Origin of the sequence: Streptomyces sp. NPDC052043, assembly GCF_044548235.1 — a bacterium.
In the GTDB taxonomy this organism is placed as follows: Bacteria; Actinomycetota; Actinomycetes; order Streptomycetales; family Streptomycetaceae; genus Streptomyces.
In genome coordinates this window covers 1-114,530 of sequence record NZ_JBIUBT010000009.1, presented here as the reverse complement: position 1 = coordinate 114,530, position 114,530 = coordinate 1, and the positions used below count along the sequence as shown (strand labels likewise).

Annotated in this window: 97 protein-coding genes, 1 tRNA gene and 1 riboswitch (1 of these 99 running past the window's edge); of the genes, 63 read left to right on the top strand and 35 right to left on the bottom strand. The window is 72.1% G+C overall.

Translation table 11 applies throughout. From position 1 onward, the window contains the following. A protein-coding gene (locus ACIHCX_RS22875) for a sensor histidine kinase (RefSeq protein WP_400032262.1) crosses the window boundary here: on the top strand, nt 1–260 show its final stretch. It extends 1,117 nt beyond the left edge of the window; 260 of the gene's 1,377 nt are visible here — the last part of the coding sequence; its start codon lies beyond the left edge, outside the window; the stop codon is at nt 258–260. Nucleotides 261–337: 77 nt separating this feature from the next. Here ACIHCX_RS22875 and ACIHCX_RS22870 read toward each other — a convergent pair whose 3' ends face one another. Then, nucleotides 338–856, bottom strand: a complete 519-nt coding sequence (locus ACIHCX_RS22870; protein WP_400032260.1) for an SUKH-3 domain-containing protein — start codon at nt 854–856, stop codon at nt 338–340. A 98-nt stretch (nt 857–954) separates the two neighbouring features. Continuing rightward, complete coding sequence (locus tag ACIHCX_RS22865) at nt 955–1,470, bottom strand: YwqJ-related putative deaminase (RefSeq protein WP_400032258.1); 516 nt, start codon at nt 1,468–1,470, stop codon at nt 955–957. 312 nt (nt 1,471–1,782) lie between these two features. On the opposite strand from ACIHCX_RS22865, the gene ACIHCX_RS22860 reads away from it, so the two are divergent. The 3 genes from ACIHCX_RS22860 to ACIHCX_RS22850 all read left to right on the top strand — a co-directional run bounded on the left by ACIHCX_RS22860 (nt 1,783) and on the right by ACIHCX_RS22850 (nt 6,631). Next, nucleotides 1,783–2,802 carry an SMI1/KNR4 family protein gene (locus ACIHCX_RS22860; protein WP_400032256.1) on the top strand — a complete coding sequence of 340 codons (1,020 nt, stop codon included), beginning with the start codon at nt 1,783–1,785 and terminating at the stop codon, nt 2,800–2,802. An 8-nt stretch (nt 2,803–2,810) separates the two neighbouring features. Then, on the top strand, nt 2,811–5,540 hold the full coding sequence (locus ACIHCX_RS22855; RefSeq protein WP_400032254.1) for an SUKH-4 family immunity protein: 2,730 nt from the start codon (nt 2,811–2,813) through the stop codon (nt 5,538–5,540). A 173-nt stretch (nt 5,541–5,713) separates the two neighbouring features. Continuing rightward, nucleotides 5,714–6,631 (top strand): cellulose-binding protein, encoded by a 918-nt coding sequence (locus ACIHCX_RS22850; RefSeq protein WP_400032252.1) that lies wholly within the window; start codon nt 5,714–5,716, stop codon nt 6,629–6,631. On the opposite strand, the gene ACIHCX_RS22845 is transcribed toward ACIHCX_RS22850, so the two are convergent. Beyond that, nucleotides 6,621–8,114: an MFS transporter gene (locus tag ACIHCX_RS22845; protein WP_400032250.1), complete on the bottom strand. Its 1,494-nt coding sequence runs from the start codon at nt 8,112–8,114 to the stop codon at nt 6,621–6,623. The genes ACIHCX_RS22850 and ACIHCX_RS22845 overlap by 11 nt on opposite strands. Nucleotides 8,115–8,532: 418 nt before the next feature. Between ACIHCX_RS22845 and ACIHCX_RS22840 the strand changes: the two genes are divergently transcribed. From ACIHCX_RS22840 to ACIHCX_RS22825, 4 genes are all read left to right on the top strand, one after another. Beyond that, nucleotides 8,533–9,321: an ABC transporter ATP-binding protein gene (locus ACIHCX_RS22840; protein WP_400032248.1), complete on the top strand. Its 789-nt coding sequence runs from the start codon at nt 8,533–8,535 to the stop codon at nt 9,319–9,321. After that, the gene (locus ACIHCX_RS22835; protein WP_400032246.1) at nt 9,318–11,897 is read left to right on the top strand and encodes an ABC transporter permease; all 2,580 of its coding nucleotides are present in this window, start codon (nt 9,318–9,320) and stop codon (nt 11,895–11,897) included. The genes ACIHCX_RS22840 and ACIHCX_RS22835 overlap by 4 nt, the downstream gene beginning before the upstream one ends. Nucleotides 11,898–12,136: 239 nt before the next feature. Further along, on the top strand, nt 12,137–15,679 hold the full coding sequence (mfd, locus tag ACIHCX_RS22830) for a transcription-repair coupling factor (RefSeq protein ID WP_400032243.1): 3,543 nt from the start codon (nt 12,137–12,139) through the stop codon (nt 15,677–15,679). Between the two features lie 220 nt (nt 15,680–15,899). Beyond that, complete coding sequence (locus ACIHCX_RS22825) at nt 15,900–16,613, top strand: HNH endonuclease family protein (protein ID WP_400032241.1); 714 nt, start codon at nt 15,900–15,902, stop codon at nt 16,611–16,613. 83 nt (nt 16,614–16,696) lie between these two features. Here the strand turns inward: ACIHCX_RS22825 and ACIHCX_RS22820 are convergent, their stop codons facing one another. Both ACIHCX_RS22820 and ACIHCX_RS22815 read right to left on the bottom strand, forming a co-directional pair. Then, nucleotides 16,697–17,428: a hypothetical protein gene (locus ACIHCX_RS22820; protein WP_400032239.1), complete on the bottom strand. Its 732-nt coding sequence runs from the start codon at nt 17,426–17,428 to the stop codon at nt 16,697–16,699. 96 nt (nt 17,429–17,524) lie between these two features. Then, on the bottom strand, nt 17,525–18,214 hold the full coding sequence (locus ACIHCX_RS22815; RefSeq protein ID WP_400032237.1) for a hypothetical protein: 690 nt from the start codon (nt 18,212–18,214) through the stop codon (nt 17,525–17,527). Between the two features lie 245 nt (nt 18,215–18,459). Here ACIHCX_RS22815 and ACIHCX_RS22810 point away from each other — a divergent pair, with 245 nt between their 5' ends. The 15 genes from ACIHCX_RS22810 (at nt 18,460) to ACIHCX_RS22740 (ending at nt 36,484) form a co-directional block, all read left to right on the top strand. Continuing rightward, the gene (locus tag ACIHCX_RS22810) at nt 18,460–20,502 is read left to right on the top strand and encodes an N-6 DNA methylase (RefSeq protein WP_400032235.1); all 2,043 of its coding nucleotides are present in this window, start codon (nt 18,460–18,462) and stop codon (nt 20,500–20,502) included. A gap of 186 nt (nt 20,503–20,688) precedes the next feature. Further along, nucleotides 20,689–21,276 (top strand): hypothetical protein, encoded by a 588-nt coding sequence (locus ACIHCX_RS22805; RefSeq protein ID WP_400032232.1) that lies wholly within the window; start codon nt 20,689–20,691, stop codon nt 21,274–21,276. Next, entirely contained in the window at nt 21,273–22,811 is a 1,539-nt protein-coding gene (locus ACIHCX_RS22800) for a protein kinase (RefSeq protein ID WP_400032230.1), read from the top strand. The genes ACIHCX_RS22805 and ACIHCX_RS22800 overlap by 4 nt, the downstream gene beginning before the upstream one ends. Nucleotides 22,812–23,005: 194 nt before the next feature. Next, nucleotides 23,006–23,839: a glycoside hydrolase domain-containing protein gene (locus ACIHCX_RS22795; RefSeq protein ID WP_400032228.1), complete on the top strand. Its 834-nt coding sequence runs from the start codon at nt 23,006–23,008 to the stop codon at nt 23,837–23,839. Between the two features lie 148 nt (nt 23,840–23,987). Further along, nucleotides 23,988–24,635 carry a SurA N-terminal domain-containing protein gene (locus ACIHCX_RS22790; RefSeq protein WP_400032226.1) on the top strand — a complete coding sequence of 216 codons (648 nt, stop codon included), beginning with the start codon at nt 23,988–23,990 and terminating at the stop codon, nt 24,633–24,635. Between the two features lie 118 nt (nt 24,636–24,753). Then, complete coding sequence (locus tag ACIHCX_RS22785; RefSeq protein WP_400032224.1) at nt 24,754–25,734, top strand: nucleoside triphosphate pyrophosphohydrolase; 981 nt, start codon at nt 24,754–24,756, stop codon at nt 25,732–25,734. A gap of 73 nt (nt 25,735–25,807) precedes the next feature. Further along, entirely contained in the window at nt 25,808–27,094 is a 1,287-nt protein-coding gene (locus tag ACIHCX_RS22780) for a cytochrome P450 (RefSeq protein ID WP_400032222.1), read from the top strand. A gap of 222 nt (nt 27,095–27,316) precedes the next feature. Further along, nucleotides 27,317–28,360, top strand: a complete 1,044-nt coding sequence (locus ACIHCX_RS22775; RefSeq protein WP_400032220.1) for a transglycosylase family protein — start codon at nt 27,317–27,319, stop codon at nt 28,358–28,360. Nucleotides 28,361–28,542: 182 nt separating this feature from the next. Beyond that, a riboswitch (cyclic di-AMP (ydaO/yuaA leader) is annotated at nt 28,543–28,710 on the top strand. Nucleotides 28,711–28,714: 4 nt separating this feature from the next. Beyond that, nucleotides 28,715–29,446, top strand: a complete 732-nt coding sequence (locus ACIHCX_RS22770; RefSeq protein ID WP_400032218.1) for a transglycosylase family protein — start codon at nt 28,715–28,717, stop codon at nt 29,444–29,446. Between the two features lie 247 nt (nt 29,447–29,693). Next, complete coding sequence (gene eno, locus ACIHCX_RS22765; RefSeq protein ID WP_400032216.1) at nt 29,694–30,989, top strand: phosphopyruvate hydratase; 1,296 nt, start codon at nt 29,694–29,696, stop codon at nt 30,987–30,989. 146 nt (nt 30,990–31,135) lie between these two features. Then, on the top strand, nt 31,136–31,612 hold the full coding sequence (locus ACIHCX_RS22760; protein WP_400032214.1) for a septum formation initiator family protein: 477 nt from the start codon (nt 31,136–31,138) through the stop codon (nt 31,610–31,612). 25 nt (nt 31,613–31,637) lie between these two features. Further along, nucleotides 31,638–32,183, top strand: coding sequence for a DUF501 domain-containing protein (locus tag ACIHCX_RS22755; RefSeq protein ID WP_400032212.1), 546 nt, complete (start codon nt 31,638–31,640; stop codon nt 32,181–32,183). Then, nucleotides 32,180–33,121, top strand: coding sequence for an exopolyphosphatase (locus ACIHCX_RS22750; protein WP_400032210.1), 942 nt, complete (start codon nt 32,180–32,182; stop codon nt 33,119–33,121). The genes ACIHCX_RS22755 and ACIHCX_RS22750 overlap by 4 nt, the downstream gene beginning before the upstream one ends. A 439-nt stretch (nt 33,122–33,560) precedes the next feature. Further along, complete coding sequence (locus ACIHCX_RS22745) at nt 33,561–34,943, top strand: NAD(P)/FAD-dependent oxidoreductase (RefSeq protein ID WP_400032208.1); 1,383 nt, start codon at nt 33,561–33,563, stop codon at nt 34,941–34,943. A gap of 209 nt (nt 34,944–35,152) precedes the next feature. Then, entirely contained in the window at nt 35,153–36,484 is a 1,332-nt protein-coding gene (locus ACIHCX_RS22740; protein WP_400032737.1) for a class I SAM-dependent methyltransferase, read from the top strand. A 105-nt stretch (nt 36,485–36,589) separates the two neighbouring features. Here ACIHCX_RS22740 and ACIHCX_RS22735 read toward each other — a convergent pair whose 3' ends face one another. Both ACIHCX_RS22735 and ACIHCX_RS22730 read right to left on the bottom strand, forming a co-directional pair. Next, on the bottom strand, nt 36,590–39,121 hold the full coding sequence (locus ACIHCX_RS22735) for an ABC transporter permease (RefSeq protein WP_400032206.1): 2,532 nt from the start codon (nt 39,119–39,121) through the stop codon (nt 36,590–36,592). Nucleotides 39,122–39,171: 50 nt separating this feature from the next. After that, nucleotides 39,172–39,966, bottom strand: coding sequence for an ABC transporter ATP-binding protein (locus tag ACIHCX_RS22730; RefSeq protein ID WP_400032204.1), 795 nt, complete (start codon nt 39,964–39,966; stop codon nt 39,172–39,174). Nucleotides 39,967–40,415: 449 nt separating this feature from the next. Between ACIHCX_RS22730 and ACIHCX_RS22725 the strand changes: the two genes are divergently transcribed. From ACIHCX_RS22725 to ACIHCX_RS22715, 3 genes are all read left to right on the top strand, one after another. Then, nucleotides 40,416–40,502, top strand: a tRNA-Leu gene (locus ACIHCX_RS22725). A 324-nt stretch (nt 40,503–40,826) separates the two neighbouring features. After that, nucleotides 40,827–42,002 (top strand): 4-hydroxybenzoate 3-monooxygenase, encoded by a 1,176-nt coding sequence (locus ACIHCX_RS22720; RefSeq protein ID WP_400032202.1) that lies wholly within the window; start codon nt 40,827–40,829, stop codon nt 42,000–42,002. 205 nt (nt 42,003–42,207) lie between these two features. Then, nucleotides 42,208–43,137, top strand: a complete 930-nt coding sequence (locus ACIHCX_RS22715; RefSeq protein WP_400032200.1) for a Bax inhibitor-1/YccA family protein — start codon at nt 42,208–42,210, stop codon at nt 43,135–43,137. Nucleotides 43,138–43,266: 129 nt separating this feature from the next. Here ACIHCX_RS22715 and ACIHCX_RS22710 read toward each other — a convergent pair whose 3' ends face one another. After that, entirely contained in the window at nt 43,267–43,494 is a 228-nt protein-coding gene (locus ACIHCX_RS22710) for a DUF4287 domain-containing protein (RefSeq protein ID WP_276111179.1), read from the bottom strand. A gap of 98 nt (nt 43,495–43,592) precedes the next feature. Here ACIHCX_RS22710 and ACIHCX_RS22705 point away from each other — a divergent pair, with 98 nt between their 5' ends. After that, complete coding sequence (locus ACIHCX_RS22705; protein ID WP_400032197.1) at nt 43,593–43,904, top strand: hypothetical protein; 312 nt, start codon at nt 43,593–43,595, stop codon at nt 43,902–43,904. Nucleotides 43,905–43,985: 81 nt separating this feature from the next. Here the strand turns inward: ACIHCX_RS22705 and ACIHCX_RS22700 are convergent, their stop codons facing one another. The 3 genes from ACIHCX_RS22700 to ACIHCX_RS22690 all read right to left on the bottom strand — a co-directional run bounded on the left by ACIHCX_RS22700 (nt 43,986) and on the right by ACIHCX_RS22690 (nt 47,642). Then, nucleotides 43,986–44,798 carry a hypothetical protein gene (locus ACIHCX_RS22700; protein ID WP_400032195.1) on the bottom strand — a complete coding sequence of 271 codons (813 nt, stop codon included), beginning with the start codon at nt 44,796–44,798 and terminating at the stop codon, nt 43,986–43,988. 318 nt (nt 44,799–45,116) lie between these two features. Then, nucleotides 45,117–46,337 (bottom strand): acetyl-CoA C-acetyltransferase, encoded by a 1,221-nt coding sequence (locus ACIHCX_RS22695; protein WP_400032193.1) that lies wholly within the window; start codon nt 46,335–46,337, stop codon nt 45,117–45,119. A gap of 201 nt (nt 46,338–46,538) precedes the next feature. Continuing rightward, a complete protein-coding gene (locus tag ACIHCX_RS22690) occupies nt 46,539–47,642 on the bottom strand; it encodes an SGNH/GDSL hydrolase family protein (RefSeq protein WP_400032191.1) in 1,104 nt (367 codons plus the stop codon). A 156-nt stretch (nt 47,643–47,798) separates the two neighbouring features. On the opposite strand from ACIHCX_RS22690, the gene ACIHCX_RS22685 reads away from it, so the two are divergent. Beyond that, on the top strand, nt 47,799–49,190 hold the full coding sequence (locus ACIHCX_RS22685) for a cystathionine beta-synthase (RefSeq protein ID WP_400032189.1): 1,392 nt from the start codon (nt 47,799–47,801) through the stop codon (nt 49,188–49,190). A 423-nt stretch (nt 49,191–49,613) separates the two neighbouring features. Here ACIHCX_RS22685 and ACIHCX_RS22680 read toward each other — a convergent pair whose 3' ends face one another. Next, the gene (locus tag ACIHCX_RS22680; protein WP_400032187.1) at nt 49,614–50,045 is read right to left on the bottom strand and encodes a hypothetical protein; all 432 of its coding nucleotides are present in this window, start codon (nt 50,043–50,045) and stop codon (nt 49,614–49,616) included. Nucleotides 50,046–50,341: 296 nt separating this feature from the next. Here ACIHCX_RS22680 and ACIHCX_RS22675 point away from each other — a divergent pair, with 296 nt between their 5' ends. Continuing rightward, entirely contained in the window at nt 50,342–51,184 is an 843-nt protein-coding gene (locus tag ACIHCX_RS22675; protein WP_400032185.1) for a MurR/RpiR family transcriptional regulator, read from the top strand. Between the two features lie 106 nt (nt 51,185–51,290). After that, the gene (locus ACIHCX_RS22670; RefSeq protein ID WP_400032183.1) at nt 51,291–51,893 is read left to right on the top strand and encodes a hypothetical protein; all 603 of its coding nucleotides are present in this window, start codon (nt 51,291–51,293) and stop codon (nt 51,891–51,893) included. Nucleotides 51,894–51,949: 56 nt separating this feature from the next. Here ACIHCX_RS22670 and ACIHCX_RS22665 read toward each other — a convergent pair whose 3' ends face one another. From ACIHCX_RS22665 to ACIHCX_RS22645, 5 genes are all read right to left on the bottom strand, one after another. Then, nucleotides 51,950–52,324: a hypothetical protein gene (locus ACIHCX_RS22665; protein ID WP_400032181.1), complete on the bottom strand. Its 375-nt coding sequence runs from the start codon at nt 52,322–52,324 to the stop codon at nt 51,950–51,952. Between the two features lie 20 nt (nt 52,325–52,344). Next, nucleotides 52,345–52,845, bottom strand: a complete 501-nt coding sequence (locus tag ACIHCX_RS22660) for a roadblock/LC7 domain-containing protein (RefSeq protein ID WP_400032179.1) — start codon at nt 52,843–52,845, stop codon at nt 52,345–52,347. 13 nt (nt 52,846–52,858) lie between these two features. Next, nucleotides 52,859–53,707: a transcriptional regulator gene (locus tag ACIHCX_RS22655; RefSeq protein WP_400032177.1), complete on the bottom strand. Its 849-nt coding sequence runs from the start codon at nt 53,705–53,707 to the stop codon at nt 52,859–52,861. Then, nucleotides 53,704–54,096: a hypothetical protein gene (locus ACIHCX_RS22650; protein ID WP_400032175.1), complete on the bottom strand. Its 393-nt coding sequence runs from the start codon at nt 54,094–54,096 to the stop codon at nt 53,704–53,706. Before ACIHCX_RS22650 ends, ACIHCX_RS22655 begins: the two co-directional genes overlap by 4 nt. A 109-nt stretch (nt 54,097–54,205) precedes the next feature. After that, nucleotides 54,206–55,624 carry a diaminopimelate decarboxylase gene (locus ACIHCX_RS22645; protein ID WP_400032173.1) on the bottom strand — a complete coding sequence of 473 codons (1,419 nt, stop codon included), beginning with the start codon at nt 55,622–55,624 and terminating at the stop codon, nt 54,206–54,208. 180 nt (nt 55,625–55,804) lie between these two features. On the opposite strand from ACIHCX_RS22645, the gene hutU reads away from it, so the two are divergent. The 4 genes from hutU to hutI all read left to right on the top strand — a co-directional run bounded on the left by hutU (nt 55,805) and on the right by hutI (nt 61,339). After that, nucleotides 55,805–57,469: a urocanate hydratase gene (gene hutU / locus ACIHCX_RS22640; protein WP_400032171.1), complete on the top strand. Its 1,665-nt coding sequence runs from the start codon at nt 55,805–55,807 to the stop codon at nt 57,467–57,469. Between the two features lie 83 nt (nt 57,470–57,552). Next, a complete protein-coding gene (locus ACIHCX_RS22635) occupies nt 57,553–58,755 on the top strand; it encodes an allantoate amidohydrolase (RefSeq protein ID WP_400032735.1) in 1,203 nt (400 codons plus the stop codon). Next, nucleotides 58,752–60,140 (top strand): formimidoylglutamate deiminase, encoded by a 1,389-nt coding sequence (locus ACIHCX_RS22630; protein ID WP_400032169.1) that lies wholly within the window; start codon nt 58,752–58,754, stop codon nt 60,138–60,140. Before ACIHCX_RS22635 ends, ACIHCX_RS22630 begins: the two co-directional genes overlap by 4 nt. 26 nt (nt 60,141–60,166) lie before the next feature. Continuing rightward, nucleotides 60,167–61,339 carry an imidazolonepropionase gene (gene hutI / locus ACIHCX_RS22625; protein ID WP_400032167.1) on the top strand — a complete coding sequence of 391 codons (1,173 nt, stop codon included), beginning with the start codon at nt 60,167–60,169 and terminating at the stop codon, nt 61,337–61,339. A 139-nt stretch (nt 61,340–61,478) separates the two neighbouring features. Here hutI and ACIHCX_RS22620 read toward each other — a convergent pair whose 3' ends face one another. Beyond that, on the bottom strand, nt 61,479–62,402 hold the full coding sequence (locus ACIHCX_RS22620; RefSeq protein WP_400032733.1) for an RNA polymerase sigma factor SigF: 924 nt from the start codon (nt 62,400–62,402) through the stop codon (nt 61,479–61,481). 249 nt (nt 62,403–62,651) lie between these two features. Between ACIHCX_RS22620 and ACIHCX_RS22615 the strand changes: the two genes are divergently transcribed. Together ACIHCX_RS22615 and ACIHCX_RS22610 are read left to right on the top strand one after the other, a co-directional pair. Further along, entirely contained in the window at nt 62,652–63,032 is a 381-nt protein-coding gene (locus ACIHCX_RS22615) for an STAS domain-containing protein (RefSeq protein WP_400032165.1), read from the top strand. A 278-nt stretch (nt 63,033–63,310) separates the two neighbouring features. Next, nucleotides 63,311–63,859: an ATP-binding protein gene (locus ACIHCX_RS22610; RefSeq protein WP_400032163.1), complete on the top strand. Its 549-nt coding sequence runs from the start codon at nt 63,311–63,313 to the stop codon at nt 63,857–63,859. 127 nt (nt 63,860–63,986) lie between these two features. On the opposite strand, the gene ACIHCX_RS22605 is transcribed toward ACIHCX_RS22610, so the two are convergent. After that, nucleotides 63,987–65,483, bottom strand: coding sequence for an oligopeptide:H+ symporter (locus ACIHCX_RS22605; RefSeq protein ID WP_400032161.1), 1,497 nt, complete (start codon nt 65,481–65,483; stop codon nt 63,987–63,989). A 540-nt stretch (nt 65,484–66,023) separates the two neighbouring features. Here ACIHCX_RS22605 and ACIHCX_RS22600 point away from each other — a divergent pair. Together ACIHCX_RS22600 and ACIHCX_RS22595 are read left to right on the top strand one after the other, a co-directional pair. Then, a complete protein-coding gene (locus ACIHCX_RS22600; RefSeq protein WP_030653180.1) occupies nt 66,024–66,701 on the top strand; it encodes a response regulator transcription factor in 678 nt (225 codons plus the stop codon). 59 nt (nt 66,702–66,760) lie between these two features. Then, nucleotides 66,761–68,032, top strand: coding sequence for an ATP-binding protein (locus ACIHCX_RS22595; protein WP_400032159.1), 1,272 nt, complete (start codon nt 66,761–66,763; stop codon nt 68,030–68,032). Nucleotides 68,033–68,081: 49 nt separating this feature from the next. Here ACIHCX_RS22595 and ACIHCX_RS22590 read toward each other — a convergent pair whose 3' ends face one another. After that, nucleotides 68,082–68,627: a GtrA family protein gene (locus tag ACIHCX_RS22590; RefSeq protein WP_400032731.1), complete on the bottom strand. Its 546-nt coding sequence runs from the start codon at nt 68,625–68,627 to the stop codon at nt 68,082–68,084. Nucleotides 68,628–68,922: 295 nt separating this feature from the next. Between ACIHCX_RS22590 and ACIHCX_RS22585 the strand changes: the two genes are divergently transcribed. The 3 genes from ACIHCX_RS22585 to ACIHCX_RS22575 are packed head-to-tail and all read left to right on the top strand — an operon-like array spanning nt 68,923 to nt 71,770. Continuing rightward, nucleotides 68,923–70,062, top strand: coding sequence for a 5-(carboxyamino)imidazole ribonucleotide synthase (locus ACIHCX_RS22585; RefSeq protein WP_400032157.1), 1,140 nt, complete (start codon nt 68,923–68,925; stop codon nt 70,060–70,062). Then, a complete protein-coding gene (gene purE, locus ACIHCX_RS22580) occupies nt 70,059–70,586 on the top strand; it encodes a 5-(carboxyamino)imidazole ribonucleotide mutase (protein WP_400032155.1) in 528 nt (175 codons plus the stop codon). Before ACIHCX_RS22585 ends, purE begins: the two co-directional genes overlap by 4 nt. A gap of 5 nt (nt 70,587–70,591) precedes the next feature. After that, nucleotides 70,592–71,770 carry a dipeptidase gene (locus tag ACIHCX_RS22575; protein WP_400032153.1) on the top strand — a complete coding sequence of 393 codons (1,179 nt, stop codon included), beginning with the start codon at nt 70,592–70,594 and terminating at the stop codon, nt 71,768–71,770. A gap of 78 nt (nt 71,771–71,848) precedes the next feature. On the opposite strand, the gene ACIHCX_RS22570 is transcribed toward ACIHCX_RS22575, so the two are convergent. Continuing rightward, entirely contained in the window at nt 71,849–72,205 is a 357-nt protein-coding gene (locus ACIHCX_RS22570; protein ID WP_400032151.1) for a VOC family protein, read from the bottom strand. Nucleotides 72,206–72,333: 128 nt separating this feature from the next. On the opposite strand from ACIHCX_RS22570, the gene ACIHCX_RS22565 reads away from it, so the two are divergent. Next, complete coding sequence (locus ACIHCX_RS22565) at nt 72,334–72,840, top strand: CGNR zinc finger domain-containing protein (RefSeq protein ID WP_400032149.1); 507 nt, start codon at nt 72,334–72,336, stop codon at nt 72,838–72,840. Between the two features lie 119 nt (nt 72,841–72,959). Here ACIHCX_RS22565 and ACIHCX_RS22560 read toward each other — a convergent pair whose 3' ends face one another. Beyond that, nucleotides 72,960–74,303 carry a UDP-glucose dehydrogenase family protein gene (locus tag ACIHCX_RS22560; protein ID WP_400032147.1) on the bottom strand — a complete coding sequence of 448 codons (1,344 nt, stop codon included), beginning with the start codon at nt 74,301–74,303 and terminating at the stop codon, nt 72,960–72,962. Nucleotides 74,304–74,475: 172 nt separating this feature from the next. On the opposite strand from ACIHCX_RS22560, the gene ACIHCX_RS22555 reads away from it, so the two are divergent. Further along, the gene (locus ACIHCX_RS22555) at nt 74,476–75,648 is read left to right on the top strand and encodes an acyl-CoA dehydrogenase (RefSeq protein ID WP_400032145.1); all 1,173 of its coding nucleotides are present in this window, start codon (nt 74,476–74,478) and stop codon (nt 75,646–75,648) included. Between the two features lie 323 nt (nt 75,649–75,971). Beyond that, on the top strand, nt 75,972–76,514 hold the full coding sequence (locus tag ACIHCX_RS22550) for a carbonic anhydrase (protein WP_400032143.1): 543 nt from the start codon (nt 75,972–75,974) through the stop codon (nt 76,512–76,514). 81 nt (nt 76,515–76,595) lie between these two features. Here the strand turns inward: ACIHCX_RS22550 and ACIHCX_RS22545 are convergent, their stop codons facing one another. Then, a complete protein-coding gene (locus tag ACIHCX_RS22545) occupies nt 76,596–77,606 on the bottom strand; it encodes an ArsR/SmtB family transcription factor (protein ID WP_400032141.1) in 1,011 nt (336 codons plus the stop codon). A 162-nt stretch (nt 77,607–77,768) separates the two neighbouring features. Here ACIHCX_RS22545 and ACIHCX_RS22540 point away from each other — a divergent pair, with 162 nt between their 5' ends. Together ACIHCX_RS22540 and ACIHCX_RS22535 are read left to right on the top strand one after the other, a co-directional pair. Beyond that, complete coding sequence (locus ACIHCX_RS22540) at nt 77,769–78,212, top strand: hypothetical protein (protein WP_400032139.1); 444 nt, start codon at nt 77,769–77,771, stop codon at nt 78,210–78,212. Nucleotides 78,213–78,732: 520 nt separating this feature from the next. Continuing rightward, the gene (locus ACIHCX_RS22535) at nt 78,733–79,095 is read left to right on the top strand and encodes a four-helix bundle copper-binding protein (RefSeq protein WP_400032137.1); all 363 of its coding nucleotides are present in this window, start codon (nt 78,733–78,735) and stop codon (nt 79,093–79,095) included. 83 nt (nt 79,096–79,178) lie between these two features. Here ACIHCX_RS22535 and ACIHCX_RS22530 read toward each other — a convergent pair whose 3' ends face one another. Then, a complete protein-coding gene (locus ACIHCX_RS22530; RefSeq protein WP_400032135.1) occupies nt 79,179–80,474 on the bottom strand; it encodes an LCP family protein in 1,296 nt (431 codons plus the stop codon). A gap of 119 nt (nt 80,475–80,593) precedes the next feature. On the opposite strand from ACIHCX_RS22530, the gene ACIHCX_RS22525 reads away from it, so the two are divergent. Then, a complete protein-coding gene (locus ACIHCX_RS22525; protein ID WP_400032133.1) occupies nt 80,594–81,151 on the top strand; it encodes an acyl-CoA thioesterase in 558 nt (185 codons plus the stop codon). A gap of 29 nt (nt 81,152–81,180) precedes the next feature. On the opposite strand, the gene ACIHCX_RS22520 is transcribed toward ACIHCX_RS22525, so the two are convergent. Continuing rightward, on the bottom strand, nt 81,181–82,671 hold the full coding sequence (locus ACIHCX_RS22520; RefSeq protein ID WP_400032131.1) for an LCP family protein: 1,491 nt from the start codon (nt 82,669–82,671) through the stop codon (nt 81,181–81,183). Between the two features lie 125 nt (nt 82,672–82,796). On the opposite strand from ACIHCX_RS22520, the gene ACIHCX_RS22515 reads away from it, so the two are divergent. Next, on the top strand, nt 82,797–83,825 hold the full coding sequence (locus tag ACIHCX_RS22515) for a glycosyltransferase family 2 protein (protein WP_400032129.1): 1,029 nt from the start codon (nt 82,797–82,799) through the stop codon (nt 83,823–83,825). A gap of 57 nt (nt 83,826–83,882) precedes the next feature. On the opposite strand, the gene ACIHCX_RS22510 is transcribed toward ACIHCX_RS22515, so the two are convergent. The 3 genes from ACIHCX_RS22510 to ACIHCX_RS22500 form a co-directional block, all read right to left on the bottom strand. Continuing rightward, entirely contained in the window at nt 83,883–85,529 is a 1,647-nt protein-coding gene (locus ACIHCX_RS22510; protein WP_400032127.1) for an LCP family protein, read from the bottom strand. Between the two features lie 93 nt (nt 85,530–85,622). Continuing rightward, nucleotides 85,623–87,377 carry an LCP family protein gene (locus ACIHCX_RS22505; RefSeq protein ID WP_400032125.1) on the bottom strand — a complete coding sequence of 585 codons (1,755 nt, stop codon included), beginning with the start codon at nt 87,375–87,377 and terminating at the stop codon, nt 85,623–85,625. Nucleotides 87,378–87,875: 498 nt separating this feature from the next. Beyond that, nucleotides 87,876–88,631, bottom strand: a complete 756-nt coding sequence (locus ACIHCX_RS22500; RefSeq protein ID WP_400032123.1) for a TIGR03089 family protein — start codon at nt 88,629–88,631, stop codon at nt 87,876–87,878. 149 nt (nt 88,632–88,780) lie between these two features. On the opposite strand from ACIHCX_RS22500, the gene ACIHCX_RS22495 reads away from it, so the two are divergent. Together ACIHCX_RS22495 and ACIHCX_RS22490 are read left to right on the top strand one after the other, a co-directional pair. Continuing rightward, nucleotides 88,781–90,094: a peptidoglycan recognition protein gene (locus ACIHCX_RS22495; RefSeq protein WP_400032121.1), complete on the top strand. Its 1,314-nt coding sequence runs from the start codon at nt 88,781–88,783 to the stop codon at nt 90,092–90,094. Nucleotides 90,095–90,163: 69 nt separating this feature from the next. Then, nucleotides 90,164–91,246: a sugar phosphate nucleotidyltransferase gene (locus tag ACIHCX_RS22490; RefSeq protein WP_400032119.1), complete on the top strand. Its 1,083-nt coding sequence runs from the start codon at nt 90,164–90,166 to the stop codon at nt 91,244–91,246. A gap of 165 nt (nt 91,247–91,411) precedes the next feature. Here the strand turns inward: ACIHCX_RS22490 and ACIHCX_RS22485 are convergent, their stop codons facing one another. The 4 genes from ACIHCX_RS22485 to ACIHCX_RS22470 all read right to left on the bottom strand — a co-directional run bounded on the left by ACIHCX_RS22485 (nt 91,412) and on the right by ACIHCX_RS22470 (nt 95,437). Next, nucleotides 91,412–92,413 (bottom strand): DNA-3-methyladenine glycosylase family protein, encoded by a 1,002-nt coding sequence (locus tag ACIHCX_RS22485; RefSeq protein ID WP_400032117.1) that lies wholly within the window; start codon nt 92,411–92,413, stop codon nt 91,412–91,414. 46 nt (nt 92,414–92,459) lie between these two features. Next, a complete protein-coding gene (locus tag ACIHCX_RS22480) occupies nt 92,460–93,806 on the bottom strand; it encodes a coenzyme F420-0:L-glutamate ligase (protein ID WP_400032115.1) in 1,347 nt (448 codons plus the stop codon). Nucleotides 93,807–93,808: 2 nt separating this feature from the next. After that, on the bottom strand, nt 93,809–94,786 hold the full coding sequence (gene cofD, locus ACIHCX_RS22475) for a 2-phospho-L-lactate transferase (RefSeq protein WP_400032113.1): 978 nt from the start codon (nt 94,784–94,786) through the stop codon (nt 93,809–93,811). 111 nt (nt 94,787–94,897) lie between these two features. Beyond that, the gene (locus tag ACIHCX_RS22470) at nt 94,898–95,437 is read right to left on the bottom strand and encodes a cysteine dioxygenase (RefSeq protein WP_400032110.1); all 540 of its coding nucleotides are present in this window, start codon (nt 95,435–95,437) and stop codon (nt 94,898–94,900) included. A 659-nt stretch (nt 95,438–96,096) separates the two neighbouring features. Between ACIHCX_RS22470 and ACIHCX_RS22465 the strand changes: the two genes are divergently transcribed. The 3 genes from ACIHCX_RS22465 to ACIHCX_RS22455 all read left to right on the top strand — a co-directional run bounded on the left by ACIHCX_RS22465 (nt 96,097) and on the right by ACIHCX_RS22455 (nt 102,054). Next, nucleotides 96,097–96,360 carry a WhiB family transcriptional regulator gene (locus ACIHCX_RS22465; RefSeq protein WP_003975777.1) on the top strand — a complete coding sequence of 88 codons (264 nt, stop codon included), beginning with the start codon at nt 96,097–96,099 and terminating at the stop codon, nt 96,358–96,360. A 316-nt stretch (nt 96,361–96,676) separates the two neighbouring features. Further along, a complete protein-coding gene (locus ACIHCX_RS22460) occupies nt 96,677–100,525 on the top strand; it encodes a glycosyltransferase (protein ID WP_400032108.1) in 3,849 nt (1,282 codons plus the stop codon). Next, the gene (locus tag ACIHCX_RS22455; RefSeq protein ID WP_400032106.1) at nt 100,522–102,054 is read left to right on the top strand and encodes a DUF5719 family protein; all 1,533 of its coding nucleotides are present in this window, start codon (nt 100,522–100,524) and stop codon (nt 102,052–102,054) included. The genes ACIHCX_RS22460 and ACIHCX_RS22455 overlap by 4 nt, the downstream gene beginning before the upstream one ends. A 61-nt stretch (nt 102,055–102,115) precedes the next feature. Here ACIHCX_RS22455 and ACIHCX_RS22450 read toward each other — a convergent pair whose 3' ends face one another. After that, nucleotides 102,116–102,565: a metallopeptidase family protein gene (locus ACIHCX_RS22450; RefSeq protein WP_400032729.1), complete on the bottom strand. Its 450-nt coding sequence runs from the start codon at nt 102,563–102,565 to the stop codon at nt 102,116–102,118. 308 nt (nt 102,566–102,873) lie between these two features. Between ACIHCX_RS22450 and ACIHCX_RS22445 the strand changes: the two genes are divergently transcribed. The 6 genes from ACIHCX_RS22445 to ACIHCX_RS22420 all read left to right on the top strand — a co-directional run bounded on the left by ACIHCX_RS22445 (nt 102,874) and on the right by ACIHCX_RS22420 (nt 108,714). Continuing rightward, nucleotides 102,874–103,296 (top strand): DUF3499 domain-containing protein, encoded by a 423-nt coding sequence (locus ACIHCX_RS22445; RefSeq protein ID WP_358734799.1) that lies wholly within the window; start codon nt 102,874–102,876, stop codon nt 103,294–103,296. A 111-nt stretch (nt 103,297–103,407) separates the two neighbouring features. After that, nucleotides 103,408–104,772 carry a phosphomannomutase/phosphoglucomutase gene (locus ACIHCX_RS22440; protein ID WP_400032103.1) on the top strand — a complete coding sequence of 455 codons (1,365 nt, stop codon included), beginning with the start codon at nt 103,408–103,410 and terminating at the stop codon, nt 104,770–104,772. A 140-nt stretch (nt 104,773–104,912) separates the two neighbouring features. Beyond that, a complete protein-coding gene (locus tag ACIHCX_RS22435; protein WP_100570979.1) occupies nt 104,913–105,083 on the top strand; it encodes a Trm112 family protein in 171 nt (56 codons plus the stop codon). Between the two features lie 102 nt (nt 105,084–105,185). After that, the gene (locus ACIHCX_RS22430) at nt 105,186–106,313 is read left to right on the top strand and encodes an SIS domain-containing protein (protein ID WP_400032101.1); all 1,128 of its coding nucleotides are present in this window, start codon (nt 105,186–105,188) and stop codon (nt 106,311–106,313) included. A 131-nt stretch (nt 106,314–106,444) separates the two neighbouring features. Then, nucleotides 106,445–107,596, top strand: a complete 1,152-nt coding sequence (gene manA / locus ACIHCX_RS22425) for a mannose-6-phosphate isomerase, class I (protein WP_400032099.1) — start codon at nt 106,445–106,447, stop codon at nt 107,594–107,596. A gap of 137 nt (nt 107,597–107,733) precedes the next feature. Continuing rightward, entirely contained in the window at nt 107,734–108,714 is a 981-nt protein-coding gene (locus ACIHCX_RS22420) for a cation diffusion facilitator family transporter (RefSeq protein WP_400032097.1), read from the top strand. 58 nt (nt 108,715–108,772) lie between these two features. On the opposite strand, the gene lepB is transcribed toward ACIHCX_RS22420, so the two are convergent. Further along, complete coding sequence (gene lepB, locus ACIHCX_RS22415; RefSeq protein WP_400032095.1) at nt 108,773–109,447, bottom strand: signal peptidase I; 675 nt, start codon at nt 109,445–109,447, stop codon at nt 108,773–108,775. Nucleotides 109,448–109,730: 283 nt separating this feature from the next. Between lepB and ahcY the strand changes: the two genes are divergently transcribed. Further along, nucleotides 109,731–111,188 carry an adenosylhomocysteinase gene (ahcY, locus tag ACIHCX_RS22410; protein ID WP_400032093.1) on the top strand — a complete coding sequence of 486 codons (1,458 nt, stop codon included), beginning with the start codon at nt 109,731–109,733 and terminating at the stop codon, nt 111,186–111,188. Between the two features lie 176 nt (nt 111,189–111,364). Next, the gene (locus ACIHCX_RS22405) at nt 111,365–111,982 is read left to right on the top strand and encodes a hypothetical protein (protein WP_400032091.1); all 618 of its coding nucleotides are present in this window, start codon (nt 111,365–111,367) and stop codon (nt 111,980–111,982) included. A gap of 16 nt (nt 111,983–111,998) precedes the next feature. On the opposite strand, the gene ACIHCX_RS22400 is transcribed toward ACIHCX_RS22405, so the two are convergent. Beyond that, nucleotides 111,999–113,033, bottom strand: coding sequence for an RDD family protein (locus ACIHCX_RS22400; protein WP_400032089.1), 1,035 nt, complete (start codon nt 113,031–113,033; stop codon nt 111,999–112,001). 131 nt (nt 113,034–113,164) lie between these two features. Here ACIHCX_RS22400 and ACIHCX_RS22395 point away from each other — a divergent pair, with 131 nt between their 5' ends. Further along, entirely contained in the window at nt 113,165–114,172 is a 1,008-nt protein-coding gene (locus ACIHCX_RS22395; RefSeq protein WP_400032087.1) for a stage II sporulation protein M, read from the top strand. Between the two features lie 99 nt (nt 114,173–114,271). Continuing rightward, on the top strand, nt 114,272–114,530 hold a 259-nt coding region (locus ACIHCX_RS22390), incomplete at its 3' end, for a hypothetical protein (protein ID WP_400032085.1).

Below are 114,530 nucleotides of genomic sequence, written 5' to 3'. Positions count from 1 at the left end.
AGGCGCTGACGAACGTCCACAAGCACGCGGCGGGGGCGAAGACGTACGTGCGGCTGGCGCACCGGTCGTCGGAGATCGCGATGCAGGTGGAGAACGAGCCGCCGCCCGAGCTCGCCTCGGCCTCCGCGGCGGGGCTGCCGTCGGGCGGGAACGGACTGCTCGGGATGCGGGAGCGGGTCGTCGCGCTGGGCGGTGTGTTCGTGTCGGGGCCGACGGACGCGGGCGGCTTCCGCGTGTCGGCGGTGATCCCGGCGTCGTGACGCCTCTTCCGCCCGGCGCGCGACGAGGGGTGCGCCGTTGGTACCGGTGTGCGGCCCCCTGGTGAGCCCTGCGGTGCTCAGCCCGTGGTGAGCCGTACGGGTTCCGTGCCGGAGACGAGGGCCGACAGGGCCTGGTCGATGCCGGGGCCGAGGTACCAGTCGCCGGTGTGGTCGAGGGCGTAGACCCGGCCCTCGCTGTCGATGGCGAGCAGGGACCCGCTGTCGGTCTCGGCGCCCAGAGGGCAGACCTCGGTGTCCAGGGCGCGGCCGAGGTCGCCGAGGGTGCGGGCCAGGTGGAGGCCGTGCAGCGGGTCCAGGTCGAGGACGGCGGGGGCGATCCGGCGGCCGGCGCCGGTGGGCGTGACGCGCAGGCCGCCGAACTCCGCCCAGGCCTCAACGGCGGCGGGGAACACGAAGTGGTGGTGACCGGCGGGCGAGAGGTGCTCGCGCAGGGCGTCGGCCCACACCTCGGCCTGCTTTATGTCCCAGCGCCCCGGTCGCCAGCCGGCGGCGCGCAGTGCGGCGTCGACGGGTTCGGGGAAGCGTGCCGGGGTTCCCCCCTGCTCAGGAGGGAAGGAGGCGTGGTCGGTGTGCATCTGCCCTTCGTTCGTGGATCGTGCCGCGGCGGGTGGTGCCGCGGCGGGTGGCGCGGCCGGGTTCGCGGCGGCCGCGGTCGGGGGCGCGATCGGGCGGGTCAGCCCTTCGGGGCGGTCGGGTCGACGACGCGGACGCCGAAGTGGGCGCTGAGCGCGGCGCAGGCCCGGCAGGGGCCGGCGAAGCTGCCGTGCAGGGGGTCGCCGTCCTCGCGGATGCGCCGGGTGGTGAGCTTGGCGTGTTTCAGGCTCTTGCGGGCCTCGCCGTTGCTCATGGGTTTGCGGGCGGCACGTTTGCTGCGGGCGGCGTCGACGGCGGTGATGTGCCGGGAGATCAGGACGGTCTCGGCGCAGCGGCCGGTGAAGCGGTCGCGCTGGGCACTGGTGAGGGCGTCGAGGAAGTCCTGGACGAGAGGGTGCAGGGCGGGCGGCTCCTCACCGCGGGCGGCGGTGCCGGTGAGGGTGGCGCCGCGCACGGAGAGGGCGGCGGCGACGGTCGGCAGGATGCCGTCGCGGCGGTGGCGGAGCGTGGGGGCGTGCGGAGTCTCGGCGCTGCTCCAGCCGACTCTGGGGTCGCCGGAGGCGCTCGTGTGCGGTCCCGCCTGCGTCGCGTTCATGATCGTTTTTCCCTCCCGTGCATCCCCCGGAAACTCACAGAGTGCCAAACCGCGGGGCCGCTGCGGAAGCTGGGGCGGTGTGAGACACCCCGTCCGGGGCAGTGCGTCACTGGAGGGTGACGGCTGGTCACGGCGGGGCCAGGTCGGTGGGTGGCGGCCCGGTGACCGGTGACGTCGTACCGCATAGGCTGTCGGCACGCCGCGATCCGCGCGGTGGACGCGTTGGAGAGAAGTAGGGATACGGGCTTCGGCGGGGCGGACCAGCGAGCCGGTCGCCGTGGGCCGTACAGAGTGCCGCAGGGGGCAACAGCCATGACGACAGGTCGGCTCGGGCTTGGGGTACCACCCGGCCGCCAGGCTGGGGGACAGGCCGCGCCGCCGAACGCGGCCTATGCCGGGCAGGTCGTGCACTTTCCGGATCCGGTCCGGGCCGCACGTCACCCGAGAGGGGTGCGGGTCGACGACCGCGGTTTCCCCGACTTCTCGCCGTACGCGCGGGCCGCGGTGGAGATCGCGGAGCCTCCGCAGGGGTTCGGGGTCGACGAACTGCGGCTGACGGACTACGTGTCCGCGAACGCGGCGATGGCGGTGTCGGGGCACGAGCTGTGGGACACGGTCCCCCACGTGGCGACCCCGCACGGCTGGACGTGGCACCACGTGGCCGGCTCCCGGCGTCTGGAACTGGTCCCGGTGGAGGTGAAGGCGCTGCTGCGCCACCACGGCGGGATCGCGACCGCGAACGTCGACCAGAACAAGCGGGGCACCCGCCCGTTGCAGGAGACGCGGCCGGCGCACTTCCGGCTGCCGAAGTCGGGTGCCGCGGTGTCGGAGCAGCAGGTGCAGGGGGTCGAGGAGGACCTCGGGTACCGGCTGCCGGGCGCCTACCGCTCGTTCCTGAAGGCGGCGGGCGGCTGCGCGCCCGTCGGGACCGCCCTGGACGCGGAGTTGGGACTGCTGGTCGACCAGCCGTTCTTCACGGTCCGCGAGGAGGCCGCGGTCAACGACCTGGTGTACGTCAACAAGTGCCTGCGCGACCATCTGACCAAGGACTACCTGGCCGTCGGTTTCGTCCAGGGCGGACTGCTCGCCGTGAAGGCGAAGGGCGAGCGGACCGGTTCGGTGTGGTTCTGCGCGTACGACGACGCGCGGGACGTGGATCCGTCCTGGCCGCAGGCGGAGCGGGTGCAGCGGCTGCTGCTGCCGTGCGGTGAGGACTTCGACGCGTTCCTGTCCCGGCTGGCGGGTTCGCCGCCGGAGTTGGAGACGGTGGCGAACCTGATGGTGGACGGCGGTTTCGCCCGTGCCGTGGCCGTCCCGTCGGTGGGGGAGTGAGTCGAGCGATGGTGACGTTCGCGCAGGCGCAGGAGCGCGCCGAAGAGTGGATCAACGGTGACGTGCCCGCGTACCAGCACCGCGAGGTGCGGGTACGGGAGTTCGAGCTGGGCTTCGTGGTGTGGGCCGAGGACCGCGAGGGCGGCCCGCGCCTGGACGGTGGCGCGCAGCGGCTCGTGATCGCCCGGGACAGCGGGGAGGCCACGCTGTGGCCCGCGCTGCCGGTGGGCGAGGTGGTCCGCCGGTACGAGGAGGAGTACGGCCGGGTCGAGCCGGTCGCCGACGTGGCGCCGGCGCCCCCGGCGCGGGTGGACCTGAACCAGACGTCGTTCCTGCTGAGCCCGCCGGAGTGGCTTCAGGAGGCGGCGGACCGGATGGGCATTCCGGACCGGCGCGGCGACACGGGCACGGGGGGCGGCGCGGCGTCCGGGAGCGGTCAGCTCCCTCAGACGCAGGCCGGGGTGCCGGTGGGCGCCTCCGCGGACGCGGGCACGGGCGCTCCGGGCGCACCGGGCACGCCGGCCGGGGCGACCCCGTGGGCGGGTACGGACACCAACGCCGACACCGGGGACGACCGTTCCGTGCCGCTGCCGGCGACCGTGTTCGCGCCGCCGCTGAGCGGCTCCGACGACGACACCCCGCCGCCCTTTGCCCCGTCGGATGCCAAGACGGCGCTGATGACGGGCGGCAGCGCGCTCCCGCGCACCACGGTCGCCCCGTCGCTCGGCGACCCCAACGGACCGGTCCCACCGGGCACTTCCCCCACCCCGGGCGCCCCGCAGGGGAGCACGCCGCCGCCGTCGGGGCCGGCAAGTGATGCGGGCTACGGGTATCCGCAGGGGCCGGGCGGACCGGGTACTCCGCCTCCGCCGCCGGGCGCGGGGCCGGGCGCGCCGGGTACCCCGGCCGCTCCGGGTACTCCGCTGCCGGTGCCGGGTGCCCCCGGTGCTCCGGGCACTCCGCCGCAGGGGCCGGGTGTCCCGGGCACCCCGCCGCCGGGTGCGCAGGTGACGGACGGCGGTGCCGGGCAGGCGCGGGCGCTCGCGCCCAATGCCGGTGACATCGCCGACGCCGCGACCAGCAAGGCGGCGCCTCCGCCGCGCCGTGGGGGCGGTGCGACCACGCCTCCGCCGCCGGGCGCTCCGGGCACGCCGGGTGCGCGGCCGGGCGATCCGTCCACGCCGCCCCCGTCGGGCACCGCCGGCGGCTACGTGCCGACCCAGCTCGTGTCGTCGCTCGGCCCCGACGGGCCCGAGGGCCTCACCGGTCCGGGCGCACCCGGCGGCACGCCCCCGGGCGGCGTCCACCACGCCGCCACGATGCTCGCCGACCCCGGCCAGAGCAGTGGGGGCATCCCGCACCCGCCGGCTCCGCCCGGCGCCCCGGGTGCCTCCGGCGCGCCGCAGCCGCCGACGCCCCCTGGGACTCCGGGTACTCCTGGCGTCCCGGGCGCCCCCGGTACGCCGCCGGGTGCCCCGGGCATGCCCGCCGCCCCCGGCGCTCCGGGAGCCGTGCATCGTGCGGAGACGATGCTGGCCGCACCTGTCTCGGGCGGCCCCCACATGCCTCCGCCGCCACCGGGAGCTCCCGGCGTCCCGGGTGCCCCCGGGGTGCCCGGCGTGCCTCCGGGCACCCCGCCGCCCATGCCGCCGGGCGCGGTGCCCATGCCGCCGGGCGCGGTGCCGCCGCCGGGACAACCGCCCGTTCCGGGTCAGGCCGTTCCGGGGCAGCAGCCGCCGGCCTACGGCTACCCCCAGCAGGGGCAGCCGACCGTCGGGCCCGGTTACCAGGCCGTGTTGCGCTACCGCGCGCACGACGGCTCCGAGCAGCAGCTGATCCGGCGCTCCGCGCCCGGCACGCCGCACCCGGAGTGGCAGATCTTCCACGAGCTGCGGGCCATGAACGTGCCGCCGGACCGGGTCCTGGAGCTGCACACGGAGCTGGAGTCCTGCCAACTGCCGGGCGCGTACTGCGCGCGGATGATCCGCGAGCAGTGGCCGCAGGCCCGCATCGCATCCATCGCCCCGTACGGTACCGACCATGCGAGCCGCCAGCAGGGCATGCAGCAACTGCTCGCACATCAGGGTGAGTTGCACCAGGTGGCGGACGGGCCGGCCCGTCCGGGTCCGGTCCGTGCGCCGCTGCCGCCGGTGCAGCCGGTGCCGCCGATCCCCCCGGAGGGGATCGCGCAGGAGCTCGCGGCGGCGTTCGGGCCGGGCGTGTTCCGGTTCGAGCAGGCGGCGGTCTCCCGGCAGGGCGTGCCGCCCGTCGTGGCGCACACGCTGGTGGTGGCGGGGCTGCCCATCGACATGGGCCCGTTCTTCTGGGCGCAGGCCCAGCCGGGGCGCCCGGTGCCGACGCTGGCGGAACTGGCGGCCGAGCGCGGGGTGCAGCCGGCGTCGGACGCGGGTTCCTACCTCGTCATGGGCAGCGACTTCGGCAAGGCGATCTGCGTGCAGTACGGCACGGCGAACATCGTGGCGGTCCCCGTGGAGGCGGGGCCGGGCGGTGCGCCCGTGGCGCCGCAGTTCGTGAACACCGGCCTGCCGGAGTTCGCCCGCTGCCTGGCGCTGCTCGGCCGGATGTGGCGGCTGCGGTTCGGCCTGAACCAGGAGCAGGCGGGCCGCTGGACCGTCGACTTCCAGGCCCAGTTGGCCGAACTCGACCCGGCGGCGCTCGGTTCGCCCGAGAGCTGGTGGTCGGTGCTCCTCGAGCAGATGTGGGACGGCCTGCTGTGAGCGCGTGAGCTAGTGGGTGTTCGGCGCGGAGGGCCGGACCCGGTCGTGTGACCGGGTCCGGCCTTTTGCGTTCGAGGCCGGCCAACGGCTGCGCCCGGAGTGTCGCGTTATGAACATTTCCGCCCAATCCCTCAAGATGTGCGCGAAATCACCGACGCGGAGAGGGGTCCAGGATGGGCAGCGCACCGATGTCGCTTCACGGTTTCGTGGTCGTACGGGGGCGTGGCTACCGCCCCGATCAGGTGAACGCCTTCGCGGACGCCCTCTCCGACGACCGGGACGTCGCCTGGGAGCGAGCCGCGCGACTGACCGTCCTGGCCAGGAACATGGAGGCGGAACTCGCGGTCCTGCGGGAGAGGGTCACCGGGCTCGGCGAGCAGACCTACGAGTCGCTGGGCGAGGGCGCCCGGCGGCTGTACGGGCTGGGGCTCGAGGAGGCGCGGGCGGTCCGGGAACGGGCGCGGCAGGAGGCGGACGAACTGCTGGAGACGGCGCGGACGTACGCGGACGGTGTGCTTCGGGACGCGCGGGCGCGCGCCGACGCCGTGCGCGCCGAGGCGGACGAACGGGCCCGGCAGCGGCTCCTCGTGGCCCGGGCGGAGGCCGACGACATCCGGATCGCGGTGCGGCGCGAGGTGAAGGAGTCCCGCGGCGAGGCGCTGGCGGCGCTGCGGGAGATGCGGCAGCGCACGTCCGGGATGCTCACCGAGCAGTCCCGTGAACACGCCGACGCACTGGTCGAGGCGGAGCGGGAGGCGGCCGAGCGCGAGGCCGTGCTGGAGGCGGAGCACCCCGAACGGATGGCGGCCGCCCGGACGACGCTGTCCGAGGCGGAGCGGGCCCTCGCCGACGCGCGGGAGGCGGCGCGGCGGGAACCCGAGGAGGCGGCGGCGCGGGCGGCGCGGATGCTGGCCGAGGCGCGGCGGCGGGCCGACCGGATCGCCCACGAGACCGAGCTGGTCCTGCGCGAGCACGGCGAGGTGTGGGACGGCGTACGGGCCCAGATGGACACCGTGCAGGACAGCATCACGGTCCTGAAGGAAGGCGCGTGGGCCGAACAGTGCCCCGCGGCCGGCCGGCTCACTCCTTGAGTACCGGGAAGCGGCGCGGCGCCAGGAGCAGCAGCACCGTGAACGCCAGCGCCGCCGCGCACCCCGCTCCCACGTACACCGTGTGGACCGCGTCCGCGATGGCCCGCCGGGTGGCCTCGGGCGCGGTGCCCGAACCCAGCGCCCGGGTCACCGAGTCCAGGTCGCTCGCGCCGCCGAGGCGCGCGGCCAGCACCCCGTTGGCGACCGCGCCGAAGACGGACGCGCCGAGCGTCTGGCCGGTCTGGCGGCAGAAGAGGACGGAGGCGGTGGCCGTGCCCCGCTCCGACCACCCCACCGTCGACTGGACGCCCACGATGAGGGGGAGCTGGAACAGGCCGAGGGCCGCGCCCAGCACCAGCATCAGCGCGGTGGGCTGCCAGGCCGCGCCCGGGTAGGGCAGGAAGGGGAAGGCGAACAGGATCAGGGCCGCCGCGCCGATGCCGAGCATGGCGGTGTTGCGGAACCCGATCCGCCGGTAGACGTGCTGACTGAGCGCGGCCGACACCGGCCAGCTCAGGGTCCAGACCGACAGGACGAAACCGGCGGCCACCGGCGCCAGGCCGAGCACCGACTGGGCGTACGTCGGCAGGAAGACCGTGGGGGCGACCATCAGCAACCCCAGGGCGCCCAGGGCGAGGTTCACCGCGGCGATCGTCCGGCGGCGCCACACCCAGCCCGGGAGGATCGGATCGGCCGCCCGCCGTTCGATCACCACCACCAGGGCGGCCAGCGCGAGACCCGTACCGAACAGGGCGAGCGACGGCGCCGACAGCCACGGCCACGCCACCCCGCCCTGCACCACCGCGGTGAGCAGGACACCCGCGCACGCGAACACCGCCAGCGCGCCCGCCCAGTCGACGCGCGGCCGGGATCGTGGCTCCCGCTCGGGCTCGCGCAGGTGGCGGACGATCAGCCACAGGGCCACGGAGCCGATCGGAAGGTTGACCAGGAAGATCCAGCGCCAGTCGGCGTAGGCGGCCAGGACGCCACCCAGGGCCGGTCCGGCGATCGCCGACACCGCCCACACCGTGGACAGCTTCGCCTGGATCTTCGGGCGCTGCTCCAGCGGGTACAGGTCGGCGGCGAGAGTCTGGACGGTGCCCTGCAACGCGCCGCCGCCCAGGCCCTGGACGACCCGGAAGGCGATCAGCGCGCCCATGTTCCAGGCGCCGGCGCACAGCAGGGAGCCGACGAGGAAGACGACCGCGCCCGCCACGAGCACCGGTTTGCGGCCGAAGGTGTCGGACAGCTTGCCGTAGACGGGCAGAGTCACCGTCACGGCCAGCAGGTAGCCCGAGAACAGCCAGGAGAACACGGAGAAGCCGCCCAGGTCCCCGACGATCTGCGGTACCGCCGTCGACACGATCGTCGAGTCGAGCGCGGCGAGCGCCATGGCCAGCATGAGCGCGGCGACGACCGCGCCCCGCCGGTCGGTCGCGCCGGGTCGAGCGGCCTGCCGTGTCGCGGGTTCGGTGCTGCCCACGCGGATCCTTTCCCCCTGCATCCATCTGCCTCGGACAGCTTCCCACTTGAGCGTCCCGCGGCGGGAGGGCGGAGGCCGAGGGGGCCGGGAGGAGGAGGCGACCCTGAGAAGGGGTCCACCCGTGGGGGGAGGCCCCCTAGGGGAAGCTCCGTACCCGGGGTCGGGGAGGGTTCGTACCGACGGAGGACGAGCGGGGGCGGGGGCGGTCCTTAATCTGGCTTTACGCCGCGGGGAGCCGGTACGCCGGAGTGGCGGGGGTGGGGTTTTCCCCCGGAGAAGACTGCGCTGAGCACCAGCGCGCCGGACACCCCCCGTCGAGCAGACTCATCGGCGTACCGAGGCGCACGACGTACACACCCACTTCGCACGTGACGCACCACCGGACGCTTCACCACCGGACCGACATAGGAGACTTGACGTGACAACGGCTGTGACCATTCCCAGGCACGGGGGTACTGGAGGGACTACGGCCGTCGCCGCGCGGGCGCGGCAGGTCGTGAAGGCGTACGGGGCCGGGGAGACCCGCGTCGTCGCCCTCGACCACGTCGACGTGGACATCGCCCGCGGCCGGTTCACCGCGATCATGGGCCCCTCGGGCTCCGGCAAGTCCACGCTGATGCACTGCCTCGCCGGTCTCGACACCGTGACGAGCGGGCAGATCTTCCTGGACGAGACCGAGATCACCGGGTTGAAGGACAAGAAGCTCACGCAGCTGCGCCGGGACCGGATCGGCTTCATCTTCCAGGCGTTCAACCTGCTGCCCACGCTGAACGCGCTCGAGAACATCACCCTGCCCATGGACATCGCCGGCCGCAAGCCGGACCGGAAGTGGCTGGAGCAGGTGGTGGAGACCGTCGGTCTCGCGGGACGGCTCGGGCACCGGCCCAACCAGCTCTCCGGGGGCCAGCAGCAGCGCGTCGCCGTGGCCCGGGCCCTGGCCGCCCGGCCCGAGATCATCTTCGGTGACGAGCCGACCGGCAACCTGGACTCCCGCGCGGGCGCCGAGGTGCTGGGCTTCCTGCGCCGGTCCGTGGACGAACTGGGCCAGACGATCGTGATGGTCACGCACGACCCGGTGGCCGCCTCCTACGCCGACCGCGTGCTGTACCTCGCCGACGGCCGGATCGTCGACGAGATGAACCAGCCGACGGCCGATCAGGTCCTGGACCGGATGAAGGACTTCGACGCCCGGGGGCGTACGTCATGACCGTCCTGAAGACCTCCCTGCGCAACTTCTTCGCGCACAAGGGACGGATGGCGCTGTCGGCGGTCGCCGTGCTGCTGTCGGTGGCCTTCGTGTGCGGCACGCTCGTGTTCACCGACACCATGAACACGACGTTCGACAAGCTGTTCCAGGCGACGGCGTCGGACGTGACGGTCAGCGCCAAGGGATCGTCCGACACCGGTGAGACCACCTCCCGCACCGGCAGGCCGCCGGTCATGCCGGGCTCCCTGCTCGCCGAGGTGCGCGGAACCCAGGGCGTGCGGGCGGCGGAGGGGGCGGTGTTCTCCACCTCGGTGACCGTCGTCGACGCCGACAAGGACAAGCTGTCGCCCAGCAGCGGCGCGCCGACCATCGTCGGCAACTGGACCGACAACGACGCCCGCACCATGAAGATCACCTCCGGCGCGGCGCCCAAGGGCCCGGACCAGATCATGGTCGACGCCGACACCGCCGACAAGCACCACCTGAAGCTGGGCGACGAGATCGGTGTCATCACCGCGGTCGGCACCCACCGCGCGCACGTGTCCGGCATCGCCACCTACACCGTCACCAACCCCGGCGCGGCGATCTTCTACCTGGACACGAAGACCGCCCAGCGGACCCTGGTCGGCCGGACCGGCGTCTACACGAGCGTCAACGTGACGGCCGCCAAGGGCGTCACCGACGAGCAGCTGAAGAAGAACGTGTCCGCCACGATCGGCGCCGGCTACAAGGTGCAGACCGCCAAGGAGGTCGCCGACGCCAACCAGAAGGACATCGAGAGCTTCCTGAACGTGATGAAGTACGGGATGCTCGGCTTCGCCGGAATCGCCTTCCTGGTCGGCATCTTCCTGATCATCAACACCTTCTCGATGCTGGTCGCCCAGCGCACCCGGGAGATCGGCCTGATGCGCGCCATCGGCTCCTCCCGCCGCCAGGTCAACCGGTCCGTGCTGGTCGAGGCGCTGCTGCTGGGCGTCGTCGGCTCCGTGCTCGGCGTCGGGGCGGGCGTCGGCATCGCGGTCGGCCTGATGAAGCTCATGGGCCAGATGGGCATGCACCTGTCCACGGACGACCTCACGGTCGCCTGGACCACCCCGGTCATCGGCCTGGTCCTCGGCGTGGTCGTCACCGTCCTCGCCGCCTACCTGCCCGCCCGGCGGGCCGGCAAGGTCTCCCCGATGGCCGCCCTGCGCGACGCGGGGACCCCGGCCGACGGCAGGGCCGGAACCGTACGGGCCGTCGTCGGCCTGGTCCTCACCGGCGCCGGCGCCGCGAGCCTGTACGCCGCGGCCACCGCCGGCAAGGCCACCGAGGGCTCGGGGTGGCTGGGGCTCGGCGTGGTGCTCACCCTGATCGGCCTCGTCGTCGTCGGCCCGCTGCTCGTGGGCGGCCTGGTGCGCGTCCTCAGCGCGGTCCTGCTGCGGATCTTCGGCCCGATCGGGCGGATGGCCGAGCGCAACGCGCTGCGCAACCCGCGCCGCACCGGCGCCACCGGCGCCGCGCTGATGATCGGACTGGCCCTGGTGGCCTGCCTGTCGGTGGTCGGCTCCTCGATGGTCGCCTCCGCCACCGACCAGCTCGACAAGACCGTCGGCACGGACTTCATCATCCAGAGCGACAACGGCGAGGTCATCACCCCGCAGGCGGTGAAGGCCGTGAAGGACGCCCCGGGCCTGGAGCGGGTCACCGAGTACAAGCTCGTGGACGTCTCCCTGACCACACCGGACGGCCGCACCGCCAAGAAGGAGATGATCAACGCGGCCGACCCGACCTACGCCCAGGACCTGCGCACCAAGACGGTCGAGGGCACGCTCGCCGACGCCTACCGGGCCGACTCGATGTCCGTCCCCGAGGGCTTCGCCAAGAAGCACGGCGTCAAGCCGGGCTCCACGATCGAGGTCGGGTTCAAGGGCGGCACGACGGCCGAGCTCACGGTCCGCGCGATCACCAGCGACGACGGCCTGATCGACAACGGCGCGATGTACGTCTCGATCGCCACCGCCGCGAAGTACGTGCCCGCCGACCGGATGCCGCTCGACCTGCTGCTCTTCGCCACCGCCAAGGACGGTCAGGAGACCGCCGCGTACCAGGCGCTCAAGTCCGCGCTGCACGACTACCCGCAGTACACCGTGCGCGACCAGACCGACTACAAGGAGGAGCTGCAGAACCAGATCGGCCAGCTGCTCGACATGGTCTACGCCCTGCTCGCCCTGGCGATCATCGTCGCCGTCCTGGGCGTGGTGAACACCCTGGCGCTGTCAGTGGTCGAGCGGACGAGGGAGATCGGCCTGATGCGGGCGATCGGCCTCTCCCGCCGCCAGCTGCGCCGCATGATCCGCCTGGAGTCCGTGGTGATCGCCCTGTTCGGCGCGCTGCTGGGCCTGGGCCTGGGGATGGGCTGGGGCGCGACCGCCCAGAAGCTGCTCGCCCTGGAGGGCCTGAAGGTCCTGGACATTCCCTGGCCGACCATCATCGGCGTCTTCGTCGGCTCGGCCTTCGTGGGCCTGTTCGCCGCCCTGATCCCGGCCTTCCGGGCGGGCCGGATGAACGTACTGAACGCGATCGCGACGGAGTAGCGAGCGCGGCGCGATGCCTCCGTGGACGGGGGTCACGGGGAACCCGGTGCCGGGAAGTCAGGGGGACTTCCCGGCACCTGGCGTGTGCCGGAAGGGCCGGCGGGGCCGCGACCAGGGTTGTCCACAGCACCCGCGAGCCGTCCGCCCGGCGGCGTACGCTGAAGGAATCCCCGGCCCGCCGCACGAGTCGGGTCCTTCGCGTTGCCCACCCTCGGACGGATTCGGACGGAAAGCCCCCCATGAGCCTGCACGGTCTGCTCGACGCCGTCGTCAAGGACCCCGCCCTCGCGGAAGCGATCACCGCGGCGGCGGACGGCAACCGCATGCACGTCGACCTCGTCGGTCCGCCCGCCGCCCGCCCCTTCGCCGTCGCCGCCCTGGCCCGTGAGGCCGCCCGTCCCGTACTCGCGGTGACGGCGACCGGCCGCGAGGCCGAGGACCTGGTCGCGGCCCTGCGCTCGCTGCTGCCCGCCGACGGCGTCGTGGAGTACCCCTCCTGGGAGACGCTGCCGCACGAGCGGCTCAGCCCGCGCAGCGACACCGTGGGCCGCCGCCTGGCCGTGCTGCGCCGCCTGGCCCACCCCAGCCCCGACGACGCGGAGACCGGCCCGGTCTCCGTCGTCGTCGCACCGGTGCGCTCGGTGCTCCAGCCGCAGGTCAAGGGCCTGGGCGACCTGGTGCCGGTGTCCCTGCGGACAGGGCAGACCGCGGACCTGAACGACGTGGTGGACGATCTCGCCGCCGCCGCGTACTCCCGCGTGGAGCTGGTGGAGAAGCGCGGCGAGTTCGCCGTGCGCGGCGGCATCCTCGACGTCTTCCCGCCCACCGAGGAACACCCCCTGCGTGTCGAGTTCTGGGGCGACGACGTCGAGGAGATCCGGTACTTCAAGGTCGCCGACCAGCGCTCCCTGGAGGTCGCCGAGCACGGCCTGTGGGCCCCGCCCTGCCGCGAGCTGCTGCTCACCGAGGACGTCCGCGCGCGGGCGCGGGCCCTCGCCGAGCGGCACCCCGAGCTCGGCGAGCTGCTGGGCAGGATCGCCGAGGGCATCGCGGTGGAGGGCATGGAGTCCCTGGCGCCGGTTCTGGTCGACGACATGGAGCTGCTGCTCGACGTGCTGCCCAAGGGCGCCATGACCGTGGTGTGCGACCCGGAGCGGGTGCGCACGCGCGCGGCGGACCTGGTGGCGACCTCCCAGGAGTTCCTCCAGGCGTCCTGGGCGGCCTCGGCCGGCGGGGGAGAGGCGCCCATCGACCTCGGCGCGGCCTCCCTGTGGTCCATCGCGGACGTCCGGGACCGGGCGCGCGAGCTGGACATGATGTGGTGGTCGGTGTCGCCGTTCGCCGCGGACGAGACGGCGTACGACGGGGACGGGGACACGCTCAAGCTGGGCATGCACGCGCCCGAGACGTACCGCGGGGACATCGCGAAGGCGCTCGCCGACACCAAGGGCTGGCTCGCGGACGGCTGGCGCGCGGTGTACGTCACCGAGGGCCACGGCCCGGCCTCGCGCACCGTCGAGGTGCTGGGCGGGGAAGGCGTCGCGGCCCGCCTCGACGTGGACCTCGGGCAGCTGTCCCCGTCGGTCGTGCACGTGGCCTGCGGCGGCATCGACCACGGCTTCGTCGACGCCGCGCTGAAGCTGGCCGTGGTCACCGAGACCGATCTGACCGGCCAGAAGACGGCCGGCCGGGACGGCGCCCGGATGCCGGTGCGGCGGCGCAAGACCATCGACCCGCTGACCCTGGAGACGGGCGACTACATCGTCCACGAGCAGCACGGCGTGGGCCGCTACATCGAGATGGTCCAGCGCACGGTGCAGGGCGCGACCCGCGAGTACCTGGTGGTGGAGTACGCCCCGGCCAAGCGCGGCCAGCCCGGCGACCGGCTGTACATCCCCACCGACCAGCTGGAGCAGATCACCAAGTACGTCGGCGGTGAGGCGCCCACGCTGCACCGGCTCGGCGGTGCCGACTGGACGAAGACCAAGGCGCGGGCGAAGAAGGCGGTCAAGGAGATCGCCGCCGACCTGATCAAGCTCTACAGCGCCCGCATGGCGGCCCCCGGGCACGCCTTCGGCACGGACACGCCGTGGCAGCGCGAGCTGGAGGACGCCTTCCCGTACGCGGAGACCCCGGACCAGCTGACCACGATCGCCGAGGTCAAGGAGGACATGGAGAAGTCGGTCCCGATGGACCGCCTGATCTGCGGCGACGTCGGCTACGGCAAGACGGAGATCGCGGTCCGCGCCGCCTTCAAGGCCGTCCAGGACGGCAAGCAGGTCGCGGTCCTGGTCCCGACGACGCTGCTGGTGCAGCAGCACTTCGGCACGTTCTCCGAGCGGTACGCGCAGTTCCCGGTGAACGTCAGGGCGCTCTCCCGCTTCCAGACCGACACCGAGGCGAAGGCGGTCCTGGAGGGCCTCGGGGGCGGCGCGGTGGACATCGTCATCGGCACCCACCGCCTGTTCTCCTCGGAGACGAAGTTCAAGGACCTCGGCCTGGTCATCGTCGACGAGGAGCAGCGCTTCGGCGTCGAGCACAAGGAGCAGCTGAAGAAGCTGCGCGCGAACGTCGACGTCCTGACGATGTCGGCGACCCCGATCCCGCGCACGCTGGAGATGGCAGTGACCGGCATCAGGGAGATGTCGACGATCACCACGCCGCCCGAGGAGCGCCACCCGGTGCTGACGTTCGTCGGGCCGTACGAGGAGAAGCAGATCGGCGCGGCGATCCGCCGCGAACTGCTGCGCGAGGGCCAGGTCTTCTACATCCACAACCGGGTGGAGTCCATCGACCGCGCCGCGGCCCGGCTGCGGGAGATCGTCCCCGAGGCGCGGATCGCCACCGCCCACGGCCAGATGTCGGAGGCGGCCCTGGAGCAGGTCGTCGTCGACTTCTGGGAGAAGAAGTTCGACGTGCTGGTCTCCACGACGATCGTCGAGTCCGGCATCGACATCTCCAACGCGAACACCCTGATCGTGGAGCGCGGCGACAACTTCGGCCTGTCCCAGCTGCACCAGTTGCGCGGTCGCGTCGGCCGCGGCCGCGAGCGCGGCTACGCCTACTTCCTGTACCCGCCGGAGAAGCCGCTGACGGAGACGGCCCACGAGCGCCTGGCGACCATCGCGCAGCACACCGAGATGGGCGCGGGCATGTACGTGGCGATGAAGGACCTGGAGATCCGCGGCGCCGGAAACCTGCTGGGCGGCGAGCAGTCCGGGCACATCGCCGGCGTCGGCTTCGACCTGTACGTGCGGATGGTGGGCGAGGCGGTCGCGGACTACCGGAGGCAGTTGGAGACGGGGGAGATCGAGGAGGAGCCGCCGCTCGAGGTCAAGATCGAGCTGCCGGTCGACGCGCACGTCCCGCACGACTACGCGCCCGGCGAGCGGCTGCGTCTCCAGGCCTACCGGTCCATCGCCTCCGCGAACTCCGAGGAGGACATCAAGGCCGTCCGCGAGGAACTCACCGACCGTTACGGCAAGTTGCCCGAGCCGGTGGAGAACCTGCTGCTGGTGGCCGGGCTGCGCATGCTCGCCCGGGCCTGCGGCGTCGGCGAGATCGTCCTCCAGGGCAACAACATCCGCTTCGCCCCGGTGGAGTTGCGCGAGTCGCAGGAGCTGCGCGTCAAGCGCCTCTACCCCGGCTCGGTGATCAAGCCGGCCGTCCACCAGGTCCTCGTGCCCCGCCCCAAGACCGCGAAGATCGGCGGCAAGCCGCTGGTCGGCCGTGAACTGCTGGGTTGGGTGGGGGAGTTCCTGACGTCCATCCTGGGTTCGTAGCCCGCGCGCTGCCAGGGTCGCGGCCCGCGTGTTCCCAGGGGCGTAGCCCGCGCGTTTCCGGGGCCGTGGTCCGCGTGTTTCCGGGTCCGCGGTCCGGGCGTTCGCGCCCCGTGACCCTGTACCCCCCGTGTGGCCTGGGCATATGCACCGCTACGGTGGGCACCAGGTGAACACGCCCGAACCGGGGGCGGGACCAGGCAGTTCAGGGGAGGGGCGCAGCGTGACGCGTCTGCGGGGCGGGGCGGTTGCGGCTGCCGTGGTGGCACTGTTCGTGACCGGATGCACGGAGCAGTTGGACGGCGCGGGCGGACCCGAGCCGGCGAAGACCGGCGGCGAGGCACTCGCCGCCGCCGAGTCACTGCCCGTCAAGGGGCGGTCGCCGAAGACCGGTTACGTCCGGGAGAAGTTCGGCTCCGCCTGGGCGGACACTGACGGCAACGGCTGCCCCACCCGGGACGACATCCTCAAACGGGACCTGAAGCAGCCGCGGTTCACCGACGGCGACTGCAAGGTGTCCTCCGGCGTCCTGCAGCCGGACCCGTACACCGGCACGGACATCACCTTCCAGCGGGGGCGCAGCAAGGTCGACATAGACCATGTCGTCGCCCTCTCGGACGCCTGGCAGAAGGGCGCCGCGTACTGGGACGCGAGCAAGCGCATAGCGCTGGCCAACGACCCGCTCAACCTGCTCGCCGTGGACGCGAGCGCCAACCGCTCCAAGGGCGACGGCGACACGGCGACGTGGCTGCCGCCCAACAAGGCCTACCGGTGCACGTACGTCGCCGCGCAGGTCGCGGTGAAGAAGAAGTACGAGCTGTGGGTCACCGCCGCGGAGAAGGCCGCGATGAAGAAGGTCCTGTCGACCTGCCCCACCCAGAAGCTCCCCACCGGCGGCAACCCGACGAAGGCTCCGGAGCGCTTCCACGCCCGCTGAGCGTACGAACGGAGCAGGTGGCACCACGTGCGCCGGACCGCCCCCTCCGACGGCCCGGATCACGCGGTGCCACCCGCCCGGCATCAGTCGCCCAGCTTGTCCAGGTCGATGACCTTGCCCCGGGGCGCGTCGGCGGGCACCGGCTTGCCGAAGTCGGTGAAGGTGATGGCGACGGGGTCCTTCTTGGAGTCGCTGGTGACCTTCAGGAGGTAGGGCTTGCCCTCGGTGGCGACATACGCCGTGTAGTTGTCCTTGCCGTCCTTCTCGTGCAGGACGATCGCCGGAACGCCGCCGACCTTGGCCGTCGCGCCGCGCTTGGCGTCCGTGCTGCCCTCGTCGGTCCCGGCCAGCACCGTGTCGAGATCGCAGAACCCCGCGATGTCCTCGGCGTCCTTGCCCTTGGCGGCCGTCTTGGTCCACTTCCCGGCCATGAAGGACACCACCGCGTCGGTCTCCTCCTTGGAGTCGCCCTCGCTCTGTGCGCGCAGGAACTCCTCGTCGTACTTCATGTAGAGGGTGTCGCCGGTCTTGATCAGCTCGGCCTTGCCCGTTCCGCCCATGCTCATGGTGCCGGCGCACTCGCCCTTCTTGTTCAGGGCCATGTCGATCCGGATCGTGCCGCCGGTGTCGTCGTCGCGGACGTCCCCCGTCATCCGCAGCGACGGGGCGCCGGTGGTGGCCTTCATGGCGCGTTCGGAGATCTCGCTTCCGGTGAGCCCGGCGAACGGTCCCTTGGGCTTGTTGTCGGCACAGCCGGTGAGTCCGGCCGCGGCCGCGGCGGCGAGGCAGAGGGCGGCAAATGCGGTGCGACGCATGGGGGTTCCTTGGGGGTGATGTGACACGTGATGCGATGAGAGGGTGCCGGGGCGGGGCGGCGCGGTGAGCCGCCCCGGCCTGGGACCCGGCGGGCGTCAGGAGGACTTCGTCCAGTCCTTGCAGCCCGTGGTCTTGAAGTAGGCGTCACCGGCGGCGACCGTGACGACGGCGGTCCCGGTGACGTTGTCGTTGGCCGCGATGGACTCCAGGGAGTGCAGGGCGTCCTTGGTACGTTCCCAGTAGCACCCGTCGTCCTTGTTGCCGGCGGACGTGTAGGTGCCGGGGGCGATGTCGGCGCCGACCCGGAGCATCCCCGCGTCGCCGCCGATCTTCTGGGTGGCGGGCGTGCCGGACGGCTTCCCCCCGACGGTCTGCCAGCCCTTGCAGCCATTCGTCTTGAAGAGCTTGTCGCTGGCCTTGACGGTCACATAACTCGTGCCGGTGACATTGTCGTTGGCGAGGATCGAGTCGAACTCGCCCGAGGCGTCCTTGGCGCGCTCCCAGTAGCAGCTGTCGGAGTTGCCGGTCGTCTTGTAGGTGCCGGGCTGGATGTCCTTGCCGACCAGATAGCTTCCGTCGCCGTCGAATGCCGGGGCCTTGTCTTCCTTGTCCTTCGTGCCGGCCCCGCCCTTGCCGCCGGACCCCGATCCGGAGTGCTGTCCGGAGGACGCGGAGCCCTTGTCGGCCTTGTCGGTCGTGTCGTCGCCGCCCCCCGCGGTGGACACCGCCCCGATCACGACGACCCCGACCACCACGCCCAGCGCGATCTTGCCCTTCATGCCCATGACAGGCCCCTCCCCCCGCGATGCGCCGGTGTCCCGGCGGATCGCTCGTTCGATGGGTTAATAAGACCAGAGCTTGTGAACCGAGTCAACACAGTTCACGCTTCAGGTCATGTGCACGCGCGTGAAGGGGGAGCTATTGCGTGCATCGGTATGCTCGATGCCACACGGAAGGTGCGGAGCGTGCGCGGGGAACCGGGACGACGCCGCACCGCCAAGGGCTGCACGGGGCAGAGGGGAGCCGGTGGGTGGAGGACAACGGGACAGAGGTGACCGCCGCCGGTATCGCCCGGCTCGCGGGGGTCGGCCGGGCCGCCGTCAGCAACTGGCGCCGCCGCCACCCCGACTTCCCCCGGCCGGTCGGCGGCACCGAGACCAGTCCCTCCTTCGCACTCACCGAGGTGGAGGACTGGCTGCGCCGCCAGGGCAAGCTCGCCGAGGTGCCGCTGCGGGAGCGGGTGTGGCAGCAGTTGGCCGGCCATCCGGAGGGGCCCTTGACGGCACTCGTCCAGGCGGGCTGTGTCCTGGTACTCGTCCATGACCGGCCCGGGTCCTGGAAGGAGGCGAGCGACGGGTCCGACGCGGACCTCGCCGAACTGCTGCCCACCGCCCTCGAACAGGTGCTCATGGTCCGTTTCGGCGCGCCCGTCGTGCCCGTCCCGGACGCCGAACGGCTCCGGGCCTCGGCCCCGCTGCTGCGCGGCGTCGCCGAACTCGCCGCCGAACTGGGCGCCCCGGCGGCGTACGAGTTCCTCCTCGGCCGGCACCTCGACGCCAACCCCCGCCAGTACACGCTCACCCCGGGCGGCCCGGCGGCCCTGATGGCCGACCTCGCGGGACCCGCCCGCACCGTCCTCGACCCGGCCTGCGGCACCGGCGCCCTGCTGCGCGCCGTCGCCCCCGTACCCGACCAGCGGCTCCACGGCCAGGACAGCGACCCCGGACTGGCCGCCCTCACCGCGCTGCGCCTCGCCCTGCACACCGGGGCGGCCGTGCGCACCGCCGCCGGGGACAGCCTCCGGGCGGACGCGTTCGACACCCTCAGGGCCGATGTGGTGCTGTGCCACCCACCGTTCAACGAACGCAACTGGGGCCATGACGAACTCGCCTACGACCCCCGCTGGGAGTACGGCTTCCCGGCCCGTACGGAATCCGAACTCGCCTGGGTGCAGCATGCGCTGGCCCGCCTCAGGGACGGCGGCACGGCCGTCCTGCTGATGCCGCCCGCCGCCGCCTCCCGGCGCTCCGGCCGCCGCATCCGGGCCGATCTGCTGCGCCGCGGCGCCCTGCGGGCCGTGATCGCCCTGCCGGCCGGCGCGGCACCCCCGTACAACATCCCCCTGCACCTGTGGGTGCTGCGCCGCCCCGAACGGGCGCCCGCGCACCCGGAGCTGCTGGTCGCGGACGGCGGCGCGGCCGTCGCCGAGGCCCGCGGCGACTCGGACTGGGAGTCCGTGCGCACCGCGGTCCTCGACGCCTGGCGCCCGTTCGCGCGCGGCGGCAGTGCCCCGGAGGTGCCGGGCGTGAGCCGCTCCGTACCCGTCATCGAACTGCTCGACGACGATGTCGACCTGGCCCCCGCTCGTCATCTCCCGCCGCCCGCGGTGGGCGGCGGCGCCGAGGAGCTCACGGCCCTCAGCGCCCGCCTCGGCGAGACCCTCCGCCGCACCGCCGAACTCTCCCCGCCCTTCCCCGCGCCCTCGTCCGGCGGCGCACCCCTCGGCACCGCCGAGCCGGCCCGCTGGTCGCTCACCACCGTCGGCGAACTCGCGCGCGGGGGCGCCCTGGTGCTGCGTACCGGAGGAAACGGCCCGTCCGCGCGGGTGCTCACCGACCATGACGTCCTGGCCGGCTCCCCGCCGTCCGGGACGCTGCCCGCGGTCGGCGAGGAACCGGTTCTCGTCGAGGAGGGCGACGTCGTCGTGCCCGTCCTCGGCGGCGGCGCCGTCGCACGGGTGATCGACCGGGCGACCGCCGGAGCGGCCCTGGGACGCAACCTCACCCTGCTGCGTCCCGACCCGGCCGCGCTCGACCCCTGGTTCCTCGCCGGTTTCCTGCGCGGCACCGCCAACAACCGCCAGGCCAGCAGCTACGCCTCCACCGCGACCCGGCTCGACGTGCGTCGCCTCCAGCTGCCCCGGCTCCCCCTGGACCGGCAACGCCGCTACGGCGAACGCTTTTGGGCGCTCGCCTCGTTCGAGGAGGCGCTGCGCCTCGCCGGCCGTCTCGGGGAACAGCTCGTCCGCGGCCTGTACGACGGACTGACGGACGGCACGGTCACACCGGACTGACGGACGGCACGGTCACACCGGACTGAGCGCCCGGGCGCCGCCGCGCACCGCACCCGCGACAGCGCCCGTCCGCACCGTTCGGCCGGGGACACAACGGTTCCGCACAACCCGTGACCATGTGTCCGAGGAGGGCTATACGCTCGGACTTCGACCTTCGTCCGTCCTTACCACGGTCCAGGAGCAGCCATGCACGGCCACGGCGCGCAGCCGCCCACCCGCACTTCGGGCACGGTCATCTTCCTGCGCGTACTGTTCGCCGCCACCGGCATCCTCAGCTGCGGACTGCTCGCCTGCCTTCCGCTGTTCCGGGTGGCCATGCTGCGCGGAAAGGCGAGGGACTGGGTGTTGGCCTCGGTCAGCCTGCCGCTGTCCATCGTCTGTTTCGCCGTCGTCGGAGAGCTCCCGGAGGACGATCACCGGAGCGACGTCGCGCTGTGCCTGCTCCTTCTCCTCGCCGCGTACAGCACCGTCTACTTTCTGGTCGTCGACATAGCCCATCACCGCACCGCGCCGCCCGTCGGTCCGATGCCGTCGCAGGCCACGACCTATGCACCGCCGGGCGGTCCGACCCCCGCGCCGCCACAGCCGGGCTACGGCTACCCGCCCGCGCAGCCGTACGCCGTCACCCAGTCCACGCCGGTGCCGCCGGCCCCGTACACGCCGGTCCCGCCGCCCCCGCAGCCGCAGCATCCCGCCCCCGCGCGCATCGACCAGGTCCGGGCCGAACTCGACGAGCTCAGCGACTACCTCCGCAAGCACGAGGACGGCCGGTGACCATGGCGACCGGACGCGTCGTCGCCGGACGCTACGAACTGTCCACGATCATCGGCCAGGGCGGCATGGGCCAGGTCTGGACGGGGTACGACCAGCGCCTGGACCGGCGGGTGGCGGTCAAGCTGCTGCGCCCGGACAAGGTGGCCGGCCAGGAGGCCGACGAACTGCGCCGCCGCTTCGTGCGGGAGTGCAGGGTGACCGCGCGGGTCGACCACCCCGGGCTGGTCACGGTGCACGACGCGGGCAGCGAGGGCGAGGAGCTGTTCCTCGTGATGCAGTACGTCGACGGAGCCGACCTCGCCGACCATCTCGCCGAGCACGACCCCTATCCCTGGCAGTGGTCGGTGGCCGTCGCCGCGCAGCTGTGCGCCGTGCTGTCGGCCGTGCACGCCGTGCCGATCGTGCACCGGGACCTCAAGCCCCGGAACGTGATGGTCAAACAGGACGGCACGGTCACCGTCCTCGACCTCGGTGTGGCCTCGGTGATGGACACGGACACGACCCGCCTCACCCACACCGGCTCCCCCATCGGCTCGCCCGCCTATATGGCGCCCGAGCAGGCGATGGGCGGCGCGGTCGGCCCGTACACCGACCTCTACGCCCTCGGCGTGCTGCTGCACGAACTCCTCAGCGGGCAGGTGCCCTTCACCGGAACCACCGCCCTCGGCGTGCTGCACCGCCACCTCTACGAGCCACCCGTCCCGGTGCGCCAACTGCGCCCCGAGGTGCCCGAGGCGCTCGAAACGCTCGTGCTGCGCCTGCTCGCCAAGGACCCGCAGCACCGTCCGGCCTCGGCCCAGGAGACCTACGAGCAGCTGCTCCCGCTCCTCCCGGGGCGCGGTATGCCCACGGGCGCCCCCCTCGACCCCACCCGCCCCTTCCTCCGTCCGCACGCCCCGTGGCCGGACCGGGCCCGTGTCCCGGCCCCCCGGCCGCAGCCGGCCACGGCGGTCGGGAGACCCGATGTCGCGGGGGCCGTGGACGAGGTCAAGCGGCTGCTCGGGGAGGGCCGTGTCACCCAGGCGGTGGACGTGCTCGGCGCGATCCTCCCGGCTGCCGCCGCCCAGCACGGCGAGCACTCCCCGGTCGTCCGCACGCTGCGCAAGCAGTATGCGGCCACGCTGATGGACGACGGCCAGTACCGGCTGGCCCTGCCCGAACTGCGGCGCCTGGCCGACGAACGGGCCGCCGAGGCCGGCCCCGCCGACCCGCAGTCCCTCCGGTTCCGCTACGACGCCGCGCAGTGCCTCGAACAGCTCGGCGAACCGGCCGCGGCGCTCACCGAGTACCGGGCCCTGCTGCCGTACTTCGAGAACCGGTTCGCGGAGAACCCGTACACGGCCGCCGACCCCGACCTGCCCTTCGAGCTCCGCCGCCGCATCGGGCATCTGCTCCTGGCCCTCGGCGACCGGGCCGCCGCCCACGACACCCTGCTGCGTCTGCTGCACGACGCGGAGCGCCGCCACGGCCCCGGACACCCGCTTCCGGGCGAGGTCCGGCGGACCCTGCAGTGGCTGGGACAGGTGCACGGCTGACCGCGGGTTCGCCCCGGGGCGCGGTGGCATGCCGCGGCTGCCGCCGTGGAGAGCGGCTACCACGCGCGTGTTTTTGCTGCGGCTTGAGTGATTCTTGTGGCCTGCGAGGCGAAAGCTTTTGTGATCAGAGAGGTTTCGTCGGCTAGCGTGCCCCCACAGTGCGCATCAGCACGTACACGACAAAAGGGGTGGGGATGGCCGAGCACCGGCAGTCGAAGAAGCGCAGATATCTCACATGGGCGGCGGCCGGGGCCGTCGTCGTCGCCGGCGCCGGGATCGCGGCCCAGACGTCCATGGCGGCCACCACCGCCTGGCCCGCGCAGAAGACCTTCACCGGCCGCGCCTTCGACACGTGCACGGCGCCGTCGCTGAACGCCATGAAGGCCTGGCGCACCGACAAGTACTACGGCGCCGCCGCCGTCTACATCGGCGGCAAGAACCGCGGCTGCGCCCAAGCCAACCTCACCGCCTCCTGGGTGAAGTCGGTCAGCTCCCAGGGCTGGAAGCTCGTCCCGTTGTACGTCGGCGCCCAGCCGCCCTGCCAGAAGAGCGCCAACCCGGAGAAGCTCACCGCCGCCACCGCCTCCTCCCTCGGCACCGCCGACGCGAAGGACGCGGTGGCCAAGGCCTCCGCGCTCGGCATGAAGGCCGGCAGCCCGGTCTACCTCGACATGGAGCCGTACGACATCACCGACAAGGCGTGCAACAACGCCGTGCTGGCCTACGTCCGCGCCTTCGGCAAGGAGCTGCGCGCCAAGACGTACCGGGCCGGCTTCTACGGCTTCACCAGCTCCAGCGCCAAGGCCGTCGCGACCGCGACGGACAGGACCGACCTGCCGGGCAACCTCTGGTACGCCCTGTGGGACGGCAAGGAGACCACCACCACGGACTGGCCGTTCGGCAAGACCCAGTTCACCGACCACAGCCGCGCCCACCAGTACATGGTGAACAGCAAGGAGACCCGCGGCGGCTACACCCTCACCGTCGACCGCGACGCCTGGGACGCCCCGGTGGCGATCACCGGGTGACGTCCGCCAGGGCGGACGTGGAGTGACGGTGCCCGAAGTCGTGGTGAATCGTTGGTCGAATGGGTTGGCCAGAGCCCGGCCGCTGCCTACCATCGATCATCGCAAGACTTTGTGCACCGCCGCACAATCTCCACCCCGGGAGGTTTCCTTGCACCGCCGCCGTCGCACCGCGCTCGTCCTGTCCGCCGCACTCCTCGCGGCGGCACCCCTGCTCACCGCCTGTGGAAGCGACGCGCGTCCGGGCGCGGCGGCCGTGGTCGGCGGTCAGCGGATCACCGTCGGGCAGTTGCAGAGCCGGGTGAGTGAGGTGCGCGAGGCGCAGCGGGCCTCGGTGGCCGACGAGACGCAGTACCAGCAGGCCGTCGCCGCGACCGCCACCCTCACCCGGGACACCCTGCACCAGATGGTGCTCGACCGGGTGCTGGACCGCGCCGCCCGGAACGCCGGCCTCAGCGTCGACCGCAGTGAGATCCAGCAGCTGCGCGCCGGTCTCGAACAGCAGGCGGGCGGTGCCAAGGCGCTCGAGGACACCTGGCTTCAGCGGTACGGGGTGCCGCCGCGGCGCCTCGACGACAACCTCCGCCTCCAGTTGGAGGCGCAGAAGCTCGCGGACCACCTGCACACCGACGCCGGCCAGCCGGCCTTCTGGAAGGCGCTGTCCGAGGCCTCCGCCGAACTCCACGTCGACCTCAACCCGCGCTTCGGCAGTTGGGACGTCGAGAAGAGCACCCTCGTGGACGCCAAGACGCCCTGGCTGCGGGAAGTCCCGGCGGAGCAGGCGCAGCAGCCGGCCTGACGGGATCCGGCCGCCCGGACGCCGGGCGGCCGGGCCTGTGGACAACCGGGCCGGGGGACCGGCCCCCGGCCTGTGGACAACCCGGGGTGACGTCGTCGGTGTGCGTTACGTTCGGACCGTGAACACCACCAGCGCGACCACCTCCGCAGCGGCCACGGGCCGGATCGTCCTGCTCACCACCAGCCACCGGGTCGCCCCCGGGCTGCTGTCCTGGCCCTCCTGGCAGGCGCTGCGGGCGGCCGACCGGGTGCTGTGCGCGGACGGCGCCCATCCGCAGCTGCCGTATCTGCGCGAGGCCGGCATAGCCGTGGACGAGGCGGCACCGACCGCCGAGGAACTGGTGGACGCGTGCGCCGGCGGGCGTACGGTCGTCGTCGTGGCCACCGGCGAGGGCGAGCCCGCCCTGACCGACGGACTGGCCCGCCTGGCCGGCTCCGGCCGTGTGAACATGCCGGAGCTGGAGCTGCTGCCCGCCTCCTACGACCTGCCCGGCGCCCGCCTGCTCGACCTCGTCCAGGTCATGGACCGCATCCGCGCCGAGTGCCCCTGGTCGTCGCGGCAGACCCACAAGGGCCTGGCCAAGTACGGCATCGAGGAGGCGTACGAACTGGTCGAGGCGATCGAGGACGGCGACCGCGAGGAACTGCGCGAGGAACTGGGCGACGTCCTGCTCCAGGTGGTCTTCCACTCCCGGATTGCCGAGGAGGACCCCGAGGAGCCGTTCTCCATCGACGACGTGGCCGGCACCATCGTCGCCAAGCTGATCCACCGCCACCCGCACGTCTTCGGCGACGAGACCGCCACCACCCCGGAAGAGGTCAAGGAGCACTGGCTGCGCACCAAGGCCGAGGAGAAGCAGCGCACCTCCGTGACCGAGGGCGTCCCCCTCGGCCAGCCCGGCCTCGCCCTCGCCGCCAAGCTGGCCTCCCGGGTCCGCACCGCGGGCCTGGAGGTCCCCCTCCCGCAGAGCGAGGGCTACGGGTACGAGCTGCTGGCCCTGGCCGCCCGCGCCGAGGCGGAGGGCGTCGACCCGGAGGCGGCGCTGCGCGCGGCGGCGCGCGCGTACCGGGACGCGATCGTCAGGACGGAGCGCGGCTGAAGGCCCGAGGGGCACCGGGCGGCATCGGCACGCGGCTCCACCGCGCGGACGGGCCGACGCTAGGGTCGGCCGTATGCACGACCAGCCACCCACTCTGTTCACCTGGGAGTTCGCGAGCGACCCCTATCCGGCCTACGCCTGGCTCCGTGAGCACGCCCCCGTGCACAGGACCCGTCTGCCCAGCGGAGTCGAGGCCTGGCTGGTCACCCGGTACGCGGACGCCAGGCAGGCCCTGGCCGACCAGCGGCTGAGCAAGAACCCGGCGCACCACGCCGGGCCCGCGCACGCCAAGGGCAGGACCGGCATCCCCGGCGAGCGCAAGGCCGAGCTGATGACCCACCTGCTGAACATCGACCCGCCGGACCACACCCGGCTGCGCCGACTGGTCAGCAAGGCGTTCACCCCGCGTCGCGTCGCCGAGTTCGCCCCGCGTGTGCAGGAGCTGGCCGACGGACTCATCGACGGGTTCGCCGAGCGCGGCACCGCCGACCTCATCCACGAGTTCGCCTTCCCGCTGCCCATCTACGCCATCTGCGACCTGCTCGGCGTCCCCCGCGAGGACCAGGACGACTTCCGCGACTGGGCGGGCATGATGCTGCATCTTCCCGGGGGCGAGTCCCCGGACCCCCAGCGCCACGGCAAGGGCCCGCGCGGCGGGGTCGCCCGCTCGGTGAAGAAGATGCGCGGCTACCTCGCCGAGCTCATCCACCGCAAGCGCGAGGCGCTCCCGGCCGAGCCCGCCCCCGGCGAGGACCTCATCTCCGCCCTCATCCGCGCCTCCGACCACGGCGAGCACCTCACCGAGAACGAGGCCGCCGCCATGGCCTTCATCCTCCTGTTCGCCGGTTTCGAGACCACCGTCAACCTCATCGGCAACGGCACCTACGCCCTGCTCACCCATCCCGAGCAGCGGGACCTGCTCCAGCGGTCCCTCGCCGAGGGGGACGACGGCCTGCTGGAGACGGGCGTGGAGGAACTCCTGCGCTACGACGGACCGGTGGAGCTCGCCACCTGGCGCTACGCCACCGGGCCGCTCACCCTCGGCGGGCAGGACATCGCCCCCGGCGATCCGGTCCTCGTCGTCCTCGCCGCCGCCGACCGGGACCCGGAGAAGTTCGCCGGGCCCGACGTCCTGGATCTCGCGCGGCGTGACAATCAGCACCTCGGCTATGGACACGGCGTCCACTACTGCCTCGGCGCACCGCTCGCCCGTCTGGAGGGCCAGACCGCGCTGGCCACCCTTCTCACCCGGCTTCCCGACCTTCAACTGGACACGGATCCGGCCGACTTGCGCTGGCGCGGTGGGCTCATCATGCGCGGACTGCGGACGCTGCCGGTGCGGTTCACCCCCGGTCGGTAAGTCGGAGGGAAGTCGGACAAGGCCGGAAAAGGCGCCTGCCGCCGCACGGCGTCTACCCGCTGACGGCCGTGAAGATGACACATGCTCAACTGTGTGATCTTCATGTGATCTGTGCGGCATGAACTTGTGACAAGCGATCGTCAGCCGATACTTTCACCCATCGGCGTGGCACCGAGCCCCGGTCGTCGCGCCGGTCAACGCTGTCGCACGAAAGGTCTCCGTATGCTCTCCGGGAACGGCCGTCACCGTCGGCCCCGTCAGGCCCCGGCCCTCCTCGTCGCCGCCGGAGTGACCGGATCCGCCATCGCCATCCCGCTGATCGGCGCCGGCGCCGCCAGCGCGGCCGACGGCCACGCGTGGAACAAGGTGGCCAAGTGCGAGAGCGGCGGCGCCTGGAGCGCCAACACCGGCAACGGCTTCTACGGCGGCCTGCAACTGACGCAGGACGACTGGGAGAAGTACGGCGGTCTCGACTACGCCTCGAGCGCCGACCAGGCCAGCCGGTCCCAGCAGATAGCCGTGGCGGAGAAGCTGCTCGCCGACAAGGGCCCCGGTGCCTGGCCGACGTGCGGGCTGCTCTCCGGGCTCAGCAAGAAGTCCGGGGCGGCGAAGGTCGACACCGGCGTGGGTGATTCGTCCGGCTCTTCCGACTCCTCCCGAAACTCCATCACGGACGACCTCGGTCTGACCGACTCGTCGGAGGCGTCGACCGGGTCGACCGATTCCGCCGACTCGTCCGGCTCGCACGGCTCCTCGGACACCGACCCCGCGTCGGTCGACCCCTCCGGCTCGCCGTCCGCCTCGCCCAGCGCGTCCTCCCCCTCGCCGTCCTCGCCCGCCAAGAAGGGCAAGCCGGGCAAGTCCGACACGTCTCCCGATGTCACGGCAAGCGGGTCCCGGTCGCCCGACGCCTCGCCCTCGTTCGCGCCGGAGACGGGCGACACGGACAAGTCGTGGCAGGCCGGCGGCACTTCGGCCCTCGTCGACACGGGAGCGCTCGGTTCCGGACGGCATCGCGGCGGCAGTGCCGTCGAGGAGTCGGTCGGCGGGCACGCCGTGGCGTCCTCCGGCCGCCACGCCGCCCGCGTCGCCGACTCCTACACCGTCCGCTCCGGCGACTCGCTCGAGTCCATCGCCGACTCCCTCGGCGTCCAGGGTGGATGGGACGCGCTGTATGCCGCGAACAAGCGGGCGATCGGGTCCGACCCGAACCACATCGCCGCCGGTCAGACCCTGATTGTCCCTGCCGAAACACCCCAAAACTAGCGGGAGTTCACGTCACACTTCGTGCCGAATGTCCCATTCGACGAAAGTGTGGGATGAGTCTCAGAAGCCCTGATCGTCTTTGGAATTCGGCGGAGCGCATGCCTACGGTCATGACCGCTCGTCACCGCGAGCCCCGGCTGCCGCAACGCCGAATCCTGCCAGCGGCCGCACGGGAACAGTCGTCGCGTCAAGCGCCGTGGGCAGGAGCGGGGGACCCAAGGTAAGTGCCGCGCCGGGCAGTTGACCGGAGCGGCTAGGGGTGGAGCCGTGCCTCACGCGAGAGGCACGGCCGGGCAACTCATCCGGCCCGAACCCGACAGCTCACCTCGCAGGCGTCGGTGAGGGGATCCTTCCATGCTGTTCTCCAGCAAGGGCAAGCACCGTCGTACATCCAGGGCCACCCGTGTCGTCGCGCTCGCCGGTGTCGCCGGCGCCGCCGTCGCCGCTCCGCTGATGGCGGTCGGCCAGGCCTCCGCCGCCACCGCCTCCGAGTGGGACGCGGTCGCCCAGTGCGAGTCCGGCGGCAACTGGTCCATCAACACCGGCAACGGCTTCTACGGCGGCCTCCAGTTCACCAACTCCACCTGGGCCGCGTACGGCGGCACCGCCTACGCGTCGCGCGCCGACCTGGCCTCCAAATCGCAGCAGATAGCCGTCGCCGAGAAGGTCCTCGCGGGCCAGGGCAAGGGCGCCTGGCCGGTCTGCGGCAAGGGCCTGTCCGGCGCCGCCTACACCGGCAGCGCCCCCGCGGCCCCGTCCTCCTCGTCGGCCTCGTCGTCGGCCTCGTCGTCCTCCTCGTCGTCGAACGGCGGCTCCGCCAAGAGCGGTGACACTCGCTCGACCGAGCAGCAGGCCGCCAACCGCTCCGCGACGCGTCCGGCCCCGGCCAAGACCGTCACCACGCCCACCGGCAAGAAGGTCGAGAAGGGCGACGGCGAGTACAAGGTGGTCTCCGGCGACACCCTCAGCTCCATCGCCGCGACCCACCGGGTCCAGGGCGGCTGGCAGAAGCTGTTCGAGCTGAACAAGGACATCGTCGACAACGCCGACCTCATCTACCCGGGCCAGCAGCTCCACCTCAAGTAAGGGCCCGTCCCGCCCCCATGGACTCCCCGCCCCGGCGTGTTCCCCCCTACGCGCCGGGGCGGGGATTTTCGCCTCCTGGCCGCCGGGTCGTTCCCGAACCTTCCCCTCCCCTTTGTTCCGAGCGGGAACAATGGGTACCGTCACCCTGTCCAGGAGGCGGTCGGTCGGCCGGTCGCCGCCCCGGGACGGTTAGGCTCTAGTCGCAAGGCTCACGCCCCGCACTTCCAGCGTCACATCCCAGAAGGAGATGCTCGTGCCGTCCATCGACGTCGTCGTAGCCCGGGAAATCCTGGACTCCCGAGGCAACCCCACGGTCGAGGTCGAGGTCGGCCTCGACGACGGCAGCACCGGTCGTGCCGCCGTCCCCTCCGGCGCCTCCACCGGCGCCTTCGAGGCCATCGAGCTCCGTGACGGCGACCCCAACCGCTACCAGGGCAAGGGCGTCGAGAAGGCCGTCCTGGCCGTCATCGAGCAGATCGGCCCCGAGCTGGTCGGCTACGACGCCACCGAGCAGCGCCTGATCGACCAGGCCATGTTCGACCTGGACGCCACCGACAACAAGGGCTCGCTGGGCGCCAACGCCATCCTCGGCGTCTCCCTCGCCGTCGCCCACGCCGCCTCCGAGGCTTCGGACCTGCCCCTCTTCCGCTACCTGGGCGGTCCCAACGCGCACCTGCTGCCGGTGCCGATGATGAACATCCTGAACGGCGGCTCGCACGCCGACTCCAACGTGGACATCCAGGAGTTCATGATCGCCCCGATCGGCGCGGAGTCCTTCTCCGAGGCCCTGCGGTGGGGCACCGAGGTCTACCACACCCTGAAGAAGGTCCTGAAGAGCAAGGGCCTGTCCACCGGCCTCGGCGACGAGGGCGGCTTCGCCCCGAACCTCGGCTCCAACCGCGAGGCCCTCGACCTCATCCTCGAGGCGGTCAAGGAAGCCGGCTACGCCCCCGGCGAGCAGATCGCCCTCGCGCTCGACGTCGCCGCCTCCGAGTTCTACAAGGACGGCAAGTACCTCTTCGAGGGCAAGGAGCGCTCCGCCGCCGAGATGACGGAGTACTACGAGGAGCTCGTCGCGGCCTACCCGCTCGTCTCCATCGAGGACCCGCTGTTCGAGGACGACTGGGCCGGCTGGAAGGTCATCACCGACAAGCTCGGCGACAAGGTCCAGCTCGTCGGCGACGACCTCTTCGTCACCAACCCCGAGCGCCTCGCCCGCGGTATCGAGGAGGGCGCCGCCAACGCGCTGCTCGTGAAGGTGAACCAGATCGGTTCGCTCACCGAGACCCTGGACGCCGTCGAGCTGGCCCAGCGCAACGGCTTCAAGTGCATGATGTCCCACCGCTCCGGCGAGACCGAGGACGTCACGATCGCCGACCTGGCCGTCGCCACCAACTGCGGCCAGATCAAGACCGGCGCCCCGGCCCGCTCCGAGCGCGTCGCCAAGTACAACCAGCTGCTGCGCATCGAGGAGATCCTCGACGACGCCGCGGTGTACGCCGGCCGTTCGGCCTTCCCCAGGTTCCGCTCCGCGGACCAGTAGGCACAGCAAGGGCTGAGCTGTTCCGGCGGCTGAGCCGCAAAGCGTAAGGCTTCGCCAGTCGCACGTACGTCCCCGTACCCGGTCCCGTACCGTGTCCGGGGACGTACGCACGTCTGTGCACGGGCACGAACGGGAGGAGCGGGACGATGGCGGTCAAGGACCGGGACCGGTTCTCCACCACGACCAGGCTCAGGTTGCTCGGTGAGCAGACCGCGGCCCGTGTCTACCGTTCGCAGTCCCGGCGCCAGGCCCGCCGCTCCCGCCTCACCGGCCGCGCGGCGCTGCTCGCGCTGGTGCTGTGCTCGATGGTGGTCGCCCTGGCGTACCCGATGCGGCAGTACGTCTCCCAGCGCGCCGACATCGCCGATCTGCAACGGCAGAAGCGGCAGGCCCAGCAGCGGGTGGAACAACTGCGCGACCTCAAGGCACGCTGGCAGGACGACGCCTACGCCGAACAGCAGATCCGGCGGCGACTGCACTACGTGAAGCCCGGCGAGACCGGCTACGTCGTGGTCGACCCGGGCCCGGCCGACCAGTCCCGCGCCGACCGGGGGTCGGCCCGCCGCCCCTGGTACGCCAACGTCTGGGACGGAGTCGACAAGTCCGACGCCTCCGACCAGTGAACCGACAGAGAGATGTACGCAAGGCATGGAAACCCCACCGCCGCCCACTGAGCGCACCGAGCCCACCGAGGCGGACGTCGAGGCCTTCAAGCAGCAGCTCGGGCGGCCGCCGCGCGGGCTGCGCGCGATCGCGCACCGCTGCCCCTGCGGGCAGCCCGACGTCGTGGAGACGGCCCCCCGGCTGCCCGACGGCACGCCCTTCCCCACGCTGTACTACCTGACGTGCCCGCGCGCCGCCTCGGCCATCGGCACGCTGGAGGCCGACGGCGTGATGAAGGAGATGACGGAGCGGCTGGCCACCGACCCGGAGCTGGCGGCCGCCTACCGGGCCGCGCACGAGGACTACATCCGGCGCCGGGACGAGATCGAGGAGCTGACGGGCTTCCCCAGCGCGGGCGGCATGCCGGACCGGGTGAAGTGCCTGCACGTCCTGGTCGCCCACTCGCTGGCCGCCGGGCCGGGCGTGAACCCGCTCGGGGACGAGGCGATCGCGATGCTGCCCGAGTGGTGGCGCAAGGGCCCGTGCGTGACGGCCGCCGGTCCCGCCGACGCCGAGGAGGGCGGCGCATGACCCGGGTCGCGGCCGTCGACTGCGGCACGAACTCCATCCGCCTGCTGGTCGCGGACGCCGACCCGGCGACCGGCGAACTGCACGAGCTGGACCGGCGCATGACCATCGTGCGGCTCGGCCAGGGCGTGGACCGCACCGGCCGGCTCGCCCCCGAGGCGCTGGAGCGGACCTTCGCGGCCTGCCGGGAGTACGCCGAGGCCATCAAGGAGCACGGCGCCGAGCGGTTGCGTTTCGTGGCCACCTCCGCCTCCCGGGACGCCGAGAACCGGGACGAGTTCGTGCGTGGGGTGCTGGACATCCTCGGCGTCGAGCCCGAGGTGATCTCCGGTGACCAGGAGGCGGAGTTCTCCTTCACGGGGGCGACGAAGGAGCTGGCGGGCCGTGCGGACCTCGCCCGGCCCTTCCTGGTGGTGGACATCGGCGGCGGCTCGACGGAGTTCGTCGTGGGCGACGACCACGTCCGCGCGGCGCGCTCGGTGGACGTGGGCTGCGTCCGCATGACGGAGCGTCACCTGGTGCGGGACGGGGTGGTCACGGACCCGCCGACCGAGGAGCAGATCGCCGCCGTACGGGCCGATGTCGAGGCCGCGCTCGACCTCGCCGAGGAGACGGTCCCGCTGCGCGAGGCGCGCACCCTGGTGGGCCTGGCCGGCTCGGTGACGACGGTGTCGGCGATCGCGCAGGACCTGCCCGCCTACGACTCGGCGGCCATCCACCACTCCCGCGTCTCCCGCGACCGCGTCCGCGAGATCAGCGACCACCTGCTGCGCTCCACGCACGCCGAGCGCGCGGCGATCCCGTCCATGCACCCGGGCCGTGTCGACGTCATCGGCGCGGGCGCCCTGGTCCTGCTGGCCGTCATGGAGCGCATCGGCGCACACGAGGTCGTCGTCAGCGAACACGACATCCTCGACGGCATCGCGTGGTCCGTGGCGTAGGCCCGCCCCCGCCGGATCTACTGGCCAGTAGCCTACGGTTGAGCAGTCGGGATACCGTGTGAGCGTCACCGAGCGGCCCGTCGACGCCCCTCGGTGACGCTCCGCCAGGAAAACTTCGTGAACTTCTTCACAAGGAATTCGGCCCTGTCAAGGGCCGAAAGGGCCTCCGGGGGCCCTTTCGGGGTCTCAGCAGGGGGAAAACCGTGCTCGGGTGAGCGCCTGGAAGGGGCCTCGGAGGGGTCGCAGGGCCCCTTCGGCGGGGACCTTCTTCGGTCAGACGAGCAGCTCACGCGGCCTTGACAACGGTCCGAACCGGACGGCGGGCGACTGTCGCCGCCGGAGCCCGCCGAACGGGGGCGCGGAGTTTAGCACAGGGTCTGCCCAACCTTGTGAAGGGGCGCACGAGCGACCCCCCTGGGGCAGGTGGATACTCGATGCCATGAGCACCACGGAGCGTCCCAGGATCCTCGTAGTAGGCGGTGGGTACGTAGGCCTGTACGCAGCTCGGCGCATCCTCAAGAAGATGCGCTACGGAGAGGCGACCGTCACGGTCGTCGACCCCCGTTCGTACATGACCTACCAGCCCTTCCTCCCCGAAGCCGCAGCCGGCAGCATCTCCCCCCGGCACGTCGTCGTCCCGCTGCGACGCGTGCTGCCCAAGGCGGAGGTCCTCACCGGCCGGGTCACCACCATCGACCAGGACCGCAAGGTCGCCACGGTCGCCCCGCTGGTCGGCGAGGCGTACGAGCTGCCCTTCGACTACCTGGTCATCGCGATGGGCGCGGTGTCCCGTACCTTCCCGATCCCGGGGCTCGCCGAGCAGGGCATCGGTATGAAGGGCATCGAGGAGTCCATCGGACTGCGCAACCACGTCCTGGAGCAGCTCGACAAGGCCGACTCCACCACCGACGAGGAGATCCGCCGCAAGGCGCTCACCTTCGTCTTCATCGGCGGTGGCTTCGCCGGCGCCGAGACCATCGGTGAGGTCGAGGACATGGCCCGCGACGCGGCCAAGTACTACAACAACGTGTCCCGCGAGGACATGCGCTTCATCCTCGTCGACGCCGCCGACAAGATCCTCCCCGAGGTCGGCCCGAAGCTCGGCCAGTACGGCCGGGAGCACCTCGAGGGCCGCGGTGTGGAGGTCTACCTCTCCACGTCCATGGACTCCTGCGTCGACGGCCACGTGGTGCTCAAGAACGGCCTCGAGGTCGACTCCAACACCATCGTGTGGACCGCGGGCGTCAAGCCCAACCCGGTGCTGTCCCGCTTCGGCCTGCCGCTCGGACCGCGCGGCCACGTCGACTGCGCGCCCACCCTCCAGGTGCAGGGCACGGACTACATCTGGGCCGCCGGTGACAACGCGCAGGTGCCCGACCTCGTCGGCCGCCGGGCGGGCAACGAGAACGCCTGGTGCCCGCCGAACGCCCAGCACGCGCTGCGCCAGGCCAAGGTCCTCGGCGACAACGTGATCTCCCAGATGCGGGGCTTCCCGCAGACGGACTACGAGCACGCCAACAAGGGCGCGGTCGCGGGCCTCGGTCTGCACAAGGGCGTCGCGATGATCGTCATGGGCAAGATGAAGATCAAGCTCAAGGGACGTCTCGCCTGGTACATGCACCGTGGCTACCACGGTATGGCCATGCCGACCTGGAACCGCAAGATCCGCATCTTCGCCGACTGGACCCTCGGCATGTTCCTCAAGCGCGAGGTCGTCTCCCTCGGCGCCATGGAGAACCCCCGCGAGGAGTTCTACGAGGCCGCCAAGCCCGCGCCGGTGCCCGCCGCGAGCAAGACCGAGGAGAAGGCCAAGGCCTCCTGACCTCCCGGTCCGACGAACCAACCGAGGGACCTCCCGCCATCCGTGGTGCGGGAGGTCCTTCGGCGTTCCGGTGGGCGTGAGGCAGCGCCGTTGCGGTGGAACGGCGGAGTTTGCCCAGTCGTAACTCCGTTGCGGGACTGCGCCGGGCGCGTCCCGGTGTTTACGTGGTGGATGACATACCGGCGTTCGTCGTCATGGAGGTGTGCACCATGCCCGATGCCGCGCTGCGGCTCACACGACTCCTCGAACAGCTGCTGGAGACCCCGCTTCCCGTACGCGTCCGCGCCTGGGACGGTTCCGAGGCGGGGCCACCGGACGCACCGAAGCTCGTCGTACGCAATCGCCGGGCCCTGCGGCGGTTGCTGTTCAAGCCGGGCGAACTGGGCCTGGCCCGTGCCTGGGTGGCCGGCGACCTGACCGTCGAGGGCGACCTCTACACCGCCCTGGACCTGCTCTCGGGCCTGATCTGGGAGCGCGGCGAGGACGCCCGCGGCCTCGGCCGGACGCTGCGCGACCCGGACGCCCGCGCCGCCGTGCGCGGCCTGGTGAAGCTGGCCGGCCCGCCGTTGCCGCCCGCCCCGCCCCTCGAGGAGGTCCGCAGGCGCCGCGGCCCCCTGCACACCAGGCGCCGCGACAAGCACGCCATCAGCCACCACTACGACGTCGGCAACGACTTCTACGAGCTCGTCCTCGGCCCCTCGATGGTGTACTCCTGCGCGTACTGGCCGGCCCCCGAGCCCCGCGCCACCCTCGAACAGGCCCAGCACGACAAGCTCGAACTCGTCTCGCGCAAACTGGACCTGAAACCCGGTCAGCGCCTCCTCGACGTCGGCTGCGGCTGGGGATCCATGGCCATCCACGCGGCCCGCGAGCACGGTGCGGGCGTCGTCGGCGTCACCCTGTCCCAGGAGCAGGCGGCGTACGCCCGCAAGCGCGTCGCCGAGGAGGGGCTCACCGACCGGGTGGAGATCCGCGTCCAGGACTACCGGGACGTGGACGACGGCCCCTACGACGCGATCTCCTCCATCGGTATGGCCGAACACGTCGGCGCCGAACCCTACCTGGAGTACGCGCGTGATCTGCGCGCCCTGCTGAAGCCCGGCGGGCGGCTGCTCAACCACCAGATCGGCCGTCGTCCGCAGCGTGACGAATCGACCTACCACGTGGACGAGTTCATCGACGCCTATGTGTTCCCGGACGGCGAGCTCGCGCCCGTGGGCACCACCGTCACCCAGTTGGAGCGGGCCGGTTTCGAGGTGCGCGACGTGGAGGCGCTCCGCGAGCACTACGCGCTCACCCTGCGCCGCTGGGTGGCCAACCTGGAGGCGGACTGGAACCGGGCGGTCCGTCTCACCAGCCCCGGCCGCGCCCGTGTCTGGCGCCTGTACATGGCGGCCTCCGCGCTCGCCTTCGAACGCAACCGCATCGGTGTCAACCAGGTGCTGGCCGTGCGGACCCCCGAATCCGGTGACTCGGGGATGCCGCTGCGGGCCCGCACCTGGGGTACGCCCGCCGCCCCGCGCCCGGCGCCCGCCGCCTAGCGCCCCGCCTCCCAGCGCCGGGCGCCCGCTGCCCGGCGCACATGCCGAAGGGGCCCGTTCCGTCATGGAACGGGCCCCTTCGGCGTAGCGGCCGCCGAGGCGCGGCTACTCGGACTTGATGGCCTGGAGCATGTTCAGCCGCGCCGCGCGCCGGGCCGGCCACAGCGCCGCCAGTACGCCGACCACCGCCGCGAGCAGCAGGAAGACGACCAGCCGCGACCAGGGCAGGATCAGCGCGTACGTCGACAGGCTGGAGCCGATCAGCTCACCGGCCGCCCAGCCGAAGAACACGCCGAGCCCGATGCCGAGGACGCCGCCGAACAGGGAGATCACCAGGGACTCCAGGCGGACCATCCGCTTGATGCCCTTGCGGTCCAGGCCGATGGCACGGAGCATGCCGATCTCCTGGGAGCGCTCGAACACCGACATGGCCAGGGTGTTGATGACTCCGAGGACCGCGACGATCACCGCCATGGCGAGCAGGCCGTAGAGCAGGTTCAGCATCAGGGTGAACACCTGCGCGATGCCGTTGGAGATGTCCTTCTTGTCCTGGATGCTGATCGCCGGGTTGGAGCCGAGGGCCTTCACCAGACGGTCCTTGGTCGCTTCGGACGCCCCGTCGGAGGTCTTGACCATGACCTGCATGTCGTTCGGGCGGGCCTGGTGCGGCGTGAGGGTGGCGTTGTCCAGCATGATCCCGCGGATCATCTGGTTGCCCTCGTAGACCCCGGCGACGGTCAGGCGCTGCTTCTTCCCGTCCTCGAAGGAGGCGGTGAAGACCGAACCGGCCTTCCAGCCGTGCGACGTGGCGGTCTTGTTGTCCACGACGACCTTCGTGCCGCCGACCGTGAAGGAGCCCTCGTCGACCCGGAGGTCGGTCAGCTTGCCGATCGCCTTGCCGTTCACCCCGGTCAGGAACTCGGTCTGGCCGTCGATGCGGGAGGGCGCGTTGCGCAGCGGGCTGGTGGCCGTCACGCCCTCGGTGTCGCGCAGCTTGCTGTCGACGTCCGGGGAGAGGAAGGTGCCGTTCGCCATCGACACCACGTAGTCGGCGCGGATCGCGGACGAGGCCATCTTGTCGATCGCGTGCTGGAGGCTGCCCGCCATCACCGTCATGCCGGTGATGAGGGTCAGGCCGATCATCAGGGCGGACGCGGTGGCCGCCGTACGGCGCGGGTTGCGCACCGAGTTCTGCCGGGCCAGCTTGCCGGAGACGCCGAAGACGCGCAGGACGGGGGCCGCGGCGGCGATCAGCGGACGGGACAGCAGCGGGGTCAGGATGAACACGCCGATGATCAACAGCACCGCGCCGATGCCCATGGGCGCCTGGGCGGAGTCGATGTCGTCCATCGTCGTGGCCATCAGCACCGTGACGACACCGGCGGCCGAGAACAGGGCTCCGATGGTGTTGCGCAGCACCAGCGACTTGGTGGTCGCCTGCGCGTGCAGGCTGCTCATCGCCGCCACCGGCGGGATCTTGGCGGCCCGGCGGCCGGGCAGCCACGCGGCCAGCATGGTCACGAGGACGCCGACCGCGAGGGCGGCGACGACGGTGCCGGGCGTGACGACCAGCGGCCCGTCGGGCACGGTGGCGCCCATCGAGCCCAGCAGGGACTTCAGCCCGGCGCCGATGCCGATGCCCGCGACCAGACCGATCACGGCGGCCACCACGCCCACCAGGAACGCCTCGATCAGCACGGACCGGGTGACCTGCCGGCGGGAGGCGCCGACCGCGCGCAGCAGCGCCAGCTCCTTGGTGCGCTGGGCGACCAGCATGGTGAAGGTGTTGGCGATGATGAAGGTCCCGACGAACAGCGCGATGCCGGCGAAGACCAGCAGGCCCTGACGCAGTCCGCTCATCGAGTCCGAGATCATCCGCGCCTGGTCGTCGGCGAGGTTCTTGGCGGTGGTCGTCTCGGTCGTCCCCTTCGGCAGCGCCCGGTCCAGCTGCGCCTTCAGCGCCGCCTGGCTGGTGCCCGCCTTCGCCTGCACGTCGATCTCGTCGTACGTGCCCGGCTTGCCGAACAGCTTCTGGGCGGTCGCCGTGTCGAACAGGGCGAGGCTGCCGCCGGCCGCGACGTTGCCGTCGTCGGTGGTGAAGATGCCGACGACGGTGGGCGTGAGGACGGGGCCGTCGACGGAGACGCGGATGGTGTCGCCGACCTTGTACCCGGCGCGCCGTGCGGTCTCGGAGTCGATGAGGACCTGGTCCTCGCCGTGCGGGGCGGTTCCGGCTTTCAGCGGGTACCGGGGGTCCTTCGTGCCCCAGTAGTTGCCGCCCCGGGACTGGAAGCCGCCGCCGATCAGCTTGCCGTGCTTGTCGGCGATCGCGGTGAAGCCGTGCACGACGCCGATGACGGAGCCGGCGCCGGGCACGCGGGCGCTCTCGTCCAGCTGCGTCTGGGTCAGCTCGGGCCGCCTGCCGACCCGGTCGCCCTTGCCCTGCTGGAACTTGGACTGCACGGCCACGTCGACATGGTCGAAGCCCTTGGCGGAACTCTTCTGGAACGCGTCCGAGATGGTGTTGGTGAAGACCAGGGTCCCCGACACGAAGGCGACGCCGAGCATCACGGCGAGCACGGTCATGAGGAGCCGGGCCTTGTGCGCGAGTACGGTGCGCAAGGCGGTGCGGAACATGGGTTCGTCTCAGTCCAGGGGGTGGGAGGTGGGGGGAGGCAGGCGGGGGATCAGCTGCTCTGGGCGTCGGGGGAGGAGGTCCGGGCGCTCCCCCCGGGAAGGCGCCGCATGAGGTCGAGGACCGCGTCCGCCGTCGGCTCGTGCACCTCGTCCACGATCCGTCCGTCCGCGAGGAACACCACCCGGTCCGCGTACGCCGCGGCCACCGGGTCGTGGGTCACCATCACCACCGTCTGGCCCATCTCGCGCACGGAGTTGCGCAGGAAGCCGAGCACCTCGGCCCCGGCGCGCGAGTCGAGGTTTCCGGTGGGCTCGTCACCGAAGATGATCTCCGGCTTGGCGGCCAGCGCCCGGGCGACGGCGACGCGCTGCTGCTGACCGCCCGACAGCTGGGAGGGCCGGTGGCCCAGCCGGTCGCTGAGCCCGACCATCCCGATCACGGAGTCGAGCCACTTCTGGTCCGGCTTGCGCCCGGCGATGTCCATCGGAAGGGTGATGTTCTCCAGGGCCGTGAGCGTCGGCAGCAGGTTGAACGCCTGGAAGATGAAGCCGATCTTGTCCCGGCGCAACCGGGTGAGCTGCTTGTCCTTGAGGGCACCGAGTTCGGTGTCACCGATGCGCACCGAACCGGAGGAGAACGTGTCCAGGCCCGCCACGCAGTGCATCAGCGTGGACTTGCCGGACCCGGAGGGGCCCATGATCGCGGTGAACTCGGCCTGGCGGAATTCGACGGAGACCCGGTCGAGGGCGACCACCTGGGTCTCGCCCTGTCCGTAGATCTTCGACAGATCCGTGGCACGCGCGGCCACGGCGGTGGTCCGGCCGGCGATGGAAGAGGTGGTCACGGGTGGGTGCTCCTGACGGGACGACGACGTTCGCGGGACGTAGACCATCGTCGCCTCCGATCGGGCCCGCGCAGTCACCCGCTGCGCTCGTTCCGGGGGCCGACTGGGGTCGGACCGGGGCCGCGCGCGTCATACCTGGGGAGGAGGGCCGTCCCTGAACCTGGGGAGGAGGACGGCCCTGAACCCGGGGAGGAGGGCGGCCCTGAGCTGCGCCCTTCCGGCCCGGCCGGGAAAACGGGTCGATCCCCCCGGTTCGGACGGTGAAATTCCGTCATTCCAGGTGCGCGCCCGGCGCTCACCCGCAAGGCTGTTGGCAAGTACCGATGGCCACCCCCGCGTGCTGATGCTCCCTCAGTTACCAATAAAATAAGACAACATGAATCCACCCGCCCGCTGTTCGGGCAAGGGGTCCCGATAGGGTCGGAGCCGCAGCGCGGAGCCCATGGCCTGCCCGGATGGTGGAAAGCAGACACGGCGAGCTTAAACCTCGCTGCCCCTTCGCGGGCGTGCCGGTTCAAGTCCGGCTCCGGGCACCACCACGTGCACACGGTCCGACCGGCGGATACGCCGTGCGGCCGCGGTCGCCCCTCGGGGGCGCGGGAACGCGCTGCGCACAGGGCCGCGCCTCTCGGTGGGCGGGTCGGAGCAGACTCCCCGCGTCCCCGGCCCCGCGTGCCCCTCATCCCTCGCCGCCGCGCTTCTGTGCACGAGCGCTTTCCCTGACGTGAACTCTCGTCGACGCGGACAACCATTGACATCGGGTGCGTCCGGACGGAAACTCAGGGGCACATCATAGTGAAAGAAATTTCACCAGACGAACAAGCGGGACGCTCAGCCACCCACCCCGAAGGGAACGACCGATGCGCACCACCGTCGGCATCATCGGAGCCGGACCGGCCGGCCTGCTCCTGGCCCGGCTGCTCCACAACGCCGGGATCGACTCGGTCGTCCTGGAGAGCCGCGACCGCGCCTACGTCGAGCACCGGCAGCGGGCCGGGATCCTGGAGCAGGGCACCGTGGACGTGCTGCGCGCGGCCGGGGCCGGGGAGCGGATGGACCGCGAGGGGCTGCGGCACGACGGGATCGAGCTGCGCTTCGACCGGCGTCGGCACCGCGTCGACTTCCCCGCGCTCACCGGCGGCCGGTCGGTGATGGTCTACGCCCAGACCGAGGTCTGCAAGGACCTCATCGCCCTGCAGCTCCAGGAGGGCGGCCCGTTGCTGTTCGAGGCGGAGGCGCTGGCCGTGCAGGGGGCGGAGAGCGACCGCCCCTCCATCCGGTTCCGCCACCAGGGGCGCGAGGACGTCCTGGAGTGCGACTACGTCGTCGGGTGCGACGGCTTCTGGGGTGTGGCCCGCAAGGCCGTCCCGGCCTCGCTCTCCCAGGTGTTCGAGCGGACGTACCCCTTCGGCTGGCTCGGCATCCTCGCCGACGTGGCCCCCTCGCACGACGAGCTGGTCTACGCCCGCCACGACCGCGGGTTCGCCCTGCTGTCCATGCGCTCCCCGTCCGTCTCCCGCCTCTACCTCCAGGTGCCCGCGGACACCGACGCGCAGGCGTGGAGCGACGAGGAGATCTGGGACGAGCTCGACCGGAGGCTCGAGACCGACGGCGACTGGACCCTGAACCGTGGGCCGATCACCCAGAAGTCGGTGACCCCGATGCGCTCCTACGTCCACGAACCCATGCGTCACGGCCGCCTGTTCCTGGCCGGGGACGCCGCCCACATCGTGCCGCCGACCGGGGCCAAGGGACTGAACCTCGCCGTCGGCGACGTCGCGACCTTCGCGCGGGCGCTCGTCCACGAGAAGGAGACGGGGTCCGCCGAACTCCTCGACGCCTACTCGCAGACCTGCCTGCGGCGTGTCTGGCAGGCCGAGCGCTTCAGCTACGACATGACGACGATGCTGCACGCCGATCCGGACGCCACCGCCTTCGAGGGACGGCTTCAACTGGCCCGGCTGGACCGGATCGGCTCCTGCCGGGCCGCCGAGACCGACCTCGCCGAGGGCTACACCGGGTTCCCGATCGGCTGACGGACACTCGGGTGGTCTCCGGCCGGTTCCGGAGGTGTTCCGGGTCGGTCATGAACGGGGCCCTCCCTGGCCGGGAATCATGCGGCGACGTAGCGTGTTCCGGAGCACGGTGAGGGAAAGATCCTTCGCAGGTACTAGGGTCAGCCCTTTGCCTTTCCATTACTCTTGAGGCCAAGGCCGCGCCGCGCGGCCGTGGAGGAGTGAGATGAGGAGCAGAAACCCGGTCTTCTCGCGACGGGGGTTCAGCCGCGACAACGGCTACGCGGGCTTCAACGCCGCGCCGCAGGCCGGGGGCCCCGCTGTCGGCACGCAGCAGGGCAATCCGTACGCGCAGGGCAACCCGTACGCCCAGCAGAGCGGCAACCCCTACGCGCAGAACCCTTACGCTCAGAACCCCTACGCCCAGCAGGACTTCCAGCAGGGCGCGCCGCCGCAGGCCCCGGCCACCACCGGCCGGATGACGATGGACGACGTCGTCCTGCGCACCGCGTCCACGCTCGGCACCCTGGTCGTGACGGCCGCGCTCGCCTGGGCGCTGCTGCCGGTCGACAGCGCCAACATCGGCCGTTCCTACGGGATCGCCATCGGCGCCATGGTGATCGCCCTGGTCCTGGGCCTGGTGCAGTCGTTCAAGCGCAAGGCCTCGCCCGCGCTGATCCTGACCTACGCCGCGGCCGAGGGCGTGTTCCTCGGCGTCGTCTCCAACGTCGTCGACACCCACATCGCCAGCGGCGCGGCCATGCAGGCCGTGCTCGGCACGATGGCCGTCTTCGTCGGCGTCCTGCTGGCGTACAAGGCGGGCTGGATCCGCGTCACCCGCCGGTTCTACGGCTTCGTGATGGCGGCGGCGCTCGGCTTCGTGCTGCTGATGGCGGTCAACATGCTGTTCGCGGTGTTCGGCGGCGGGGACGGCCTCGGCTTCCGCAGCGGCCCGCTCGGCATCCTCTTCGGGGTCATCGGCATCATCCTCGGCGCCTGCTTCCTGGCTCTGGACTTCAAGCAGGTCGAGGACGGCATCGCCTACGGCGCCCCGCGCGAGGAGGCCTGGCTCGCGGCCTTCGGCCTCACGCTGACGCTGGTGTGGATCTACATGGAGTTCCTGCGCCTCATCGCGATCCTCAACCAGAGCGACTAGCTCCAGCGCGCCTCTGGTCCACGGCGCACCGCGCGCCGGACGAACGCAAGGGCCCCGGGTCTTCCCGGGGCCCTTCGTCGTTCCGGCACGATGTCCGCCGGTGGCGTCGACGTTGCGCCGCACGCGCGCCTAGAGCAGCTTGCGTGCGGCCCTCCTGAGGTCGTACTCGTGGATGAGCGCCTTGGCGTGGCCGTACGCGAGGTCGTGTTCGTGGCGGAGCCAACTGACCTTCTCCTCGAAGCGGAGCGCGGGGCCTTCTTCTACGGTGCGCAGCCAGTCGGAGACCTCACGACCGGTGCAGTGGGGGATGCGGGCGAGCAGATTGCGATGGGTCTCTTCGGAGAAGACTTGGGACATCGGCGCCTCCGGACGCATTCGAAGCCGGTCCTTCACGTCACCGTGCCTGAGGGTTCCCGTATTGGCAACAGTCGTGCCGTGGCGCGTAGTCTCGCGGCGTGGTTGACACGACATCTCTGACCCGGGCAGTGGATCACTTCGCCGACCGCCTCAGGGCGGCGCCGCAGAGCCGGCTGCAACGGGCGGGCGCGGCGGAGGCACTCGCGCTGGCCCGGGAGTTCGCCCGGCGGGCCCAACTCGCCGAGTGCCCCGGGTGTGAGCCGCGGGAGATGCCGGACGCGGGGATGTTCGCCGCCGCGGACCAGGTCACGGTCGCCGGACACGACCTGGCCCTCGTCCTGAAGGACGAGACCGAGGTCGAGGAGGCCGTGCGCCTGGTGCAGGAGGCGCTGAAACGCGCGGGTGTCTGAGACGCGCGCGGGTGTCCACGACGCGCGGGTGCCGGAGACGCGGACGGGCCCCGGCGCGCCGGCTGGGAGCCGGTGCGGGTCCTACAGGGACGCGATGACCCGGTCCGCCAGGATGTAGACCTGCTCCGCACCGCAGGTGAAGGTGAGCGTGTAGGCGCCGGAGACGCCCGAACCGCCGAGCAGTACCGGGGTCTCGCCCGCGTGCAGGGCGTCGGCCAGGCGTTCCGCGGTCTCGCGGTGCCCCGGGGTCATGCACAGGGTCGTGCCGTCGGCGAAGACGTAGACGTCGAGGGTGCCCAGCGGGCCCGGGCGGACGTCGGCGAGCTCCACGCCGGACTCGGCCAGGTCCTCCAGCGTGGCGAGCGTCTGCTCGTGGTCGCCGCCGACGGGCGACGGGTGCGGGGTGAAGTCCGGGTGCGAGGGGTGCCGGCGGCGGGCCGCGGCCAGCTCGGGGGACTCGCCCAAGGCGCCGCCCTGGACGCGGTCCTTGCCGGAGTACTCGTCGGCCTCCGGGCCGGACTCGGTCACCGGCTCCAGGTGCTCGAGGCCGGTCAGGTCGGCCTGCCGGGGCAGGAACAGTTCACTGTCGGGCAGCCCCAGCACGGAGGGCGCGTCGGCGGCGTCCCGCGCCTCCTGGGCGGCCCAGAAGGCGCGCGCCTCGGCCAGCTCCCGCTCCCGCTCCTCGGCGAGCGCCTCGACCACGGCGGCGCGTATCTGCTCCGTGTCCGCGTGGCCGCGGGCGGCGGGCAGCAGTGCGCGTGCGGTGGTCGCGTGGTTCTCCGCGAGCTGGGTGTGCAGGGCCGCGACCTGACGGCGCAGCACCCACAGGACGCGCAGGACGGCGACGCCCACGGCGCCGGTGGCGGCCGTGGTGAGCAGCAAGGCGATGGGCATGACGCTCACTGACGTACTCCCGGGTTCAAGGTCGACCCCCGACTTCCTACATCAGCTTGAAGGGCGGACTATCCAAGTGTCAGTGCGTAATGTCACGAAACGGACAGAATTATGGTCCGATGCGGCCCCAGGGCCCTCCGAGGTAAAGCGCTGACCTGCGTAAACCTCTCCGCCGAGGGAGATAGGTCACATCCTGAGGGAGATTGGATCACAAAACGGCCCGGAACCAAGGGGTTCTTGGATTCCGGGCCATTCGGTCACAGCGGGTGGTAAGGCGGCCACTGACGGTCTCTCAAGCGGCCTCTGTGGCGCGGTGGGTCAGCTGAGGCGTTCGATGACCATCGCCATGCCCTGGCCGCCGCCCACGCACATCGTCTCCAGGCCGAACTGCTTGTCGTGGAACTGGAGGGAGTTGACGAGCGTGCCGGTGATGCGGGCGCCGGTCATGCCGAAGGGGTGGCCCACGGCGATCGCGCCGCCGTTGACGTTCAGCCGGTCCAGGTCGATGCCGAGGTCGCGGTAGGAGGGGATCACCTGGGCGGCGAAGGCCTCGTTGATCTCGACCAGGTCGATGTCGCCGACGGTCAGCCCGGCCCGCTTCAGGGCCTGCCGGGACGCCTCGACCGGACCCAGGCCCATGATCTCCGGGGACAGGGCGGAGACGCCGGTGGAGACGATCCGGGCGAGCGGGGTGAGGCCCAGCTCGCGGGCCTTGGTGTCGGACATGATGACGAGCGCGGCGGCGCCGTCGTTGAGCGGGCAGCAGTTGCCGGCGGTGACCAGGCCGTCCGGGCGGAAGACCGGCTTGAGGCCGGCCACGCCCTCCATGGTCACGCCGGGGCGCGGGCCGTCGTCCTTGCCGATCACCGTGCCGTCGGGCAGCGTCACCGGGGTGATCTCCCGCTCCCAGAAGCCGTTCTTGAGGGCCTCCTCGGCGAGGTTCTGCGACCGCACGCCGAACTCGTCCATCTCCTGGCGGGTGACGCCCTTGAGCCGGGCCAGGTTCTCCGCGGTCTGGCCCATCGCGATGTAGGCGTCGGGGACCAGTCCGTCCTCGCGCGGGTCGTGCCAGGTCGAGCCGCCCTGCTCGGCCCTGGCCGCGGTACGGGCCTCCGCCTCGGCGAACAGCGGGTTGTGCGTGTCCGGCAGGCTGTCGGAGTTGCCCTTGGTGAACCGGGAGACCGTCTCGACGCCGGCCGAGACGAACACGTCGCCCTCGCCGGCCCTGATCGCGTGCAGGGCCATCCGGGAGGTCTGGAGCGACGAGGAGCAGTAGCGGGTGATCGTGCAGCCGGGCAGGTGGTCCATGCCCATCCGCACGGCGACGATCCGGCCGAGGTTGTTGCCCTGCTCGCCGCCGGGCAGGCCGCAGCCGAGCATCAGGTCGTCGATGTCCCGGGGGTCCAACTCGGGGATCTTCGCGAGGGCCGCCTGGATGATCGTGGCGGTGAGGTCGTCGGGGCGCAGGTCCTTGAGGGAGCCCTTGAAGGCGCGGCCGATGGGGGAGCGGGCAGTCGAGACGATGACGGCTTCGGGCATCACGACTCCATGGTGATGGGGCGGCGCGCGCCCAGCACCGCTCGTGGCGGGCGGTGGTCGGGCGACCGGGCGGCCGTGTGGTCGATTACGGACGGCAGCTTGGAAGTTACCGGTACGTACGGCCGGGGTCACTCCGGTCGGGGTGTGACCCTGACCGCACTTTTCTAAGCGCTTGCTTTTCCTGTTCGGCCCGGGGCGCTCTCACACCGCCCGGAGGCCGCCCTCGGACTCCTCCCAGCTTCCCGAATCGCTCCTCGAATCGCTCCGCGAATCGAGGGGCTCCTCGGACGGGCCCGAAGGGGCCGGCTCGGGCTCGGGTACCCGGCGCCGCCGGCGCCGCTTGAGCAGGGCCCACGGTCCGCGCGGACCGGTCGGCAGCGCCGCCGTGACCTCCGTGCCCGCCTGCGACGCGGCCTCGGCCGCCGCGCGGGCCACCGGCAGGAAGCCCTCGCTCCGCGACACGTCCGGGCGCTCCTCCTCGGCCGGCCACAGGCCCAGCGCCGCGCACACCGTCGGCAGCACCGCCATCGCCGCCGTCGCGTACCCCTCCGCGGAGGGGTGGTAGTTGTCCGGACCGAACAGCTCCCGCGGGTTCGCCGCGAACTCCGGACCCAGCAGGTCGCCCAGGGACACGGTCCTGCCCCCCTGCTCCACCGCCCCGATGGTCTGCGCCGCGGCCAGTTGCCGCGAGGCCCGCCGGGCCAGCCACCGCAGGGGCTGCTGGACCGGCTCGATCGTGCCGAGGTCCGGGCAGGTGCCCACGACGACCTCGGCGCCCGCCGTGCGCAGCCGCCGCACCGCCGCCGACAGATGGCGCACCGAGCGTGTCGGCGGCATCCGGTGGGTCACGTCGTTCGCCCCGACCATGATCACGCAGATGTCCGGTACCCGCTCCGGGTCGCCCAGCACCAGCGCCACCTGGCGGTCCAGGTCGTCCGACCGGGCACCGGGCAGCGCCACGGTGCGCAACCGCACCGGGCGTTCCGCCACCGCCGCCAGACCCGACGCCAGCAGCGCGCCCGGCGTCTGCCCGGCCCGGTGCACCCCCTGCCCCGCGGCCGTGGAGTCACCGAGCATGACCAGGCTCAGCGGCGGCTCGCCCGGAGTGTCGTAGGTGTGGCCGAACAGGCCGTCCGCGACCGGCAGGTGGTTGTCCGAGCCGTTGCCCACGTGGCGCTTGGCCATCTGCACCTCGGCCAGCAGCAGGCCGACGGCCGCGGCGCCGACCAGACCGAGCCCGCCGCCGCCGTACGCGGCGCCGGCCGCGATCCGCCGGGCCACTCTCGCCCTCGACATGTTCGTCATGCCCGCCGACCTCCTCGTAGCCGTACATCCACTCCTTGCCCCGTACGGACCGTCGTCCAATCTTGACGGCGAGTGAACGCGCACCCCGGGCGGTCCCCCTGGCTTTAGGCTGGCGGCACACCACGACCACACCTTTTGCAACAACCGGAGACAACGGTGCAATTCCACGACTCGATGATCAGCCTCGTCGGCAACACCCCGCTGTTGCGGCTCAACAGCGTCACCAAGGGGATCCAGGCGACCGTCCTGGCGAAGGTCGAGTACTTCAACCCGGGCGGCTCCGTGAAGGACCGCATCGCTCTGCGCATGATCGAGGCGGCCGAGCAGAGCGGGGAGCTCAAGCCCGGTGGCACGATCGTCGAGCCGACCAGTGGGAACACCGGTGTGGGACTGGCCATCGTGGCCCAGCAGAAGGGCTACAAGTGCATCTTCGTGTGCCCGGACAAGGTCTCCACCGACAAGATCAACGTGCTGCGCGCGTACGGCGCCGAGGTGGTCGTGTGCCCGACGGCCGTCGCGCCGGAGCACCCTGACTCCTACTACAACGTCTCCGACCGGCTGGTCCGCGAGACCCCCGGCGCCTGGAAGCCCGACCAGTACTCGAACCCGAACAACCCCCTGTCGCACTACCACTCCACCGGTCCCGAGCTGTGGAAGCAGACCGAGGGCAGGATCACCCACTTCGTGGCCGGCGTCGGCACCGGCGGCACCATCTCCGGCACCGGCCGCTACCTGAAGGACGCCAGCGACGGCCGGGTCAAGGTCGTCGGCGCCGACCCGGAGGGCTCGGTGTACTCCGGCGGGTCCGGGCGGCCGTACCTCATCGAGGGCGTCGGTGAGGACTTCTGGCCGACCGCCTACGACCGGACCGTGGCCGACGAGATCGTCGCCGTGTCCGACAAGGACGCCTTCCAGATGACCCGCCGCCTCGCCAAGGAGGAGGGCCTGCTGGTCGGCGGCTCCTGCGGCATGGCCGTCGTCGCGGCGCTGCGGGTGGCCGAGGGGCTCGGCCCGGACGACGTCGTGGTCGTCCTGCTGCCGGACAGCGGGCGCGGGTACCTGTCGAAGATCTTCAACGACGAGTGGATGGCCGACTACGGCTTCCTGGAGGACGAGGGCTCGAGCGCCCGCGTCGGTGACGTGCTGAGCGACAAGGAGGGCGGCTCCATTCCCTCCCTGGTCCACATGCACCCGGACGAGACCGTCGGCGAGGCCGTCGACGTGCTGCGCGAGTACGGCGTCTCGCAGATGCCGATCGTGAAGCCGGGCGCCGGCCACCCGGACGTCATGGCGGCCGAGGTGGTCGGATCGGTGGTCGAGCGGGAGCTGCTGGACGCGCTGTTCACCCGGCGGGCCGCGCTGGAGGACCCGCTGGAGAAGCACATGTCGGCTCCGCTGCCCCAGGTCGGCTCCGGCGAGCCGGTCGCCGACCTGATGTCGGTGTTGGGCGTGGCGGACGCGGCGATCGTGCTGGTGGAGGGCAAGCCGACCGGGGTCGTCAGCCGTCAGGACCTGCTCTCCTTCCTGGCCAAGGGCGGAAAGCACTGACGCACCGCCGCGGCCGGCGTGCCGGCGGGGAACGTGCGGTGACCCGCGGCTGAGAGACAGTCGTGGAAACGGTACGTGCGTGTCACGTGCACGCAGCACCCGCTTCACATACGTCCGGCAGATTGGTGGGCGTCGGAAGGGGCCGGTTCGCCTCCCGGGCGCCGAGCGCCGGGGGCGGCCGTCGGTCCCGGCCGGCGCCGTGCGGCGTCGCGGACCTCCGGAGCGGCTCCCGGACCTCCATGGACGCCACGGACGCGATGGCCCGGCCCTGACCCGGCCCGCGTCCCCCGCGGGGACCGCCGTCGTCCCGCCCCCCGGTCACCGGGGGTGCGGCGGTCCCCGCGCATACACCTCGCCCCCGCACGGTCGCGCCGTGGACGCGGCCGCTCACACCTGCCGGGCGTCGCCCTCGACCGCGGTCGCTCACTCCCGCCAGGTGTCGTCCTCGGCGCGGTGGCGGCGGCTGAACAGGCCCGGGTTGGTACGGGCGGCCTGGACGGCGTTGACGCCCACGATCCCGACCCAGGCGACGATGAGGCCGGGCAGGTGGCCGAGGCCGCCGCCGATCGCGGACAGCGGCACGGCCAGCACCAGCGAGACGATGCCGAAGCCGAAGCGCTCGCCCCAGGAGTCGGTGGCCTTCGGCGAGCGCGAGCCCCGGGCCACGGTCATCTGCTCCTCGGCGAACTGCCGCCGCATCCGGCGTTCGACGGCGCTGTCGATGCGCTGGTCGACCTTCTCCAGAAACGAGTCGACCAGCGCGGACTCGTACTCCTCGCCCAGTTCCCTGCGGGCCTGCAGGGAGGCGTTCAGGTCCTTCTTCAGGTCCGTGTCCCGCGCGTCCATTCCGCTCATGCGGACCAGGCTAGAGAGCCGGCGGGCCCACCGCACTGGGGATAGCCCCCCTGTCGGGGGTGGGGGCGGGCCGCCGTCGGCGTCGCCGGGGCTGCGGCCGGCGACACCGACGGGGCCTGCTCACCGTATGCGCACCGATTGTCACGATCTGTGTCTGTTGGGGCGGATTTAATGACACTTGGTCGATCCCTTGCCCTGACTGTATGGCCTCATGCAGAGTTCTTGGTGTCTGAATAGAAACTGGTCGGGGAGATACCCTCCCGGGGCGTCGACGACATCTGGAGGGGGAGCACGTCATGAGCGTGACCGACAGCCCTGCCGCGCGGCTGCAGGCGCTCTTCGAAGGGCACCGGCTCACACCGACCCAGCGGCGCATCGCGCACAGCATGGTGCGGAGGGCCGCCGACGTGCCCTTCCTGTCCAGTGTCGAGCTGGCCGAACTGGCCGGGGTCAGCCAGCCGTCGGTGACCCGTTTCGCGGTCGCCCTGGGCTTCGACGGCTACCCGGCGCTGCGCCGGCACCTGCGCGAGGTCGCGCCCGCCGAACCGGCCGCCCGGCCGGCCTCGTGCAACGAGTACCAGCAGGCGGTCGAGGCCGAGATCGAGAACCTGAGGCACCTCGCGGAGGTGCTGGCCGATCCGCGGCCGGTGCGCAGGGCGGGACAGGTGCTCGCCGCCTCGCGCCCGCTGCCGGTCCTCGGCCTGCGGGCCGCGGCCGCCCAGGCCTACGGCTTCGCGTACTTCGCCGCCAAGGTCCACCCGGACGTACGGCTGCTCGACGAGGGCGGCACGATGATCCAGGACCGCATCGACGGCGCCGTACGGGCGGGCGCCTCCGCGCTGCTGTGCTTCGCGCTGCCGCGCCATCCGCGCGAGGTGGTGGACACCCTCGCCCACGCCAAGGAGACGGGGCTGACCGTCGTCACGGTCGCCGACTCGGCGTTCGCGCCGGTCGCCAAGCACTCCGACCTGCTGCTGCCCGCGGCCGTCGGCACCGGACTCGCCTTCGACACCGCGTGCGCGCCGATGCTGCTCGGCCGGGTGCTCCTGGAGGCGATGTGCGACGACCTGCCCGACGCGCAGGCGCGCCTGGAGGAGTTCGACCAGAAGGCGGCGGCACGGGGGCTGTTCGTCGAGTGACGCCTCGGGGGTGAGGCCGGGGACTGGGCGCTCTCAGACTCGTCTCACCAACGCTCGCTAGCCTGCCCGCCCGAACGAGGGTGCCGGGACGACGAGGAGGCAGAGCATGGCGCGCGCTGGTCGCACAGGTCGTGGAGGTCAGGGCCTGGCCCGGGTGGCCGTCGTGGTACGGGCCGGAGCGGCCCCGCTGTGGTGGCTCGGCGGGTTCGCGGCGGCGATCGGCGTCCTGGTGCCGGGGCTGACCGGGCGCCGGATCGGTGTCCTGGCGGGGGCCGCGCTGTTCCTGGTGACGGCGGCCGTCGTGGCCTGCGCCCGGCGCCGTCGCTACCGGGCCCTGGCCCGGGGCGCCGCCCGGGCCGGACGCCACGACGTGCTCCAGGACCGGGCGGTGAGCGTCCGCGTCTGGCGCCGGGGGCACCGCTGGTGGCTCGCGCCGGCCTTCCTGGCCGCGCTGGGCAGCTCCTTCGCCCTGCCCGCGGCCGGCGGCCTGCTGCTGGCCGGCGCCGGGGTGGGACTGTGGCTCAAGGCCGCCTGGATCGGCCGGCTGGAGCGGGCCGAGGACACGCTGCTGTGGGTGCGCGTCGACTGGCTGGGCAAGCGGGGTGGGCACCCCGCGGGCAAGGCGGTGCGGGGCTACCGCGGTACCGGCCTCGCGGCGGGCGACGCGGCCCCCGGTGGAGCACGCCGCCGCACCGCGGCGCTCGGATAGGGGGCTGCCGTCCCCGGCCCGCCGGACACGCCCCGGGCCCGTCCGGCGGGCCGGGGTCACACCTCCAGCTCCTCCTCGATCCTCCTCAGCTGATGGCGGGCCATCGCCAGGTTGGCCCGCTTGGCGTCGAGCACCAGGTAGAGGAACAGGCCGCTCCCGCCGCGCCCGCTGATCAGGCGGATCAGGTGGTACTGGTCGGTCAGGGTGATCAGGATGTCCTCGATCTCCGCCTTGAGGCCGAGGTGCTCCATGGTGCGCATCTTGGCCCGTACGACATCGGTGTTGCCCGCCGCGGCGACGTTCAGGTCGAAGCTCTTGCTGCCGCCCATCGTGCCCAGCGCCATGCCGCTGGTGTAGTCGACGAGCGCGACGCCTGTCGCTCCTTCGATGGAGGCGAGCGCTTCCTTCAGGCAGGTCTCGGTGTTGGCCATGGCCGGGTCTCCTTGTTCCGTCAACTTTCGGTGGTGGTACGCGCGTCGGTGGCGGTGGTGCGGGGCGCGCGGGCGGTCCTGGTGCGTGCGGTGCCGGCCCTGGTGGCCGGTTTCACGGCCTTCGCGGGCGTCCTGCCGGGAGCCGGGGCCGGCTCGGCGTCGACCAGTTCCCCGATGCGGGCGCCCGCCCGGCGGCCCTCCAGGTGGAGGCGGCCGACGTTGACGCGGTCCTCGGCGAGCAGGGTCAGCACCGCGGTGCCGCCCGCCGCGTAGGTCGCGACATAGCCGTGGACGCCCCGCACGAGCAGCTCACGCAGCTCGCCCTGGCCGGTCACGTCCGCCATGCGCACGGCGACGCCGAGGGCGGTCGCGGTGAGTGCCGCCACGCTCTCCGGCTCCACGCCGGGCGTGTCGTGGGCCAGTACGAGGCCGTCGACACTGGCGGCGAGGGCGCCGGTGAGCTGGGGCACCCGGGCTCTGAGTCGGCGCAGCTCGTCCAGGATCTCGGGCTCGGCTGCCATCCGGTGTCTCCTTTCAAAGGGCCTCCAGCGCATCCCTGAGCCTCTTCAGCAGCGTGATGTGGGGGTCGGTGGTGTACGCCGGCCGATCGGCGAGCGTGGGGTGCTGCCCGGTGCCGTCCGGTACGGGCGCCTCCCGTGGCGCGACGACCGGCGCGACGAGCCCCGCGGCCGCCAGACGCCGTACGTCCACCAGGGTGTGGAACGCCTGCCGGCCCAGCTCCCTGGCCAGGTCGGTGGCCGTGCGGGTGCCGTCGATCCGCTCCAGGAGCGTCTGCTGGCGGGGCGTCGGCTTCGGTGCCGCGATGGGGCGCGTCCGCGTCAGCGGGGCCCTGTCCGGCGCGGCGTGGGGCCAGACCCGGTGCAGCAGCTCGCGGCGGCGCAGGACCTCGCGCTCCAGGGCGGCCACCGGAACCGGCAGGACGGGGCCGAGCCGGTGGACGACGCCGTAGCGGAACCGGCCCGGGGTGCTGCTCGGGGCGAGCGCGAAGTAGGCGGCGTCGTGGAGCGCGCCCAGGTGGCACAGCTCCAGGGCGCCCTCGGTCAGGTGGCCGCCGTCCAGCAGCAGGTGTGCGGCGCCGAGCCGGTCGTCGGCCCGGGCGAGAGCGTTCCGCCAGGCCTCGGCCGTCAGCGTCCCGTGGGCGGTGAGCAGCAGGTCCAGACCGGGGGACAGGGGGCTCTCGGCGTGCGCCACCCGGCCCTCGGAGAGGTAGAGCGTGCCGTGCTCGCGCACCAGGACGCCGGTGGCGTGCTCGGCGGCGAGCCGGGTCAGCATCGGCGAGACGCCGCCCCAGGCCCGGTCGTCGTCGGCCGGCCTGCTGCGGACCGGCAGCTGGGGCGGGGGCGGGGTGTCGACCACGGTCATCCCAGCACCAGCCGCTCGGCCATCTCGCCCAGGCGTATGCGGGCCAGGGCGAGGTTGCCCTCGGCGCGGGCCAGCCACAGGTGCAGGAACACGCTGCTGTCGAAGGACGTGTCCACGAACCGCAGCAGGTGGTAGCTGTCGCGGTTGCTGACGATCAGGTCCTCCACCGGGGGACGCTCGCCGTCGGGGTCCCCGGCGGCGGCGAAGGCGCCGTGCTCGGCGGCCAGCCGGGCCAGTTCGGCGGCCTCCGCCGCGGTGGTCTCGTGGTCGCCGCCCGGGGACTCCCCGACGGTGCCCAGGGCAAGTCCGCTCGTCCAGTCGACCAGCGCGGCGCCTCTGGCGCCGGGCAGCCGCATGGCTTCCAGGAGGCACTCGTCGATTCCGGGCACCGTTGTTCCTCTCCCACCGGGGGTTCGGCTGAGTGATGCCGACGCTACGCACGGTGTGCGCCAGGGGTGAGGGTTACGGCATTTTCCGGTGGAACATGCGACCGAGGGGCTAACGTGGGTCGACTCGGTCGACTGAAGTGGGTCGGGCGTGCCCGGGTGCCCGCAGGGCGGTGAGTGCCGAGGCGTGCGCTCCCCCCGCCTCGGACACGATCTCCTCGACCGGCTGTGGCTCGCGTACGACGGCGAGGGCGACCCCTCCGGCGCCGTCCGGGGCGAAGCCGTAAACCCCGGGCCGGGGCAGGGAGTTGTAGGCGTAGTGGTGGGCGAAGTAGTAGGCCCCGGTGTCCAGCGCCGCCACGTGGTCGCCCGGCTCCAGCAGGGCGAGCGCGCGGGCCTCGGCGAGCAGGTCGCCCGCGAAGCAGGCGGGCCCCGCCACGTCCTGCACCACCTCGGGTCCCTGCTTCGGCAGCCCCTTCGTGTCGTACGCGGCCAGGCGCAGCGGCCAGGCCTTCGGCACGTAGACCGTGCGTGTCGCGACCTGCACGCCCGCGTGGGTCACGGCGACCGGCCGCCCCCCGGCGCTCTTGGTGTACTCCACCCGGGCCACCACCGTGCCCTGCTTGGCCAGCAGCGACCGTCCGAACTCGGTCACCAGCCCGTACCGCCCCTCGCACAGCCCCGGTACCACCTCGCGCAGCAGCCGCGCGTACCGCGCGTACGTCGGCTCGGTCGCTTCGGAGCCGAAGTTCACCGGCAGCCCGCCGCCGATGTCGAGGGTGTCGATCTGCCGCCGCCCCGCGCGCGTGTTGATCTCCTCGGCCAGCTCGTAGGTCCGCGCCACGCCCTGCGCCATCAAGGAGAGCGGGATGCCCTGGGATCCGGTGTGGGCGTGCAGCCGGGTGAGCCACGGACGGTCCAGATACGCCCGCACGACCCACTCGCGGGCGCCCTCGTCGCGCAGCGCCACCCCGAACTTCGAGGTCGCCGTGGCCGTCGACAGCGCCTCGATGGCACCCGCGCCGACCTGCGGATTCACCCGGATCCCCAGCGGTGAGCGAGGGGTGGCGGAGCCCACGAGGGCGTCGATGCGGGCCAGCTCCTGCGGGTTGTCCGCGTTGACGGCGATGCCCAGCTGAAGCGCCTCGCGCAGCTCGGCCGGAGTCTTGGCGGGTGAGTCCAGGACGGTCCGCGCGGAGGGCACCCCGGCCGCCCGCGCCAGCGCCAGTTCCCCCGGGCTCGCCACCTCGGCGCCGATGCCCTCCTCGTGCAGCAGCCGCAGGACGGGCACGAGCGGGGTCGCCTTGACCGCGAAGGCGTGCAGCACCGGGGTGCCCGGCGCCAGTACCGCGTCGAACGCCGCCCGGAGCGCCGCCGCGGACTCCCGGATGCCGACGACGTCGAGCAGGCCCACGACGGGGGAACCGGGGCCGAGCAGCCCCTGGCCCACCGCGGCCCGCACCGCCTCGTCCCGGCGTACGGCCCGCTCGCGGTCCGCCGCTCCGGCCTCGTCGTCGTGGCTTCGGTCCATGCCCTCGTCCATGCCGCCCCCGGTCGCGTCGGTGTTCCCTCAGCTCCTGCCTTCCTGACCTGGAGCCGCCCAAACATCCCACTGGCCGCGCGGGTCGGTCCGGCCCCCTGTATTGACTAGCTCTATTCAGCACGCCAGGATGTGAATAACAGCAGCAACAAAGCCACCGGGAGGCAGACCATGTCAGGACCCCGCCCCGTCCGAGCGCCGCGCGGTACGGAACTGAGCGCCCTGGGATGGCAGCAGGAAGCCGCCCTGCGGATGCTCCAGAACAACCTCGACCCCGAGGTCGCCGAGCACCCCGACAAGCTCGTCGTCTACGGCGGCACCGGCAAGGCCGCCCGCGACTGGCGCTCCTTCGACGCCATGGTCCGCACGCTGCGGACCCTCAAGGCCGACGAGACCATGCTCGTCCAGTCCGGCCGCCCGGTCGGCGTGATGCAGACCCACGAGTGGGCCCCGCGTGTGCTGCTGGCCAACTCCAACCTCGTCGGCGACTGGGCCAACTGGGAGGAGTTCCGCCGCCTGGAGGCACTCGGCCTGACCATGTACGGCCAGATGACCGCGGGCTCCTGGATCTACATCGGCACCCAGGGCATCCTCCAGGGCACCTACGAGACCTTCGCCGCCGTCGCCGCGAAGAAGTTCGGCGGCACGCTCGCCGGGACGATCACCCTGACCGCCGGCCTCGGCGGCATGGGCGGCGCCCAGCCGCTCGCCGTCACCATGAACGACGGTGTGGCCCTCTGCATCGACTGCGACCCGCGCGCCATCGAGCGGCGCATCGAGCACCGCTACCTCGACGTGAAGGCCGACTCCCTGGAGCATGCCCTCCAGCTGGCCGTGGAGGCGCGCGACCAGCGCAAGCCCCTGTCCATCGGCGTCCTCGGCAACGCCGCCGAGCTCGTCCCGCAGCTGCTCGCGATGAGCGCGCCCATCGACATCGTCACGGACCAGACCTCCGCCCACGACCCGCTGGCCTACCTTCCGCTGGGCACCGACTTCGAGGACATGGCCGACGCCGCCGCCAAGGACCCGGCCGGCTTCACCACCCGGGCCCGCGAGTCCATGGCCCGGCACGTCGAGGCCATGGTCGGCTTCATGGACGCCGGCGCCGAGGTCTTCGACTACGGCAACTCGATCCGCGGCGAGGCGCAACTCGCTGGATACGAGCGGGCGTTCGCCTTCCCCGGGTTCGTCCCCGCCTACATCCGGCCGCTGTTCTGCGAGGGCAAGGGCCCGTTCCGCTGGGCCGCGCTGTCGGGTGAGGCGTCCGACATCGCCAAGACCGACAAGGCGATCCTGGAGCTGTTCCCCGAGAACGAGTCCCTGGCGCGCTGGATCAAGATGGCCGGCGAGCGCGTCCACTTCCAGGGCCTGCCCGCGCGCATCTGCTGGCTCGGCTACGGCGAGCGCGACAAGGCGGGCGAGCGGTTCAACGACATGGTCGCGAGCGGTGAGCTCCAGGCGCCGGTCGTGATCGGCCGCGACCACCTCGACTGCGGCTCCGTCGCCTCCCCGTACCGGGAGACCGAGGCCATGCTCGACGGCTCCGACGCGATCGCCGACTGGCCGCTGCTGAACGCCATGGTGAACGTGGCGTCGGGCGCGTCGTGGGTGTCGATCCACCACGGCGGCGGCGTCGGCATGGGACGGTCCATCCACGCCGGACAGGTGACGGTCGCCGACGGCACCGCGCTCGCCGGGGAGAAGATCCGCCGGGTGCTTACCAACGACCCCGGCATGGGCGTGATCCGGCACGTGGACGCCGGGTACGACATCGCGGAGTCGGTGGCCGGCGAACGCGGGGTGCGGGTGCCCATGCGCGAGGGTGACCAGGCGTGACGCGGCGTCCGGCTGACCCGAGCGAGGGCCGTCCGGCCGGGACGCGGACCCCGTCGCCCGCCGTGGGCGACTCCTTCCACACGATGTGGCGGGAACTGCTCCCCGTCGGGCGCCACCCCGAGTCCGGCGGTTACCGGCGATTCGCCTGGACCGCGGCCGACGCCGACTGCCGGGCCTGGTTCCGGCAGCAGGCCGAGGACCGAGGGCTGGCCTACGAGGTCGACCGCAACGGCAACCAGTGGGCCTGGCTCGGGAATCCCGCGGCCGGGGACGCCGTGGTCGCCGGGTCGCACCTCGACTCCGTGCCCGACGGCGGGGCCTTCGACGGGCCCCTGGGCGTCGTGTCCTCCTTCGCCGCCCTCGACGAACTGCGCGGCAGGAACGCGCGGTTCACCAAGCCGCTGGCGCTCGTCAACTTCGGTGACGAGGAGGGTGCCCGGTTCGGTCTTGCCTGCACCGGCTCACGGCTGACCGCAGGGCAGCTCACCGTCGAGCAGGCGCACCGGCTCACCGACGCCGACGGGGTCACGCTGCCCAGGGCCATGGAGGCCGCCGGGTACGACCCCGACGCCATCGGTCCCGACCCGGAGCGGCTCGCGCGCATCGGCGCCTTCGTCGAACTGCACGTCGAGCAGGGACGCGCCCTCGACCTGACCGGCGACGCGGTCGGTGTGGCCAGCGCCATCTGGCCGCACGGGCGGTGGCGGTTCGACTTCCGCGGCGAGGCCAACCACGCGGGCACCACCCGGCTCGTCGACCGGCGCGACCCGATGCTGCCGTACGCCGAGACCGTGCTCGCCGCCCGGCGCGAGGCCGCGCTCGCCGGTGCCGTCGCCACCTTCGGCAAGATCGCCGTCGAGCCGAACGGCGTCAACGCCATCCCGTCCCTGGTGCGCGGCTGGCTCGACTCCCGCGCCGCCGACCAGACGAGCCTGGACACCGTGGTCACCGGCGTCGAGAAGGCGGCCCGCGAATACGCCGCCGCGCACGGTGTCGACCTGGACGTGGTGCGCGAGTCCTTCACGCCCGTCGTCGAGTTCGACCACGCGCTGCGCGACGAACTCGCCCGCATCCTGGGCCAGGACACCGACCTGAAGGTGCCGGTCCTCGGTACGGGTGCCGGACACGACGCCGGGATCCTGTCCGGGAACGTCCCGACCGCCATGCTGTTCGTGCGCAACCCCACCGGTGTCTCGCACTCCCCGGCCGAGTTCGCGGCCGAGGACGACTGCGTGGCCGGGGTGCGCGCGCTCGCCGACGTACTGGAAGGGCTGGCCTGCACGTGACCACCACCGAGCAGACGCGGACGTACTGGCTGGAACAGGCCTGGCTCGGCACCCTCCCCGAAGCTCTCGACGGCGCTCGAGCAGGGGGGACCCCCGTCGAGCCGGGCGTGGCGCTCGACGTGCGCGGCGGCCGCGTCGCGGCCGTCCGCACCGGCGTGCCCGCCCCGCCGCCGGGCGCCGAGGTGCTGCGGGGCCTCACGGTCCCGGGACTCGCCAACGCGCACAGCCACGCCTTCCACCGGGCCCTGCGCGGCACCGTCCAGGTCGGATCGGGGACGTTCTGGACCTGGCGCGAGGTCATGTACGCCACCGCCGACCGGCTCACCCCCGAGACGTACCACGCGCTGGCCCGAGCGGTGTACGCCGAGATGGCGCTGGCCGGCATCACGGCCGTCGGCGAGTTCCACTACGTCCACCACGCCCCGGGAGGCACCCGCTACGCCGACCCGAACGCGATGGGCGAGGCCCTGATCGAGGCCGCCGCCGAAGCCGGGATCCGCATCACCCTCCTCGACACCTGCTATCTGTCCTCCGGGTTCGGTCAGCCGCCCGACACCCATCAGCTCCGCTTTTCCGACGGGACGGCCGAGGCCTGGGCCGAACGCTGTTCAGTTCTCAAGGAACGGGATCACGCGCGGATCGGCGCCGCCGTGCACTCCGTACGGGCCGTGCCCGCGCGGGAACTGACGACGGTGGCGCAATGGGCCGAGGAGCGGCGGGCCCCGCTCCATGTGCACCTGTCGGAGCAGACCGCCGAGAACGACGCCTGCCAGGCCGCCCACGGGTGCACCCCGGCCCGGCTGCTGGCCGACCACGGCGTCCTCGGCCCGCGCACGACCGGCGTGCACAACACCCACCTGACCGACGAGGACATCGCCCTGCTCGGCGGATCCGGCACCGGCACCTGCATGTGCCCGACCACCGAGCGGGACCTGGCCGACGGCATCGGACCCGCCGTCGCCCTTCAGCGCGCAGGCTCCCCGCTCTCCCTCGGCTCCGACAGCCACGCCGTCGTCGACCTGCTCGAAGAGGCTCGCGCGATGGAGCTGAACGAGCGGCTGCGCACCCGCGCCCGCGGCCACTGGACGGCCGCCGCCCTGCTGCGGGCGGCCACCGCCGACGGGCACGCCGCCCTCGGCTGGTCCGACGCCGGCAGCCTCACCCCGGGCGCCCTCGCCGACTTCACGACGATCGCGCTGGACTCGGTCAGGACAGCGGGGACGCTGCCCAGGCTCGGCGCCGAGACGGCCGTATTCGCGGCGACCGCAGCGGACGTACGCCATACGGTCGTGGCCGGCCGGCACATCGTGCGGGACGGTGCCCACACCCTCGTACCGGACGTGCCGTCGGCGCTGGCAGGCGCCGTCGAGGCACTGCGCGGCTGAATCCCCCCGTCACCCCTGAGGACACCATGAGCAGCACCGCCATCACCAACATCGCCACGCTGGTCACCAACGACCCCTCCCTCGGTGACGGATCCCCCCTCGGCCTGGTCCGGGACGCGGCCGTCGTCATCGACGGCGACCGCGTCGCGTGGACCGGTGAATCCAGCAAAGCACCCGCCACTGACAACCGGGTCGACGCCGGCGGCCGGGCGGTGATCCCCGGCTTCGTCGACTCCCACTCCCACCTGGTCTTCGCGGGCGACCGCACCGAGGAGTTCAACGCCCGCATGTCCGGCCGGGCCTACAGCGCGGGCGGCATCCGCACCACGGTCGCCGCCACCCGCGCCGCCACCGACGCGGAGCTGGAGGCCACCCTCACCCACTACCTGGCCGAGGCCCTGCGCCAGGGCACGACCACCTTCGAGACCAAGTCCGGCTACGGCCTCACCGTCGCCGACGAGGCCCGCGCCCTGCGCATCGCCGCCGCGCACACCGACGAGGTCACCTACCTCGGCGCCCACATCGTCTCCCCGGACTACGCCGAGGACCCGGCGGCCTACGTCGCCCTGGTCACCGGGGAGATGCTGGACGCCTGCGCCCCGCACGCCCGCTGGATCGACGTCTTCTGCGAGCAAGGGGCCTTCGACGGCGACCAGGCCCGGGCGATCCTCACCGCGGGCCGGGCCAGGGGCCTGCATCCGCGGGTCCACGCCAACCAGCTCACCTACGGCCCGGGCGTCCAGCTCGCCGTCGAGCTGGACGCGGCCAGCGCCGACCACTGCACCCACCTGACCGACGCGGACGTGGACGCGCTGGCGAACGGCGACACGGTCGCCACGCTGCTGCCCGGAGCCGAGTTCTCCACCCGCGCCCAGTGGCCCGACGCCCGTCGCCTCCTCGACGCGGGTGTCACGGTCGCCCTGTCCACCGACTGCAACCCGGGCTCGTCGTTCACCTCGTCGGTGCCCTTCTGCGTCGCGCTCGCCGTACGGGACATGGGCATGACGCCGGACGAGGCGGTCTGGGCGGCGACGGCGGGCGGTGCGAGGGCCCTGCGCCGCGGCGACGTCGGCCGGCTGTCCCCGGGCGCCCGGGCCGACCTCGCCGTCCTGGACGCGCCCAGCCACGTCCACCTGGCCTACCGGCCGGGCGTCCCGCTGGTCACCCAGGTCTGGCGGCGCGGCGTACGCGAGGTCTGACCGGCAAGGCCGGATTCCGTACGTACCGGCCGGCAGGACAGGGGAGAGGCGGGGGCGCGGTCCGCCCGGCACCACCGAGGCGCCGGACGGAAACGTCCCCCTTCACCGTTTCGTCCTGTCTCACCCCGTCACGAGGCGCTCACTCCTCGAGGGTCAGGCCCCTGCGCAGTTGTCCGAGCGTGCGCGAGAGCAGCCGGGAGACGTGCATCTGCGAGATGCCGAGTTCCTCGCCGATCTCCGACTGGGTCATGTTGGCGACGAACCGCAGGGACAGGATCTTCCGGTCCCGGGAGGGCAGTTGGGCGATCAGCGGCTTCAACGCCTCGACGTACTCGATGCCTTCGAGCCCGTGGTCCTCGTAGCCGATGCGGTCCGCGAGGGCGCCCTCGGAGTCGTCCTCCTCGGGTTGGGCGTCCAGCGACGACGCGGTGTAGGCGTTCGAGGCGGCCATGCCTTCCACCACCTCGTCGTTGGACAGGCCGAGGTGCTCGGCGAGTTCCGCGACCGTCGGGGCGCGGTCGAGCCGCTGGGCCAGTTCGTCACCGGCCTTGGCGAGGTCGAGGCGCAGTTCCTGGAGCCGGCGCGGGACCCGCACGGACCACGAGGTGTCACGGAAGAAGCGCTTGATCTCACCGATGATGGTGGGCATCGCGAACGTCGGGAACTCCACACCCCGGGACAGTTCGAACCGGTCGATCGCCTTGATCAGGCCGATGGTGCCGACCTGGATGATGTCCTCCATCGGCTCGCTGCGGGAGCGGAAGCGGGAGGCGGCGAACTTGACGAGCGCGAGGTTGAGTTCGACGAGCGTGTTGCGGACGTAGGAGTAGGCGTGGGTGCCTTCCTCGAGGGACTCCAGCCGCTCGAAGAGGGCCTTGGACAGGGCCCGCGCGTCGTCGGGGGCCACTTCGTCGTACGGGGGGATGTCCGGGAGTCCGGCCAGTGCGTCGGCCTGATCGGCCCGCTCGGCGCGTACGTCGGGGAACTCGAGGGGATCCAGGTGCTCCGCGGGGGGTGTCGACGTCGCCATCTGGGTATGCGATGCGTCGAGCCGGGGTGACATGATGTCCTCCATCGTTCTCGGCATATGGCTGCCGAAGCCAATACGTGCACTGCGGTGTGCGGCGCCTCCAAAGCCGGCCGTGTCGGGTGCGGGTCCCTACTAGCCCTACCCGCTTTCCCAACACCGCCGCAAGTTCCTTATGTGGGGCTATGTCCGGTTGTGTGTGGTTGTTCGGGTGCCGAAGCGATGAGGGAAGGCGTAGTGTTCGAGGGCGTCAATCAGCAGCCAAGAACCCGGGAGAGAGACGGCATGGACCGCGGGACGGTCGGCAACGCACAGTCGGGCCGGCTTCTGGTGGAGGTGCGGCAGGAGGGTTCAAGCGCCGTCGTGACGCCGGCGGGTGAGCTCGATCACCACACGGCCGACCTACTGCGCGAACCGCTCGAGGAGTGCCTCGACAAGGGGCACTCGCGCCTGGTGGTGGACTGCTCACGTCTGGAGTTCTGCGACTCCACGGGGCTGAACGTCCTGCTGGGCGCACGACTGAAGGCGGAGGCGGCCGGAGGGGGTGTACATCTGGCCGGGATGCTGCCGGTGGTGGCCCGCGTGTTCGAGATCACGGGGGCTGACGCGGTCTTCACCGTGCACGACTCCCTGGCGGACGCCCTGGCCGACGAGGCCGGCGGCTGAGCCCGCCTCGGCCGCGCTGACGTGCCCCTTCCGTGTTCGTGCGCCCGGCGTATGCCGGGCGCACGCACGGCGGGCCGAAAACGGGGGTGTTCCCCTCGATCGGCCGGGCAGGAGACATCCTGAGTGGATCGGCCGCCCTCGCGGGAGCCGGCGGCCGGGATTTCGGCGTGTGTACGGACGTATCGAACGTGTACGTGTGAGACGTACCGAACGTGTACGTGTGAAGTGACTGGTGACTTTTGAATCGTGAACTGGTGAATCGGTGAGGTGAAGCGCTGATGAGCACCACCCGGCCTTACTCGCCGGGCGACCGCGGCCCGGAGCCCAGCGGTGCTTCCGGGGCGTCCGAGGGGGACGCGCCGGCGGGCGCGGTACTCCCAGGGGGTGCGACGGCCGTGCCGGCGGCCCCGTCCGGGAGTCGCCAGACCCGCAGGCTGAGCTTCGACGGCGAGAGCGGCGTCGTGCCGCTCGCCCGTGACTTCACCCGCCAGGCGCTGTACGCGTGGGGCTGGCTGCCCGCCGCGACCGCCGACCAGCGGGCCGCCGCCGAGGACGTGCTCCTCGTCGTCTCCGAACTGGTCACCAACGCCTGCCTGCACGCCGAGGGCCCCGACCAGCTGGAGATCACCTGCGACAGCAAGGTGATCCGCGTCGAGGTCTCCGACCGCGGCACCGGCCAGCCCGCCCCGCGCACTCCGCACCGCGCCGGCCGCCCCGGCGGCCACGGCATGTTCATCGTCCAGCGGCTGTGCCTGGACTGGGGCGTCGTCCGCGCCCCCGGTGTCAGCGGCAAGAGGGTGTGGGCCGAGCTGGGGGCACCGGCCTGAATCCGTCCGGGCCACCCACGGACACCCTCACGCCCGGGCCGGCGTCGGCCTCCACCGGCACCACGGCACACACGAAGGGCCACCGCATCCGAGGATGCGGTGGCCCTTCGTGTGTGCCGGCCAGGTCTCAGTGCACGTCGCCCATGAGTTCCTTGACCTTCTTGCGGTACATCCACACCGCCACACCGGCGATCACGGCGAGGGCGGCCTCCAGGAGCACGATGCCGGTCTTGTTCAGGTTGACACCGGCGAGGGAGAGCAGGCCGGTCGTGGCGTCGCCGGCGGTGACGGCCAGGAACCAGACGCCCATCATCTGGGAGGCGTACTTCACGGGTGCCATCTTCGTCGTCACCGACAGGCCCACGGGGGAGAGAGTCAGCTCACCGACGGTCTGGACGAAGTAGATCGCCACCAGCCACATCGCGGCCGCCTTGTGACCGCCCTCGGCGATGCCCAGCGGGGCGAGGAAGAGGAAGAAGGAAGCGCCGATCAGCACCAGGCCCATCGCGAACTTCACCGCGGTGCTCGGCTCCTTGCCGCGCCGCGCCAGTGCCAGCCACGCCCAGGCGAAGACGGGGGCCAGCGCCATGATCAGCACCGGGTTGACCGACTGGTACCAGGAGACCGGGAAGTTCCAGCCGAAGATCGTGTTCTTCGCCGAGGAGTCGGCGAACAGCGAGACCGTCGAACCGCCCTGGTCGTAGATCATCCAGAACACGGCCGCGGCGACGAAGAACCAGATGTACGCGGTCATCTTCGACTGCTCGGCGCGGTCGAGCTCCTTGTCCCGCTTGATACGGGCGATGACCACCACGGGGATGATCAGACCGGCCAGCGTGATCGGGACCAGCAGCCAGTTCAGCGTGTAGTGGCCGGAGAAGCCCACGATCGCGTAGAAGACGACCGCGACGCCCGCCCACAGGGCGGCCTTCATCAGGGTGGACTTCTTCTCCACCGCCGACAGCGGGGTCGGGACGATGTCCGAGCGGGAGCTCAGGTGACGGGTGCCGAGCAGGAACTGGGCCAGACCCAGCGCCATGCCGACCGCGGCGAGCGCGAAGCCCAGGTGCCAGTTCACGCTCTCGCCGATGGTGCCGATGGCCAGCGGCGCGGCGAAGGCGCCCAGGTTGATGCCGATGTAGAAGACCGTGAAGCCACCGTCGCGGCGCGGGTCGTCCGGGCCGTCGTAGAGGTGACCGACCATGGTGGAGATGTTGGCCTTCAGCAGACCGGAGCCGATCGCGACCAGACCGAGGCCCGCGAAGAACGTGCCGGTGCTCGGCAGGGCCAGCATGAGGTGGCCCAGCATGATGATCGTGCCCGCGACGGCGACCGTCTTGCGGGGGCCCAGGATCCGGTCCGCGACCCAGCCGCCCGGCATGGCGAGCAGGTACACGAGCGACAGGTAGACCGAGTAGATCGCGGTCGCGGTGGCCGCGTTCATGTGCAGGCCGGAAGGCGCCACAAGGTACAGCGGGAGCAGTGCCCTCATGCCGTAGTAGGAGAACCGTTCCCACATCTCGGTCATGAAGAGGGTGGCCAGGCCGCGGGGGTGGCCGAAGAAGGTCTTCTCGGAACCGGGGGTGCCCGGATGGACCGAGTCCTTCGTCAGGCTGGACGCCATGGTCGTTCCTTGCTGGTCGGGACGCGCCGCTCTCGGCGGGTACGCGCCCGGTGGGGGGTTGGCCGGCACCGGCAGGCCCGAGGTCCACCCCACGCCCAGGGGGAGTCCGCTCCGGGTCGCGAAGCGGCGGACTACGGCCACCGGGATCCACGCCTCCGCTCGCGTCGACGCGCGTACGAGGCCCGGCCCCAGGTCATTCTTCCAGGGCCGGCCGGGGCCGACCCGATCACAAAAGAGACCTTCAGCGTCAAGACGATCGCCAAAGGTCCCCTGTGTGCATCAGACGTTTCAATCCACCATACGGCAGGACACGGCCGGATATGGAAGGACTTGAGAGATGGATCACAGGTCTTCGGGGAACCCCTGCCCCCTTTTCGAAGGTCTATTACCGAAATCCCAAACGATCACATCCTGGGTCGACCGGTGTGTGCCACCCGACCGCTCGCGCGGCGCCCGACAGGCCGCAAGGTAAGAGCCGCGCGTGTCGATCACACCGCAGCACCACCCCGGCGGGCGGCGCGGTCGGACTACCATCGGCTCATGACCCGTGTACTGCTCGCCGAGGACGACGCGTCCATCTCGGAGCCGCTGGCCCGCGCTCTGCGCCGGGAAGGTTACGAGGTCGAGGTGCGTGAGGACGGACCCGCCGCGCTCGACGCCGGAATGCAGGGCGGTGTCGACCTGGTCGTGCTGGACCTCGGGCTGCCCGGCATGGACGGCCTGGAGGTCGCCCGCCGGCTGCGCGCCGACGGCCACACGGTGCCCATCCTGATCCTGACCGCGCGCGCCGACGAGGTGGACACCGTCGTCGGCCTCGACGCGGGCGCCGACGACTACGTCACCAAGCCCTTCCGGCTCGCCGAACTGCTCGCCCGCGTCCGGGCCCTGCTGCGGCGCGGCGCCGCGGAGCCGCAGCAGCCGCCCGCCACACACGGCGTGCGCATCGACGTCGAGTCCCACCGCGCCTGGATGGGCGACGAGGAACTCCAGCTCACCGCCAAGGAGTTCGACCTGCTCCGGGTGCTCGTGCGGGACGCCGGCCGGGTCGTCACCCGCGACCAGCTGATGCGCGAGGTCTGGGACACCACCTGGTGGTCGTCCACCAAGACCCTCGACATGCACATCTCCTGGCTGCGCAAGAAGCTCGGCGACGACGCGGCGAACCCCCGGTACATCGCGACCGTGCGCGGCGTGGGCTTCCGGTTCGAGAAGAGCTGAGCCGGCCGCCCGCGCTCTCGTCAGCCAAGCCCCCTCGCGCTTTCGTCAGGTAGGAGGACATGCGCCGCCGACTGATCCAGTCCACGCTCGCCGTGGTGCTCGTCGTGATCGCCGTCTTCGGCCTGTCCCTGGTGATCGTCGAGACCCGGACCATCAGCAGCAGCGCCCAGGAGCGGGTCGACTCCGAGGCGCTGCGGCTGGCCAGCATCGTCGACAGCAGGCTGCTCGGCGAGGCGACGGTCAACGCGGAGATCCTGCGCAACCAGGTGGCCGACGGCCAGTACGCCGTGATCGGCATCCCCGGACAGCGCCCCATCCACGTCGGCGCCAAACCGTCCGGCGAGGTGATCCACTCCACGGCCAGGGGAGAGCAGGGCGAGACCGTCCGGGTGGAGGAGCCCCGCTCCTCGGTGACCCGTGAGGTCGGCCGCACGCTGCTGATCATCGGCCTGGTGGCGCTGCTCGCGGTGGTCGCCGCGGTGCTGCTCGCCGTTCGCCAGGCCAACCGGCTCGCCTCCCCGTTGACCGACCTGGCCGAGACCGCCGAACGGCTCGGATCCGGCGACCCGCGCCCCCGCCACAAGCGCTACGGCGTCCCGGAACTCGACCGCGTCGCGGACGTGCTCGACGGATCGGCTGAACGCATCGCCCGGATGCTGACCGCCGAGCGGCGGCTCGCCGCCGACGCCTCCCACCAGCTGCGTACGCCGCTGACCGCGCTGTCCATGCGCCTGGAGGAGATCACCCTCACCGACGACCCGGACACGGTGAAGGAGGAGGCCAACGTCGCCCTCACCCAGGTCGAGCGGCTGACCGACGTGGTGGACCGCCTGCTGACCAACTCCCGCGACCCGCGTACCGGCTCCGCCGTCTCCTTCGACCTCGACGAGGTCCTCCAGCAGCAGATCGCCGAGTGGCGCCCCGCCTACCGCAGCGCCGGCCGGGCGATCGTCAGCTCCGGCAAGCGGCACCTTCAGGCCGTGGGCACGCCGGGCGCCGTCGCGCAGGTGCTGGCCGCGCTGATCGAGAACTCGCTCATGCACGGCGGCGGCACAGTGGCGCTGCGCACCCGCGTGACCGGCAACCAGGCCGTGGTGGAGGTCACCGACGAGGGCTCCGGCGTCCCTGCCGACCTGGGCGCCCGGATCTTCGAGCGCACCATCAGCGGCCGCAACTCCACGGGCATCGGGCTCGCCGTCGCCCGCGACCTCGCCGAGGCCGACGGCGGCCGTCTGGAACTGCTCCAGGCCCAGCCGCCCGTCTTCGGCCTGTTCCTGTCCCGCACCCCGCCGCTGCAGAAGCAGTCGGAGGACCACCCGATGGTGCGCTGAGCCGCGGCCTGCCCTTGCAGCGCCCGGGCATGTCCTACCCGGGCATGTCCTAGCGGACGGCCTCGCGCCGGGGCTTCTTCGACTCGGTCTGGAGGAAGGACTCCGCGCCCGCCACGGTCTCCCGGGCCGGCAGGGTACGGAAGACCCAGGTGCGGTACGACCAGAAGCGGAACAGGGTGGCGATGCCGATGCCGAGGAACTTGAAGACGTTGCTCTGCAGCGGGCTGTCCCAGCCGAAGCCGTACGTCGCCAGGTACAGCACGCCGTTCTCGATGACCAGGCCGACCGCGCTGAACAGCAGGAACAGCGTCAGTTCCCGGGTGCGCCCGCCCTTGTCGCGGTCCCGGTACGTGAAGTAGCGGAAGCCGATGTAGTTGAAGACGATCGCGACGACGGTCGCGATGACACTGGCCCGCACCACCTGAAGTCCGGTCACGTGCCGCATCAGGTTGAACACGAACAGGTTGACCAGCAGCCCCGCTCCGCCCACCGCGCCGAACTTGGCGACCTCGCGCCACAGCCGGTCCACGCGCCTGCGCAACGCGCCCCGGGACGCCGGGGGCGCCGGTCGATGCCCCGAGGAACCATGTTCCATGGTCGTGCAGGCCCCCGTCTCGGTCGGTTCGGTCAACCCGCCCATGCTAACCAGCCCTCCACGCCCGCGCTTGTGCATGCGGCATCCCCTGGGGAACGGGTCGGAAAGAGTCCGGGAAAAGGCGGGAAAGAGCCGTCGAAGCGACTGGTAAGAACGCCGACGGGGATGCCGGTGGGGTCGGGACGTACGTCAGTGCGGCGGGTGACGATCCCCGCGCGGTGAGCGCGGCCGGAGCCGGTACGGACGCGGCGGGCGCGGCAGCGGGGCGCGCCGCGGCGGCCGATACCCTAGGAGCGTGACGTTCCCGGTAGTCGGCATGGTCGGCGGTGGCCAGCTCGCTCGTATGACACACGAGGCGGGCATCCCGTTGGGCATCAGGTTCAAGCTTCTCAGTGACACTCCCCAGGACTCCGCGGCGCAGGTGGTGAGCGACGTCGTCATCGGCGACTACCGCGACCTGGACACGCTGCGCGCGTTCGCGCGCGGCTGCGACGTGATCACCTTCGATCACGAGCACGTCCCCACCGAGCACCTGCGGGCCCTGGAGGCGGACGGCGTCCCCGTGCGCCCCGGCCCCGACGCGCTCGTGCACGCCCAGGACAAGGGTGTGATGCGTGCCAAGCTCGACGCGATCGGCGTGCCGTGCCCGCGGCACCGGATCGTGGCCGATCCGGCCGATGTCGCCGCCTTCGCCGCCGAGGGAGAGGGCTTCCCCGTGGTGCTGAAGACGGTCCGCGGCGGCTACGACGGCAAGGGCGTGTGGGTGGTCGACTCCGCCGAGGAGGCCACCGAGCCCTTCCGCGCCGGCGTGCCCGTCCTCGCCGAGGAGAAGGTCGACTTCGTCCGGGAGCTGGCCGCCAACGTCGTACGCTCCCCGCACGGCCAGGCCGTGGCCTACCCGGTGGTGGAGTCCCAGCAGGTGAACGGCGTCTGCGACACCGTGATAGCCCCGGCCCCCGACCTGGACGAGGAGCTGGCGCTCCGGGCCGAGCAGCTCGCGCTGACCATCGCCAAGGAACTGGGCGTCGTCGGCCACCTCGCCGTCGAGCTGTTCCAGACCCGCGACGGTCGCATCCTCGTCAACGAGCTGGCGATGCGCCCGCACAACTCCGGCCACTGGTCCATGGACGGCGCGATCACCTCCCAGTTCGCCAACCACGTCCGCGCGGTCCTCGACCTGCCGCTGGGCGACCCGCGCCCGCGCGCGAAGTGGACGGTCATGGTGAACGTCCTCGGCGGCGACTACCCCGACATGTACTCCGCGTACCTGCACTGCATGGCCCGCGACCCGCAGCTCAAGATCCACATGTACGGCAAGGACGTGAAGCCCGGCCGCAAGGTCGGCCACGTCAACACCTACGGCGACGACCTGGACGACGTGCTGGAACGCGCCCGTCACGCAGCCGGCTACCTGAGAGGCACCATCACCGAATGAGCCCAGTTGTTGGCATCGTCATGGGGTCGGACTCCGACTGGCCCGTCATGGAGGCCGCCGCCGAGGCGCTCGACGAGTTCGAGATCTCCTACGAGGTCGACGTCGTCTCCGCGCACCGCATGCCGCGCGAGATGATCGCGTACGGCGAACGGGCGGCGGACCGCGGACTGAAGGCGATCATCGCGGGCGCGGGCGGCGCCGCCCACCTGCCCGGCATGCTCGCCTCGGTCACCCCGCTGCCGGTGATCGGTGTGCCCGTCCCGCTGAAGTACCTGGACGGCATGGACTCGCTGCTGTCGATCGTGCAGATGCCGGCCGGGGTCCCGGTGGCGACGGTGTCGGTCGGCGGCGCCCGCAACGCGGGTCTGCTCGCCGCCCGGATCCTCGCCGCGCACGACGAGGAGCTGCTGGCCCGGATGCGGGAGTTCCAGCAGGAGCTGAACGACCAGGCCACCGAGAAGGGCAAGCGGCTGCGCGCCAAGGTCGAGAACTCCGGCGGCTTCGGCTTCGGCACGGGGAAGTGACGCCGATGTCCTCGCTGAACGAAGCCCGCTCCCTGCTGCGCGAGTTCCCCGTCGTCGACGGCCACAACGACCTCCCCTGGGCGCTGCGCGAGCAGGTCCGCTACGACCTCGACGCCCGCGACATCGCCGCCCCCCAGAACGCCCACCTGCACACCGACCTGCCCCGCCTGCGCGAGGGCGGCGTCGGCGCCCAGTTCTGGTCGGTCTACGTCCGCGCGGACCTGCCGGACGCGGTGCCGGCGACGCTGGAGCAGATCGACTGCGTACGGCAGTTGCTGGACCGCCACCCGGCCGACCTGGCCCCCGCCCTGACCGCCGCCGACATGGAGGCGGCCCGCGAGGAGGGCCGGATCGCCTCCCTCATGGGCGCCGAGGGCGGCCACTCCATCGCGAACTCCCTGGGCACCCTGCGCGGGTTGTACACGCTGGGCGTGCGCTACCTGACCCTCACCCACAACTACAACGTGGCGTGGGCGGACTCGGCGACGGACAATCCGGGCGTGGGCGGCCTGTCGGCCTTCGGCCGCGAGGTGGTCCGCGAGATGAACCGGCTCGGCATGCTGGTCGACCTCTCCCACGTGGCCGCGACGACCATGCGGGACGCGCTGGACACGTCGACGGCCCCGGTGATTTTCTCCCACTCCTCCTCCCGGGCCGTCTGCGACCACCCCCGCAACATCCCGGACGACGTGCTGGAGCGGCTCCCCGCCAACGGCGGGATCGCGATGGTGACGTTCGTGCCGAAGTTCGTGCTCCAGGCGGCCGTGGACTGGACGGCCGCGGCCGACGAGAACATGCGCGCGCACGGCTTCCACCACCTCGACACCACCGCCGAGGCGATGAAGGTCCACCGCGCCTTCGAGGAGGCCACCCCGCGCCCGGTCGCCACGGTCGCGACGGTGGCCGACCACCTCGACCACATGCGCGAGGTCGCCGGCATCGACCACCTGGGCATCGGCGGCGACTACGACGGCACGGCCTTCACCCCCGACGGCCTGAACGACGTCTCCGGCTACCCGAACCTGATCGCGGAACTCCTGGACCGCGGCTGGTCCAGAACGGACCTGGCCAAGCTCACCTGGCAGAACGCGGTCCGCGTCCTGGGCGCCGCGGAGGACGTCGCCCGTGACGCACAGGCCACCCGGGCGCCGTCCAACGCGACGATCGACGAACTGGACGGCTGAGTTCCGCCACCGGACGGCAGGAGACCGCGTACGTGTGTCTCCTGCCGTCCGGCGTGTCCGGCGACCGGCGGACGTTCCTCAGCAGGCGCACAGGCAGAACGGGTGCCCGGCGGGGTCGGCGTACACCCGGAAGCTGCTGCCGCGCTGCTCGGCCAGGGGCTTCGCCCCGAGCGCCAGCACCCCCTGCTCCGCCGTGTCCAGGTCCTCCACCACCAGGTCCAGGTGGAACTGCTGCGAGGCGTCCGCGGCCGGCCACGTCGGCGGCACGTGCCCCGGCGCCCGCTGGAACGCCAGCGCCGACCCGCCCGGCACCTTCAGGTCCACCCAGTCGCCCTCGCCCTCCACGGTCCCGCCGAGCACCTCGGCGTAGAACCCGGCGAGGGCGCGCGGGTCGGGGCAGTCCAGGACGACGACACCCAGCGTGGCGAGAGCCATGACTTCCTCCCAGTCGAAGACGAGGGCACCCGATGTTACCCGTAGAGGCGGGCAACCGGTAACCGTTACCGCATGCTCCCCCATAGCGGGTAACGGCGCAACCGTATTCAGGAGGTACCGTCGCTGACATGAGTGAGAGATCGTCCGCGCCCGGGAGCCTGGCGCTGGTCGAGGCCCTGGTGAACACGCTGGACATCGAGACGGGCGCCGACTCGCTCGACACGGCGGAAGGCCGGGAGCGCCTGGGTGTCCCCGAGGCGGAACTGCCGCAGGCGCGCGAGCTGCGCGAGTCGCTGCGGGCGGTGCTGCTGGCCCACGCCGGCCACCCGCCGCACCGGACGGTGACCCCGCTGGGTGAGCTGCTGGCAGGGGCGCCGCTGCTGGTGACCGTCGACGCCCGGGACGGCTCCGCCTCGCTCGCGCCCGCCGCCGACGGCCCCCTGCTCTCCCGGGTCGCGGCCGCCGTCGCCGAGGCCCTCGTCGCGGGCACCTGGACCCGGCTGAAGGCCTGTGAGGCGGCCACCTGCCACTGGGCGTTCTACGACCGCAGCCCGGGCGGCCGCGGCCGCTGGTGTTCGATGCGGGTGTGCGGAGCGCGCGCGAAGATGCGCCGCTACCGGGCGAAGCAGACCTGATCCACGGGGAGTTTCGCCGTTCACACCCGGCCCCGGTGGTGCACAATGCGGACAGACGCCGGTTCGGCCGACTGAGCCTCGGCCGAACCGGCGTCGCCCGTCTGCCCGCTCGCGGGGGCCTACGCGGTCGGGCGTCCCATCGCCCGGTACGTCCATCCGGCCCGCCGCCACAGCTCCGGGTCCAGCGCGTTGCGCCCGTCGAGGACCACCCGGGCGGCCGCGACCTCGCCCAGCGCGGCCGGGTCCAGCTCGCGGAACTCCCGCCACTCCGTCAGGTGCAGGACGACGTCCGCGCCCCGCACGGCCTCCAGCGCGGAGCCGGCGTACCCGAGGGTGGGGAACACCCGCCGGGCGTTCTCCATGCCCTTGGGGTCGTAGACCGTCACCTGGCCGCCCTGGAGGTGTATCTGACCTGCGACGTTGAGCGCGGGCGAGTCCCGTACGTCGTCCGAGTCCGGCTTGAAGGTGGCGCCGAGCACCGCCACCCGCCTGCCGAGGAACGGGCCGCCGCCCAGCGCCTGCCGGGCCAGCTCCACCATCTGCCCGCGCTGGCGCATGTTGATCGAGTCGATCTCGCGCAGGAAGGTCAGCGCCTGGTCCGCGCCCAGCTCGCCGGCGCGCGCCATGAAGGCCCGGATGTCCTTGGGCAGGCAGCCGCCGCCGAAGCCGATCCCGGCCCGCAGGTACTTCCTGCCGATCCGGTCGTCGTGCCCGATGGCCTCGGCCAGCTTGGCCACGTCGCCGCCGGCGGCCTCGCACACCTCGGCCATCGCGTTGATGAAGGAGATCTTCGTGGCCAGGAAGGAGTTCGCGGAGGTCTTCACCAGTTCCGCGGTGGGGAAGTCGGTGACCACGAACGGGGAGCCCTCGGCGATCGGCGTGGCGTACACCTCGCGCAGCAGTTTCTCCGCCCCCTCGCTGCGCACGCCGACCACGATCCGGTCCGGGTGCAGCGTGTCCTGCACGGCGAAGCCCTCGCGCAGGAACTCCGGGTTCCAGGCCAGCTCCACGTCCGTGCCCGCGGGTGCGAGTTCGGCGATCTTACGGGCCAGACGGTCGGCGGACCCCACGGGCACGGTCGACTTGCCGACGACGAGCGCGGGACCGGTCAGGTGCGGGGCGAGCGAGGTGACGGCGGAGTCGACGTAGCTCATGTCGCAGGCGTACTCGCCGTGCTTCTGCGGGGTGTTCACGCAGACGAAGTGGACGTCGCCGAACGCGGCGGCCTCGGCGTAGTCCGTCGTGAAGCGCAGCCGCCCGGTCGAGCCCTCGATCCCGGCCACGTGCCGGCGCAGCAGCTCCTCCAGGCCGGGCTCGTACATCGGGACCTCGCCCCGCCGAAGCGTGTCGATCTTCTCGGGGACGACGTCCAGACCCAACACCTCGAACCCGAGTTCGGCCATGGCGGCGGCGTGCGTGGCGCCGAGATAGCCGGTGCCGATCACGGTGATCTTGAGGCTCATGGGGGGCTCCAGGAGAGACGACGGTGATGCGGTGCCCGAGCATATCGGGGGCATGCGCGGGGTCTTCGCCGGGCAATGTCCCAGCTGTCGCCAAGCTCACGTGTCACGGACGTGGGCGGGCGCCTAAAATTCGGGTTACTTAACGGTAATTAGCGTTGGAGCGTGAGAGACCTTGGCCGGATCGGCTGACTTCGACCTGTACCGCCCGTCCGAGGAGCACGACATGCTCCGCGACGCCGTCCGCTCGCTGGCCGAGGCGAAGATCGCGCCGTACGCCGCCGCGGTGGACGAGGAGGCCCGTTTCCCCCAGGAGGCCCTGGAGGCGCTGGTCGCCAACGACCTGCACGCCGTGCACGTGCCCGAGGAGTACGGCGGCGCGGGCGCGGACGCCCTCGCCACGGTCGTCGTGATCGAGGAGGTGGCCCGCGTGTGCGCGTCCTCCTCCCTCATCCCGGCCGTGAACAAGCTGGGCTCGCTGCCGGTGATGCTCTCCGGCTCCGAGGAGCTGAAGAAGAGGTACCTGGCCCCGCTCGCCAGGGGCAACGCGATGTTCTCGTACTGCCTGTCCGAGCCGGACGCGGGTTCCGACGCGGCCGGCATGAAGACCAAGGCGGTCCGCGAGGGTGACACGTACGTCCTCAACGGCGTCAAGCGCTGGATCACCAACGCGGGGGTGTCCGACTTCTACACGGTGATGGCCGTCACCGACCCCGAGAAGCGCAGCAAGGGCATTTCGGCGTTCGTCGTCGAGAAGTCGGACCCCGGGGTCTCCTTCGGCGCCCCGGAGAAGAAGCTCGGCATCAAGGGCTCCCCGACCCGTGAGGTCTACCTCGACAACGTCCGCATCCCCGCCGACCGCATGATCGGCGCCGAGGGCACCGGCTTCGCCACGGCGATGAAGACCCTGGACCACACCCGCATCACCATCGCGGCCCAGGCCCTCGGCATCGCCCAGGGCGCCCTGGACTACGCCAAGGGCTACGTCAAGGAGCGCAAGCAGTTCGGCAAGCCCATCGCGGACTTCCAGGGCATCCAGTTCATGCTGGCCGACATGGCCATGAAGGTCGAGGCCGCCCGCAACCTCACCTACGCGGCCGCCGCCACGTCCGAGCGCGTCGCCGCCGGAGGGAGGGACGAGAACCTCACCTTCCAGGGCGCCGCCGCCAAGTGCTTCGCCTCGGACGTCGCCATGGAGGTCACCACGGACGCCGTCCAGCTCCTCGGCGGCTACGGGTACACCCGCGACTACCCGGTCGAGCGCATGATGCGCGACGCCAAGATCACGCAGATCTACGAGGGCACGAACCAGGTCCAGCGGATCGTGATGGCAAGGAACCTTCCCTAGCAGGGTTCTTGCAGGTCAGAAGCTGTTTGAGGGGCCCGGCGAGTCTTCCGGGGCTTCCCGTCCGAGGCCCTGCGGCCCCCGGTGCCTTCCGCGCGCACCGGGGGCCCTTCGCGTGGGGCCGTCGAACCCGGGAAGCTCTCCCGTGCCGGGCGAGCCCGCCTGGCGAGTGATCCCCTCGTGGGTGATGGTGGGACGAGGGGGGCTTGCTCGCCTGCCTGCGGTTCATGGCCGGACGGGCCGGCTCGCGCATCGCGGAGAGCGGCGGCGCCCACGCGGTGCCGGTCTCGCAGCCCGGGCTGCCACTGCCTCCTGGAGGAACAGCCATGTCGAACTTCGCCCCGTACCTGGAGTACAACCGGGCTTTCGCGGCCTCCGGTGCCCAGGCCGACGTCCCTGAGGTCCCGTTCGTACCCTTCAAGCAGGTGTACCTGATCATCTGCATCGATCCGCGGGTGGAGCCCGCGGCTGTGCTGGGCGTCCGGCTCGGAGAGGCGATCGTCGCACGTAACGTCGGCGGCCGTGTGACGCCGGCGGTCATCACGGACCTCGCCTGGATCGTGCACCTGCACGAGAACAAGACCCCCGACGCGGACTGGTTCGAGATCGCCCTCGTCCACCACACCGACTGCGGCTCGTCACTGCTCGCCGACGACGACCTGCGCGCCGGCTTCGCCGCCCGAGGCGGCTGGGACGAGCGGACCTCCCTGGAGATGGCCGTCCTGGAGCCGTCCGAGACGGTCCAGAAGGACATCGCCACGTTGCGCTCGGCACCCGAGCTCGCGCCGAGCATCGGCAACATCAAGATCGGCGGCTACGCCTACGACCTGGGGACCGGGAGGATGACCACCGTCGTGCAGCCCGGCTGAACAAGGAACCTTCCTTGACGCGACGCTCTCGTCCGCGGGAACGCCGACGGTTCAGGTCTGGCACCGCGGCTCTCCGACCGCTCATGCCCGGCTGCGCCGTGCCCCACCGCGCTGACCCGGGTTGGCGTCCAGCAGCGCGGCGCCCAGCGGGGTGAGGGTGTGGAGTACGGCGTTGCCCGTGCGGGTGGAGGTGGACAGGCCCGCCTCCCGCAGCACGGTGGCGTGTTCGCTGGCCGTCGGCGGGGCGACACCGAGACGCCGGGCCAGCTCCCCGGTGGTGCAGCCGTCCTCGATCGCGTGCAGACAGGCGGCCCGCGTGGGCCCGAGGAGGTTCCCGAGGTTCCGGCGCCTGGTGTGACCGGGGGCGGCCCACCAGCCCGGCCCACGGGAGAGCGGGTAGACCAGCACGGGCGGCAGGGAGGGGTCGATGAGTGTGACCGGCAGCCGCCAGCAGAACACCGAGGGCACCAGCACCAGGCCGCGCCCGGCCAGCCGGATGTCGTGCTCGACGGGGTAGTCCACCTCCAGCACCGGCGGCCGCCACCGCATGGTCGGCCCCAGGCAGGACAGGAGTCCCTCGCCGCCGCGGTCGAGGACGGAGCGCGCCCGTTTGGCCCGCTCGGCGTCGACGAGTGCCTGGATCCGCGGCCAGTAGGGCGCGACCGCGGAGCGGTGGTAGGTGCGCAGTGCCTGCCCGAGCGCGGCCAGCGTCTCCAGGGACCCGTCGGCCAGCGGACGCGACCACGACGGCGCGGTGGGCAGGACCTGAAGCTCCCGGCGTAATCGGCGGCGCGGCGTGGACAGTATCGCGTCGATCCCCGCCTCCATCCCCTGGGACGCCTGTGGCGGGGTCAGGAAGTCGGGGAAGTCGCCCACCGGGGGCGCGAGATGGCGCAGCAGCCTCATCGGCCACGCCGGCGTCCGGCCCAACCTGGCGCGTACGCGTGTCCGCCACGGGTCGAAGACGGCCCGGCCGTGGGCGTTGCCCAGCAGATGGATGCTGAGCACGGTCTCCCACATCGGATCGGGTCTCTCGGCGAACCGGACCCGGTTCAGATCCTCGCTGGTGAAATGCACTCTCAGCACACGCACCCCGTATCCCCCTTACGGTCCCGGTCAGTCTCGCACGGTGCAAACCGCTCGTGACGTGCCTTTTTAGGTCAGATCCGAAGGGCGTGGTGCGTGGCGTCGGCGACCGGCGAAGCTGTGACCGCAAACGGGGGCGGTTCCCCGGAGACAGAGCGGAGGACAGACATGACACTGCGTCGCGTGAGGGGCCGGAAACTGGTGACGGTGGCGGCGATGGGGGCCGCGGTGGTGGCCACGAGCGTTCTGGCCGCGGGGCCGGCGGGTGCCGCCACCTCGTGGTGGGGGGACCCGAACAGCTGCACCAATGTGGGCACCGCGCGGTCGTCCAACATCAGCAACCGTACGGTCGAGGTCCGTTACGGCACCTGCGGCGGTGCGCAGTACGGCTGGGGCCGCATCACCGGCTACAAGAGCGGGGACTACATCCGCTTCGAGGTCGACACCAACGGCGACCGCAAGCAGGACGGGGCCAGCTGGTACCCCGTCTCCAACCGCAACTACACCGCGGGCTACCCCACGAGCACGAGCTCGAACCGCGCCTTCCGGGCCTGTTTCGTCACGAGTCAGACGGCCGTGTGCACCACCTCCAACTCCACTCCCTGGTGGTGACAGGAGCGACGTGACACACGGCGGGCCAGGCAGTCTGCGACGGCCTGGCCCGCCGTGCCCGGCGTCGCCGCACCACGGCGGCGACGTGGGGTTCGGACCGGGCGGTGGACGGCACGCGGCGCGCGGACGACATGCGTTCAGGCCGAGCTGGGTCAATCAGCGTGGCCCGGCGGAGGCCTGACGCCATGTCCGGCCTTTCGCGGACCCGTGACGACCGAGCCGCGCGCATCGCCCGGTCGTGCGGCCGTGTGTCGCACTAGGGGCGGATCCGCGGCGGCCCCGTCCAGCGGCCGGATCGCCTCCCGACCGGTGCACGCCGATTTCTCCGACAGCCGTCCGGGCGTCCCGTGGCCGCGCGGAGGCCGAAGATCGTCGACGTCACCCGCCGCGGCGGCGTCGGCCGTAAGCCGAACGGGCGTGGCACGGTCCGGTTCTGTGCGGGATGGCGCCGGGCAGCGGGCGGGCGTACGACAGAAGGGAACGGGGCCGCCCCGGGCCCCTTCGCCTTCCAGGAGGAGCCATGACCCAGCCCGGAACCATGACCCCCATGAGCAAGGAGATGCAGGACTGCGTCCAGGCGTGCATGTCGTGCCACACCATCTGCGAGGAGGCCATGAGCGGCTGCCTGCAGATGGGCGGCCAGGTACAGATGCAGATCATGCGCGCGCTCATGGACTGCTCCGAGATGACCCGCATGTGCGCGGACATGATGATGCGCCGCTCGCCCATGGCGGCGGAGATGTGCGCGATGTGCGCCAAGGCGTGTGACATGTGCGCCGAGGCGTGTATGTCCATGCCCGAGGACAAGATGATGAAGCGCTGCGCGGAGGCGTGTCGCCGCTGTGCGCAGATGTGCCGCGCCATGGCGGGTGCCAGGGCGTGACCTGAGTCCGGCCGGACGGCGAGAGTCCCGCGGTGCCGGCCGGCACCGCGGGACTCTCCAGGTACGGGGTACGGGGGTCCGGGTCAGTTGCCCGTGACCGTGACCTTCTGGTCGTTCTTCAGTTCGTCGACGAGCGTCTTGACCTTCGCCTTGTCCCAGACGAGGTTGCCGCCGACGGAGCCGGAGATCGGCATGTTCAGGGAGGTGCCGTCGCCGCCGTTGACGTTCTTCATCGCCCAGAACATGGAGGCCAGGTTCCACAGGCTCATGTCCTTGTCGACGATCAGGGAGTCCAGGCCCGCGCCCATCGTCGGGTAGAGCTTGAACGGGTTCAGGACGGTCGAGGGGGTCGCCACCTCGTGGGCCAGGGCGGCGAGGAACTTCTGCTGGTTCTTCGTGCGCTCCAGGTCGGAGGCGGCGAAGGCGTGCCGGGTGCGGACGAAGGCCAGGGCCTGCGGGCCGTCCAGCTTCTGCTTGCCCGCCTTGAAGTCGGCGCCCGAGTACTTGTCCTTGAAGCCCTTGTCGATGGTGATCTCCACGCCGCCGACCGCGTCCACGATGTTCGCGAAGCCGGAGAAGCCGATCTCCACGTAGTGGTCTATGTGCAGGCCGGTGTTGTACTCGATGGTCCGCACCAGCAGCGTCGGGCCGTCGAAGGCGTAGGCCGCGTTGAGCTTGTTCTGTCCGAGCGGGCCCTTGATCTTGCCGGACTCCGAGCCGCGGAACTGCGGGATCGTGACGTTGGAGTCGCGCGGCAGGGATATCAGCGTGTCGCCGTTGTCACCGACGTGCAGGATCATCATCGAGTCCGTGCGCTTGCCCTCGGCGGATCCGGTGTGCAGCTCCTTCTTCTGCTCCGCGGACATGCCCTCGCGGCTGTCGGAGCCGACGATCAGGTAGTTCGTGCCCTTGCCGGTCTCCGGCCGGTCGATGACCGTGGACAGGTCGACCTCGCGGCGGAGCTTGGAGTCGGCCCAGAAGTAGGTCGCGACCGAGGTCACCACGAGCAGGGTGACCAGGGTGATCACGGACCACTTGAAGCGGCGGCCCCAGTTCGGCGCGGGACGGGGGGCACGCGCGCCACCGCCGCCCGGTCCCCCCGGTCCGCCGTAGACGTGGCCGGAGCTGTAGCCGTTGTCGTACCCGTCGTAGCCGCCCGGGTCGTCGTATCCGCGGCCGTCGGTGTACGACGGTTGCTGCGGGACGCCGTACGGCGGCGCCGAGGGACCGGGGCCGCCCGGCGGGTATCCGCCGCCCCCCGGGGCGCCGCGCCGTACCTGGCGCATCACACGCGCCCCTTCCGGCGCCGCGCCGGAACTGCCGCGTCCGTATCGGGGTCCGCGGTCGCCACCGGACCGTCCCTCGGGCCAATCATTCATGCGCCCCAGTGTGCAGGGCACCGGTGTGTGCCTTACAAGGGCCGTCAGGAAATCAGGGCACCGCTGTTGCCAAGCTGACACAAATTCCCCGGATGCGGCCTCGGCATAAGGTAGGGGTCATGACAGAGCAGGCCTCCATCGCGGAATCTGAGATTCCGGACATTCCGGGCAAGCCGACTTCGGTGTCCAGGACCACCCTGAGCCACATCATGACCCACAACGACACCAACCTGCTGGGGACGGTGCACGGCGGTGTGATCATGAAGCTGGTCGACGACGCGGCGGGTGCGGTGGCCGGCCGGCACAGCGGCGGGCCCGCCGTCACGGCGTCCATGGACGAGATGGCGTTCCTCGAACCGGTCCGGGTCGGCGATCTCGTCCACGTCAAGGCCCAGGTCAACTGGACCGGCCGGACCTCCATGGAGGTCGGCGTGCGGGTCCTCGCCGAACGCTGGAACGAGTCCACCCCGACCACCCAGGTCGGCTCGGCCTACCTGGTCTTCACCGCCGTGGACGCCGACGGCAGGCCGCGCGCCGTGCCGCCGGTCATACCCGAGACCGACCGGGACCGGCGGCGCCACCAGGAGGCCCAGATCCGCCGCACCCACCGTCTGGCCCGCCGCCGCGCCATCAGGGAACTGCGCGAGAAGCGGGCGGCCGAGGGTTTCGAGGACTGACGCCGTCACCCCGCCGACACGTCACCCCGTCAGCCGCACAGCACCTCGTCGCCCGTCACGACGGTCGCGGCACCCTGATCCGGGTCCTCCACCCGCACCGGACGCACCTGGCGGTAGTCGCTGCCCGCGATCACCTTGAGCGTGGCCCCTTGCCCCGGCACGGCCCGCAGCTCACTGCCCGGAAGTGCCGCGGCGAGCGACTTCGCCGAGCGGTCCCAGCGGGGGTCGTACTGCACGACGGTCCGCGCCACAGTGCGCTGCTCGGCGTCCGCGGGCGCCCCCGTCGTACGGAACCCGGCCGCCGCCAGCGCCTGGTCCACCCGCTTGCCGAGCCCGGCCGCGCCGGTGCCGTTCTCCACCGCGACGCGGATCTGCTGCGGCGCGACCTGCACGGTCGCCGGAGGGTGCGCCGGCCGCGGCCGCCGCACGGTCAGCGGCCGGTCCTCGCGCAGCGCCTCGAAGAGCCGGTCGGCCTTGGCCCGGTCCCACTTCACCGTCGAACCGACGCCCTTGACGGGGAAGGACGGCTCGGCGATCGGGACGGTGGTGAACTCCGAGGAGGACGGGGAGAAGTTGCGCATCGCCCGGCCCAGGTCCAGCAGCTCGTCGGTGTGGAAACCCTGGTCCGCCCGCACCGAGCCCAGCACGGTCAGCGCCACGTTCCGGAACTTCATCGGGTTCAGCAGCACCCGGGAGGAGGTCGCCCGCTCGATCAGGGCGGCCAGGAAGCGCTGCTGGCGTTTCATCCGGCCGAGGTCGCTGGCCCCGTCGACGTGCCGTGAGCGGACGTACTGAAGGGCCTGGCCGCCGGAGAGCGTGTGCGTGCCCGCGGTCAGGTCCAGGCCGGAGTAGCTGTCCTTCATCGGCTCCGCGGTGCAGATCTGCACCCCGCCGAGGACGTCCACGGTCCGCATGAAGGTGCTGAAGTCCACCTCCAGGTAGTGGTCGATCTTCAGCCGGGTCAGGTCCTCGACCATGCGCACGGTCAACTGGGGCCCGCCCTCCGCGTACGCCGCGTTGAGCTTGCCGGGGTGCGGTCCGAACCGCCGGCCGGTGTCCCCGTCGACGCGGTCGGGCAGCTCGGCGTAGGTGTCCCGGGGCAGACTCACCACGCTGGCCCGCTGCCGGTCCTGCGACACATGCACGATCATCATTGTGTCGGTGCAGTGGCAGGCCTCGCCGCCCAGCCGGTACTGGCGCCGCTCCTGCTCGGTGATCCGGTCCCGGCCGTCGGTGCCGACCAGCAGGACGTTCATGCCGTGGCCCGCCCGCGGGCGGTTCTTCATGTCCTTGAAGGGGTCGACCCGGGCGATGTCCGCGTCCAGGCTGGAGACCACCGCGTGCCCGATCCCGGCGGAGGCGAGCACCACCACCGACAGCGTGGTCGCCGCCCGCATGGCCCAGCGCGGCCTCCGGCGCGGTACGGACGCGGACGGGACCCGGGCCGGCCGCGGCGGTGCGGTGCGGGGCCGCGGGGCGCGCGGTGACCGCGGGCGGGGCCGGGACGGCGTGGTGGGCATGGGGACACCTCCGCGTAGGCGTGGGTGGGCACCGTGAGCACCGTAGGGCCATACGATCTGCTGACCGGTGCAGTGACTCCCGCGGCGCGCACCGGTGTCCCCCATTCGCGGTAACGTGAGGATCGATGAACGCCAAGCCCGACGTGCGGCTTCCCGCCGTTTCTGTGATCATGCCCGTCCTCGACGAGGAACGGCACCTGCGCGGAGCCGTCGAAGCGATCCTCGCGCAGGAGTACGGCGGCGAGATGGAGGTGGTGATCGCCCTCGGCCCGTCCGCGGACCGCACGGACGAGATCGCCGCCGAACTCGTGGCCGAGGACCCGCGCGTGCACACGGTCCCGAACCCCACCGGCCGCACCCCCGCGGCGCTCAACGCCGCGATCAAGGCCTCCCGCCATCCGATCGTGGTCCGCGTCGACGGCCACGGGATGCTCTCGCCGGACTACATCGCCACGGCGGTACGCCTCCTGGAGGAGACCGGCGCGCAGAACGTCGGCGGCATCATGCACGCCGAGGGCGAGAACGCCTGGGAGCACGCCGTCGCCGCCGCGATGACCTCGAAGATCGGGGTGGGCAACGCCGCCTTCCACACCGGTGGCCAGGCCGGCCCGGCCGAAACGGTCTACCTGGGTGTCTTCCGCCGCGCGGCCCTGGAGCAACAGGACGGCTACAACGAGGAGTTCATCCGCGCCCAGGACTGGGAGCTCAACTTCCGCATCCGCGAGGCGGGGGGCCGGATCTGGTTCTCGCCCGAGCTGCGGGTGTCCTACCGGCCCCGCCCGAACGTCAGGGCCCTCGCCAAGCAGTACAAGAACTACGGCCGCTGGCGGCACGTCGTCGCCCGCTACCACCAGGGCTCCATCAACCTGCGCTACCTCGCCCCGCCGGTCGCGGTGTGCGCCATCGCGGCCGGGATCGTGGTGGGCGCGGCCCTGACCCCGTGGGCCCTGGTCGTCCCCGGCGGCTACCTGGCGGCGATCGCCGCCGGATCGGTCCCCGCGGGCAAGGGCCTTCCCCTGGCGGCACGGCTGCGCATCCCGGTGGCCCTCGCCACCATGCACATGTCCTGGGGCTGGGGCTTCCTGACCAGCCCCAAGTCGCTGGCCAGGAAGGTCATCGCCGCCCGGAGGCCGGCGGTCACCACCGCCGGCTGAGCGTTCACGCCGAGATGTCCGAGGGCCCCTCTCCCCGGGAGAGGGGCCCTGTTCGCGCTACCAGCGGTAGGGCGCGTACACGTCCATGCACTGGCTCTCGTCCGAGCCGTTGATGGCGTCGGAGTTCTCGGGCAGGTCGCCGGCCTTCGGGGTGGCCTCCTTCGGATAGGTGCTCCCCGTACGCCAGTCGGCGCCGACGACGACCGTGACACCGGAGACGTCGGTCGACTTCCGCACCGAACTCAGCGGAATCCCGAGGGCCTTGGCGACGCTCTGCGCGTCGCCCTCCAGGTCGCTGCTCGGGTAGCGCACGAGCGTCTCCTCCTCCGACAGCGCCGGCGAGGTGTCCGCGGCGGCCCGGGTGAAGCCCTTGCCCGCCAACTCCTGGCCGATCTCACGCGCCCGGCCGCCGACCGGGGCCTGCGTGGCGGTGCGGGTGGCGTTCTGCACCAGGACACCGAGCCGGTCGGCCGGGACCGAGGGGGTCCTGTCCGCCGCGCTCCCGTCCGTCCGCTTCTTCGCGTCCGGGGCCGGGCCCTTGTCGTCGAAGGGCACGTCGTCGCGGAGCATCTTCCACACCTTCGTGGCGGCGGCGCCGTCCGGGAGGACGTGGTTGTCGTTCTGCGGGTCGGCGACGTTGGGCATCGTCGTCATGGTGATGCGGTCGGTGGGGACCGTCTTGAGCTGCATGGCCAGGTGGTACAGCTTCGGGACGGTGCCGATCTCCTCGGAGACCTCGAGCGACTTCGTGGCCGCCTCCGCCAGGCCCATCAGCCGGCCGGAGTCGGTGAAGACGTTCTGGCTCTGCAGGGTGCGGATCATCGAGTTCATGTACATGTGCTGGGCCCTGGCCCGCAGCAGGTCGCTGCCCCAGGCGTGCCGGGTGCGCAGCCACTGGAGGGCCTGTTTGCCCTTGACCTTGTGCTTGCCCGCCGTCAGCTTCAGACCGGAACCCCCGGGAGCCGCGGGCGTGGGGTGGTCCCACACGTTCTGCTTCACACAGACCTCGACGCCGCCGATGGCGTCCGCCATCTTCACCACGCCCGCGAAGTCGATCGTCATCCAGTGGTCGATGTACACACCGGTGAGGCTCTCCCAGGTGGCGAGCGTGCAGCCGGAGCCACCGCGGGCCAGCGACTCGGTGATGATGTCGTTGACCGGCGGATAGACCTTGCCGGTTTCGGGGTCGGTGCACTTGGGGATGTCGACCCGGGTGTCCCGCGGGATGCTCACCACGGCGGCGCTCTTGCGGTCCGCGGCCAGGTGGATGAGCATCTGCACGTCGCCCCGCGGCGGGGTGCCGCGGTTGTCCCGGCTGCCGCCCAGCGCGACGTTCGCGTCGGAGTTGCGGCTGTCGGAGCCGATCAGCAGGATGTTCACGGGGGTCTGGCCGGCCGCGTTCGGCTGCGTCCTCTGCGCCTTGGAGTCACCGCTGCTGCGCTGGCCCTTGCGGATGTTGCCGTTCAGATGCTGGTAGTAGAGGTATCCGGCGCCGGCCGTGCCGAGTATGACCAGCGCGAGCACCGTCGACGACCAGCGCAGTACGCGCCGTACGGGGCTTCTGCGCCCGGCAGCGCGCTTCTTCCCGCCGCGTCCTCCTCCGCCGTGCCGGCCGCGGCCGTCCGGTGCCCTGCCCTTGGGTGGCGCGGTGGGTATCGCTTCCTCGACCGCCGACCCCTCCCCGCGCAGACTGCTCTGCGTCACTCCCCGTCCTCCCACCCAGGTGCCATGCCATGAAACAGGCCTGTCATGCGCGGTGTTAGACGCATGACAGGCCCAAAAGGTGGTGCTGTGCGCTCAACTTGCGCACTGAATCTTGTCCGCCGTGGACTTGTCCTCGACATCCGGGGCCTTCGTCGGAGCGGTGAGCGGCACGCCCGCCCCCTTGAAGTCCTTGCCCAGCGTCAGGGTCATCGTGGGCATCCCCTGGGAGTTGGTGAAGCTCTTGCCCGGCTTCAGCGCGGCCCCGGACAGTCCCATGAGGGCGGCGAGCTTGCGGGCCTGCGGCGCCTGGTCGGGCGCGTACTCGAGCGTGGTCTTGGGGATCTCCGTGGGCGCGTTGGCCGCGTTCTCCGACTTGAGCACTCCCACGGAGGTCTGCAGCCAGGTGACGGTCTCACCGGCGGAACCCTGGGCGGCCCCTCCGTTGAAGACCCGGACCCGCACCTCGGAGGCCTCGGACTGGGTGCCCTTGAGACGGGCGGCCGCGGCGCTCTTGTCGGCCTTCTGCTTCTTCTTCACCGCGGTGAAGGAGACGTCGTTGTTGATGGCGTCGAAGATCTCCGGGGCCGTGTTCTGGTTGACGATGACCGTCGCGCGGACCTTTTCGGCCGGGTTGTCGAGCACCGGCACCGTCAGGAAGGTGATGTTCTTCGTCGGCACCTTCTTCAGCTCCAGTGCCACGTCCTTGAGGGTGCTGACCTTGCCGATGCCGGTGTCGACGGTCAGCGCCTTGGTGGCGGCGTCGGCCAGGTCGTACAGCTTGGTCGGGTCGGTGAGCGTGTCCCCGGAGGCCATCTTGCGCATCAGCGAGCTGAGGAACTGCTGCTGCACCTTGATGCGGTCCAGGTCGCCCTGGTTGCCCCAGGCGTGCCGGGTGCGTACGAAGGCCAGTGCGTCCTCGCCCTCGATCGTGTGCTCACCGGCCGTCAGGTTGAGGTGCGAGTCCTTGTCGTTCACGGCGTGCTTCAGGCACACGTCGACCCCGCCGACCGCCGTGGTCAGTGTCTTGACCGCGTTGAAGTCGGCCATCATGAAGTGGTCGGGCTGAATGCCGGTGACCTCTTTGACCGTGCGCATCGTGCAGCCCGGGTCGCGGCCGTCCTGGCCGAGGCTCGTGTTGAAGCGCTCGTGGTCCGTTCCCGGGATGACCTTCGTGCTGCCGTCGGGCTGCTTGGTCGGGCAGTCCGGCACGTCCACGATCAGGTCGCGCGGGATGCTCAGCGCGGTCGCGTTCGTACGGTCCTTGGAGACGTGCAGCAGGACGTTGGTGTCGGCGTGACCGATGCTGCCCTTGTCGCCGTAGCCCTCGTTGCCCTTCCCGGTGCGCTTGTCGGTGCCGATGATCAGTATGTTGAAGGCCTCGTCCTTGCTGAAGCCGTTCTTGCCCGCGCTGCCCACGTCGGTGGTGGTGACGTTGCCCTCGAGGTGCCTGAGGACCAGATAGCCGGCCGTGCCGACGCCGATCAGGACGAGCGCCATGGTGCCGCCGGTCCACATCAGGACCTTCTTGGTCTTCGTCTTCTTCTTCTCCGGCCGGCGTCCCCGCCGTCCGGGCGGCGGCTCGTCCGGCGGCGCCGAGCGGCGCCGGCGCGGGGCGGGCACCGTCTCGGCGGGGGCGGCCTCGCGAGCCTGCTGCCGTCCCGGTGCTGCCGGGTGCCGCTCGGACGCCCTGCCCCCGGCCCTGCCGGCGGAGGGTCTACGAGGTCCCGGGACCGCCGACTGCGGAGCGGAAGGGCTCAATCGCAGTTCGTATTCACCGGTGTCCGGATTGAGTACCCACTGGTCTGCGGGGTCGATGTTGTCCGCCCGCCCACGGCCTTGCGCGTCCACGGTTGTCCGAATCCTCCGTCGGGGCCACGCGGCGCCTTGCCCCTCTTGGCGCCAGGTCTGCTTCGCACAGTGCGCGACCCCAGGAAGACCTCGCGGCCAGCCGCACCGGATCGCTCACACTATCCGGCAGATTCAACATCGAGCGACGGCGGTGACAAATTCCACTTCCCTACAAGGGGGCAATCCGCCCATTTCTGTGGACAGAAGTTCGCCTTTGGCCGTGGCTTTACCCGCAGAGGCCCGAGTTGGCGGTGGTCGCCGGTCGAACGACGCCGTCGGCGAGCGTGCGCACCGCGCATCGCCGGAGCTTCCGGGTGCGGTGTGCGCAACTCCGCGGGAAATACACACCGTAGTCGTGCGGCTGCGCAGGCGAATCCCTTTCCGGTCCGGAATCGGAATCGCAGCGGCCGAATTCGCGCCGTTCGCCCCCAATCCCGCATTCAGTGGGATTCGGGGCGAACGTGGTGTGCGGAGAGCCGGGGGCGGAGCCCGGTCGTGTCATCTGGCCGTGGCCGTGACCCGTTCGGAATCGATGCGCTTGGCCAGGGCGTCCTCGGGGAGGCGGTCGAGGTTGCGGCACAGGACGACCGAGGCGCCGGCGGTGAGCGGCGCGTACAGGCCCGCGCTGAGGCCCTCCCAGGTGTCGTACGGCAGCGCCGACAGCAGGCGGGAGCCCGGTCCGGTCAGGTTCAGCTCCGGGGCGTCGCCGCGGGCCCGCTCCACGACCTCGGCCGCCGTGTACTCGGCCCCGGCCACGATCAGCGCCGGCTCCTCCGGGTCCACCGGTGCGAAGGGTGCGAACACGTCGCCCTGCCCCGGCACCTCGACGGCGTAGTCCAGGAAGCCCTCCGGCGGCTGCGGGAACCGCCCGCCCAGCGGCCGCAGCGCCAGCGCCACCCGCTCACCGGAGCACGCGCGGGCCGCGTCCAGGGTGTCCGGTCCGCTGACCACGACGTCGGCCGCGCCCGCGGTCCCGTCGACGTCGGCCACCACGCCCACCGACGCGCACGCCAGCAGCCACACCGCCGTCTGCCAGTGCGCCGGCAGCATGAGCGCGACCCGGTCGCCGGGTCCGGCGCCGAGGTCCCCCTGGAGGAGGTTCGCGGTCTTGGCCACCCAATTGGAGAAGGTGGCCACGGACAATTCGACGCGTTCACCCGTGGCGTCGTCGTAGAAGGTCACCAGCGGGCGTCCGGGATCCGCGGCGAGCGCGGAACGCAGCAGGTCGGCAGGGGTGCGTTCGGTGGCGTTCACCCGGGCAAGCGTACGCGGCGCCGGTCCCGCCCACCGCGTGGCGGGCCACGGGCGGGTGAGCGGCGGGCACCGGTTCGGCGCAACCGCAGCCGACGGCCCGTCAAGTCCCCGATGGACAGGTTTGTCTGGCCGTGTCCAGGATCGGCGACATGCGTCGATACGGATTCCTCGTGTTCCCGACCGGTGTCGCGTGCACGGTCGCCCTCACCCTCGTGCCGGGCCTGACGGGCGGTTCGGCGGGCGCGGAGCCGGCGTCGGCCGCCGGGTCCGCGGCCGTCCCCGGCAGCACCCGGTCCCTGCCCCTCGCCCCGCTCACCCGCGACCCCGCCCCGGCCCGGGGCCCCGACCTGGCCCGGGACCCCGCCCGCGGCGCCGTCCTCGAACAGGGCCTGCGTCGCACGGACGTCCGCCACTTCTCACTGGCCGGCGTCGTCTGGGACGACCCGGAGACCGAGTTGCACGGCACCGTCCGGATCCGGACCCGCTCCGCCGCGACGGGCGTCTGGTCCGGCTGGCAGGACCTCGACACCCACAGCGCCGACCACGGCGCCGACCCCGGCACGGCCGAAGGCACCTCCGGGCGCGTGCACGGCGCCACCGCGCCGCTGTGGGTGGGCGACTGCGACGGCGTCGACGTCCGCGTCCGCGCCGATGTCGCCGGCCGTGGCCCGGCCGCCCGGCCGGTCCCGCTGCCCTCGGGCCTGCGCGTGGAACTCGTCGACCCCGGCGCACCACCCCTGGTGCGGGGCTTCGCGTCCGGCGCCACGGACATCCCCGCGCTCGACCGCGCGGACACCGAGCGCGAGTTGCTCGCCCGGCCAGGCGGCGAACCGTCGGAGCAGCGGCGCGCGCGGTCCCACGTCGGAGCGCGCCCGCGCATCGTCACGCGGCGCGGCTGGGGCGCGGACGAGTCCCTGCGCGAACGGGGCTTCGTCTACACCAAGAAGGTCAAGGTGGCGTTCGTGCACCACACCGCCTCCGGCAACAACTACAGCTGCGCGCAGGCCCCGGCGGTGATCCGCGGCATCTACCGCTACCACGTCAGGAGCATGGGCTGGCGCGACATCGGCTACAACTTCCTGATCGACAAGTGCGGGAACATCTACGAGGGCCGGGCCGGCGGTGTGACGAAGCCCGTTCTGGGCGCCCACACCAGGGGGTTCAACAGCGACAGCATGGGGATCGCCGTCCTCGGCACCTACGGCACGTCCAAGCCCTCCTCGGCCGCGGTGACGGCCCTCGCGCGGCTGACGGCGTGGAAACTCGGCCGCTACGGGATGAATCCGCGCGGAAAGACATATCTGACGTCCGCGGGTGGCAACCTCTACCAAAAAGGAAAGAGGGTACGCCTGAACGTGATCTCCGGCCACCGGGACGCCCTCCGCACCGACTGCCCGGGACGGCGGCTCTACGGCAAGCTCGGTACGGTCCGCTCGGCCGCGGCGCGCTACCAGGGCCGCTGAGGCCGAACGACGACGGACCTAGGACGGACCGAGGACGTGCCGAGGACGAACAGGAAGCGGAGACGACAGGTGACAGAAGCGATCCTCCTGGTCGGCGGCAAGGGCACCCGGCTGCGCCCCCTCACGGTGCACACGCCGAAGCCGATGGTGCGGGCGGCGGGGGTGCCGTTCCTCACCCACCAGCTGGCGCGGGCGAGAGCGGCGGGCGTCGAGCACGTCGTGCTCGCCACCTCCTATCTGGCCGAGGTCTTCGAGCCGTACTTCGGCGACGGCTCCTCGCTCGGGCTCCACCTGGAGTACGTGACGGAGGTGGAGCCCCTGGGCACGGGCGGCGCCCTCCGCAACGTCGCCTCGCGCCTGCACTCCGGCCCCGACGAGCCGGTCCTGATCTTCAACGGCGACATCCTGACCGGGCTGGACATCCGGGCGCTGGTGCGCACCCACGAGACGACGGGCGCGGACGTCTCCCTGCACCTGACGAGGGTGCCGGACCCCCGCGCCTACGGGCTGGTCCCGACCGACGGGACCGGCCGCGTCCTGGCCTTCCTGGAGAAGCCGCAGACCCCCGAGGAGATCGTCACCGACCAGATCAACGCGGGGGCGTACGTCTTCCGGCGCTCGGTCATCGACGCGATCCCGCAGGGCCGGCCGGTGTCGGTGGAGCGGGAGACGTTCCCCGAACTGCTCGCGGCGGGCGCCCACTTGCAGGGCATGGTCGACTCCACCTACTGGCTGGACCTGGGCACCCCGGCCGCCTTCGTACGCGGCTCCGCCGACCTGGTCCTCGGCCGCGCGCCCTCCCCGGCCGTACCCGGTCGCTGCGGCGACCGCCTGATCCTGCCCACGGCCGTCGTCGCCCCCGGCGCCAAGCTGACCGGCGGCACGGTGGTGGGCGAGGGCGCGTTCGTCGCCGAGGGCGCGCGGGTGTTCGGCAGCGCGATCCTGCCCGGTGCCGTCATCGAGCCCGGTGCCGTCGTCACCGACTCCCTCATCGGCACCGGTGCCCGCGTCGGCACCCGCTCCGTCCTCAACGGCACGGTCATCGGCGACGGCGCGGTGGTCGGCGCCGACAACGAGCTGAGGGACGGCGCGAGAGTGTGGTGCGACGCGAGGATCCCGGCCGGGTCCGTGAGGTTCTCCTCGGACCAGTAGCCGACCGAGGGAGGGGAGAAGGGGAGGGGGAGGGGAGCGGGACGCGTCGAACACGACACGGGCGTCTGCCCACGCGGGCCTGCGACGCGGACGTCTGCCGACGAGGGGACCGCGACGCGGCTGTCCGCTCAGGCGGGTGAGCCGCCCAGCCTACCCGCGCCCGGCTCACAGGCGCCCGATGTCACCCTTCGGCATGCGCGGCGCCCGCCGGGGCGGCACCCGCCCGCTCATCAGGATCAACCGGGCCGCCCGGTGCCGCTGTCCGGCGTACGGCTCCAGCAGGCGCAGCATCTCCGCGTCGTCCGCGTTCCGGTCCCCGGCCAGCGCCCACCCCACGATTCCCGGCAGATGCAGATCGCCGACCGTCACGGCGTCCGGCGCGCCATGACTGCGCTGCACGGTCTCCGCCGACGTCCACGGTCCGATGCCGGGCACCAGCTCCAACCGCTCCCGGGCCCGCGCCGGGGGCATCCGCGCCGCCTCCTCCAGCCGCGCGGCGACCCGCACCGCCCGCAGCACGGTCGACGCCCGCTTGTCGTCGACCCCGGCCCGGTGCCACTCCCACGACGGGATCAGCGCCCATGTCCGCGGCGCCGGCATGACGTACATATGTGCGGGGGCGGGTCCGGGCGCCGGCTCCCCGTACGTGCGCACCAGCGCGCGCCAGGCGGCGTACGCCTCGAGCGTCGTCACCTTCTGTTCCAGGACCGACGGGATCAGCGACTCCAGCACCAGCCCGGTCCGCGTCAGCCGCAACCCCGGCCGCCGGTGCCGGGTCAGCGCGAGCAGCCGGTGCCGCGGTACGAACGCGGACGGGTCGTCGGCGGCCCCGAGCAGTTCGGGCAACTGCTCCAACAGCCATGCGGCCCCCGGCCCCCAGGCCTCGCCGCGCACCTGCCCGTCGCGGGCGGACACGCGCAGCGTCCCGGGTCCGAGCGGTGTGCGGCCGGTGCGCCACACCGAACCGTCGGGCGTCGCCCGGAACGTCGGATCGCCCGGCCCCCGCCGCAGCGGTCCGAGCACGAGCCCCAGGTCCAGCGGCCCGTCCGGCGTCCAGGCGCGGACCCGTCCCGGCGCCGCGGCCTGCCGGGGCACGGCCGCGGGCACGCCGGCCCGCCCGCCGCGCACGGTCGGACGCGGGGGTCGCGGAGCGAAACGTCCTGCCACGAATAAGATCCAGGGTTGCCTTGAGGTGCCGTACGAGCCTATGCGCTCACAGGGACACGACGAACGCCTGCGCGTCGCGCTCCGGCCGCGGTCTCGGCTGCTCCGCCGGATGCCCGACGGCGACCGCCCCCATCGGATCCCAGTCCGCGGGCAGCCCCAGCACCTCGCGCACCACGTCCCGGCAGAACATCGTCGAGGACACCCACGCCGAGCCGAGCCGCTCCCCGGCCAGCGCGACCAGGAAGTTCTGCACCCCGGCCCCGGCGGCGACCACGAACATCTCCCGCTCGGCGCCGTCTCGCCGCTCGTCGCCGTACGCGTGCGAGCCGTCCATGACGAGGCACGGCACCACGAGGTACGGCGCGTTGCGCAGCACGTCCCCGCGCCGGATCCGCCGGGCGATCGACTCCTCGCTCTTTCCGTCCCGCCGCAGGTCCGCGATCCAGGCCTCGCGCATCGCGTCGAGCAGCCGGGTGCGCGACCGCGCGGACTCCAGGAGCACGAACCGCCATGGCGTGGTGTGGTGCGGCGCGGGCGCGGTCACCGCCGCGGCCACCGCCCGCCGTACCGCGCCGGGGTCGACGGGCTCGTCGGTGAAGGACCGCACGGTACGCCGCTGGGTCACCGCCTCCCGCACGGCCTCGGAGGTCCCCAGCCGGAACATGTCGTCGCGGGCGTCACGCACCATGGCCCGCGCTCCTTCCCCGTCCTCCCCGCCTTCCCCGTCGTCCTCGGCCACCACGTGCCGCAGCCCGCGGACGACGGCGACGGGCAGCCCGGCGGCCTTGCCCTTGACCAGGTCGCCCGCGGCGGCGAGTTCGTCGGCGGTGGCGACGACGGTGGCGCTCAGCGGGTTGCCGTGCGCGTCCGTGCCGCCGCGCAGGTCGTCCAGCACGCGTACGCCCGCGGCGCCGATGGCGACGTCGGTCAGTCCCGCGCGCCAGGGTCGCCCGAAAGTGTCGGTCACGAGCACGCCGACGCTTACGCCGAGGGCGTCGCGCAGCCCGTCCCGGATCGCGCGCGCGGACGCGTCCGGATCCTCCGGCAGCAACAGGACCGTGCCGGAAGGGGTGTTGGACGCGTCGACTCCGGCGGCCGCCATCACGTGCCCCTGCCGGTTCTGCACGATCCGCAGCGGTCCGCGCCGGGCCACGACCCGTACGGTCTCGGCGTCGATCGCTGCCTCCCGGTCGGCCGCCCGGACCAGCCGCCCCTCGGCCTTGGAGACGATCTTCGAGGTGACGAGCAGCACGTCCCCGTCGGCCAGAGCGGGCTCCGCGCCGGCGATCAGCTTGGCCAGATCGTCCCCCTGCGCGACCTCGGGCAGCCCGGGCACCGCCCAGACCCGGAACTCCGGCGCGGCGGCCGGCGACTCCTCCGTCGTGCCGCTCATGCTCAGCGCACCTCCTCGGCCAGCGCGAGCGCCTCGCCCGCCATCCGGGCGGTGGCGTCGCCGTCGGTCATCATCAGTGGCACCGCCCTGCACCGGATGCCCGCGGCCTCGACCCGCTCGACCGAGGCCTCGTCGACGGTGTCGACGAGCCAGCCGTCCAGCAGCCCCGAGCCGTAGTGCTCGGCCACCGCCGCGGCCGTGGACTCCACGCCGACCGCGGCGAGGACCTTGTCGGCCATGCCGCGCACGGGCGCGTCCCCGACGATGGGGGACAGGCCGATCACCGGTACCCCGGCCTCGGCGATGGCCTCCCGGATACCGGGCACCGCGAGGATCGTGCCGATGGAGACGACGGGGTTGGAGGGCGGGAAGAGGATCATGTCGGCCTCGGCGATGGCCTCCAGCACGCCGGGCGCCGGCTTGGCCTGTTCCGCGCCGACCGGCACCACCGCCTCGGCCGGCACCGAGGCCCGCAGCCGCACCCAGTACTCCTGGAAGTGGACGGCCTTGCGCTCGCCGGAGCCCGGGGTGGCGCCGCTGTCGGGCAGAGTGACCGCGACATGCGTCTCCACCCGGTCGTCGGTCATGGGGATCAGCCGCACCCCCGGTTTCCACCGGTCGCACAGCGCCTCGGTCACCGCGCTGAGCGGATACCCGGCGCCGATCATCTGGGTGCGCACGATGTGCGTGGCGAAGTCGCGGTCGCCCAGGCCGAACCAGTCCGGTCCCACGCCGTACGCCGCGAGCTCCTCCTTGAGATGGAAGGTCTCCTCGGCCCGTCCCCAGCCCTGCTCCTCGTTGATGCCCTCGCCGAGCGTGTACATCACCGTGTCCAGGTCCGGGCAGATCTTCAGCCCGAAGAGGTGGATGTCGTCGCCGGTGTTGCCGATGACCGTGATGTCCGCGTCCGGCACGGCCCGCTTCAGACCGCGCAGGAACCGGGCACCGCCGATGCCGCCTGCCAGAACCACAATCCGCATGGAAACAGTGTGTCAGCCGCCGGGCCGACTCGTTGCGACCTGTGGACGAAGCACGAAGCACGAAGCACGAAGCACGAAGCACGAAGCACGGTGGCGCGTCTCCACCGCGGTTCAGGCGCCGGCCGCGCCCGCCGGGTCGGAGAGGACGCCCGCGCACCGGGCGGCGGTGCGGGCAGCCTCGGCGGAGGAACGGGGATGCATGGGCATCTCGGTCAGACCGGGGAAGTACACGTGCAGGCTGACCGCCGGCTCCAGCGTGTCGTTGACGACCTCGTGCGCGTACCCGGGTGCGAACACGTGCTGCGTGCCCACGCCCAACGTGCGCGTGGCCCGCGCGGTGCGCTCGGTCAGCTCGCCGTCCAGGACCGTGAGCACACCGGAGGAGGGGCCGTGGTCGTGCGGTCCGCTGCCCTGTCCGGGCACCCAGGACAGCAGCCACACCTCGTAGCCGGGCCCGGTGCGCAGCCGGTGGTACCAGCGGGTCGTCGCGTCGTAGCGGACGAGGTGCGCCCACTGGGCGCGGTCGGCGGCGATGGACCGGGCCAGGCCGACGAAATCGGCCACGGTGGAGGGATGTTCGCGGGGAGCCTGGAGCAGGTGCGGGACTTCGAGGATGTCGCCGGCGATCTTCAGGTCGCTGTCGCTGTTCATGACGGTGGGGTGGTTCCTCGGTGAAAGGAGGTCAGAGGGCACGGGTGCCGGAGCCAGGGGCCCGGACGACGGCTGGAGCGCGCGTGACGCGCGTGGGGCTCAACAGCCGCAACAGCGACAGCCGCAGCGAACGTGGGCAGCACCGAGGGACCCGGCGGTGCGGGTCGTGGTGAGTACCGAGTTCGCGAGCATGCCCTCTAGGACAGCGGCTCACACCCCCACTGTCAACTTGACGCCCGGAATGTGGGACACGGTTCACCTCATCCGGTTCATCTCACCGCTGAAAGGTTTGCTCGCGGGGGTACCAGGACACATGGCGTCCATGCCGGGCACGCAAGCCGCCGTTGCGATCCCGTGATCAGACCGTGATCCAGGTCGCTTCGGTGTATGTGTCGGAACGAGATCGAAGTCCAGGCCGTCCTTCTCCGTGCGGGCTCCGTGCGGGACGCGAGGCCGTCGGGGCCTCGACCGTGTGTCAGGGTTTATGCCGATTTGAACACTTTCCGCATGGGCTTGGTTCCGCAGAGTGAATAAGGGGCTCAATAGCAGATCTCGGCTTGACTCGCCCGGAGCAGCACACTTGTAATTTCACTCGTGTCGTTCAGCCGGACAGATAACGGCTGCATCACGGGGACGCGAAAGACAGACGAGGGGCGCACATGACCGAGCTGGTGCAGCAACTGCTGGTCGACGACGCGGACGAGGAACTCGGCTGGCAGGAGCGCGCGCTGTGCGCCCAGACCGACCCCGAGTCCTTCTTCCCCGAGAAGGGCGGCTCCACCCGCGAGGCCAAGAAGGTCTGCCTCGCCTGCGAGGTCCGCTCCGAGTGCCTTGAGTACGCCCTCGCCAACGACGAGCGCTTCGGCATCTGGGGCGGCCTGTCCGAACGGGAGCGCCGCCGCCTGAAGAAGGCGGCCGTCTGACCGCGACCCCCCTGGCCCGTGCCGCCCTCGACCCCGTCCGAGACGGCGTCGTGGGCGATGTCGTTCGGGCGCGGGCCGAAGTCCCCCTGAGCCTGCCACGACGACCCCCGGAGCACGGCTCTCGACGCCGAAGGCCGGGTAGACGGCGCGCAGATGGGGTCCGCGCGGTGGCCCGGCTGATGCGCGCCGGGTTGTCCACAGGCGGCGGACCGCCGTCGGGGCCAGCCGATAGTGTGGTGGCTCGTCCGACACGCCCCCCTGCCCCCTTTGGGCACGGGCGTCCACCACAGTCCACCGAACCGGGGCCCGTATCTCGATGTCCGTGCACAGCCATACGGCAGCCCACTACGACGGCGCTGCCCCAGCGCCCGATCCCGCGCGCGCGGCGGTGTCCGCCCAGGCCGGCACACCGGAGTACCCGCGCCACGTCGTGACCGCCGTGCTCGTCTCCCACGACGGCGCACGCTGGCTGCCCGACGCGCTCGCCGGCCTGCTCGGCCAGGAGCGCCCCGTCCAGTACGCCGTGGCCGCCGACACCGGCAGCGCGGACGAGTCCGCCCAGGTGGTCACCGACGCCCTCGGCGCCGACCGCGTACTGCACCTCGCCCGGCGCACCGGCTTCGGACAGGCCGTCGACGAGGCCGTCCACAGCGCCCCGGTCCTCACCCCGGACGACCTGCCGTACCTCAAACGCCCCAGCAGCTGGGACCCCGTCACGCGCACGTGGCGTGACGATGCCTACGACCTGCCCGAACTGCCCCACGGGGAGCCGGTGCAGTGGCTGTGGCTGCTGCACGACGACTGCGCCCCCGAGCCCGAGGCCCTGGCCCAGCTGCTGCGCGTCGTGGAGAACGAGTACGAACTCGGCCGCGACGACGTGGCCGTCGTCGGCCCCAAGCTGCGCGGCTGGTACGACCGCAGACAGCTCCTCGAAGTGGGCGTCAGCATCGCCAACTCCGGCCGCCGTTGGACCGGCCTCGACCGGCGCGAGCAGGACCAGGGCCAGCACGACCACGTACGGCCCGTGCTGTCGGTGTCCACCGCCGGAATGCTGATCCGGCGTGACATCTTCGAGGAGCTGGGCGGGTTCGACCGCCGGCTCCCCCTGATGCGTGACGACGTCGACCTGTGCTGGCGCGCCCACTCCGCCGGCCACCGCGTCCTGATCGCCCCCGAGGCCGTCGTACGGCACGCCGAGGCGGCCTCCCGCGAGCGCCGCACCGTCGACTGCGTCGGCCGCACCGCCGCCTCCCCGCACAAGGTCGACAAGGCCGGCGCCGTCTACACCCTGCTCGTCAACACCCGTACGGCAGCACTGCCCTGGGTGCTGCTGCGCCTGGTCCTGGGCACCCTGCTGCGGACCGTCGCCTACCTCGTGGGCAAGGTGCCGGGACAGGCCGTCGACGAGATCCGCGGCCTGATGGGCGTCCTGCTGCGCCCCGAGCGGATCATCGCGGGCCGCGGCAGACGCGGCAGGCCGCAGATCGACAAGGGCGAACTGCGGGCGCTGCTCCCGCCGCCGGGCGCCACCATCCGCGCCACGGTGGAACAGGTCGCCGGGAACCTGATGGGCGGCTCCGACGCCGAGGCGTCCTCGGCCGGCCGGCACGGCGGCGCGATCGAGTCCGGGCCCGGCGGCGACGACGCCGACTTCCTGGAGATCGAGCAGTTCGGCCGACTCAAGCGCATCGCCCGCAAGCCCGGTCCGGTGCTCTTCCTGGTGCTGCTGCTCGTCTCCCTGGCCGCCTGCCGCGGCCTGCTCGGCGGCGGCGCGCTCTCCGGAGGAGCCCTGCTGCCCGCGCCCGCGGACTCCGCCGAACTGTGGTCGCGCTACCTCGACTCCTGGCACCCGGTGGGCGCGGGCGGCACCCCGTCCGCGCCGCCGTACCTGGCGATGGTCGCGACGCTCGCCTCCCTGCTGCTCGGCTCGACCGGCCTCGCGGTCACCGTCCTGCTGGTCGGCTCGGTGCCGCTGGCCGGGTTCACGGCGTACTTCGCCTCCCGCCCGCTGGTCCCCTCCCGCCTGCTGCGCGCCTGGGCCGCCGTCGCCTACGCCTTCCTGCCCGCCACCACCGGCGCGCTGGCCGGCGGCCGCATCGGCACCGCCGTGCTGGCCGTGCTGCTGCCGCTGATCGCCCGCGCCGGCGTCGCGGCCGGCGGCCTTGCCAAAGCCCCCGGCAGCCGCGGCAGTTGGCGTGCCACCTGGGCGTTCGCCCTGCTGCTGACCGTCACCACCGCGTTCACTCCGATCGTGTGGCCCATCGCGTTCCTGCTCGGCCTCGCCGTGCTGGTCGTGCGCCGCGACGACATCGTGGCCCACGGGCTGCGTTTCCTGGCCCAGTTGGGCACCCCGCTGCTGGTCCTCGCGCCCTGGTCGCTGTCGCTGCTGCCGTTCGGCTTCTTCCACGAGGCCGGCCTGGAGTACGGCGCCTCCGCCGCCTCCGCGCTCGACCTGCTCGGCGCCGGCCCCGGCGGACCCGGCACGATGCACGGGCTGATGCTCATCGGCATCGTCCTGGCCGCGCTGGCCGCCCTGCTGCGCTCCGAGCGCCAGTTCGCGATCTGGACGGCCTGGGTGGTCGCCCTGGTGGCGCTCGTCTTCGCCGTGCTGTCCAACGGCTCCACCTGGGCCGGCCCGGCCACCCTCGTCTACGGCCTCGCCCTTCTCGCCGCCGCCGTGCTCGGCGCCGACGGGGCACGCGCGCGCGTGGCCGAGCAGAGCTTCGGCTGGCGCCAGCCAGTCGCCGCGCTGATCGCCTTCGCCTCGGCCGCCGGGCCCCTGCTCGTCGCCGCCGGCTGGATGATCCGCGGCGCCGACGGCCCGGTGGAGCGACGTGACCCCGTGCAGGTGCCCGCGTTCGTCGCCGAGGAGAGCGGTACCCGCGACCAGGCCCGCACCCTGGTCCTCGACAGCCCCTCGCCCGCCCACGTCGGCTACATGCTCGTACGCGGCTCCGGCGCCCGCATGGGCGACGCCGAACTCGCCGCGGTGAACGGCGGGAACAAGCAGCTGGACAAGGTCGTCGCCAACCTGGTCGCCGGCTCCGGCGCCGACCAGACCGGCCAGCTCGGCGGTTTCGCCGTGCGCTACGTCCTGGTCCACAAGGGTGCGCCCCGCGACATCAGCCGCGTCCTGGACGCCACACCCGGCCTGGCCCGGCTCAGCCAGCAGGACGGCAGCGCCCTGTGGCGGGTGAACCAGGAGGTCTCGCGCGCCGCCATCGTGTCCGCCGCGGACTCCGGTGCCACCCAGCCCGTCGCCGCCGGACCCGTCGAGATCCACACCACGATCCCGTCGGGGTCCGAGGGCCGCGTGCTGCGCCTGGCCGACTCCGCCGAGGCGGGCTGGACGGCCACCCTGGACGGCAGGCCGCTCACCCGCACCACCGTCGACGGCTGGGCCCAGGGCTTCCAGCTCCCCGCCTCCGGCGGCAGGCTGGACGTCACCTTCGAGGACCCGTTCAGCCACACGGCCTGGCTGTGGGCCCAGGGCGCCCTCGCCGTCGTCCTCGTCGTGCTCGCCCTGCCCGGCCGACGCCGCGACGTCGACGACGACCTGCCCGAGGAGGAGCTCGTGCCGGCCCAGGCCGTCGCCGGCGAGGGCCGCCGGGCCCGCAGGCTGCGGGCCCAGGCCGAGGCCGAGGCCGACGCGGCCGGACACGAGGGGTTCGCACCGGAGGAGCCCGGAGACGAGGGGTTCGCACCGGAGCCCGGACACCAGGGGTTCGTACCGGAGGAGTCCGTCCAGCAGAAGTTCGCGCCGGAACCGGGCACCGTGCCGCCCCCCGCCCCGGACGAGGCGCCCGCCGCCGTCCCGCACCAGCAGTCCTACGACGAGTGGGACACCAGCGCCTACGCGGGAGCCGCGAACGAGTACGGCGCCTACGGCGAGGGCCAGTTCCAGGGCGACGGCCAGTTCCAGGGCGAGGCCCAGTACCAGGACGACGGCCGGTTCCAGCAGTACCCGGCGGGCGGCTACGACCCGGCGTACCAGGCCGACCCCTACCAGGGCCGTCAGTACGACCAGTACGGCTACGGCGGCCGGCCCCCGGCGGCGCCCTACGACCAGACGACCTACCACCAGGGATACGAGGAGCCGTACGACCCGGCTCAGCACCACCCGCACGGCAACGGCAATGAGCGCCCCGACGGGAGCCAGCAGTGAACCGCACGACCCTGTCCCTGATCGCCGGCGTGACCGCGCTCGCCGCCGTCACCGGATTCGCCGCGCTGGACACGCCGGACGCCGCGGGCGCCGGCACCGCCACGGCGGCGGCGCAACTGCCCGTCGAGCGCACGACCCTGGTGTGCCCGAAGCCGAGCAGCTCCGAAATAGCCGACACCACGTACACGTCCTTCACCCCCGCGACCACGGGCACCGGCGGTTCGGGCAAGGCCCAGCTCCTGCCCGCCACCGAGCAGTCGGACACGGGCGACGGCACGGACAAGGCCAAGGACGGCTCCACGGACAAGACCAAGGACGGCGGAAAGAACAAGGCCGCCAAGTCCGTCCTGGACCCCAAGGAACCCGGCACTCCCGTCACCCGCGACACCTCGAGCAGTGACGCGCCCGCGCTGATCGGCACGGCCGAGGGCAAGTTCGCGCCCGGCTGGACGGTGCAGCAGACCACCGAGGTCGCCGCGGGCGCCGGCCGCGGAGTGCTGGGCGTGACCTGCCTCGCGCCGGACACCCAGTTCTGGTTCCCCGGTGCGAGCACGGCCGCCGCCCGGGCCGACTACATCCACCTGACCAATCCGGACGACTCCCCGGCCGTCGTCGACATCAGGCTCTACGGCACGGAAGGCGTCGTGAAGTCGGCCGCCGGCGAGGGCATCACCGTCCCGGCGCACTCCAGCGAGCCGATCCTGCTGTCCACGCTCACCGACTCCCCGCAGGAGGACCTCACGGTGAACGTGAGCGTGCGCAGCGGCCGGGTCGGGGCCGCGATCCAGGCCCTCGACGACCGTCTGGGCGGGGACTGGCTGGCGGCGTCCGCGGACCCGGCGGGCAGCCTCGTGCTTCCGGGCATCCCCAAGGACGCCACGGACGTGCGGCTCGTCGCCTTCACGTCCGCCGACTCCGACGCCGACCTGAAGGTGCGCCTCGCCTCCCCGTCCGGGCTGATCACGCCCGCCGGGCACGAGACGATCCACCTCAAGGGCGGGATGACGACCGCCGTCGACCTCGGCGAGGTCACGCGCGAGGAGGCGGGGTCGCTGGTGCTGACCCCGACCTCGCGGTCCGTGCCCGTGGTCGCGGCACTGCGGGTCCTCCGGGGCAAGGGCGACCGGCAGGAGACGGCGTTCATCCCGGCGACCGGCCCGGTCATGACCCGGGCGACCTCGCCCGACAACAGCGCCAAGGGCTCGACGCTGTCGCTGACGGCTCCCACGGCCACCGCACAGGTCAAGGTCACCGCGTCGGCGGGCAGCGGGGGCGGCACGGCCGTCTCGAAGACGTACACGATCAAGGAGGGCACGACCCAGGACATCGCCCCGTTGGTGCCGTCCGGTCTGAAGGGGACGTACGCACTCACGGTGGAGCGGATCTCCGGCGGCCCGGTCTACGGGGCGCGCACCCTTACGGCGTCGGGGGAGAGCAACCCCGGCTTCACGATCCAGACGCTGCCGGACGACCGGGGGATGGTGGCGGTGCCGCACACGGAGCAGGACCTGTCGGTGCTCCAGAAGTGAGCCGGGCGGTCCGAGGGCGCCCCGGCGGTGTGCTGGGGCGGTCCTCGCCGTGCCGGGCCGGTCAGTCCTCGCCGTACCGGGGGTCGACCGTCTCCGGGGTCAGTCCCAGCAGCTCGGCCACCTGCTCGACGACGATCTCGTGCACCAGGGCGGCCCGCTCGTCGCGGCCCTTGGTGCGGATCTCCACCGGCCGCCGGTAGACGACCACACGCGCGCGCCGCCCCTCACGCGAGGCGGCCGTGCCCCCGAGCGGCACCGCCTCGTCGTTCCAGGTCTGCCCGGGACCGTCCAGCCGCGGCACCTCCACCACGAAGAAGTCGATGTCGGCCAGTTGCGGCCAGCGCCGCTCCAGGCGGTCCACGGAGTCCTGCACCAGATCCGCGAACGCCTCGGCGCGGCTCGCGGCGAGCGGCACCTGCGGCGGGGCGATCGGTCCGCGCATGCCGCGGCCGTGGCGATCACGTCGTCGGGGCCCGGGGCCGGCGGCACGGGGCGGTACACGGTTGTCCATCACTGGTGAAGGGTAGTCCCCGGCGTCCCCGCGCGCCCGGTCCCGCGCGTCGTCCCGGACACGGCGCCACGGGCCGCGCCGGACGGTGTGCCACGGCCTGTGTCCAGGTGAGCATTTCAGCCAAGCTCGGGCTCGATTCCGTATCTCCTCGGAGCCGTCAATAACAAGGGGATTGACTGATTTTGTGCCTGGTCGTGACCGGATCCGGCGGGTTCGAAATCCCGACCGGAGGCGTCCATGCAGGTCAGCGAAGTGTGACAGAAGGTGCGTCCGGGGCGTTTCGTGCCGCGACACGGCTGAGTGACCTGATGGAGAGTCGTCGCGGCCCGCTCAAGAGTGCGGTACCGTCCAACGTCGTGAGCCTTGTACGTCGCTGTTCGCGCACCGCTTGCGGCCGTCCCGCCGTAGCGACGCTGACGTACGTCTACGCCGATTCGACCGCTGTTCTCGGCCCGCTCGCCACCTACGCCGAACCCCACTGCTACGACCTGTGCGCCGAGCACTCCGAGCGCCTCACCGCCCCCCGCGGCTGGGAGGTCGTCCGGCTCCTCGACGGCTCGGCTCCCGCGCGGCCCAGCGGTGACGATCTGGAAGCGCTTGCCAACGCCGTGCGCGAGGCGGCCAGGCCTCAGGAGCGGGCGGCCGAGGCCGGCGGCGGCGCGCGGAGCGCTGACCCGATGGAGGTCGCTCGCCGCGGCCACCTGCGCGTGCTCCGCTCGCCCGACAACTGACTCCGCCCGCCGCGAAACCCCTCCGTCACCCGCGCCCTCGCCCTCCGCTGCCTCGTGTTCGCGCGCCGGCGGTAGTTTGTGGTGACCCATGGGACCTCAGAAGGGCTGGCCGTGACTGCTGATCTGTCGCAGATCGTGAAGGCGTACGACGTACGCGGAGTGGTCCCGGACCAGTGGGACGAGTCGCTGGCCGAACTCCTCGGGGCGGCCTTCGCCCAGGTGACCGGCGCCGACGCCCTGGTGACCGGCCACGACATGCGGCCCTCCTCGCCCGGCCTCGCCCGGGCCTTCGCCCGCGGCGCGGTGCGGCACGGCGCCGACGTCACCGAGATCGGGCTGTGCTCCACGGACCAGCTGTACTACGCCTCCGGCGCCCTGGACCTGCCCGGCGCGATGTTCACGGCCTCGCACAACCCGGCCAGGTACAACGGCATCAAGATGTGCCGCGCGGGCGCGGCCCCCGTCGGCCAGGACTCCGGGCTCACGGAGATCCGCGAACTGGTCGAGCGATGGCTCGCCTCCGGCGCCCCGGAGCCGGCCGCCCGGCAGGGAACGGTCGGCCACCGCGACACGCTGCACGACTACGCGGCGTACCTGCGCTCCCTCGTCGACCTGGACTCCCTGCGCCCCCTCAAGGTCGTCGTCGACGCGGGCAACGGCATGGGCGGCCACACCGTCCCGACGGTCTTCGACGGCCTGCCCGTCGACCTCGTCCCGATGTACTTCGAACTGGACGGCACCTTCCCCAACCACGAGGCCAACCCGCTGGACCCGGCCAACCTGGTCGACCTGCAGCAGCGGGTCCGCGCGGAGGGCGCCGACCTCGGCATCGCCTTCGACGGCGACGCCGACCGCTGCTTCGTGGTCGACGAGCGCGGCGAGCCGGTCTCCCCGTCCGCGATCACCGCGTTGGTCGCCGCCCGCGAGCTGGCGAAGAACGGCGGCAAGGGCGTGATCATCCACAACCTCATCACCTCCTGGTCGGTCCCGGAGGTGGTGAAGGAGAACGGCGGCACACCCACCCGCACCCGCGTGGGCCACTCCTTCATCAAGGCCGAGATGGCGAGGACCGGCGCGATCTTCGGCGGCGAGCACTCCGCGCACTACTACTTCAAGGACTTCTGGAACGCCGACACCGGCATGCTGGCCGCCCTGCACGTCCTCGCGGCCCTGGGCGGCCAGGACGGCCCCCTGTCGGCCCTCGTCGCCCAGTACGACCGCTACGCCGGTTCCGGCGAGATCAACTCCACGGTCGACGACCAGGCGGCACGCCTCGCCGCCGTCAGGGCGACCTACGCCGGCCGGGCGGACGTCACCCTCGACGAACTCGACGGACTCACCGTCACCGCCGCCGACTGGTGGTTCAACGTCCGCCCGTCCAACACCGAACCGCTGCTGCGGCTGAACGCCGAGGCACGCGACGAGACGACGATGGCCAAGGTGCGGGACGAGGCCCTGGCGATCATCCGGGGCTGAGAAGCCTTCCACCCTCCACCATGGCGGCGGCGCGGCGTGCGGGCCCCGGCCCGACCCCGTCACGCCGCCTCCACCGGCGGTACGCTGACCAGGCACGTACGACCGCACCGACGCATACCCGCCCGCCGAAGGGAAACCCCATGCCGCTCGAAGCCGGCCTCCTGGAGATCCTCGCCTGCCCGGCCTGCCACGCCCCCCTCAAGGAGCAGGAAGCCGAGCTGGTCTGCACCGGGCAGGACTGCGGTCTGGCCTACCCCGTCCGCGACGGCATCCCCGTCCTGCTCGTCGACGAGGCCCGCCGCCCCGCGTGACGTGGGCTCCTCCGGAAGAGGCCCATCGCCTCGCCCGGACGGATTCCGCCGCCCGCACGAAGACGACCCGGCGCTCGGTGCCCGATCGGGAGGCTGCCGCCCATGCTCGACGAATCGCTGCTCGACGCCCCGGAGGGGCTCGCCGAGGCCGACCGCCGCGGACTGCTCCGCGGTGCCGCCGAGGCCGGCGCCCGCGTCCGGACCGCCGCCCGGCACGCCGCCGAGGCCGGCGTGCGGGGGCTCAGGCCCGACGGCCGCCCCCGCGCCGTCCTGATCGCGGGACCCGGCGCCGCCGCCACCCACGCCGCCGACCTGCTCGGCACGCTCGCCGGCGCCGGCAGCCCCGTGACCCGGCTGGCGCCCACGGGCGTGGCCTCGGCCGCCGGAGCCCTGCGCTGGGAGCTGCCCGGTTGGGCCGGCTCCGTCGACCTGCTGCTGATCGCCACCCCGGACGGCACCGAGCCGAGCCTGTCCCTGCTCGCCGAGCAGGCCTACCGGCGTGGCTGCACGGTCGTCGCCGTGGCCCCGGCCGGGACCCCGCTCGCCGAGACCCTCGAGGGCGCCCGCGGCCTGTTCATCCCCATGGCCACGGCCCCCTACGACCACGGTGAACCCCTCGCCGGATCCGCCCCGGGCGTTCTGTGGGCACTGCTCACCCCGCTGCTGGCCCTCCTGGACCGGGTGGGCTTGCTCAGTGCGCCCCCCGACGCCCTGGAGAAGGTCGCCGACCGGCTGGACCACATCGCCGAGCGCTGCGGACCCGCCATCGTCACCTACAGCAACCCGGCCAAGACCCTCGCCGCCGAACTCGCCGACGCACTGCCGGTCATCTGGACCGAGGGCGACTCCGCGGGCCCCGCGGGACGCCGGTTCGCCGCCGGACTCGCCGAACTGTCGGGCATCCCCGCGATCGTCGCCGAACTGCCCGAAGCCCTCGCCGCGCACAGCGCGCTGCTCGCCGGTCCGCTGGCCGCCAGCGCCGACCCGGACGACTTCTTCCGTGACCGCGTCGAGGAGCGGCCCGCCCTGCACGCGCGCGTGGTGCTGCTGCGGGACCGCCCGCTGGGCGGCTTGACCGCCGCCCCGGCCGCCCGGGACCTGGCCCTCAGCCACGACACGCCGATCAGCGAGCTGGAGCCGGACCCCGGCGACGAGATCGAGACCCTCGCGGAACTGATCGCCGTCACGGATTTCACCGCCGTTTACCTGGCGCTCGCCTCCGGCACCTGATCTGTCCTTGAGCGCAGACGACAACAGCTCAGAACAGCCAAGAACAGCCGAGGACAGCTCAGAACGGCTGAGCACAGCTGAGAACGCCGAGCACAGCCCAGAACCGCACAGAGATCCGCAGAGAGAAGCGCATGGACCGCCTCGACAACACCATCCGCCCCTACGCCTGGGGCTCCACCACCGCCATCCCGCACCTGCTGGGTGTCGAGCCGAGCGGCGAACCCCAGGCGGAGCTGTGGATGGGGGCCCACCCGGGCGCACCCTCCCGCACCCCGCGCGGCACCCTCGCCGAGGTCATCGAGGCCGGCCCGGAGGAGGAACTGGGCGCCAGGACGGTCGCGAAGTTCGGCCCGCGCCTGCCCTTCCTGCTCAAGATCCTCGCCGCCGGAGCCCCGCTCTCCCTCCAGGTCCACCCCGACCTGGAACAGGCCAAGGAGGGATACGCCGACGAGGAGCGCCGAGGCGTCCCCGTCGACGCCCCGCACCGCAACTACAAGGACGCCAACCACAAGCCAGAACTGGTCTGCGCACTCACCGAGTTCGACGGCCTGTGCGGGTTCCGCGCGCCGAACCGGGCCGCCGACCTGCTCGACGCCCTCGGCGTCGACTCCCTCAAGCCGTACATCGACGTGCTGCGCGCCCGCCCCGAGGAAGCCGCCCTGCGCGAGGTCCTTACCGCCCTGCTCACCGCCGACCGCGAGGAGATGGCCGGCACGGTCGCCGAGGCCGCGGCCGCCTGCGCCCGCCTCGGCGGCGACCACGCCCCCTACGCCGGCATCGCCCGCCACTACCCCGGCGATCCCGGCGTGCTGGCCGCGATGCTCCTCAACCACTTCCGCCTCAAGCCGGGCGAGGCGGTCTTCCTCGGTGCCGGCATCCCGCACGCCTACCTCGACGGCCTGGGCGTGGAGATCATGGCCAACTCCGACAACGTCCTGCGCTGCGGCCTGACCCCCAAGCACGTCGATGTCCCCGAACTCCTGCGCATCGTCCGCTTCGAGGCCCGCGACCCCGGCGTCCTGCGCCCGGAGGCCGACCCCGACGGCGAGGAGGTCTACGACACCCCTGTCGACGAGTTCCGCCTGTCCCGCTACGTCCTGACCGAGAGCGCCATCGCCCGCGACCTCACCCTCGACACCCCGCAGATCCTGCTCTGCACGGCCGGCTCCGTCCGGGCCGGCGACCAGGAACTCGCCCCGGGGCAGTCCGTGTTCGTCCCGGCCGGCGAAAAGACCGAAGTGTCCGGCACGGGCACCCTGTTCCGGTCCACGGTCGTCGTATGACCGCACGGGCGGCGGCCCGAGAGGCCGCCGCCCGGGTACCGCCGTCCGACCGGACTGCGACAATGCCCCATTGGCCGTTGGCCGACGACGGGTCAGGGCCGCAACCGAGCACGACGGCGAAGGGACGACACGAACAGATGAGCGCGTCAGGCGGTACCCGGGCGATCATGGCGGCACTCGGCGCCAACCTCGCCATTGCGGCAGCCAAGTTCGTGGCGTTCGCCTTCAGCGGCTCCTCGTCGATGCTCGCCGAGGGCGTGCACTCCCTCGCCGACTCCGGCAACCAGTTCCTGCTGCTGATCGGCGGCAAGCGGGCCCAGCGCGAGGCGACCCCGCAGCACCCCTTCGGCTACGGCCGCGAGCGGTACGTCTACGCCTTCCTCGTCTCCATCGTCCTGTTCTCCGTCGGCGGCATGTTCGCCATCTACGAGGGCATCGAGAAGATCAGCCACCCGCACGAACTGGAGCACTGGTACTGGCCGGTGGGCGTCCTCCTCTTCGCGATCGCCGCGGAGGGCTTCTCCTTCCGCACGGCCGTCAAGGAGGCCGACGCACTGCGCGGCAAGCTGTCCTGGCCCCAGTTCATCCGCCGCGCCAAGGCGCCCGAACTGCCGGTCGTGCTCCTGGAGGACTTCGGCGCGCTGATCGGTCTCGTCCTCGCCCTCGGCGGTGTGGGCCTCTCCCTGCTCACCGGCGACGGCGTCTGGGACGGCATCGGCACGGTCTGCATCGGCGCCCTGCTCGTGCTGATCGCCCTCGTCCTGGCCGCCGAGACCAAGTCCCTGCTGCTCGGCGAGGCCGCCGGCACCGACGTGGTCCGGCGGATCGAGACCGCCACGGTCGACGGGGACACCGTCACCGGTGTCATCCACATGCGCACGCTCCACCTCGGCCCCGAGGAACTGCTCGTCGCCGCCAAGATCGCCGTCCAGCACGACGACACGGCCGCCGAGGTCGCCGCCGCCATCGACGCCGCCGAGGCCCGCATCCGCGCCGCGGTCCCCATCGCCCGCGTCATCTATCTGGAACCGGACATCTACAGCGAGGTCGAGGCGGCCAGGGGCCCGGACCGCGAGGCCACCCCGGGCGGCCCGACACCGCACCCCACCGGACACTGAGTCCGGAAGCCGTGACGGCGCCCGCCGATCCTTCTGCCTCGGCGGGCGCCGTCCGCGTTCACGCCCGCACGGGCGCCGGCGGCACGGGCGGCACCGCCTTCCGCCGCCGTACGGCCAGCGCCGCGATCCCGAGCCCCAGCCCGACCAGGACCGAGACAACCCCCGCCAGCATCCCCACGACGATCAGGACGAGAGCGGAGTGACTTTGGGTGACCCGGCCTTGGACGGCCGAGACGGGCACCGTCCCGCCGTGGTCGGCGGCGAAGAACCGCGAGTCGTTCGCGTTCGCCCGATAGTCGCCCAGCAGGAACAGGCGCCCCTTCGGAACCGTCACGTCGTACGCCTTGTCCGCCCCGTCGGCGTCGCCGTCCTTCACGTACGGCTCCTGGAGCGGCTTGCCGTTCACGCTGACCTGCGCCCCGCTTCCCCCACCCGTGCAGCACACCACGTGATCGCCGCCCACTCCGATGACCCGGTTCATCACGTCGGCGGTGAAGCCGTAGCGGTCCGGCGCGGAGAACAGCACGACGTCACCGCGCCGCACCTGGGTGCCGTCGACCCGCTCGAAGAAGACCCGGTCCCCGCGCACGTACGTCGGAGACATGCTGGAGCCCTGTACGACGGATCCCCCGTACGCCGTCCTCGCGTACCCGAAGGAGCCGAAGCCCAGCACCAGCCCCACCACTCCCAGCACCAGCGCCGCGGCCCCGAGTCCTCGCCCTCTGCCAGACATCCGTCCCCTCCCCATGCGGCCCGTCCGCGGCGCTGAGGGTAGCGAAGTGTCCTGACACGGACTGGGGCCGACCCGCTCTCCGGTGTAGCTTGGGACCGAGCCAGACGTCGCTGCTGATGGCGGTCGGGCGGCCCGAGGACGGGCCGGCCGAGGGAGAGAGGGCCTCCGACGGACTGCGCTGCGCGCACGCGGGCATCCCTGTGTCCTCTTCGGGCACCGCTGTGTCCTCCGCCGCGCAGGTCAGCCGTACCCACCTCGCCCCAACCCCGAGGAGCAGCACCCCATGACGACTGTCGAGAACCGACAGGACTTCAAGGTCGCCGACCTGTCCCTGGCCGAGTTCGGCCGCAAGGAGATCTCCCTCGCCGAGCACGAGATGCCGGGCCTGATGGCCCTCCGCGCGGAGTACGCCGAGAAGCAGCCGCTCAAGGGCGCCCGCGTCACCGGCTCCCTGCACATGACCGTGCAGACCGCCGTCCTGATCGAGACCCTGACGGCCCTCGGCGCGCGGGTCCGCTGGGCGTCCTGCAACATCTTCTCCACCCAGGACCACGCGGCAGCCGCCATCGCCGTCGGCCCCGAGGGCACCCCCGACGACCCTCAGGGCGTCCCGGTCTTCGCCTGGAAGGGCGAGACCCTCGAGGAGTACTGGTGGTGCACCGAGCAGGCGCTGACCTGGCCGGACAGCCCCACCGGCGGCCCGAACATGATCCTGGACGACGGCGGTGACGCCACCCTGCTGGTCCACAACGGCGTCGAGTACGAGAAGGACGGCAAGGTCCCCTCGCCCGACACCGCCGAGTCCGACGAGCACCGCGTCATCCTCCAACTGCTGACCCGCACCCTGGGCGAGAACCCCCAGAAGTGGACCCGGCTGGCCTCCGAGATCCGCGGCGTCACCGAGGAGACCACCACCGGCGTGCACCGCCTGTACGAGATGCAGCGCGAGGGCACCCTCCTGTTCCCGGCGATCAACGTCAACGACGCCGTCACCAAGTCGAAGTTCGACAACAAGTACGGCTGCCGGCACTCCCTGGTCGACGGGATCAACCGCGCCACCGACGTCCTGATCGGCGGCAAGACCGCGGTCGTGTGCGGCTACGGCGACGTCGGCAAGGGGTGCGCGGAGTCCCTGCGCGGCCAGGGCGCCCGCGTGATCATCACCGAGATCGATCCGATCTGCGCCCTCCAGGCGGCGATGGACGGGTACCAGGTCACCACGCTGGACGACGTCGTCGAGACGGCCGACATCTTCGTCACCACCACCGGCAACAAGGACATCATCCTCGCCTCCGACATGGCGAAGATGAAGCACCAGGCCATCGTCGGCAACATCGGCCACTTCGACAACGAGATCGACATGGCCGGCCTCGCCAAGATCCCCGGCATCGTCAAGGACGAGGTCAAGCCGCAGGTCCACACCTGGACCTTCCCGGACGGCAAGAAGATCATCGTGCTGTCCGAGGGCCGCCTGCTGAACCTGGGCAACGCCACCGGTCACCCGTCGTTCGTGATGTCCAACTCCTTCGCGGACCAGACCCTGGCCCAGATCGAGCTGTTCACCAAGCCCGACGAGTACCCGACCGGCGTCTACGTGCTGCCCAAGCACCTCGACGAGAAGGTCGCCCGCCTCCACCTGGACGCCCTCGGCGTCAAGCTCACCAAGCTGCGCCCCGAGCAGGCCGCGTACATCGGTGTGGAGGTCGACGGCCCGTACAAGTCGGACCACTACCGCTACTGACCGCCACCGAGCCGCACCCCGCGTCTCAGCCAGGTCCCTGAGGCAGGCCCCCGCACCCCCGTGTCGGGGGCCTGCCCCTTTTCGACCGGACCGGCTCGACCGGACCGGCGGCCGTCACGCCCGCCTGCCCGCGGCGGCGAGGCGGCCGGACCACCCCGTCACACCCCAGGACCCCCATGCCCCGCGGCCGATATTCGCTCCACGATCCGCACGATCACACCCCCTTCGCCGAAGAGCACTTCCAGTGCGCCCCCGGCCCCTCCGGCTGGCGCTACGTATCCCAGGTGACCACCCCCTCGGGCGCTCATCACGGCTCCGTCGACCTGGCCCTCGACGATCTCGGCCGCCCCATCCGCCTCGAACTGCACGCGGGGAGCTGGCAGGTGCGCGGTGCCGCCCTCGACGGCGTCACCTGGGTCCGCACCGACCCCACCGGCAGCCATGCCACCGAAGGCACTGCGCGCGCCCACGCCTTCACCGGCACGTCCCCCGCGTTCCTCGTCGCCACCGCCCGTCTCCTGCGCCTCACCCCCTCCGCCGCCGCGACCCGCGTCCGCCTCGTCGCCCTCACGGATCCGGTCCTCGCCCCCCGCACCGTGGACCAGTCCTGGGCTCTGGTGGAAAGAGAAGCACACGCCACTGACAACGGCCCGCTGACCGTGGACGAATACCAGGTCACAGCCCTGGACACGGGCGAGCAGTACTCCGTGCACATCGCCGGGGACGTGGTTCTGGCGGCCCCCGGCATCGAGCTCGAGGACCTCCAATCGCCCCCGTCGGTCTTCGACACCTGACGCACCGGCAGGCGCGTCAGGCCGGAGGCGCGAACCCGGTGCCGGGACGCCCGGTCCGCGCACTGTCCCCGGAAGCCGCCTGACGTGGCGGGAGGTCTGCGGGCGGGGCGCCCTGGGACGAGGTGTCCTGAGGCGCGGCGGGTGAAGCAGCGGCGGACACGGGAGTCGACGAGTGCTGACCGACGCCATAAACAGACGGCTGCGGCACGCCGTACGCCGGCAGCTGCGGCGGCGGGAAGCCGGGAACACCGGGCCCGGCGACCGGGACGCCGCCCCCTCCGGCGGACGCGCCGGCCGCGAAGTCGCCGCCGAACGCACGCCGGGCCTCGCGTGCCTGCCGCTCCTGCAACACCGCCGCCAGATACATGGCCGCCGGAACCTCCGGCGGTGCCGGAGTCCCGGTGCGGGCGGCGAGATCGGCGGCGAGCCGTTCCGCCATGTTCCAGCCCACCTGCGGATCCAGGAGCTGCATCCGTGTCAGGTACTGCCGCACCGCCAGCCACAGTCCTTCGGGAACCGCCGACAGATCGAGCGCCGAGAAACGCCCCGCCAGCCAGGGCGGCGGCGGAGGCACGGCGGTCGCCCGCCCGTTCGGCACCCGCTCCCGCACGACCAGGGTGCCCGCGAACACGTCACCCAGCCGACGCCCCCGAGCCGACACCAGCGACGCGATACAGGCGACGACCCCGAACGTCATCAGAATCTCGACCACACCGATCGCCCCACGCACGAGCGCGTGCCGGAACCGGATCGGCCCGCCGTCGTCCCGGACCACCCGCAGCCCGCACGCCATCTTCCCCAGCGACCGCCCGTGGCTGAGCGTCTCCACGGCTATCGGCCCGCCGACCAGCACCAGCAGGAACGTCGCGATCGACACCGCGACCTGCGCGGCCTCGTCCAGGGAGGCCGTGGACGCCAGGAGGACCAAGGACACGGCGATGTAGACCACCACCGTCACGACGAGATCGAGGGTCACCGCCAGGGCCCTGCTGGGCAGCCTCGCCGGGCGCACCTCCAGCGCCACGGCCTCACCCGTCACCAGCTCACTCACGCCCGTCGTCCTTCCCCTGGCCTGCCCCGAGAACGGCCAGTCTGCCAAGCTGAGGGCGGCCGCGCCGCAAGAAGACAAGCTGATACAGCCGACGAGTTGTCGAACAACCAGCCGAGGAGCAGGCAGACACGATGGACCTGGACGTCTTCGTCTCCGCCCACCGAGCGAAATGGGACCGCCTCGACACCCTGCTCCGCCGTCGAGGCCGACTCAACGGCGCGGAGGCCGACGAACTCGTCGGCCTCTACCAGCGCACCGCCACCCACCTCTCCCTGATCCAGTCCAGCGCCCCCGACCCGCAGCTGACGGGCCGGCTCAGCCAGCTCGTGGCCGGGGCCCGCAGTGCCGTGACGGGGACCCGCCGCGCCTCGTGGCGGGACGTCACCGGCTTCCTGCTGGAGGGGTTCCCCGCGGCGGTCTACCGGGCCCGCCACTGGTGGGTCCCCACCGCGCTCCTGTCCACCGTCGTCGCCGTGCTCCTGGGCTGGTGGATCGGTACGCACCCCGAGGTACAGGCCGCGATCGCGGCCCCCAGCGAGCTACGGCAGCTCACCCGCCCCGGCGGTGAGTATGAGACCTACTACTCCAGCCACCCCGCGGCCGCCTTCGCCGCCCAGGTCTGGACGAACAACGCGCAGGCCGCCGCGATGTGCCTGGTCCTGGGCGTCTTCCTGGGACTACCGGTCCTGTGGATCCTCTTCCAGAACATGCTCAACCTCGGTGTGGGCATCGGCCTGATGTCCTCGGCCGGTCGGCTCGACACCTTCCTCGGTCTTGTCCTCCCGCACGGGCTGCTCGAACTGACGGCGGTCTTCGTCGCCGCGGGTACGGGGCTGCGCCTCGGCTGGACAGTGATCGATCCCGGCCCCCGCTCCCGCCGCACGGCTCTCGCCGAAGAAGGCAGAGCCGCGGTGGGCATGGCGATCGGGCTGGCCGTCGTCCTCCTCGTGTCAGGCGCCATCGAAGGCTTCGTCACGCCGTCGGGCCTGCCCACCTGGGCCCGCATAGGGATCGGTGTCGTCGCGGAGCTGGCCTTCCTGGCCTACGTCTACGTCCTCGGCGGTCGGGCGGCACGGGCCGGCGGCACAGGGGACGTAGCGCCGATCGAGCGAAGCGCGAGCGTGCCGACCGCCGCCTGATGTGCGTTCAGGCCCGCCGAGCTGCTACTGTCCTCTTCGCCGCACCGGAGCCGTTGACACGGGTCGGGTGGGGAGGTAGATTCAAACAGTTGCCCGGAGATGGACGCAGTCCACGAGGGTGGCAGTGAGTATCTATCTGCTTCTGTGCATATCGATAACATCGATCGTGAAGAAGCCTCTCCCGATGAATCGGAAAACGAGAGCCGGTCAGACCGGCTCAAAACTTCTGATAAAGTCGGAACCGCCGGAAAGGGAAACGCGAAAGCGGAAACCTGGAAAGCACCGAGGAAATCGGATCGGAAAGATCTGATAGAGTCGGAAACACCGAAGGGAAGCGCCCGGAGGAAAGCCCGAGAGG

Bases quoted from the DNA above. Each gene is read 5' to 3' on its own strand.
- ACIHCX_RS22775 (WP_400032220.1), top strand. From the start codon at position 27,317: ATGCTCTCCGGGAACGGCCGTCACCGTCGGCCCCGTCAGGCCCCGGCC.
- ACIHCX_RS22835 (WP_400032246.1), top strand. From the start codon at position 9,318: ATGACCGTCCTGAAGACCTCCCTGCGCAACTTCTTCGCGCACAAGGGA.
- ACIHCX_RS22660 (WP_400032179.1), bottom strand. From the start codon at position 52,845: ATGGCAGCCGAGCCCGAGATCCTGGACGAGCTGCGCCGACTCAGAGCC.
- ACIHCX_RS22745 (WP_400032208.1), top strand. From the start codon at position 33,561: ATGAGCACCACGGAGCGTCCCAGGATCCTCGTAGTAGGCGGTGGGTAC.
- ACIHCX_RS22645 (WP_400032173.1), bottom strand. From the start codon at position 55,624: ATGGACCGAAGCCACGACGACGAGGCCGGAGCGGCGGACCGCGAGCGG.
- ACIHCX_RS22540 (WP_400032139.1), top strand. From the start codon at position 77,769: ATGACACTGCGTCGCGTGAGGGGCCGGAAACTGGTGACGGTGGCGGCG.
- eno (WP_400032216.1), top strand. From the start codon at position 29,694: ATGCTCGTGCCGTCCATCGACGTCGTCGTAGCCCGGGAAATCCTGGAC.
- manA (WP_400032099.1), top strand. From the start codon at position 106,445: ATGGACCGCCTCGACAACACCATCCGCCCCTACGCCTGGGGCTCCACC.
- ACIHCX_RS22575 (WP_400032153.1), top strand. From the start codon at position 70,592: ATGTCCTCGCTGAACGAAGCCCGCTCCCTGCTGCGCGAGTTCCCCGTC.
- ACIHCX_RS22820 (WP_400032239.1), bottom strand. From the start codon at position 17,428: ATGCGTCGCACCGCATTTGCCGCCCTCTGCCTCGCCGCCGCGGCCGCG.
- hutI (WP_400032167.1), top strand. From the start codon at position 60,167: ATGAGCAGCACCGCCATCACCAACATCGCCACGCTGGTCACCAACGAC.
- ACIHCX_RS22535 (WP_400032137.1), top strand. From the start codon at position 78,733: ATGACCCAGCCCGGAACCATGACCCCCATGAGCAAGGAGATGCAGGAC.
- ACIHCX_RS22435 (WP_100570979.1), top strand. From the start codon at position 104,913: ATGCCGCTCGAAGCCGGCCTCCTGGAGATCCTCGCCTGCCCGGCCTGC.
- mfd (WP_400032243.1), top strand. From the start codon at position 12,137: ATGAGCCTGCACGGTCTGCTCGACGCCGTCGTCAAGGACCCCGCCCTC.
- ACIHCX_RS22720 (WP_400032202.1), top strand. From the start codon at position 40,827: ATGCGCACCACCGTCGGCATCATCGGAGCCGGACCGGCCGGCCTGCTC.
- ACIHCX_RS22530 (WP_400032135.1), bottom strand. From the start codon at position 80,474: ATGAATGATTGGCCCGAGGGACGGTCCGGTGGCGACCGCGGACCCCGA.
- ACIHCX_RS22595 (WP_400032159.1), top strand. From the start codon at position 66,761: ATGCGCCGCCGACTGATCCAGTCCACGCTCGCCGTGGTGCTCGTCGTG.
- ACIHCX_RS22690 (WP_400032191.1), bottom strand. From the start codon at position 47,642: ATGACGAACATGTCGAGGGCGAGAGTGGCCCGGCGGATCGCGGCCGGC.
- ACIHCX_RS22465 (WP_003975777.1), top strand. From the start codon at position 96,097: ATGACCGAGCTGGTGCAGCAACTGCTGGTCGACGACGCGGACGAGGAA.
- ACIHCX_RS22855 (WP_400032254.1), top strand. From the start codon at position 2,811: ATGGTGACGTTCGCGCAGGCGCAGGAGCGCGCCGAAGAGTGGATCAAC.
- ACIHCX_RS22445 (WP_358734799.1), top strand. From the start codon at position 102,874: ATGGAGAGTCGTCGCGGCCCGCTCAAGAGTGCGGTACCGTCCAACGTC.
- ACIHCX_RS22655 (WP_400032177.1), bottom strand. From the start codon at position 53,707: ATGACCGTGGTCGACACCCCGCCCCCGCCCCAGCTGCCGGTCCGCAGC.
- ACIHCX_RS22860 (WP_400032256.1), top strand. From the start codon at position 1,783: ATGACGACAGGTCGGCTCGGGCTTGGGGTACCACCCGGCCGCCAGGCT.
- ACIHCX_RS22715 (WP_400032200.1), top strand. From the start codon at position 42,208: ATGAGGAGCAGAAACCCGGTCTTCTCGCGACGGGGGTTCAGCCGCGAC.
- cofD (WP_400032113.1), bottom strand. From the start codon at position 94,786: ATGCGGATTGTGGTTCTGGCAGGCGGCATCGGCGGTGCCCGGTTCCTG.
- ACIHCX_RS22635 (WP_400032735.1), top strand. From the start codon at position 57,553: ATGTGGCGGGAACTGCTCCCCGTCGGGCGCCACCCCGAGTCCGGCGGT.
- ACIHCX_RS22750 (WP_400032210.1), top strand. From the start codon at position 32,180: ATGACCCGGGTCGCGGCCGTCGACTGCGGCACGAACTCCATCCGCCTG.
- ACIHCX_RS22795 (WP_400032228.1), top strand. From the start codon at position 23,006: ATGGCCGAGCACCGGCAGTCGAAGAAGCGCAGATATCTCACATGGGCG.
- ahcY (WP_400032093.1), top strand. From the start codon at position 109,731: ATGACGACTGTCGAGAACCGACAGGACTTCAAGGTCGCCGACCTGTCC.
- ACIHCX_RS22755 (WP_400032212.1), top strand. From the start codon at position 31,638: ATGGAAACCCCACCGCCGCCCACTGAGCGCACCGAGCCCACCGAGGCG.
- ACIHCX_RS22680 (WP_400032187.1), bottom strand. From the start codon at position 50,045: ATGAGCGGAATGGACGCGCGGGACACGGACCTGAAGAAGGACCTGAAC.
- ACIHCX_RS22430 (WP_400032101.1), top strand. From the start codon at position 105,186: ATGCTCGACGAATCGCTGCTCGACGCCCCGGAGGGGCTCGCCGAGGCC.
- ACIHCX_RS22670 (WP_400032183.1), top strand. From the start codon at position 51,291: ATGGCGCGCGCTGGTCGCACAGGTCGTGGAGGTCAGGGCCTGGCCCGG.
- ACIHCX_RS22675 (WP_400032185.1), top strand. From the start codon at position 50,342: ATGAGCGTGACCGACAGCCCTGCCGCGCGGCTGCAGGCGCTCTTCGAA.
- ACIHCX_RS22850 (WP_400032252.1), top strand. From the start codon at position 5,714: ATGGGCAGCGCACCGATGTCGCTTCACGGTTTCGTGGTCGTACGGGGG.
- ACIHCX_RS22460 (WP_400032108.1), top strand. From the start codon at position 96,677: ATGTCCGTGCACAGCCATACGGCAGCCCACTACGACGGCGCTGCCCCA.
- ACIHCX_RS22590 (WP_400032731.1), bottom strand. From the start codon at position 68,627: ATGGAACATGGTTCCTCGGGGCATCGACCGGCGCCCCCGGCGTCCCGG.
- hutU (WP_400032171.1), top strand. From the start codon at position 55,805: ATGTCAGGACCCCGCCCCGTCCGAGCGCCGCGCGGTACGGAACTGAGC.
- ACIHCX_RS22560 (WP_400032147.1), bottom strand. From the start codon at position 74,303: ATGAGCCTCAAGATCACCGTGATCGGCACCGGCTATCTCGGCGCCACG.
- ACIHCX_RS22565 (WP_400032149.1), top strand. From the start codon at position 72,334: ATGAGTGAGAGATCGTCCGCGCCCGGGAGCCTGGCGCTGGTCGAGGCC.
- ACIHCX_RS22805 (WP_400032232.1), top strand. From the start codon at position 20,689: ATGCACGGCCACGGCGCGCAGCCGCCCACCCGCACTTCGGGCACGGTC.
- ACIHCX_RS22665 (WP_400032181.1), bottom strand. From the start codon at position 52,324: ATGGCCAACACCGAGACCTGCCTGAAGGAAGCGCTCGCCTCCATCGAA.
- purE (WP_400032155.1), top strand. From the start codon at position 70,059: ATGAGCCCAGTTGTTGGCATCGTCATGGGGTCGGACTCCGACTGGCCC.
- ACIHCX_RS22550 (WP_400032143.1), top strand. From the start codon at position 75,972: ATGTCGAACTTCGCCCCGTACCTGGAGTACAACCGGGCTTTCGCGGCC.
- ACIHCX_RS22815 (WP_400032237.1), bottom strand. From the start codon at position 18,214: ATGGGCATGAAGGGCAAGATCGCGCTGGGCGTGGTGGTCGGGGTCGTC.
- ACIHCX_RS22865 (WP_400032258.1), bottom strand. From the start codon at position 1,470: ATGAACGCGACGCAGGCGGGACCGCACACGAGCGCCTCCGGCGACCCC.
- ACIHCX_RS22470 (WP_400032110.1), bottom strand. From the start codon at position 95,437: ATGAACAGCGACAGCGACCTGAAGATCGCCGGCGACATCCTCGAAGTC.
- ACIHCX_RS22395 (WP_400032087.1), top strand. From the start codon at position 113,165: ATGGACCTGGACGTCTTCGTCTCCGCCCACCGAGCGAAATGGGACCGC.
- ACIHCX_RS22620 (WP_400032733.1), bottom strand. From the start codon at position 62,402: ATGTCACCCCGGCTCGACGCATCGCATACCCAGATGGCGACGTCGACA.
- ACIHCX_RS22735 (WP_400032206.1), bottom strand. From the start codon at position 39,121: ATGTTCCGCACCGCCTTGCGCACCGTACTCGCGCACAAGGCCCGGCTC.
- ACIHCX_RS22420 (WP_400032097.1), top strand. From the start codon at position 107,734: ATGAGCGCGTCAGGCGGTACCCGGGCGATCATGGCGGCACTCGGCGCC.
- ACIHCX_RS22605 (WP_400032161.1), bottom strand. From the start codon at position 65,483: ATGGCGTCCAGCCTGACGAAGGACTCGGTCCATCCGGGCACCCCCGGT.
- ACIHCX_RS22480 (WP_400032115.1), bottom strand. From the start codon at position 93,806: ATGAGCGGCACGACGGAGGAGTCGCCGGCCGCCGCGCCGGAGTTCCGG.
- ACIHCX_RS22600 (WP_030653180.1), top strand. From the start codon at position 66,024: ATGACCCGTGTACTGCTCGCCGAGGACGACGCGTCCATCTCGGAGCCG.
- ACIHCX_RS22740 (WP_400032737.1), top strand. From the start codon at position 35,153: ATGCCCGATGCCGCGCTGCGGCTCACACGACTCCTCGAACAGCTGCTG.
- ACIHCX_RS22525 (WP_400032133.1), top strand. From the start codon at position 80,594: ATGACAGAGCAGGCCTCCATCGCGGAATCTGAGATTCCGGACATTCCG.
- ACIHCX_RS22700 (WP_400032195.1), bottom strand. From the start codon at position 44,798: ATGCCCATCGCCTTGCTGCTCACCACGGCCGCCACCGGCGCCGTGGGC.
- ACIHCX_RS22615 (WP_400032165.1), top strand. From the start codon at position 62,652: ATGGACCGCGGGACGGTCGGCAACGCACAGTCGGGCCGGCTTCTGGTG.
- ACIHCX_RS22495 (WP_400032121.1), top strand. From the start codon at position 88,781: ATGCGTCGATACGGATTCCTCGTGTTCCCGACCGGTGTCGCGTGCACG.
- ACIHCX_RS22405 (WP_400032091.1), top strand. From the start codon at position 111,365: ATGCCCCGCGGCCGATATTCGCTCCACGATCCGCACGATCACACCCCC.
- ACIHCX_RS22450 (WP_400032729.1), bottom strand. From the start codon at position 102,565: ATGGACAACCGTGTACCGCCCCGTGCCGCCGGCCCCGGGCCCCGACGA.
- ACIHCX_RS22520 (WP_400032131.1), bottom strand. From the start codon at position 82,671: ATGCCCACCACGCCGTCCCGGCCCCGCCCGCGGTCACCGCGCGCCCCG.
- ACIHCX_RS22780 (WP_400032222.1), top strand. From the start codon at position 25,808: ATGCACGACCAGCCACCCACTCTGTTCACCTGGGAGTTCGCGAGCGAC.
- ACIHCX_RS22710 (WP_276111179.1), bottom strand. From the start codon at position 43,494: ATGTCCCAAGTCTTCTCCGAAGAGACCCATCGCAATCTGCTCGCCCGC.
- ACIHCX_RS22610 (WP_400032163.1), top strand. From the start codon at position 63,311: ATGAGCACCACCCGGCCTTACTCGCCGGGCGACCGCGGCCCGGAGCCC.
- lepB (WP_400032095.1), bottom strand. From the start codon at position 109,447: ATGTCTGGCAGAGGGCGAGGACTCGGGGCCGCGGCGCTGGTGCTGGGA.
- ACIHCX_RS22870 (WP_400032260.1), bottom strand. From the start codon at position 856: ATGCACACCGACCACGCCTCCTTCCCTCCTGAGCAGGGGGGAACCCCG.
- ACIHCX_RS22770 (WP_400032218.1), top strand. From the start codon at position 28,715: ATGCTGTTCTCCAGCAAGGGCAAGCACCGTCGTACATCCAGGGCCACC.
- ACIHCX_RS22570 (WP_400032151.1), bottom strand. From the start codon at position 72,205: ATGGCTCTCGCCACGCTGGGTGTCGTCGTCCTGGACTGCCCCGACCCG.
- ACIHCX_RS22695 (WP_400032193.1), bottom strand. From the start codon at position 46,337: ATGCCCGAAGCCGTCATCGTCTCGACTGCCCGCTCCCCCATCGGCCGC.
- ACIHCX_RS22515 (WP_400032129.1), top strand. From the start codon at position 82,797: ATGAACGCCAAGCCCGACGTGCGGCTTCCCGCCGTTTCTGTGATCATG.
- ACIHCX_RS22760 (WP_400032214.1), top strand. From the start codon at position 31,136: ATGGCGGTCAAGGACCGGGACCGGTTCTCCACCACGACCAGGCTCAGG.